We start from the raw sequence: 115343 nt of genomic DNA on the forward strand, positions 1-115343 counted from the left end.
ACGCCTTTTAAAGCTAAATCTAAAGTGATTGTGGTGGGCAATATAAGTGTAGGCGGAAATGGCAAAACGCCATTTGTGTTATGGCTTTACGAATACTTGTCAGAGCAAGGCCTAAAAGTGGGTATTATCAGCCGAGGTTACGGCGGTAAAGCCAACAGCTACCCGCTGGTGGTAGAACGCGGCGTAACAAGTGCACAAGCCGGTGATGAGCCAATACTTTTATTTAATCGCTTAAAATGTCCGCTTGTTGTTGGACCCGATAGAAAAGCCAACATTACATTATTAGAGCAGCAATTTTGTGTGGATGTCATAATCTCAGATGATGGTATGCAGCATTATAAAATGGCGCGCGATATAGAGTGCTGTATTGTTGATAGCCAAAGGCGATTTGGTAATGGCTTTGTTATGCCTGCAGGGCCATTACGAGAAACCACAAACAGATTAAATAGCGTTGATTTAGTGATTGAAAACGGGGGAGATGAATCCCTTAGCTACGTTTTGCAAACTGGTGCACTTAAACACGTTGCTAACAATACCCCTGTTAATAAAACCATTGAAAAAGGCCATGCGGTAAGTGCCATTGGTAACCCACAACGTTTTGAAGATTCATTAAAGGGGCAAAATATTCAGCTGCTTTCGACTCATCATTATCGAGATCACTATGCTTATAGCATGGCTGATTTTACTCAATTTAATGATGATAACGTATTAATGACAGAAAAAGATGCAGTAAAATGTAGAGACTTTGCAAAAGATACTTGGTACTACCTACCCGTAAATGCAAAACCTACTGACGCTGTAATACATAAATTAGATTTATTATTAAAACAAAAAGGGATCCTAAATGGCCTTTGATACAAAATTACTTGAAATAATTGCTTGTCCTGTGTGTAAAGGAAAGCTTCGTTTTGATAAAGAAAATGCAGAACTTATTAGTACTGCAGCTAAACTTGCATACCCAGTACGCGACGATATACCGGTACTTTTAGAAAATGAAGCGCGTGAGCTATCTCAAGATGAGGTTGATAAGTGGAATTCGTAGTTGTTATACCTGCACGTTACGCGTCTACCCGTTTGCCTGGCAAACCATTAGCTGACATATGCGGTAAACCTATGATTCAACACGTGTATGAAAAAGCGTGTTTGTCAGGTGCAAGTAAAGTGGTTATTGCAACCGATCATCAAAAAGTTTTTGATGCTGTTAAATTGTTTACAAATGATGTGCTGATGACGCGAGAAGATCATCAATCGGGTACTGAACGTTTAGCAGAAGTTGTTGACTTACTTAAGCTAGACGCAGAAACCCTGGTGGTAAATGTACAAGGCGATGAGCCATTACTTGCCAGCGAAAACGTATCGCAAGTTGCCACTTTACTAAATAATTCAAGCGCGCCAATGGCAACATTAAGTGTAGCCATTGAAGAGCAAGACGAAGTGTTTAATCCTAATGCCGTGAAGGTTGTTAGTGATATTAATAAAAATGCGTTGTACTTTTCACGTGCCAGTATTCCGTTTGACAGAAGCGCAATGTTAAATAACGACAGTGTGTTAGATATAACGCCTTTTCAGCGCCATGTGGGTATATATGCTTATCGCGCGGGCTTCATTAAGCAGTATATTGAGTTAAGTGTATCGCCACTTGAAATACTTGAGTCGCTAGAGCAACTTAGAGTGTTGTACCATGGTTACGCTATCAAAATTGAGCAGGCCAAAGTAACGCCACATGCTGGGGTTGATACGGCCGAGGATTTAGAAAAAGTAATTGCCTACCTAAAAGCTAAGCAAGCCTAATAATGGTTAAAAGTGAATTACCCATAGTGTTTAGTCACGCTGATTTTTATATATTTGAAAAACCAGCGGGGCTTAATTTTCACTCAGAAGGTGAAAAAGGGTTTGTGGTATTAGCTGAGCAGCAAACTGGCGAAAAATTATTTGCTGTTCACCGCCTTGATAAAGTGACATCTGGCCTTATTATTCTTAGTCGCAATAAAGAAGCCGCTGCTAAATTTACGTCTCTTTTTACTGAGCACGCAATAAACAAGTTTTATTTAGCGATAAGCAATGCTAAACCTAAAAAAAAGCAAGGGTGGATAAAAGGTGATATGGCTAAGTCTCGCAGGGGCATGTTTAAGCTTTTACCGACCCTGCAAAACCCGGCTATTACCCGCTTTTATTCTTTTAGTTATAAGCCGGGGTTTAGGGCGTATATTTTAAAGCCGTATTCGGGTAAAACCCACCAACTTAGAGTGGCATTAAAAAGTTTAGGGGCGCCAATTTTAGGCGATACACTTTATAGTGGCAGCGCAGCTGAGCGGGCGTATCTTCATGCCTATGCGTTAAGTTTTTTATGGCATGGGGAGCAAATTAATTGCTCTTTGCTACCTACTACGGGTGATGAGTACCAGCAATTAATTAATCATCAAGAATTTCAAGCATGGCAATCGCCGTGGCAACTGGATTGGTAAATGAGCGAAAAAGTAACAGATATTCGTTTTGGCGGGATCAAACGCCTATACGGTAACCAACAATTTGACTGGCTACAACAAGCCCATTTTTGTGTAGTGGGGATAGGCGGTGTAGGAAGTTGGGCCGCCGAAGCTTTAGCACGTACAGGCGTGGGTAAAATCACTTTAATTGACTTAGATGATATTTGCGCGACGAACGTAAATAGGCAAATTCATGCACTTAGCGGCAGTATTGGCCAAGCCAAAGTAGATGCAATGAAAAGTCGCTGCGAACTGATAAACCCAGAGTGTAAAGTAACTGTGATAGATGACTTTATTACTCTTGAAAATATTCGTGAGCATATTCAAGGTTTTGATTACGTCATTGACTGTATTGATGCAGTTAAAGAAAAAGCAGCGCTTATTGCTCATTGTAAGCGCAATAAAATGCCTATTATTACTACTGGCGGCGCGGGTGGGCAAACTGATCCTAGCCAAATAACATTTGGTGATGTGGCTAAAACCACGCAAGATCCGTTACTTGCTAAAGTGCGTTATATTTTACGCAAACAATATAATTTTAGTAACAACCCTAAACGCAAATTTAATATTGATTGTGTGTACTCAACTGAGCAACTTGTTTACCCAGGCAGTGATGGCAGTGTATGCCATGCTAAACAAAATGCTGATGGTACAATGAATATGGATTGTAATAACGGGTTTGGCTCGGTAACTATGATCACCGGAAGTTTTGGCTTTTTTGTAGCGGCTAAAGCGGTACGTAAATATTTAGATAAAAAACAGCGTTTACAACAAGCTCAATAGTTTAATTGAGCTTGTTAGTTGCCATGCTTTGAATTGCTTCGACCATTGCTTTAATTCCGTTCCCTCGAGATGCACTAAGGTGTTTAATTAAGCCTAATTTTTCAAATTCGTCATACGCATTAATATTCACGACTTCTTCAGGTGTTAAGCCATTATAAAGCGCTAAAATTATCGCTAATAAGCCTTTTACAATGCGAGTGTCTGAATCGCCAATAACCACTAAACGATTCTCGCTATCGTCAAACTCCATAAACATCCACACTTTGCTCTCACACCCTGGCACAAGCGCGTCATCGGTTTTAAGTACATCCGCTAAAGCGGGAAGTGTTTTGCCCAGAAGCATTATTTCGCGATATTTATGCTGCCAAGATTGCGCCTGCTGTATAGGTTTTACTACGTTTTTAAACGTATTTGTCATGAGTTATCCTAAATTAGTCTAATAATTCAATCGATTCTTTCAAGGCATTGATGAAATTATCAACATCTTGATGGGTATTATAAAATGCAAAGCTTGCTCGAACAGTGCCTTTTACTCCTAAATGGTGCATTAATGGTTGCGTACAATGGTGTCCACTGCGCACTGCAATACCAAATCCGTCAAGCAAAGTTGCCAAATCGTAGGGGTGTTCACTTTTATAATTAAAACTAAGGGTGCCAATATTATTGTTCAGGTCGCTATAAATAGTAATTCCGTCAATTTTACTCAACTGTGTGGCTGCATAAATAAAAATAGCCTGCTCATGGCGCTGTAACTGTTCTATGTTTAGGGCTGATAAATAATCAATTGCTGCACTAAAGCCAATGACGCCGGCTATATTTGGGGTGCCGGTCTCAAATTTAGCAGGAGCGTCTCTGTAGGTGCTTTTTTTAAGCGTTACAGTATCTATCATCTCACCACCCGTTTGATACGGGGTAAGCGCATTAAGTAATTCATAGCGACCATATAAGCCTCCTACACCCGTAGGGCCAAGCATTTTATGCGCTGAGAATACATAAAAATCGCATCCAAGCTGCTTTAAATTAGGGCGTAAATGCATGGCTCCTTGTGCGCCATCAACAACAACTAACGTGCCGACTGCTTTCGCTGCAGTTATTAATGGGCCTAAATTGGTAATATTACCTAATGCGTTAGACGCTTGGCTGATACACAGCACCTTTGCTTTAGTATGCGTGATCATGTCTATACAGCGCGCTATATTAAACGTCGCATTTTGCTCAAGGGGGAGTGCAGATAGCGTAGCCCCGGTATTTTGCGTTAATACCTGCCAAGGTACAATATTAGCGTGGTGCTCAAGGGGTGTAATTAAAACCGTATCTTCACCAGTAATTTGCCTTTGTAGACCATGAGCAAGTAAATTTAGCGCTTCTGTCGCGCCTTTTGTCCAGACGATTTCTTTAGCATTTACGTTAAAGTAATCAGCTGTTTTTAATCTTGCTTCTTCATATTGTTCTGTAGCGCGCTCGCTTAAGGTGTGCCGGCCTCTGTGAACGTTTGCGTTGCCTAAATTATAAAAACGAGTGGTTCCATCAATAACGCTTTGTGGCTTTTGCGACGTTGCGCCAGAGTCTAAATATACTAAAGGGTTGCCATTAAGGGTTTGGTTTAACGTAGGGAAGTCGTTGCGGATTTTTGTTATATCAAACTCTTGAGAAGGCATGGCTATTCAACATCTATAAATTTAGGCAGGAATTGTAATCGGTTTCATAAAATTGACAAGCAAAGCACACAAAAAAGGCCGCAAAAGCGGCCTTTTTTAACTAACTAAGCTTAGCGCTTGTCAGTTGATACGAAGTCACGTTGAGTGTAACCAGTATACATTTGACGAGGGCGGCTGATCTTATGACCAGGTTGAGATAGCATCTCATCCCAGTGAGTGATCCAACCAACAGTACGTGCCATTGCAAAAATTACAGTGAACATGCTTGTTGGAATACCAATCGCTTTTAAGATAATACCTGAGTAGAAATCAACGTTAGGGTAAAGTTTCTTCTCTACAAAGTATGGGTCTTCAAGGGCAATTTGTTCAAGCTTCATCGCAATATCAAGAAGCGGATCTTGAATGTTAAGCTCTTCTAATACTTCGTGACACGTTTGACGCATTACTGTAGCGCGTGGGTCGAAGTTTTTGTAAACACGGTGACCAAAGCCCATAAGACGGAACGGATCAGACTTATCTTTTGCTTTTGCTACGTACTCATCAATACGATCAACAGAACCAATCTCTTCTAACATGTTTAAACATGCTTCGTTAGCACCGCCGTGAGCAGGGCCCCAAAGAGATGCGATACCCGCTGCAATACATGCATATGGGTTAGCGCCTGAAGAACCTGCTAAACGTACTGTTGACGTTGAAGCGTTTTGCTCATGATCAGCATGAAGCATGAAGATTTTATCCATTGCTTTAGCTGTAACAGGGTTAACTTTGTATTCTTCAGCCGGTACAGAGAACATCATGTGTAAGAAGTTTTCTGCGTAGCTTAAATCGTTACGTGGGTAAACAAACGGCTGACCAATGTTTGTTTTGTACGCCATAGCTGCAATAGTCGGTAATTTAGCGACAAGTTTAATAGCGCTTATTTTACGTTGGCTTGCATCAGTAATATCAAGATCTTCGTGGTAAAAAGAAGATAATGCGCCTACTACACCACATAGCATTGCCATTGGGTGAGCATCGAAGCGGAAACCTTGGAAAAAGTTAGCAATTTTCTCATCAAGCATGGTGTTATGCGTGATTTCTTTTGCAAATGCATCGTATTGCTCTTTAGTTGGTAACTCACCGTTTAATAGTAAGTAACAAAGCTCGATGTAGTTAGAGTCTTCAGCTAATTGCTCAATTGGGTAACCACGGTGAAGTAATACACCTTTACCACCATCAATGTAGGTGATTGCAGATTCACAAGAGCCAGTCGACATGAAACCTGGGTCATAAGTAAAGTGACCGTGTGAACCTAACGTACGTACGTCGATCACATCTTGGCCAGCAGTGCCTTGATAAATTGGAAGTTCGATTGGATCTAGTCCATCAATATGGACTGTGGCTTTTTTATCTGCCATCTATGTATCTCCTATTAAGATATCTATTCTGATTTTTAGATTTTTAAAGTTCTGAAATCTTGTTTTAAGCACATCTTCGCATTTTAACGTGAAAGAGGGGGTTAAAGTCAATTTTTATAAACATTATGCATATATGTATAATAAATATTCGGTATTAATTAAATATTATACTATCGGCTAATTCGCAAACGTCTCTAACTAAACAAGAATTGTAAAACAACCTTTGGGTATATATACTATCGGAGGTTTTAAACCGCTTTGTATTTAGGTAAACATATTTTTACAGCGTAATTTTTGCAGATTTGTGAACTTTTGCTGTATTGACACGTTTACTTTGATAGTTCCACCAGAAATTTTGGTGGGTTTTAGAAAAACAAGTAGATGAGCTCCAATGTGAGCAAGATGGGCAAGTAACTGTGAAAAAGCAAAGACCTGTAAATCTAGATCTAACAACTATATCTATGCCGGCAACGGCTAAAGCATCAATCTTTCACCGCGTCACCGGTGTTGCATTATTTTTTGCTTTAACGTTTGTCATTTGGGCTTGGTCTGAGTCTCTTTCTTCAGCTGAAGGTTTTGAATTCGTCAAGGGTCTGTTTAGCGGATTCATTGCCAAATTCATAGCTTGGGGCACACTTTCTGTATTGGGTTATCACCTTATTGGTGGTATCCGTCACATCATTATGGATATGGGCCACTGGGAAGAACTTGAATCAGGTAACCTTAGCGCTAAAATTGCAATGGCACTTGGCGTTGTATTTGCCGTACTGGCAGGGGTGTGGATATGGTCTTAAATCAAGCAACTCTTAAACGTGATGGTGTACAAGATTTCGTATCTTTACGTACCACGGCACTAGTAATCACCGCATACGCGATTTTTATTATCGGCTATTTTTTAGCAACGCCAGAAGTCACTTTCGAAGCCTGGACAGGCCTATTCTCTAATCTAGCAATGAAGGGTTTTACACTTATTACTCTTGTATGCATGATGGTTCATACCCGCATTGGCCTTTGGCAAGTTTTAACGGATTACGTTAAAAACGCTAAACTACGCGCTGTTTTAGGCTTTGTATTAAACCTGATGGCCGTTGCTTACGTAGCTATTGGTCTAATCGTTTTATGGGGTGTTTAAGTGAAATATTCTGTTCGTGAATTTGACGCCGTAGTAATTGGTGCAGGTGGTGCTGGTATGCGCGCCGCTCTTGCCATTACCGAATCTGGCAAAACGTGTGCATTAATATCTAAAGTATTCCCAACACGCTCACACACTGTATCTGCACAGGGTGGTATTACAGTAGCGCTAGGTAATTCACACGAAGACAACTGGGAATGGCATATGTACGATACCGTTAAAGGTTCCGATTTTATCGGTGACCAAGACGCTATCGAATACATGTGTCAAACAGGCCCAGAAGCTATTACTGAATTAGAAAACATGGGTTTACCATTTTCTCGTTTTGAAAATGGCCGTGTTTACCAACGTCCTTTCGGTGGTCAATCGAAAAACTTTGGTGGTGAACAAGCTGCACGTACTGCAGCAGCAGCTGACCGTACTGGTCACGCTTTATTACACCTTCTATACCAACAAAACGTTAAAAACCAAACTAATGTATTCTCTGAGTGGTATGCACTAGATTTAGTTAAAAACGACAATGGCGATGTAGTAGGCTGTACAGCAATTGAGATTGAAACAGGTGAAATCACTTTCTTCAAATCAAAAGCTGTTGTACTTGCAACCGGCGGTGCTGGTCGTATTTTCGCATCAACAACCAATGCTCACATTAATACGGGTGATGGTGTTGGTATGGCAGCCCGTGCAGGCGTTGCTATGCAAGATATGGAAATGTGGCAATTCCACCCAACGGGTATTGCAGGCGCTGGTACACTTGTAACGGAAGGTTGTCGTGGTGAAGGTGGTTATCTTTTAAATAAAGATGGCGAACGCTTCATGGAACGTTATGCACCAAACGCTAAAGACTTAGCGTCTCGTGACGTTGTAGCACGTTCAATGATGACTGAAATCCGTGAAGGCCGTGGCTGTGATGGTCCTTGGGGTCCACACCTTAAGCTTAAACTTGACCACTTAGGTGAAGAAACGCTTAACCTACGTCTACCAGGTGTATGTGACCTTGCTAAAACTTTCGCACACGTTGACCCTGCTAAAGAGCCAATTCCAGTAATACCAACTTGTCACTACATGATGGGTGGTGTTCCAACTAACGTAAATGGTCAAGCGCTACAAATCGATGCTAACGGCAACGAAAAAGTAGTAGAAGGCTTATTTGCAGTAGGTGAAATTGCCTGTGTATCTGTACATGGTGCAAACCGCCTAGGTGGTAACTCATTACTTGATTTAGTTGTATTTGGCCGTGCTGCTGGTAACTTCTTAGGTAAATACCTAAACGAAGTTGAAATTACTAAAGCACCGACAGCATCTGATATTGACGCGTCTCTTGCACGCTTTAACCGTTGGGAAAATTCAACGGCTGGCCAAGGTGAAGACCCAGTTCAAATCAAAAAAGACCTACAACAATGTATGCAGCTTAACTTCTCGGTATTCCGTGAAGGTGAGTCTATGGCGACAGGTCTTAAAGAGCTTAAAGAAATTCGTGAACGTCTGCAGCATGCACGTCTCGATGATAAATCATCAGACTTCAACACGCAGCGTATCGAATGTCTTGAACTAGACAACTTAATGGAAACAGCTTACTCAACTGCAGTAGCTGCAAACTTCCGTACTGAAAGCCGTGGTGCACACTCTCGCTTTGACTACCCAGATCGTGATGACGAAAACTGGTTATGTCACTCAGTATTCAATCCGGTAACGGATGAAATGAGTAAGCGTGACGTAAACTACGCGCCTAAGACGCGTGAAGCGTTCCCACCTAAAGCACGTACCTACTAGGAGCGAGACGATGGCACAAGTACAATTTTCAGTTTATCGTTACAATCCGGATGTTGATAACGCACCTCGTATGCAAGAATATACTTTGCAAACAGAGGAAGGTCAGGACATGATGGTATTGGATGCACTTTTATTATTAAAAGAGCAAGATCCAACATTATCATTCCGTCGCTCATGTCGTGAAGGCGTGTGTGGCTCTGATGGCGTTAACATGAATGGTAAAAATGGTTTAGCATGTATTACACCATTATCTACGCTGCAAAAAGGCGGCAAAGGTACTATTGTAATTCGTCCTTTACCTGGCTTACCTGTGGTACGTGACCTTGTTATTGACATGAGTCAGTTCTACACTCAGTACGAAAAAGTTAAACCATACCTAATTAACGATCAGCCAGCGGCTGGTGAGCGTCTTCAATCTATTGAAGAACGTGATAAATTAGATGGACTTTACGAGTGTATTTTATGTGCATGTTGTTCTACATCGTGTCCTTCGTTCTGGTGGAATCCAGACAAGTTCATTGGTCCAGCAGGCCTTCTTCATGCTTACCGTTTCTTGGCTGATAGCCGTGATACGGCAACTGAAGAACGTTTAGCAGACCTAGACGATGCATTCAGTGTGTTCCGTTGCCACAGTATCATGAACTGTGTTAGCGTTTGTCCTAAGGGTCTTAACCCGACCAAAGCAATTGGACAAATTAAATCTATGTTATTAAACCGCGCGGTTTAATCACTTAGTAACGTAAGATGGCTAATATTTTTATTAGCCATCTTGTTATGACAACTATTAATTTCTGCGCTAAAGAAAAGGGCTTATAAATGCACGAAGGTGTGATGAAGGCATGGCTAGAATCTTCACATTTAAACGGCGGCAACGTTGCTTATGTAGAAGAGCTTTATGAAGCGTATTTAGATGATGCGACTTCTGTGCCAGAAGAATGGCGAGAAGTGTTCGAACAATTACCAAAAGTAGATGGTGTGGATGTTGAAGTAAAGCATTCAGAAGTTCGTTCACAGTTTGCGGCGCTTGCTAAAAACAAGCATAGAGAGGTAGTGGTAGCAGAGGGTAGTGGCGGTGACCTTAAACAGGTTAAAGTACTACAACTTATTAATGCTTTCCGCTTTCGAGGACACCAAAATGCTAACCTAGATCCATTAGGCATTTGGCAACGAGAGCGTGTTCGAGATTTAGAGCTAGAATACCACGACTTATCTAAAGCTGATTTTGACCGCGAATTTAACGTAGGATCGTTTGCCGTAGGCCGCGATACTATGCCTTTAGGTGAACTATACCAGGCACTTAAAACCACCTATTGTGGTTCTATTGGTGCTGAGTATATGCACATCACATCAACAGAAGAAAAGCGCTGGTTACAACAGCGTTTAGAATCTGTTCAATCACGACCTACTTTTTCTAAAGAAGAAAAACTGCGTATCCTTAAAGGATTAACCGCAGCAGATGGTCTTGAAAAATATTTAGGTGCAAAGTTCCCTGGTGCTAAGCGTTTCTCACTTGAAGGTGGTGATGCGTTAGTTCCTATGCTTAAAGAACTTATTCACCGTGCTGGCGAAAGCGGGCAAAAAGAAGCAGTTATTGGTATGGCCCACCGTGGTCGCTTAAATGTACTAGTTAATGTGTTAGGTAAAAACCCATCTGAGTTATTCGATGAGTTTGCTGGTAAACACAAAGACACGTTAAGCTCTGGTGACGTTAAATACCATATGGGTTATTCATCTGACTTTGCGACCAAAGGTGGCAATGTTCATATGGCACTTGCGTTTAACCCTTCTCACCTAGAAATTGTTAACCCTGTTGTTATGGGCTCGGTAAGAGCGCGTTTAGACCGTTTAGGTGACAGTTCAGGTAGCAAAGCATTACCTATTACTATCCACGGCGACTCTGCGATTACAGGCCAAGGTGTTGTACAAGAAACATTTAACTTGTCGCAAACAAATGCCTTCTCATGTGGTGGTAGTATCCGTATTGTTGTAAATAACCAAGTTGGTTTTACAACCTCAAAACAAGACGACGTACGTTCTACAGATTACTGTACTGACATTGCTAAAATGGTTCAGTCACCAATCTTCCACGTTAACTCTGATGACCCTGAAGCCGTTGCATTTGTTACACAACTTGCACTTGATTTTAGAAACCAGTTTAAACGTGACGTAGTAATCGATTTAGTATGTTATCGCCGCCATGGTCATAACGAAGCTGATGAGCCTAATGCAACACAGCCTCTTATGTACCAAAAAATTAAAAAGCATGCGGTTCCGCGTTTAATTTACGCTGATCAACTTATGTCTGAAGGCTCATTCACTGAGAGTGAAATTAAAGCATTAGCTGATGAATACCGTAACGGCTTAGATGAAGGTAACTGTGTTGTTGAAGAAATTCAGCCAGAAACTTCGCACTCATCTGATTGGGCAAAATATGTTGGCCATGAGTGGAATGTTGAGTACGACGCAAGCGTACCGGTAGATAAGCTAAAAGCACTTGGCGAACAAGTTGCGCAGTTCCCTGAGCAATATAAAGCACAGTCTCGTGTTAAAAAGATTTACGATGACCGTAAGCTTATGGCAAGTGGCGAAAAACCACTAGATTGGGGTATGGCAGAAACACTTGCTTATGCAACAATTGCCTCTGAAGGCACAGATATACGTTTAACTGGCCAAGATTCAGGGCGTGGTACTTTCTTCCACCGCCATGCTGTAGTACATAGCCAGTCAGATGGTTCAACTTACCTCCCTCTTCAAAATTTAAGTGAAGACCAAGGTACCTTTGAAGTATTTGATTCTGTTTTATCAGAAGAAGCGGTACTTGCTTTTGAATATGGTTATGCAACAGCTGAACCTACATCATTAGTCCTTTGGGAAGCCCAGTTTGGTGACTTCGCAAATGGTGCACAAGTCGTATTTGACCAGTTCTTAAGCTCTGGTGAGCAAAAATGGGGCCGCTTATGTGGCTTAACATGTTTGCTTCCGCATGGTTATGAAGGTCAAGGCCCAGAGCATAGTTCTGCACGTTTAGAGCGTTTCTTACAGCTTTGTGCCGATCACAACATGCAAGTGTGTGTTCCTTCAACACCTGCACAAGTTTACGCTATGCTACGTCGTCAATCAGTTAGACCACTTCGTCGTCCATTGATTGTAATGACACCAAAATCACTACTTCGTCACCCACTTGCGGTATCTTCACTTGAAGAACTTTCACAAGGTGTATTCCATAATATGATCGACGAAATCGATGATATTAACCCTGAGAAAGTAGAACGCGTAGTATTTTGTAGTGGTAAAGTTTACTACGAACTATTACAAGAGCGTCGTAAGCTTGAGCAAGACAACATTGCTATTATACGTGTGGAGCAGTTATACCCGTTCCCGCATGCAGAAATGGACACGATTATGGAACGTTACCAACACGTTACTGATTTTGTTTGGTGTCAAGAAGAGCCACAAAATCAAGGTGCTTGGTACTGTTCGCAACATCACTTTATTGATGCAATCCCACAGGGTGCTAAATTGACTTACGCAGGGCGTAAGGCGTCGGCATCTCCAGCGTGTGGTTACATGTCAGTACATACTAAAGAACAACAAGCGCTCGTTGCAGACGCGCTTACTATACAAAAGAAAGGATAAGCAATGAGCACAGAAATTAAAGTTCCTGTTCTTCCTGAGTCGGTTGCAGATGCTACCGTTGCTACATGGCATGTAAGTGTAGGCGACAAAGTAAGCCGTGACCAAAACTTAGTAGACATTGAAACAGATAAAGTGGTTTTAGAAGTGGTTGCACAAAATGACGGTGTAATTACTGAAATATCACAAGAAGAAGGTGCAACGGTACTTGGCGACCAAGTTATCGGTTTACTTGGTGATGCTGATGCAGCACCAGCAAGTGACAGTGCTCCGGCTAAAGAAGAAGCCGCACCTGAAAAATCAGAAGACGCGCCTGCGGCGCAATCAGCTCCAGCATCAGAAGGTAAAGAAGTGGACATTAAAGTACCTGTACTTCCAGAATCAGTTGCAGACGCAACAATTGCTACATGGCATGTACAACCAGGTGAAGCGGTAACTCGCGACCAAAACTTGGTAGATATTGAAACTGATAAAGTTGTTCTTGAAGTAGTAGCTCAAGAAGACGGTATCATGGGCGAGCAACTAAACGCAGAAGGCGATACTGTACTTGGCGAGCAAGTTATTGGTAACGTTAAAGCGGGCGGCGCTCCAGCGGCACCTGCAGCTAAAGCAGAAGAAGCGCCTGCTGCAAGTGAGTCTAACGATAGCTCAGATGTGTTAACGCCGTCTGTACGTCGTTTAATCGCTGAAAAAGGGCTTGATGCGTCTAAAATTAAAGGCACAGGTAAAAACGGCCGTGTAACTAAAGAAGACGTTGATACTTTCTTAAAAGCACCTGCTCCAGCTGCTAAAAAAGAAGCTGCTTCAGCACCTGCTGCACCTATGGGTGACCGTACACAAAAACGTGTACCAATGACGCGCTTACGTAAAACCATTGCTAATCGTTTATTAGAAGCGAAAAACTCAACAGCAATGTTAACTACATTTAACGAAGTAAACATGAAACCTATCATGGACCTTCGTAAGCAATACCAAGAAGTATTCGAGAAGCGTCACGGTATTCGTTTAGGCTTTATGTCTTTCTACGTGAAAGCAGTAACTGAAGCACTTAAGCGTTTCCCTGACGTAAATGCATCAATTGATGGTGACGATATTGTTTACCACAATTACTTTGATATCAGCATCGCTGTATCTACACCACGTGGTTTAGTTACACCAGTACTTAAAGATTGCGACAAACTATCTGTTGCTGAAATCGAGAAAGGTATTCGTGAATTAGCCCTTAAAGGCCGTGACGGTAAACTAACACTTGACGATATGACAGGTGGTAACTTTACCATTACTAACGGTGGTGTATTTGGTTCGTTACTTTCTACGCCTATTATTAACTTACCACAGTCATCAATCTTGGGTATGCACAAAATCCAAGAGCGTCCTATGGCTGTAAATGGTAAAGTTGAAATTCTTCCTATGATGTATTTGGCACTATCTTACGATCACCGCCAAATCGATGGTAAAGAATCTGTTGGTTTCTTAGTGACTATTAAAGAGTTACTTGAAGATCCAACTCGCTTATTACTGGATGTTTAATCGAGTAGTATGAAATATAAGCTGTGAATGACAATTCACAGCTTTTTTTTTGCGCCTTTGGTGTTACTGGGGTTTTCATGTTAAGCCTTGGGATCTATACTAGGTGCGCAATTTGGGATAGCTGTTTATTTGCATAAATATTCAGCTCTTTTAGTATAAAAAATTGGATAAAGCATCATGAATTTGCATGAGTATCAGGCAAAACAACTTTTTGCCGAATATGGTTTACCAGTTTCTCAAGGTTTCGCTTGCGATACACCTGAAGAAGCTGCAGCAGCTGCCGAAAAAATTGGCGGTGATATGTGGGTTGTTAAAACTCAGGTTCACGCAGGTGGCCGTGGTAAAGCTGGCGGTGTTAAGCTAGTTAAAACAATCGAAGAAGTAAAAGAATTCGCTGCTAACTGGTTAGGTAAAAACTTAGTTACTTACCAAACAGACGAAAATGGTCAGCCTGTTGCTAAAATTTTAGTAGAAAGCTGTACAGATATCGCTAACGAATTGTACTTAGGTGCAGTTGTTGACCGTGCTTCTCGCAAAGTTGTTTTCATGGCGTCTACTGAAGGCGGTGTTGAAATTGAAACTGTTGCTGAAGAAACTCCAGAGCTTATCCACAAAGCAGAGATCGATCCATTAGTGGGTCCTCAAGCTTACCAAGCACGTGAGTTAGGTTTTAAACTGGGTCTTAACCCTACACAAATGAAGCAGTTCGTTAAGATCTTTATGGGTCTTGGCAACATGTTCAACGATTTTGATTTCGCTCTTCTTGAAATCAACCCGTTAGTAATCACAGACGAAGGTAACCTTCACTGTCTTGACGGCAAAATCGGTATCGATGGTAATGCACTTTACCGTCAACCAAAAATCCGTGAAATGCACGATCCATCTCAAGAAGATGCACGTGAAGCTCACGCAGCAAGCTTCGAGCTTAACTACGTAGCACTAGATGGTAACGTAGGTTGTATGGTTAACGGTGCAGGCCTAGCGATGGGCACTATGGACATCGTAAACCTACACGGCGGCAAGCCAGCTAACTTCCTAGATGTTGGTGGCGGCGCGACTAAAGAGCGTGTTTCTGAAGCATTCAAAATCATCCTTTCTGACGATAACGTAAAAGCTGTTTTAGTTAACATCTTTGGTGGTATCGTACGTTGTGACATGATTGCTGAAGGTATCATTGGCGCAGTTAAAGAAGTAGGTGTAAACGTGCCTGTAGTTGTACGTTTAGAAGGTACTAACGCTGAATTAGGTCGTGACGTTCTTAAGAACTCTGGCCTAGATATCATCGCTGCTGAATCACTAACAGACGCTGCTGAGAAAGTTGTAGCTGCTGCGGAGGGCAAATAATGTCTGTATTAATCAATAAAGATACAAAAGTTATCTGTCAAGGTTTCACTGGTGGCCAAGGTACTTTCCACTCTGAGCAAGCGCTTGAGTACGGTACACAAATGGTTGGTGGTGTAAGCCCAGGTAAAGGCGGTCAAACGCACCTTGGTCTTCCAGTATTCAACACAGTACGCGATGCAGTTAAAGAAACAGGCGCAACAGCGTCAGTTATCTACGTACCAGCACCGTTCTGTAAAGATGCAATCTTAGAAGCTATCGATGCGGGCATCGAGCTAATTGTTTGTATCACTGAAGGTATCCCAACACTAGACATGGTTGACGTTAAAGTTAAGCTTGATAACTCTGGTGTTCGTATGATCGGTCCTAACTGTCCAGGTGTTATCACTCCTGGTGAGACTAAGATTGGTATCATGCCTGGTCACATCCACAAGCCTGGTAAAGTAGGTATTGTTTCTCGCTCTGGTACTTTAACGTACGAAGCAGTTAAACAAACTACAGACGCTGGTTTTGGTCAGTCTACGTGTGTTGGTATTGGTGGCGACCCAATCCCAGGTACTAACTTTATCGACGTGCTAGAAATGTTCGAAAAAGATCCACAAACTGAAGCAATCGTAATGATTGGTGAAATTGGTGGTACTGCAGAAGAAGAAGCTGCAGAGTACATTAAAGCTAACGTAACTAAGCCTGTTGTTTCTTACATTGCTGGTGTAACTGCACCAGAAGGTAAGCGTATGGGTCACGCTGGCGCAATCATCGCAGGCGGTAAAGGTACTGCTGATGAGAAATTTGCTGCACTAGAAGCTGCTGGCGTACAAACTGTACGTTCACTTGCTGATATCGGTAAAGCACTTAAAGAGAAAACAGGCTGGTAATCAGTTTGCTTAATCTTTAAAAAGGCTCGCATTTGCGAGCCTTTTTGTTATTGGCTAAAAAATTAGTATGGGTAACTAATGTGTTGAAAAAACCGTACTAATAAATCTTGTCGTTCTTTATTTATTGCCAGCTCTGAGCACATAGCGTGTATTGTTTTTTCTACTTGATTCATAAAGCGGCCGTAGCCCATTTCATGTTTATCTTTATGGGTGGCAACAATCACAAAATGTAGTGACTCAACTAATTTTTCAGCATTGAAAAAAATATGTATTTGCGTGGCTGTGCCATTCACATCAAAACTTATTTTTTGCAATTCTGAATTCCCATCATTTTTATCTATTTGGCTATTACGCACTATGGGCCTTGCACCATTAGCAACCATAGCGCCGTGAGATAATTCGTATCGATCGCAGCACCCTTTAAATGATTGGGCAAAGTAGTTATAAAACTCAGTGTAATTATTTTTGTTTATTAAGCTTTGAAATTGCGTTTTAATGCCGCGCGAAACCGGTATAGAAAACGTTGCATAGGTCATTTCTGCATGCTCGGCGGGTATTTTACATTGGCGAGCTAAATAACGAGGGTATAGGCTTCTAAGTTTGTAGCCGTAACTTTGGTTACAGCCTTTGCTCTTGGCAAATAAGTCATAGGTTAAATGCTGATGATCGCGAAGCTTAAACTGGGGTTGCTCAATAAATAATTGTGTTTGTAAATTATCTAACACTTTTTGCACCCTGCTGTGAAATTGTGCCGAGCTTGCGCGTAAATCATCACCGGTGGCTAAAAATAACAAGCGAATTTTTTTACTTTTAAAAGCAGGGGTGTAGTGTAGTTTGTGCGCTTCGTGGTAACGCGGGTTGTAAAAAAACAACATTTGCTTTGCTGTTTCTAATTGATACGACTCATCATGAAATCTGACCACGGGTAATTTGTCGTTAGCGAGTAGATGTACATTATGTAGCTCGTATTCATCACAGCTTGCAAATAGTTGCTTGGCAATGCGGGTATAGCAACTATCGATATCGCTAAAACTAGTGTAAAAGTCATCAGTGGGTGTAATTTCAGCGAGTAAATAGTGATTAGCTCGCGCATTTGTTGGAATATAAACTCTGTGTTGTGTAGAACTGGCCATCTTTGAATCCTTTTAAGGAGCTTAAGTTTAGGTACTATAAATGCCTTTCATGACTCAAATATTGCGCTAAAACAAATTTAAGTAATAAACTAATGCACCATTGCCATAATAACTAGAATAAACCCGCATCTAGTGCTGTATGTTAGTGTTTGTTTTTGTAATAATGCATTAGTTTTGTTATCACGAATATTCAGAGGATCGCACTCCTATGGCGGAAATTGAGAATCGCCCAAGTAACTTTATAAGAACTCGAATTGATGAAGATTTAGCAAGTGGCAAACATGCAACTACGCATACACGTTTTCCACCTGAACCAAATGGCTTTTTACATATTGGCCATGCAAAATCAATTTGTTTGAATTTTGGCATTGCAAAAGATTACGATGGTTTATGTAACCTACGTTTTGATGATACAAACCCAGAAAAAGAAGATATTAACTACGTTAATTCAATCAAAGAAGACGTGCAGTGGTTAGGCTTCAACTGGAGTGGTGAGATAAAATATTCGTCAAACTATTTTGATACCCTATACGGCTATGCAGTAGAGCTTATTGAAAAAGGCTTAGCGTACGTTTGTTTTTTAACGGCCGATCAAGCACGCGAGTATCGCGGTACGTTAAAAGAGCCGGGTAAAAACAGCCCATACAGAGACACCTCAGTAGAAGAAAACCTCGCATTGTTTGAAAAAATGCGCGCGGGTGAATTCAAAGAAGGTGAGTGTGTTCTACGCGCTAAAATTGATATGGCAAGCTCATTTATGGTGCTTCGCGATCCAATTATTTATCGCGTTCGTTTTGCTCATCACCATCAAACAGGTGACAAGTGGTGCATTTACCCAATGTATGACTTCACACATTGTATTTCTGATGCGCTTGAGGGGATAACCCATTCATTGTGTACACTTGAGTTTCAAGATAACCGTCGTTTATACGACTGGGTGCTTGATAACATCAGCCTTGAATGCCACCCACAGCAAATTGAGTTTTCGCGCTTAAATCTTGAATACACAATTATGTCTAAGCGTAAGCTAAACGACTTAGTTGTAAATAACTATGTAGAAGGGTGGGATGACCCACGTATGCCAACTATTGCTGGTTTACGTCGTCGTGGTTATACACCGGCTTCAATACGTGAGTTCTGTTTACGTATCGGTGTAACTAAGCAAGAAAACATGGTTGAAATGGGCATGCTTGAAGCGTGTATCCGTGAAGACTTAAATGAAAACGCACCACGTGCAATGGCAGTACTCGATCCAGTTAAAGTTGTAATAGAAAACTTTGATGCAGAAAAAGTAGAAACATTGTCGGTAGCTAACCACCCTAATAAAGAAGAAATGGGGCGTCGTGAAGTACCGTTTACTCGTGAGCTTTTCATTGAGCGTGAAGATTTCCGCGAAGAAGCGAATAATAAATTTAAACGCTTAGTACTTGATAAAGAAGTACGCTTACGTGGTGCTTATGTAATTAAAGCCCAGCGTGTAGAAAAAGATGAAAATGGTGAAGTTACCACTATTTACTGTACTTACGACAACGAGACACTAGGTAAAAACCCAAGTGACGGTCGTAAAGTAAAAGGGGTTATTCATTGGGTTTCTGCGCCTGAGTCGGTTAATGCAGAAGTTAGATTGTATGACCGTTTATTTAATGTACCAAACCCAGGTGCAGCTGAAGAGTTCGAATCGACACTTAACCCTGATTCGTTAGTTGTATTAGAAAATGCAAAACTAGAAGCATCGCTTGCTAAAGCCGAACCGGCTCAAGGCTTCCAGTTTGAGCGTACTGGCTATTTCTCACGTGATACAAAGTCAGAAAATTTAGTATTCAACCAAACGGTTGGTCTTAGAGATTCATGGGCTAAAATCGAGAAGCAGTAACGCTTTTATAATACCAATTTGCATAATATCTCATTATTGCAAATTGGTATTAAACACCGTTTAAATGTTTAATTTTAAACACAAAAAAACCTGCAATAGCAGGTTTTTTTATTACTATAGCGCGTTATTAGCTATTTGAATCGCTAAATGCCTTACACGCTGCTTTGTCCTGACACTCACCGTATAGGTATAAAGAGTGATTTGTTAGTGTAATACCGTTTTCTTCGGCTATTTCTAACTGGCGACGTTCAATTAAGTCATCTTCAAATTCAACAACTTTGCCACATTTTAAACACACTAGGTGGTCGTGGTGAGTGCTGCCAGAAAGTTCAAATACTGACTTTCCGCCTTCAAAATGGTGACGGCTTACAATACCTGCGTCATCAAATTGGTTTAATACACGGTAAACAGTCGCAAGACCAATTTCTTCACCTAAATCTAAAAGAATTTTGTATACATCTTCAGCGCTGATGTGTTGGTTATCTGGAGATTGTAGAATTTCTAAGATTTTAATACGCGGTAAAGTTACTTTTAAACCGGCTTTTTTAAGTTCCAAGTTATGATCAGTCATTAAATCTGTCTCAAATTTGTTTGGTTATACTAGACATCTCTTACAGATGCACACGACACATTAGCAATAACAAGGATAACGCGCCTAAGCACTGAGTGCAAAGAACAATTGATCAATTTTGCTATTAATTCTAAAGTCGCTAACTGTTTGATAATTATTTAAACAGTTAGCGATAAAAGGGGGGGGGAGGTTAGTCTGCTAGTTCGCTTAAGCACATTTCATCATATACTTGTGCGCACCATGCTTTAACACGTTGTTCTGTTAATTCAGGTTGGCGGTCTTCATCAATACCTAAGCCTACAAAGTGCGTGTCATCAGCCATACCTTTAGATGCTTCAAAGTCGTAGCCTTCACTAGACCAATGGCCAACCACAATAGCACCGCGCTCGGTAACGATATCGTTGATCATACCCATAGCGTCTAAAAAGTATTCTGCGTAGTCTTCTTGGTCGCCACAACCAAAAATAGCCACTAGCTTACCTTCAAAGTCTACTTCTTCAAGCTCAGGGAAAAAGTCATCCCAATCACATTGTGCTTCACCGTAGTACCAAGTAGGAATACCGAATAAGATTAAATCGAACTCTGCAATCTCTTCTTTAGAGCTTTTTGCAATATCGTGTACAGCCACAAGCTTTTTACCCAATTCTTTTTGGATCATTTTTGCTACGTGTTCTGTATTACCTGTGTCACTTCCGAAAAAAATGCCTACACTTGCCATGGACTTCAAACCTTTTATCTATCAATAGCCAATCTTTCTTGTAAAATTGTTTCAATCAGCGCACTACGGCTAATATTTTGTGCATCTGCCATATCACTCAGTGCCTGATATAACTGTGATGAAACTTTAAATTCTACACGCTTTAAACCGCGTGCTTTATCTCGTTTTATTTGATTACGTTTATTAACCTTTAACTGCATATCCCTTGGTAAAGGGTTCGTTTTAGGCCTGCCTGGGCGCTTTTCGTATTCAAATAAATCGGGAGTTGTTCTATCTGTTTCTGACTTCGCCATGCCTAACCTACACCTGCACCTTGCCAAAAAACTTGTATAAGTCCTTTCGCAATAAAGCCAGAACACCCTAAAAAGAGGACGCCCCACACAATGTAGCGACCAAACTTAGGTACGTTACCACTATTAAGTACGTCTTTAATTGCCAGGCCGATGAATACAAAAATACCGGCTAAGCCAAAGTACAACCCTAGGGTATCAAATTCGTTAATAAACTGACTGACCATCAACGTATAACCTTTAAATTAAACGGCGCGTACTATAGCATATAAATATGCATTAATTTAGTACGGATAACCAAAAACACATGATTAAAATTGCATTAAAGCCCTGTTAAAAAGTCATTTATTGCTTTATTAACTGCAGCGGGTTTTTGTGCATGAAGCCAATGTCCTGCACCGTGTATAATTTTTGCTCGTGTATTTTTAAAGCGCTTTGTTATTTCATCGCGGTATTCTGGCAGTATGTAATCAGAATCGTTGCCTTTGATAAACAAAGTATCGCACAAACAAGAATTGTTTTCATTAACATTGGCGGTGATTGTCGAATATTTTTCATCAAGTACATCTAAATTAAATCGCCATTTGTACTGTCCATCGTCGTTTTTAGCTAAGCTTTTTAGTAAAAACTGCCTAACACCTAGCTCATTAATGTACTCGCTCATAATAGCATCGGCTTGTTTTCTATCAGTAACCTGGCTAGTTGCCACTTTTTTTAGTGCATTAATAATTTGTGTGTGGCGGGCAGGGTAACTCACAGGGGCAATATCAAGTACCACCAGCTTATTTACTTTTTGGCTATGCATTAGCGCCACTTCCATCGCCACTTTACCGCCCATTGAATGGCCAATCAGGTGCGCATTGTTAATATTTAACGCGTTCATTAGCTCAACAATATCTGCGGCCATTGCAGGGTAGTTCATTTCATTACTGTGCGGTGAAGCGCCATGGTTACGCAAATCTACATTCGTTACCCTAAAGTGCTCGCTCAATGGTTTTGCAATAACATTTAGGTTTTCTAAAGAGCCAAATAAACCATGGATGATCACAACATCCGGACCTTCACCGTATTGTTTATAGTTTAATAGCATGACCGCCTCCTAAAATTTTGGCTTAGTTTGCCGAGCATTGCCCTAAAAAGCAAAAGATATAACGGTTAACTGCTCTGCACGCGCCTTTTATGGGGTAACACCGTTTATTTTTACGCCAGTTGTGGGCTATTTGGTGTTACCAGCCTAATGGAGATAAAAATATGGGTAGTACTTTTAAAAGCTGTTAATTACTACATTGGGTTTATAAGCAAATAATCAACACACCTTTATTAGCGTGTTTATAGGATATGTTTGTGCGAGTGCTTGTTGTAACTCGCATTTATATTTGGTTTGGGTATAATCACGGGGAAAGAAAAAATGTGGCCCGTAATGACAGGAACAACATGAAACAAATCGACATAGACGACGAGTTATATCAGTATATTGCTAGCAATACACAAAGTATTGGTGAAAGCGCATCCACTATTTTACGTCGTTTATTAAATCTAAACGGTGATGACAACACTCCCGTTGCTAAGAACAATCAAAACAATCAAACAGCTACTCAAGCCCCAATTGACGACACGCCAGCTACTAACGACAGCCAAGAGCAAGAGGTTGTCACACCCGTGAAGCAAACAAACGCTAATGTATTTAATATTCTAAATAAAGAAGAACTAGCAATGCAAAAAGGGGTGGTAGGCAGGTTTTTATTTATTTTAAGTGCTTTTTATAGAACGCATAAAAAAGAGTTTAGTGCTGTGCTTGATATAAAAGGGCGCGACCGCGTTTACTTTGCAACCAGCAAAGAAGACTTAGTTAATAGCGGCAGTAGTATGAACCCTAAAAACATTACCGACAGTGAGTACTGGGTAATGACAAATTCAAACACGACACGTAAAAAAATGATGCTACACGAGGTTGCGCTGTGCTTAGGTTATTCAGCAGAGCAAGCAGAAGAAATTCGCGATTACTTGTAAGGAAATAAACATGGCTATTCATTCAGGTGCTGGGAAAACTGCGCCACATTCAACTTTAGTTAACGTACCAAAACTGGTATCGGCTTATTACTTAAATGAGCCAGACTTAGAGCAAAACCCAGAGCATTGTGTTGCTTTTGGTACGTCGGGTCACCGTGGTTGCTCTTACGATGTTAAGTTTAACGAATCTCATATTTTAGCCATTACACAAGCTATTTGTGACTACAGAAAGCAAAACGACATTTTTGGTCCGCTTTTTTTAGGTAAAGATACGCATGCATTAAGTGAAGCTGCTTTTAACTCTGCCATAGAAGTATTAGTAGCTAATGAGGTGCAAGTAATTACCCAGCAAAATCACGATTACACGCCAACCCCTGTCATTAGCCATGCTATTGTTTGCCATAACAAATTAAATCCTAACGAATTAGCCGACGGTATTGTGGTAACGCCTTCACATAACCCGCCAGAAGACGGTGGCTTTAAATACAATCCACCTAACGGCGGCCCAGCAGATACCGACGTAACTAAATGGATTGAAGACAGAGCAAATCAATTACTATTAGAAGATTTAGTAGAAGTTGAGCTGTTTCCATTTGCTAAAGCATCGCGTTCAGGGTTTATTAAATACGAAGACCTAATGACGCCATACATTAACGACTTAGAAAGTATCGTTAATTTAAAAGCCGTTAGCGATGCGGGTATTAAAGTAGGTATTGACCCGCTAGGTGGCTCTGGTATTAACTTTTGGCCATTAATAGCGCAAAAATATAATTTAGATTTAACCGTAGTAAACGACAGTGTTGATCCGCGTTTTGCATTTATGCCACTTGATAAAGATGGCAAAATTCGTATGGATTGTTCATCACCTTACTCAATGGCTAATTTAATTAAATTAAAAGACGACTTTGATATTGCTATTGGCAACGACCCAGATTACGACCGCCATGGCATTGTTACCCCAGATGGGTTAATGAATCCTAATCACTTTTTAGCGGTAGCGATTGATTATTTATTAAAACACCGCGACTGGGACAGCAGTGTAGAAATTGGCAAAACGCTGGTTTCTAGCTCAATGATTGACCGCGTAGTAGCTCGTAATGAGCGTAAAGTTAAAGAAGTGCCGGTAGGCTTTAAGTGGTTTGTCGATGGCTTAAACAAAGGCAAGCTTGCCTTTGGTGGCGAAGAAAGTGCGGGTGCTGCGTTTTTACGATTTGATGGCAGCGTATGGTGTACCGACAAAGACGGTTTTATTATGGGGTTACTTGCAGCTGAAATACTCGCAGTAACGGGTAAAACACCATCAGCGCTTTATAAAGAGCTAGAGCAAGAATTTGGCTCTCCACTATATAAGCGTTTAGATGCCCCTGCTAGCAGTGCGCAGAAGTCACGTTTAAAAGCACTTAGTGCAAGCGATGTTAAAGCCGATACATTAGCTGGCGAACCTATTTTACAAAAATTGACTCATGCCCCTGGCAATGATGCGGCCATTGGCGGCTTAAAAGTAGTGACTGAAAACGGCTGGTTTGCAGCGCGTCCTTCTGGTACTGAAGATATTTATAAAATTTATCTTGAGTCTTTCAAAGGTGAAGAGCATTTAGCACTACTAGAAAAAGAAGCGAAGCAATTAGTTGATTCTGTGATCAGCTAACACGGCTTACACTATTTAAAAACGGCTGATTTATTCAGCCGTTTTTGTTTGTATCTCTCACACTATAAAAGGGCTTATCATGTTAGCCAAACCAGATTATTTAAATGAACTAATAAATAGCGGCGACTTTTTAACACTCAGTCGCGACAATGAATGGCATTTAGAGGCAAGTGAATTCACGCTAGTACATGGCACGCGCGTAACTGTTCACGATACAGGTGTTATTGAATTTCAACCTCAGGGTACAACAACAAAAGATGTTGTGCTTTCAAGCGCTGTACACGGTAACGAAACCGCACCTATAGAAATATGTGACGAGCTAATAAAAACCATAATAAAAGGTGAGCTTGCATTAAATCAGCGTGTGCTCTTTATATTTGGTAATCCAAAATCAATAAATATTGGCCTGCGTTTTGTAGAAGAAAACCTAAACCGTTTGTTTAACGGCCACCACACTGTTGAAGGTGTGCCAATGAACGATGAGCGCAAACGCGCAGCAAAACTAGAAGAGTATGTAACTGACTTTTTTACACGAGGTGAGCAAGGCAGTGCACGTTATCATTATGATTTACATACTGCTATACGTGGCTCAAAAAATGAAAAATTCGCTGTGTATCCTTATCTTCATGGTAAACCATGGAAAAAATCACAGTTACAATTTTTACTTAGCTGCGGTGTAAATACCGTATTAATGATGAAATCACCGGCAACCACATTCAGTTACTATTCTTCGTTTGTTCATGGCGCTGATTCATTTACCGTTGAACTGGGTCAAGTTAAACCGTTTGGTGAAAACGACATGGCTCGCTTTGCAAAAACCAAGCAAACGCTAACTGCATTAATTAGCCAAAAAGAAGTCCAATACCCTCAATTTAATGCAAGTGATTTTGAGCTGTTTGCCGTGCATCGCACAATTAATAGAACGCAGCAGGACTTTAGCTTTCCGTTTTCTGATGATGCAGAAAATTTCACAGGGTTTGCTAAAGGTGAGTTGCTAGCAACAGACGGCGATACCCCTTATTATGCCGATGTGGAAGGGGAAGCTATTATTTTTCCAAATGCGCACGTTGCGCTTGGGCAAAGGGCATTGCTTACCGTTATTCCTATGCAAGTAGATAGTAATTTCGTCTAATAAAACTCATCAGACCACTTACCTTAAATATTTAACTGTATGTTTTTATTAGTTTAATAAATGCGTACAGTTAACTTTCCATCTTTTTAATCGTATTTTACTTTTGTTTCGTCTTACACTTGTTGAATAACATCTTACGTTAACGTAAGGTGGTGGCAGCTTTAATTAAATACAGCGCAGATGCTGCAAAGTTTATTCGCAAGCCTCACCCATAATAAAAACTTAAAAGGGGTGCTGTATCACAGACAACAAGAGAAGGTAGGTTATGAGTAATCCAAATAACGTATCGCTGAATATTAACCACGACCTCGAGTTTATAGACGGTCATGCGCTAACTATTCCAACCCTTAGTATTTTAACTGAGGACGGCGACATTCATCCTAGTGCTACCGCACCGACTATTTCTAAACACACAGCGATTAAACTATACGAAACAATGCGTTTTATTCGCCTACTCGATGAGCGGATGCAAGGGGCGCAGCGCCAAGGCCGCGTAAGCTTTTATATGCAATGTTTAGGTGAAGAAGCCGCTGTTACAGCCTCTGCTGCCGCACTTGATCAAGATGACATGATTATGGCGCAATACCGCGAGCAAGCCGCTTTGCATTACCGCGGATTTACGCTTGACCAATTTATGAATCAAATGTTTTCTAATGAATTAGATTTAGGAAAAGGCCGCCAAATGCCGATTCATTATGGTTCAAAAGAATTAAATTATATGACCATATCATCGCCCCTCGGTACGCAAATTCCTCAAGCTACAGGGTATGCCTACGGGCAAAAAGTAAAACACATTGACGCAAAAACCGGCGAACTTGCAAGCACCATAGATAATGTGACTATTTGTTACTTTGGTGAGGGCGCAGCATCTGAAGGTGACTTTCATGCGGGTTTAAATATGGCTGCGGTACACAAAGCCCCTGTTATATTTTTTGCACGTAATAACGGGTATGCAATATCAACACCTGCAGATGAGCAATTTAAAGGCGATGGTATAGCATCGCGAGGCGTAGGGTATGGCATTAAAACCATACGAGTTGATGGCTCAGATGCATTAGCCGTGTTTGCAGCAACACAAAAGGCCCGCGAAATTGCAGCAACGCAGGGCGAGCCGGTATTAATTGAATCAATAGCGTACAGATTAGGTGCTCACTCAACCTCAGATGATCCAAGTGGTTATCGCTCAAAAGATGAAGAGGCCACGCATAAAGTTTGCCCAATTGATAAATTTAAAAAATGGTTGATCAAACAAGAGTGGTTAAACGAAGAGGACGATGCTAAAGCGAAAGACACTATTCGTGAAGATATTTTAGCCGCCCTTAAACGTGCTGAAAAAGTGCAAAAGCCAGCGCTTGAAGAGCTAATATCAGATGTTTACGATATGCCGATTCCTTCACTTGAGCGCCAATATAACGATTTAAAAGCACATATAAAGCAGCACCCAGATGCGTACCCAATCACAGCAGGGAGAATTAAGTAATGGCTAAAATGAACATGCTACACGCAATTAATTCTGCACTCGATATCACCATGAATGAGCACCCTCAGGCGTGTATTTTTGGTGAAGATGTTGGCTATTTTGGTGGTGTTTTTAGAGCGACCTCAGGTTTGCAAGAAAAGTACGGTAAACACCGCGTATTTAACACACCGCTTACAGAGCAAGGTATTTTAGGTTTTGCCAATGGCTTAGCCGCGTTTGGCGCGCCTGCACTTGCTGAAATACAATTTGCTGATTATATTTTTCCGGCATTTGACCAAATAGTTAATGAGTCTGCCAAGTTTAGATACCGCAGTGGTAATGAATTTAACGTGGGCAATTTAACGATTCGCACCCCGTATGGTGGCGGTATTGCGGGGGGCTTATATCACTCACAATCGCCAGAGGCATATTTTGCCCATACGCCAGGGTTAAAAATAGTGGTACCGCGTAACCCGTACCAAGCAAAAGGGTTACTACGAGCAAGTATTAAAGACGATAACCCCGTTATTTTCTTCGAGCCTAAACGTTTATACCGCGCTTCTACCGGCGAAGTACCAGAGGATGATTACACCATTGAGCTGGGTAAAGCAGAAGTAGTACAAGAAGGTACAGATATCACTGTACTTGCGTGGGGCGCGCAAATGGAGATTGTTGAAAACGCAGCAAAACAAGCCAATGAACAAGGCATTAGTTGTGAGGTGATTGACCTTAGAAGCATATTACCTTGGGATGTTGAGACAATTGCTAAGTCGGTCACTAAAACAGGACGTTTAGTGATAAGCCACGAAGCGCCTATTACCAATGGCTTTGGTGCCGAAATTGCGGCGACTATTCAGCAAGAGTGCTTTTTACACCTTGAGTCACCTATTATGCGAGTATGTGGGTTAGATACACCTTACCCATTAGCACTTGAAAAAGAATATGTGCCTGATGCGCTAAAAGTAATGGCCGCAATTAAACAATCAATGGATTTTTAGGGGATACCATGGCTAAAGATTTTATATTACCCGATATTGGTGAAGGCATTGTTGAGTGCGAAGTGGTTGAATGGCTAATACAAGAGGGTGACACAGTAAAAGAAGATCAACCCATTTGTGACGTGATGACTGATAAAGCCCTGGTGCAAATTCCGGCTGTGCACGATGGCGTAATCACTAAATTGTATTATCAAAAAGGAGAGATAGCCCAGGTACATGCACCCTTGTTTGCTATGAATGTAGCCGATGAGCAAAACCAAAGCGATGAAACACACACAGAACAAGTGCAAAATACACAAAGCGATAACGCATCGTCAGAGCATTTAGAAGATTTTATTCTTCCAGATATTGGTGAGGGGATTGTTGAGTGTGAAATTGTTGATTGGCTAGTGGCCGAGGGCGATGAAATACAAGAAGATCAGGCTGTGTGTGATGTAATGACCGACAAAGCGCTGGTACAAATTCCGGCTAAATACACAGGTACAGTGCAAAAGCTTTACTATCAAAAAGGTGAAATTGCTCAGGTACATAGCCCGTTATTTCAAATGAGCATAGCCGGCAGTACAGCTAAACCCAATGTAGATGTAAACGACGCCGTTGTAAAAGCACAAAGTAAAGCGGCAGATAAATCTGTAGCAACGCAGCAAACAACAGCAAATAAAGTTGTTAATAAAAAAGCGGTTGCCTCTCCAGCTGTAAGGCGCAAAGCGCGAGAGCTTGATGTTGATTTAACGTGCGTACCGGGCAGCGGTAAAAATGGCCGCATTTATAAACAAGACATAGAAGAATTTATTAAAGGTGAGGTACCTAACACAATAGATACATCACCACTTAGCAGTGCTACTACTAAAAACAGCGTTACTCAAAATAAAGAGCCACAATCGCCACAAACACAAAACGGTGGTATGCGAGCAGAGCCAATTAAAGGCATTAAAGCGGCTATGGCAAAGCAAATGATGGCCTCGGTCTCTACAATCCCTCACTTTACCTTTAGTGACGAGATAGATTTAACGCAATTAATTGCCCTGCGAGCGAGTTTAAAAGAGCAGTATAAAGCGCAAGGTGTAAAGCTCACTATGATGCCATTTTTTATCAAAGCGTTATCGCTTGCGATGAAAGAGTACCCAGTGCTTAATTCTAAAGTAAATGATGATTGCACTGAGCTTACCTACTTTGACGATCATAATATTGGGGTAGCAGTGGATTCAAAAGTGGGTTTGCTAGTGCCTAATATTAAATCGTGCCAATCTAAGAGTATTGTTGAAGTTGCAAACAGTTTAACAAGCTTAACTGATGCAGCACGCGAGGGGCGCGTAGCACCAGATGACTTAAAAGGGGGCACCATTAGCATTTCAAATATTGGGTCAATTGGCGGCACTATTGCGACCCCGATTATTAATAAGCCAGAAGTTGCTATTGTAGCATTAGGGAAGTTACAACACTTACCGCGCTTTGATGAAAGCGGCCAAGTTGTTAGCAAAGCTATTATGCAAGTGAGTTGGTCAGGCGATCACCGTGTTATTGATGGCGGTACAATTGCTCGCTTTAATAATTTGTGGAAATCGTATTTAGAAAACCCATCGGCGATGATGATGGCAATGAGTTAAAAATTAAACTGACAAAAAAACCAGCAATTTGCTGGTTTTTTGTTTTAAAGCGCGGTGTTTTTAATTAAGATACAAGTGTTACTAAAAAGTAATAAAAATTAAACCCATTAGGGAATATAAAAACTAACACTAAGGAATTGTAATGGAACATTATATGAACGCGCTGCGTAGCTACGCAGATTTTTCAGGACGTAATCGCCGTAAAGCATTTTGGATGTTTTACTTAATAAATTTATTAATCAGCATAGTACTAGGTGTTGTTGATGAGCTTATGGGTGTAGCTGTAATTGGTACTATCTATAGCTTGGCACTGTTAATTCCTCAATTGAGCGCTGGCGCACGCCGTTTACACGATACTGGCCGCTCTGGCTGGTGGCAGCTACTTTGGTTAGTGCCAATCATTGGCTGGATTGTTATAATTGTATTCCTTGCGCAAGACTCACATGAAGGTGAGAACGATTATGGCCCAAATCCAAAAGAGTTAGCGGCTGAACCTGTTTCTGTATAAATAATACGCTAACATTAAAAAAGCTCAGCAATTGCTGAGCTTTTTTGTACTTATGATTTTTTAAACTGTTAACTTAAAAAGTAAAGCCCGTAACCAACAACTAAAGCAGGTATAGAGGTATACAAGGTAGCAATTACAGCCGCTTTTGGCGCCATTGCAATGGCAGGAAACAACGCATCGCCATCATTTGAAATCGCATTGGCAGCTAATGCACTAAAAGGAATAATGCCCTGTATATAAAGCGTGGTTACAATTATTTGTGGCCCACAGCCAGGTAAAAAACCAATGACGACTGCAATTAACGGTGCTAAATAGGCGTAGTGCATAAACCAGGTTTTTAAATCAAGCCCTACCACACTGACTAATATTTCAAACAGCATGAACGAAGCCACCACCCATGCAGTTACAAAATGGGTATCTTGTAATACTTTTATAAGCTTAGAAGGCGGATTACATTCATCGTCTTCTGAGGTAATTTCTTTATAGGTTTCACCTTTAGAAGAGTAGGCCCATATAACAACCGTAAACAGTGCCATTGCTGCACCAAATAAGCTAATACCGGTGCTGGTATATTGACCAAATTGGTTAAAGTCCACATTAAATGCAATTAAAAACGCAATGATTAAACTTGGAATAATGGCAAACATCCACACAGATTTGCTAATTCTTATTATTTTAGTGGGCAAAACTTTTACTTGGTGTTTTTGCTCTTGTGCGCTGGGACGTAAAAAATCAGGTTTGTGAATTGCATTAACTATTAATCCACACAGCGTGCCTACCACTAAACCTATAGCCATTATTGTTAAGCCTTCAGTAGGGCGCGTAGCAAGCAGTAAAAAAGCAGCATCGCCCATTGTGGCGGTAAGTACAGCAACAATAGCCCCAAAGCTTGCTTGGCCTTTAGTGTATTGAGTAACCACAATAATTGCACCACCACAGCCGGGTAAAGCGCCAAGAACGGATGCAAACAGCACTTCAAGCGACTTAGATTTAGCGCTTAAGTAGCTCATTTCTAATTGAGGGATATGTTCTATTGCGTAGTAGTAAATAAGTAACGTAGCCGCTACAAATACACTAACCTGAAAAAACGCATCACTGAGAGCATTAATGGTTATTTCGCGAAGACTAGGAACAGCTAAACATACCAATAAAAAAAGTGGTAGGAGTAAGCGTTTATTTTGGTTAACAAACCGTTTGGAAGCTGGCGTAATAAATCCTATTTGAGAGAGTAAAATCATAAGTGTGCCCCAGTTTTATTTTAACTAGGACACACTGTATATACTTTGCAAATGATAATCAATATCATTTACATCTATTTAAATCGATAGCTCAGTTTGAGTTTTTCGATGGTAAATAACCTACGCTCAGGCGAAATACGTTATTTGCGTTGAAACTCTGAGTTTTCGTACCATACAGGCCATTGTGCTTGCTCAGAAATATCAAAGCCTACTTTATAAAATAATTGTAGGTCTTGCACCGCACCCGATAAATCCCACTCATCGCGGTATCTGTCACAGGGTTGATGGTAACAACCACGTAGCACTAAGCTCATACGTTTACGGTAATTTGCTGTATCCTCATCAGCGGCAACAGTACCGCCGCCTGCATACATAGCCGGAATACCCATGTTTGCAAATGCAAAGTGATCAGAGCGGTAATAACCACCTGAAGATGGTTTAGGGTCGCCCGCTATTGTTCTACCTTGCTCTTTTGCTGCTTTGGCTAGTAGGTCGTCCATTTGCGACTTACCTAAACCTACTACGTTCATGTCTTTTACTTTACCTAATAAGTTTAGGCTATCCATGTTTATATTAGCGACTGTTTTATCAGCAGCAATAACCGGGTTAGCAGCGTAGTATTTAGATCCAAGTAAGCCTTGCTCTTCAGCCGTAACAGCTAAAAATGTCATTGAGCGAGTAGGGTGCTTTGGCAGCTTAGTAAATGCCTCTGCAACCTCAATTAGCCCAGCAGTGCCTGTGGCGTTATCGTGTGCCCCATTATAAATTTGGTCGCCCTTACGGGTTGTATCTGTACCTAGGTGATCCCAATGCGCTGAATAAATAACATGTTCATCCGCTTTTTCGCTACCCGGCAACGTGGCAATAAAGTTATACGACACCGATTTTTTAATTGTATTTTTAACATTAACCGATGCAGTTAAATCGCCCATGTCGACGTTATACGCACCTTTAGCTGCATTGGCTTTTGCAGTCTCAAAATCAAGACCCGCTTTAGCAAATAACTCTTTTGCTACATCAGTGGTCACCCAGCCTTCAACCGCAACGCGGTCCATATTGTTGTTCTCTTTTTGAAAACCAAACTGCTCACCGCTCCATGAATTTTCAACCACTGACCACGGGTATGATGCAGGGGCTGTTTCGTGAATGATGATAGCACCGGCTGCACCTTGACGACTCGCTTCTTCATATTTATAAGTCCAACGGCCATAGTAGGTCATTGCATCGCCGGTAAATAACGCAGGATCTTTTGTAGCAAAACCCGGATCGTTAACAAGCATAACAACAGTTTTGCCTTCTACGTCTAGGCCTTCGTAATCGTTCCAGTTATATTCTGGGGCATTTACACCGTAACCTACGAATACAAGCTCTGAATTTTCAATCCCTTCTTGTGCGCTAATGCGGCTACTGCCCATAACCATGTCTTTTTTGTATTGATAATCTTTGCCACCAATACTTAATACCATATTTGAATCAGCTTCTAATGAAACAAGCGGCACTTCTTGTAAAAAGCTATCACCATTACCGGGTTCAAACCCTAATGCTTTGAATTGAGTGGTCAGATAATCAAGCGTTAACTTTTCACCTTCAGATGAAGGCGCTCTACCGCCAAATTCATCAGAGGCAAGCACTTTAATGTGCGCTGCAAGTTCATCTGCTTTAATACTGTTGTAACCATTTGTTACATCGGTAGGTGTAATACTTGTTGTTGTACAGCCAGCTAACACAGCGCCAGCAATCAGTGTGAGAGAGAAATATCGTTTCATAGTAGCTCTATTCTTGTTCTAAGATGTGATTAGTATATTAACTTCTATTAATTAGAACCAGTTTTTGCGGTAAACTGCCCGCAAATTAACAGCATAAATTGTTAAAGGTATAAATGAAGCGCTTTACTCCGCCCGAGCAATGGCAAGTTAGTAGTTTGAAAAGCGGTGCGTTTGAGCACTTACGAACACTGTTTAATATTGATAAACAAACTGATTGGCCAACCCCCGATTGGTTCAGTGTATATTTGAATGCCATTAATGCTAATAACCTCCCCATAACGTTTGAAGACGATGCAAACGTTGATTTTGGCGAGCGCTATTACGAGCAAGTCATTTTTGAAACTGGCGTAGTGCCAACACGCAGTAAAAATTGGCACGACTTATTTGGTGGCTTTATTTGGTGTTTGTTTCCAAAAACCAAGGCGCTTATTAATCAGCGCCACGTACAAGAAATAGTGCAGCACGGCTTAAAGCAACGTACTAAACATCGTAATGCACTCACATTATTTGACGAGTGCGGCGTGGTGCTTGCCATTAGTGATACTAAGTGGCAAACACTTTTAACAGAGCACCAATGGAAAACTGCATTTATAACTCACCGAGAAGAGTGGGGCAAAACAATACAACCTTTTATGTTTGGCCACGCTAATTATGAAATGCTCACAAAGCCCTATATTGGTTTAACGGGTAAAGCGTTATTTGTATGTGTACCGGATGAAATATTTTGTAAAGATTTAGTTACTCAATATCAGTACCTAGACCAAGTACTTTATGAGAAGATAAAAATAGAGCATTGCTTAGCCGATAACAAACAGCTTTCTCCATTGCCATTATTAGGTGTACCAGGGTGGCATGACGCAAATGAGAATGAATCGTTCTATGATAATACCGATTACTTTAGAGCTAAACGAAGGATACGAAAATGATAGAAGTCGCAGGGCTTAAAAAAAAGTTTAAGTTAACCAAGGATCACAAAAAAAATAAAGTTGATGGTATAGACCCGCGTGAAGATAAAGATTTTTTTCATTCAGTAAGAGATGTCAGCTTTCAATGTGCAAAAGGCGAAGTGTTAGGGTTACTTGGCCCTAATGGCGCGGGTAAAACTACCACATTGCGTATGCTCTCAACCGCACTTAAGCCCGATGAAGGCACAATAACTATTGCCGGCAACGACATAATTAAAAAGCCGTTAGTAGGGCGCAAGTCTATTGGTTTTTTATCCGGTTCAACTGGTTTGTATGGTCGCCTGACCGTTAAAGAAAATATTGAATACTTTGCAAAGCTTCATGGAATGAACAAAGAGCAAATAGCGGCTCGTTGTGAAGAACTTTTTACTTTACTCGACATGCATAAATTTATTGATAAACGTGCAGAAAACCTATCTACCGGCATGAAGCAAAAAGCCAATATTGCCCGTGCTGTGGTACATCACCCAGAAGTGGTGGTACTCGATGAGCCAACAACTGGCCTTGATATCATGACCACACAAACAGTGATCAACTTTATTAAAGGCTTAAAGGCGCAAGGCACGCCTGTTATTTTTTCAACGCACCATTTAGATGAAGTGGCCCTTTTATGTGACCGTGTTGCGGTAATTAATGAAGGCGTTAGCTGCTTTGATGGCACACTTGCTGAATTCAAACAGGCAGGTAATAGTGAAGAGCTAAACCAAGCGTTTATGAATATTTTAACGGAGAAACACGATGTTTGAAGTTTTTAAAAAGGAATTAACAGAACTCCTACGCGATAAAAAAACCTTGTTGTTTGTAGTCGCTCTACCCGTTGCGGTGTTTCCCTTATTATTTGCCGTTATGGCGTTTATTAGCTCTCAAGCGGCACTCGATGCTGAACAAAAGGTACATACCTACGCCATTATTAATGGCGACTACGCGCCAGAGTTTACCGAAAAAGTGTTTTATCATAAAAGCTTTGAACTTTATAAAGGTGCTAAAACCTTTAATAGCATTGAAGAGCTAAAAGAAGGGGTAATCGCAGGTGATATAGACATGGGTATATATTTACCCACTAACGCTAAACAAGCCTTAAATGATGCCCAGCAAAGTAAGTGGGAAGTGGTATTTAATGATGCTAAATCTATCAACTTTTTATTTCAGCGTGTAAAAGAGCTCGCCAAAGAATATAGCGATGCATTACAAACAGAAAAATTAATAAGTTTTGGTATTGAAAAAGAAGCCCATTTAGCACTTTTAACACCTATTGAAGTAGTAAAGGTTGATACCGCCGATAAACGTGAAAACTTAGGTGAAAAACTAGGTGGCTTTTTGCCCTACCTACTTATTCCCATAGTTCTTATGGGCGCTACGTACCCAGCAATAGATTTAGGTGCAGGTGAAAAAGAGCGCGGTACATTAGAAACCTTATTGCTTACACCTATTACGCGTACCGAGCTGGTACTAGGCAAATTTATAACCTTACTGACAACCTCAATTGCATCAACAACTATAACTGTACTCAGTATGGGCGGGTGGATAGCCGTAGCCCTTGCATTTGCAGACCTAGAAGTAATTAAAACAGCATTTAGCACATTAGCGGTAAGTGATTTATTAATGATTTTTGTATTGTTATTACCTATTGCCGCGATATTCTCAGCATTGGCGTTAGCAATATCTATTTATGCTCGTACATTTAAAGAAGCGCAAAACTACATGGCACCATTAAGTATGGGGGTGTTTTTTCCCATCATTGTATCCATTATGCCTAATGTAGAGCTAACAGCTAAAACTGCTTTTATTCCTGTTACTAATGTAGCGCTCGCAATTAAAGAAATTGTTAAAGGCACGGTAGATTACACCCTTGTAGGCTTAATATTTTTAGCAACAGCTATTATAGCCGGCGCGTTACTTGCCTTTTGTGTTAAGTGGTTTAACCGCGAAGACGTTCTTTTCAGATAATATTTTTAATTATAAAAAGCATCACTTAAGTGGTGCTTTTTTGTTTCTTAAGCTACTTCTTTCAAAGCAGTTTGTATTAAGTCGTTAAATAGTTTAAGTTTATGGGCTGAATTATGGAACACAAAACAAGGATGGATTCTTGAAAATACCCCTCATTTACTTTTCACTATTGAGCGTAAGCAGTGCTTTTAGTTTGCTAAGTTATACAATTCCCGCTCAAGCAAAAACAATTCAATCGCCACCACCTGTAGGCACGTGGCAAAATAATGATGAAGACGCTGACGATGTGCCTGATGAGCAGGACGATTATCCGTTTGATGTAAACTTAGTTAAAGCAAAGTACTATCAAGAAACGGAATTAAACGACAATTTAGCCAAAGCAGAAAACTTGACTTCAGAGATCCCATACTTTGTTTCAGGTGTAGTGCAGCATACAGCTGATTTAGATTTATTTAAATTTACAACAAATAAAGCAGAACGTGTATCTGTTGTACTAAACACGACAAACACAATTTTCAGACCAAACATTTTTATACTCAATTCAGATGGTTCGTCGGTAGAAAAAATAAAATCAAACTTTACTGCTATTGGAAATATTGGTGCCGCTGCTAATTTTACGCTTCCTGCTGCAGATACTTATTACTTAGCTATTACTGATGTTGATGCGCGAGGGAATACTGATTTTACATATAAAGCAAAACTCTTTTTTGATGTAGATATAGATTACATAGATGATGGTCTAGAGTCAGCTTTTGGATTAATTGTTAACGATATAGATTCAGATAGAGATAGAATTTTTGACGGTACAGAATTTTATGTTTATTTAGATGGTAATACATATTCACACGATGTTGACTTGGATGGTATTCCTAATTGGTTGGATGACGATAGTGATGCAGACGGTATACCAGATAAAATTGAAGGCATTTCAGATCAAGATCAAGATGGTTTGGGTAACTTTGTAGACGTTGACTCAGATGGCAATGGCAATCTCGATAAAAATGAACTTAAGGATATTCTTACTTCTTTTCCAGCCGATACTGATGGTGACAGAGTACCAAATTACGCCGATGTTGATGACGATAACGACGGGTTACTTGATGGAAATGACGCTGAACCATTAAAAATAGTTGATTCAACTTTCCCTGGCGAAGCTGATTATAAAGATATAAGTACTGTAGATTATATTTTTAAGGGCGATTCGTATAATGGGCTTTTTGTAGAGAATGGGACGCACAAAATAAAGGGTAGAGGACTTGAAACCGAGGGCATACTCGTATTCAAACGAACTAATAATTTACCACCTATCAATAAAAAAGTATCATCATTGCTAGATGTTCCCTTTGTGCTGCCTGAGCATACCCAATCTATGTATTTTTTTGCTAAGGGTAAACGTTCCAATTCAATTAATGTGATTAAATCAAACCGTAACCTTCCATTAATATTAAAACCAGAACTTGATTACTATTCGGTGGGTGACACCTTAAGTCTATCGGGACAACATTTTTCTGATGATACGCTTGTTTTTATTGATAATATAAAAACTAAACCTTCAATTATAAATACCGAAAAGTTGACCTTTGTTGTTCCTGACGGCGTCAGATCTCAAGCTAAATTAACAGCCAAAACAACTTATGGTACAAGTAATACAGTCACAGTTAAAATTGGTGATGAAGTACTTTTAGATTACAGCCAATTGAACATACCCAATAAGGTATTAGCACCATTATTAGTTACTTCTTTAAAATCACCGATAAATCAAGAAGAGCAGCTTGGTGATGATTTAAACGTTAATTATATTTTTGGCGGTGATAGTGATGTTGTTATGGCGCTTTATATTGACGAGAACAAAGAGCCCTATGAATTTATTAATACTATGGTTTTTCAATCAGATAAAAATATTTTGATTACGCCAATTCATATAGCAGCATCTTCTGTATGGTATAGCGGTGCTTTAGGTAACAATATAGAACAAATTAATTGGAAAGAAGAGTTTAACGCGCTTAGTTCTAACGAAGACGTTAAAGTATTTGCCAACTTTATTGAAGCAAATTTAAGTAACCCTCGTTATATTGATGATAATTCAGCCAAGTACCGCTCACTTTTAAATAAAGCAATAGTGAGTTCAAAAAACTCAATATCAAACTGATAAGCAGCATCAATAAGTTATTTATTTTCAAACAGTAAAAACCAAAACTTAGTTAAGGATAATTATGAAACTATATAAATTTTTACCATTTTTTTTATTTTTTTCTTACTCTGCTAGTGCGGTACCCGATAAAGAATTTTTTGTTCAAAAGTGTTATGACAATGCCATAAAAATTGTGAACAAGGATTTTGATTCTTATATAAACGACTTTCATCCTAATGCCAAAGCAACAGAGAAATCTAAGAAGTATCTAAAAAAAATGTTTTTAAAAAAAGCAGCTAGATACGATGAATCAATTAAAACAGCTGATTACGAACGTACATTATTTTTATTGATAGATGAAAAAGAAAAAAACTTTTTGTTTGATATAGAAAAAAAAGTTCAAGTGGAAATTGGCTTTTTAAATATAAAAACCGGCAGTTCTCATTTTCTTTGTGAGTTTGGTTTGGATGAAGATACAAAAAAATGGTATAAAACGAACATTTAATAGCAGTAGTCATTGAGGACCTTATTTACTGAAGCTTAATAAATGAGGTGCTTTTTAATTGGTACAAGTTTTAATTTTAAAAGGAGCAGTATGCGCAATATAGTGATTACAGTAATTGCCGTCAGCTTAGTTTTATTAACGGGTTGCACCAATGGTGAATTAGTGGCGGATCATGGTGTAAGTTATGAAGCGAGAACTGTTGGGCCTGTAGAGTTTGAATACTCATTGTAAATTGATTAACTAAATAGTTTTTATTGCAGCGCAATACGCTAGAAGAAGGAACTTTTAAAACGTGAAAGACTCACTCTCGCACTATATTTATAACAATGTAAAAAACATGCCTGTTTTTGCACATAATGATAATTATAAACTAAAAAATACGGGGCGCTGGCCACAAAAAACAACAAAACAGTGGTTGATGTTTTTTGTAATAAATACACTTGTTGCCGTTATTTTTGGATTAATCGGCATAGACCTTACCCCCAATAAATATCCTACCTATTCAGATCCACAACTAATCCAATCAATAGTTTTAAATTTATTACTCATAAATACAATCCGCTTTGTTATATGGGTTAACCATAGTATTAAATGTGCCAAAGATTTAACCGTTGATAAACATACAGGCTGTGTAGAACCCATTGAATCAACTAAGCCGGTTAAAGTAACGGTAAAAGCATTTCCGACTAAAAGTACTCAGTTTAAAATTATTACCGGGGCATTAATTGAATACCAGAACAATAAAAAACAGGCTTTTAATCGCTTATCGATATTACAGCTTCCTGAGTTTGTAGATTGGTTAAAAGAGAAGCATGGTGTAAGTATTGATTTCAAAACTTCATTAATTACAAAATTCCCACTGTATTTTTTATTGTTAATCATTTTTTGCTTGATGATTTTGTTATTTTTTATCTAACCCTATTACAAGGGATTTCTGATTTTATAAAAGAGGCTTTATGGACTTTTTGTGTAATAAATTTAGGCGATTAACTAACTCATATAACGCGGATGAACGCCTTGAGAAAGATAGTAAGGCCGATTTAACAACGTACCCTTTATTAAATAACTTTACTAAAAAACAACTCTACCTACACAGTGTAGTAGCTTACATTGTTGGGTTTTTATTAACCTGTTTTTTTATAAGTGAAGGTAGGGTGTACGATACTAATAATAGGCCTGAATATGTTGTACTTTATTTTACCGGCTTTTACTTTGCTGTTTTAATCGCGTTTCTGTTTTTTAAACGTGGCAACAAACAATCAATTACTCTGTATCAAGACTATTTTGAATTTAAAGGCACTGGTAGTGTAAATAAAAAGTTTTACTATCGGGATATTGAAGAGGTAACCGTGGGTAAGTTTGATTACACCATAGTAAAGCGTATTCGTGGAACGGTTAGTCGCCATGAAAATATTAAACTCCCATTTTTTACTCATGCTACATTTTTATTTACTAATAAAGACACGCTGACAATTAATCGAATAAACCTTTTTATGCTGCCTGAAATAATAGAAGTAATGGTCAAAAGAACAGCTGTTGAAGTATCTTATTTATTTCCACCAGTCATTAAGGCTATAGCAATTATGTTTGCAGCACTTTTTGTAACTGTACTTACAAGTATTGTTATTGTTCAAACATACTTAATTTGATAGCTGTTAATTGATATTTTAACTTTGTTAAATTGGCGTAGCGGTTAAAAATAATGAAACACAAGGAATAAATGTGAAAAATAAAACATTAATAACGGCCATAGTAGGGTGCTTATTTAGTGCATCAACTGTTGCAATGGAGCGTTTTCATGGAGTTGAAGATGGTTCAGATGAAAATTTAAAATCAGTATGTAAAGATTATATGGTAAACAGTTATTTAAAAAATGATCCCACACTGTTTTTTTATTTATTACCTGAATCAGTAAAAAATATGGAAGATAAAATTGAGAAAAGCTGGTTTGATGACCATACCAAAAAGTTTGGTGACGAGCCAATCACTGAGTATGAATTTTTAGAGATCAGTAATAATATAGAAAAAGGAGCTTACAAAGGAAAAGCCACAAAAACTATTAGGCTTGAATTTAAAGCTGGGAAAATGGATAAAACTAAAAGAAGCCTCTGTTATTTTAAGCAATCAGAAAATGGCCGTTGGTATTTAGGTCAAAAACCTTAAACTCAATAAGGAAGGCTTAGCCTTCCTTTTTTATCATGAAAATTCATTTGTCGTGTTGGTGTATCAATGAGTTACAAATTACAAAAACAAAGCAATGGGCAGCTAAAGCAAATAACAAGACACCCATCCTAAATTTTCACTTTTCAAGTTAGAAGCTAGCCTTTGTGTAGTGTGAAAAACAAGCAGGGTGATCTGTGGCTATCGCTATCGCAAGAAAACTATGGGAAGTCCAATTCCATACAACTTTGTGGGAAGGGCTTTTACTTTCGATAATCAGCAATTACTAGCTTTGTTAAATGAAGCCGCACTTGTAATGTGTCTATGGATTTAAACCCGATTTAAGCTCACCACCCAATTCACGCGCGTATTTCATGGTCAGTTGTCCGGCCTGGACTCCTCCAAACTAACTAATATAAAAAGGCCTTCGTATAGTTAATTACGAAGGCCTTTAGTATCCTGAAGTTATCAGAGTAAGTTATTTTTTACGGCGTCTCAATATCGAAAGTGGTGCCAACATCAATGTAAGCCAAAATAGGCTGCCGCTATCATCATCACTTGAACTAACCTCGTCTGGTTCTTCCTCCGGCTCTGAGCCTTCATTTGGGATTGTTACTGTAACAGTGACTGTACCTTCAACAAAAGCCCCGTTATTGTCGGTTACTGTATAAGTAAAAGAGTCGGTTATGACCGTGCCTGGTGCTTGATCAGAAAATGCGGAGGTTGCATCATAAGTTACTTCATTTTGTTCTAAAGTAACCAATCCAATAGTCCCATCAGTTTGTATACTATTAATAGCTAATGCTTCACCATCTGGATCAGAGTCGTTTTCTAAGGGCTTAATTACTTTAATTTCTCCGGATTTCAAAGAGATATTATCAGGCTTAACTTCGGGTGCATTGTTAGATGGTTCATTGCTAACAGGTGTATCTGTATAAATAGGCTCTCCGGCACTTATTTGGTATCCCCCCATACTTGCATTTTCATCTTGATGCATAACTTCTACATAAATTTTTGATTCAAGTTGTGATTTATCAAATTTATAATATACATAATCTGTGTTGGATGGATTGCTCTGCAAAGTGATATTTTCTTGAATGGGAGTTGTACCATCAGATTTGTATATATTAAGGGTAGGAACCATCCCCAAACTCATGTCAGATACCCGTACAACTAGCTGTTTGGTTACATCTATGTCATTTATTTCATAAAAATCTTTGTCGCCCTTATTATTGATTACTCCATTCATATATACATTATTTGAAGCCAATTGTTCGCTAAAATAAAAGTCATCATTATAGTCTGAGCGTGGTACATCGTTAACAACTAACGTGGTTTTACCTATACGTACAAAATTTTCATCTATGCTTGGCAAAGCCTCCATCTCAGGTACTGAGCCATCAAGTGTAGGCGTTAATAAACCTGTTGTAGTATAAATTGCATTTCCATCATCATTATTTACATGTACTTCTATTTGGTAAATACCATTTTCGTTATATGGTGCTATTACCGAGTAGATACCATCTCCCGCTACGGCATCGCCTTCTAGACCATCATCAGACATTTCTAAATTAGTTGAATTTTGATCAGGATCGGTAATGGTTGCTAACACATTAGCGCCCGTGATTAGTTTGTCTTTAGTAATCGCTGCAGTTAAGATCATAGGACTGGGGTAGGTGACAGAGTTTCCTTGAGAGCCTTCAACACTTAATGTGTAGCTGCCCGATAGAGTAGGTTCAGCACTCACATTAACAATAGCATTTAAGCTAGTGGTATTATTTAAATTAGTAACTTGTAACTGCCATTCACCTGTTCCGTGTGATGTTATGTGTTGGTTAGTAATATAAGCACCGCAAGTTAACGTTTCTGAAGCATCATTACAGTTGAAAACCACATCGCTTACTTCACTACCTGTACTATCTAAAAGAGTAAGTTGTACATCATCTAGGTTGGCGTTGTGGTTAATAAACACACTTACGTTATCAAGCCCTGAATCAACGGCAATCACTTGAGTGGCACTTTGCGAACTTTCTATCGTAAAGGTTGTAGATGCTAAATTTTGGTTATCTGTTGCAGTAGCATTAGCTTGTAAAAAAGCATCTACAATTTCAGCAAGTGTGGTGGGTGAAGAAAAGTATTTCCCACCAGTTTCGCTAGCAAGTGTTAATAATGGCCCTGTAGGTGATGCAAAACCATAGCCTAAACTAAAAATAGCAATGTCATTATTTTGATAATTGGCGATAATTTGTTCTTGTGTATAGCTTGAGTCGTTGTCATAGCCATCAGCCAAAAGAAAAACAACGCCAGGTGCATTGCTTTCTTCGTTGAATTGATACGCGGTTAAATTATCTAATGCAAGTTGTGAAGCATCGTAGAGTGCAGTAGTGCCATTTTCGTAAATAGCATCTATTGCTGTTTTTAGTTCTGTTTTAACATTTGAATTAGGACTATCAATTTTTGTAATAGGATAATCTTGGTTAACAAGCTCTTTGTCTGAAAAAGAAATAAGCCCCATTGATGTACCACCTGAAGATGACGCATCAACAAGCACTTTAGCAGCTTGTTTGGCATTACTCATTGCTGGACCTAGCATACTATAAGATCGGTCTATCACAATTTGCATGTCTATATCACCTTCAACCCACTCTACACTAAGCTGGTTTTGGCAGGAATCTTGCGCTGCTGGTAATTCGATCTTTAATGGTGTATTTGTATCCGGAGCATTATCCGCCAAAGTTAAATAGCGTGTTCGGCTTGGCTGTGCGGTTTTACGGCCAGATTTAGGATCATCTTTAATATCTTGCAGAAGCACTTCCCACGCACTTTTACCATATATTCGGCCTTGTGCTGTACTGTCAATATTACCAATAGTGTCCTTAGTTGAGTGATTTAACCATTGCATACCTGCCGTTAATGCTTGCCATTGGTTACTCATGATAGAGGTTGTTGGTGCATCTGACTTAATAGGAGTGTTAGGCTCTGCTGAATCAGTTGTACCTTTATACTCATCAAATAAACCATACGCATAATGGCTCCATTCATGTGCTAAAGTATATCCTGCTCCTTTTGGGTCCTGTAGCATGTTATGGTCTTGACCTGGGCCCGAGCCATTAGGAAAAACATCACCAAACCAAATGTGCATGCCATTTGCGCCAAAACCGGAAACATTAGCTCGGGGCCACTCTCTTTCACCCCATATAATATCAGACTTAGAACGATGCTTGTTTTCTCTAAATACTCTTACTTTGCCAAGCTTATGTGCGCCATTAGTTTGCTCACAAACTGCATTTGCAAAATGGGAAAATATTTGCTCGTAGGCAACTTTATCTGAGCCTTGAGGGTTATTATGCAAAGATACTGTAATATCAAATACCGCTTTAGATGAATCAGTACTTAATGATGATGTGTTTTGTACTCCTTGTGACATAAGAATGTTTTGATGTTGCTGCTGGTCATTCGTACTTACACGTGACAACCAGCTGTTAGCTGCAACAGCTGAGCTTGAGGCTAAAGCAAGCCCCACGCAAATCGCACTTTTAGTTAATTTACTTTTTTGCACTGTTAATTCCTTTTTTTGTTAACGGTTATTGGTGATTTCTCTAATCATTGAACATGCTATAACTTTAAATAATTAGAACTACTATTATCGTTTTTTCTTAAATATATATAGATCAGTATTTATATTCTCAAGTATTGGTAAAAGGTTCACATTTAAGTAAGGAAAATTAATTTTTATTATTTTACATTTAGATGTATTAAATTTTTTACTGATTTTCTGGATTTACTGAATAAAATAAGAGTTAAGCTATAAATGCATGAACTAAAATAATGCTTGGTGGCTACAATAGACGGGATACAGGTACATTGCTTAATCATAACGTATGTCCAAGTTATAATGTGGCGAAAATAGTGAGTTAGAATTATAGTTAAACATTTCAAATTCATTATTTGGGTGTTTAGTGATCTCCCCAATAGTGTGAGAGTAATAGAGAGTTATAGGTGTGCGTATAATTGATGCAGAATCCACAATAACATTTTTATTTATCATCATCATCCTTGAGCAATTTAATCCTTTCAATGCAATTACTCTAGCAAAAAATAATTTTAAAAAAAAACCTGCCTGTTAATCTAAGTTATAAAATTGGAAAAGTAATAAGAGCTTTCTTTCTATTATGTATTAAAAATTAATATCGTACTTTAATTTAAAAAAGTTAATCTTTACAAAGAAGCATGTTTTTAACTCTAAAGTTCTCAACGGTAATTAAAACATGGAAGTATGAGTTAATAACTGTTTCAAGGTACTGTAAGCTGTTAGCAAAGTAGTATTTGAGTATTAAACTATAAAAACAGTTTTTATATGATTATATCTTTCAAGCTTTCAAAATTAGGTCGCAGGTTGAATTGAAGACTAGCTTAAATGTTGAGTTTAGAGTTTTATGAAAATAAAGTGTACACTTTATTTTATCTGGTTCTATTAGTACTGGACTATGGTGTGTATATAGTGTCTTAGGGGTAGCTACGGCATGAAAACGGCCGTTTGTACTTAGCTCAAAAAACCTATTTACTAAAAAAGGAAATTCATTTTTCATGATGGTGTATCAATGAGTTACAAATTACAAAAACAAAACGATGAGCAGCAAATATTTACAGATAATGGCGGAGTTTCAGGGGTTATATTTCACTTTTTGTTAATGTGCTTAGGCGCATGGCTAATTTATATTAGTGTTATAGGTATATATGAAACAGGCGAGCTAGTTTGGTCCAGTATAATAATTTTATTGGGTTTGGTGCTGTGCACGCCGGTATTAAAAGTCAATAAAGTAATACTAAGCGCTAAAAATAAAGATATTGTCAGTACACGCTCTTGGCTTGGCTTTGTTACTAAAAAAAAGCATATTATTAATTCACAGTTATCCCTTGTTGAAGTAAGTGGCTTTACAACCGGTGAGTTTGAAAAATTCTTTGATCCAGAAAAGCCAGTACTAGAACATTTTTCAATGAAGTTTTTTAGTTATCCAGAGCTCACAATGAACGTTGCGACACTTTCGGATATTTTAAAATCAGTTGCTTTTTTAGAGGCGCATTTTGATACTGATTTGGCGTTGGTTGCTGGTAATCGTAGGCATAAATTAAGTATTGATGGATTAAAAACTAAAAGCACAGAGTCAGCTGATATTCCTAATGACCGTTACTTTAAACAAAGTAACGGTGGTGAGTTAATAATAACTGCCAGACCCGTTACATCACCGCAATTTTGCTCGCTCTTAATGCTAATTTGGTTGTTTACATTATTTACTATTTGGTTTTTATTTAACCATGCAGACCTTGTAGGAGCTCAATATTTACCAGCCGCTCTACAGTCAGTTTTATCGGTAGTACTCATTGTGTTAGGGGGTTATTTAAGTATGTTAGTTATGGGCCGTAAGCGGTTTAGCGTAAGCAATGGCGATTTAATAGTTAAAGCTACTGGGGTCAAAAACAAAGTTATAAAGCTAGACGATGTGTGGGGCGCTGCCAAAGTCGCGCGAAGGACTTACCTGCTAACTAAATTTGGCGCGATTTGTTTAGGTTACAACTTACCAAGAAAATATAGTATCGCCATACATGATTGGTTTGCAAAATCTATCAATAAGTAGGTACCTATATATTTGTAACCTTGAATGGCTGTATTAATTTAGGTACGATGCTCTTATTAACTAATTAGAATTAATTTTAGGCAATCAATAAATACGTTAACGGACTAAACAACAAGGATGGAATCTTGAAAATACCCCTTATCTACTTCTCACTATTGAGCGTAAGCAGCGCTTTAAGCTTACTAAGTTATACCACCCCGGTCAAAGCAAAAGCAATCCAATCGCCACCACATGTAGGCACGTGGCAAAATAAAGATGAAGATAGCGATGGTGTGGTTGACGAACAGGACGATTATCCTTTTGATGTGAGTAAAACAGGTTTTTATGAATTAACGGAATCTGAGAATAATAATCTTGTAGAAACTTCGAATTCACTTGAGGGGAACTTTCCTGGCAGGGTTTTCGGTGAGTTAGATAACTCTGGCGATACTGATGTATTTAAATTTTCTTTTCCAAGTGAAACAATCGAAAGTAATAATAGGGTAAGTGTTATAATTACCTCTAATGATAATAATTTTTATCCAACAGCAAACTTATTTGACAGGTCAGGTACTCAACTAGCTACCTCTGTAGATTCTGATTTTAAGCCAGTAAATAGTTTAAAATATTTTTTTACTTATATTCCAGATAGTTCAGCCCCCGTATTTCTAAGTATTTCCTCGTTAAGTCAGCAAGGTATTGCTTCTTATACTGCCGAGGTATTCGTGGATAACGATGCTGATGCCATGAGTGATATTAAAGAAATCTCCTTGGGTATGAATCCTAAAAGGTCGGATACTGATAGTGATGGAATATTGGATAGTTACGAATACTTCGTATACAAAAATGGTCAACTAAATACAGATGTTGATAATGATAATATACCTAACTTTTTAGATAATGACTCTGATAACGATAATATACCTGACAGTGTAGAGTTATTCTCTGATCCTGATAAAGATAGTTTAGCTAATTTTGTTGATATAGATAGCGATGGCAATGGTTTTCTAGACAGTGTTGAAGCAGTTTCTTTAGATAACCCAATTGATACAGATTCTGATTCGGTTCCAAATTACCTCGATATCGATGATGACGGGGATGGAGTCTTTGATATTTATGATAAAAACCGATTGACTGCCGTAGATATTGCAGGTGTCAATTCGACGAGCATAAAAATGTATGGTGTATCAACTGTTTTAAGTGAGCAGGTTCAACTTTCACAGCAATCAATTCAAGGTCAGGAATTATCAATATCAGGTAAATTTACGGCCTTTACTGATTATGTTGTTGCTCTTCAAATAGGAAGTGAATTTTTTAATATTTCAGCTTCAAGTGATGAAGACACGAAGATCAAAGTTAACATCCCAAAACTATCTCTTATTCAAACAACGTCATTAAATTCTAGTGCGTTTGTTTACACAGTAGAAGACGTGCGTACTAATTCAAGTAAATTTGAACTCCTAGCACCTCAAGTACCTTTGATCTCAGAAGTAGAAAAAATTAAATATTCAAAAGGTGATAAAATAATATTAAAAGGTTGGAATTTTAATAATAAAACAACAGCTTGGTTTGGTGATGTTAATGTCCCTTCAACTAATTTTTTATCTAGTAAAGAAGTAGAGTTTAAAATACCCGACAATATTACAGATTATACTATTCAACTTGAAAACGGTTGGGGTATGGGAAACGTTTATGGAATTAATATTATAAATGAAATGTCTGCTAGGGTTAGTATTCCAGGGGATCTTAATCATAAGCTGAGTAATCTTTATTACTATGATGGTAATCAGCAGTTACAGAAGTTTTCTATTAATAATAGTAATGAGATCAATTTACCTAGCTTAGAGGATCCTATATTGACACTGTATGTTCAAAAAGGTGAAAAATATGTTCGAGTTTTGAGTTCAAATTTAGAAAGCGGTGTACCTAATATCGTTTCTATCGACTCTACCTTATTAACTTGGCTTAAGCCGTTCGATAGTCAGTTAACATTAGCCAAAATGCAGACTGATGAATCATACCCAAGACTATATGATTATATTTATGCCGAATTACTGCATAATATTTACTTTTTTGAATTTGAAGAAGAAGGTTCGCAGGCTCAATTTTTTGCTGAATTAAATACATTTATTAATTCATATAAGGCTACTGCTTTTAGCACTACTAAAAAAATTAATGGGGAAACCCCCTCGAAAAAATAGAAGCTAAAAGATAAAAAGACACCCATTTTAATTATTTTTAATAAAAAGTACACGATAGAAGCAATATTTATCAACAAATTGAGTTTAGAATAAACTCCAGTAGTGAGCTCTGCAGAGCTAAAAGTTAAAACAAGTTACGGTTATTAAAATAATATTGATTTTGAGCTTGGATCAAATAAGGCGAACAATTTGACGAGTGAATTTAGTGCTGTATCGAGTGCTTTCTAAGGCAGATAGCCTAAACTTCTATAACGCACTAAAGCAGTTAAAAGAGGTGTTAAATTTAGCAAGTTATATTAGTACTCAAGCCAACACTTATAAAATACTTGATGAGAAATACCATGAACTTTTAAATACAGCGAGTATCGCTGGTGGAAATATGGTGAACAAGCGAAAAATTTATAATGGCAATTAAATTAGCTGGCATTAGATTTATAGTTTTACAGCCTAACAGCAATAAGGAAATTATTATGGCAAGAATAACCAAAATATTAAGTAGTTTTATATTTTTAGCATGTTCACTCTCAGCATTTGCTGATGAAGTACCCGACGAGCTTAAAACAATGAGTAAGGCAATTGTCGATAGCTACCTAGTAAACGACAGCAGTGAGTTTTTAGCCCAATACCACCCAAGGTTGGGCAAAGCAATGGAAGAATACTCAAAAGGTAAAGTTGAACGTTTGTTTGAGCATAAGCGTCATGACAAGCATGAACATGAATGGGACAGTATTGAACTTGATACAGAAAAGTCTGGTTATAAAAAGTTTGATTCTCCGATGAAAAAAAGATTTTTTCCTAGCTTAGATACGCACTATATAGTTCGTTACTCATTAAAAAGGCATAAACATGGAGCGTCAATTTTTTTAGATTATGTTAAGGAAGACGGCAAGTGGTACTTGGTTAACTAATGAAAGACTCGTTATCAAAATTAATTACAAATAATGTAGAAAATATGCCGCCTTTTGCACAGGGCGGCAACTACAGCTTAAAAAATACAGGCTATTGGCCACAAAAAACCACCGGCCAGTGGACTATTTTTTATTTGGTAAACTTAATTGTGTCTGTGTTACTTGGGTTGCTGGGTATTGATTTTTTCCCGCAACCTACACATCAAGCATTTCACTTACAAACGCAGGTGTTGGTGTCAGCGCCGATTAATATGGTGCTGATAAGTAGCTTTAGGTTAGCGCTTTGGGTTCATGATAGTAAACGAAAAGCTCAGCCCATTGAAGTAAATAAGGCCAGTGGGTGTATCGCTCCTGTAAGTGGCATAAAACCAGTTAAAGTGACTGTAAAAGTGTTTCCTAAAAGTAACTTTGAACAAGAGAAGTTTCATATTTTTACAGGGTTACAAGTTGAATATGATGATAATACCAAACAACAGTTTAACCGGTTATCAGTACTTCAGTTACCAGAGTTAGTAGCTTGGCTTGAGTCAACTAAAGATGTAGAGGTTACTTTTAAAACATCGTTAATAAAAAAAGTGCCTGTTTGGTTTACCAACACCCTGTTACTTATTGTAGCGACTGTCATAGCGATACGCTTATACCAGTTGTTTTCAATTTAATTAAACTTTTATTTAGACATAAAATAGTGGAAATATAAATGAAGAATATAAGTCTACTTGGCGCATCACTTTTATTATTAGCAGGGTGTGGCAATGGCACTATAAATATTGTTGGTGTACAAAAATTCGAAGCCCCAAAAGAATTATATGAAGGTTATACAACACCACCGCGATTATTTTTAGAAATAGAAGGTGGCGAAGAAGATGAAATCTGCGAAGTGGACTTTCCTATCGATGTACTTAAAAACAAACAAGCCATAGATGAAAGTGGAATTGTACCTACTTTGAGTGTAACGTGTGACTATGATGGCATTAGTGGGGTAGGTGATAGAGTCGACTCTGAGTACGAACATGTAAAACTCAATTTTTTAGAGGGGAATAAAGCGGTTATAAGTGTAAAAGCTAAGCTTATGGTTTCGTCTGAAGATAGGTATTACGAAACACAAACAGTTGAGCCACTTGAGTTCGAATACGCCTATTAAAACAATTTTTATGAACGATTAAATTACAATATTAACGGACTAATCAACAAGGATGGATTCTTGAAAATACCTCTATTTTACATCTCATTACTAAGCGTTAGCTGTAATTTTATAACACCATTACACGCAAAAACTATTCAGCCAACTACCGATATAGGCACTTGGCAAAATAAAGATGAAGACGGCGATGGTGTACCTGATGAGCAGGATGATTATCCGTTTGATGCGGATAAAACCATAATTACTATCGTCCAAGAAGAAGAATTTAACAACAATAATGATGTAGCGACTGTCGCACCTGAAAAGTTACCAATTAAACTTTTTGGCCGAATTCAGCAAGCGAACGATCAGGATTATTACAAAATTAAGCTTAAAAAAGATGTCGCAGTAACCGTACTTTTATCGTCTTCAAATAATGAATTTGACCCTGGTATGGCAGTAATGGATAGCTCTGTAGTGGCTATTCAATCATGGGCACCCAATTTTACTGCTGTTGGTAAGTATAAGCGGGCTATTCAAGTAAAGCCGAGCGAGTCTGGCACCTATTATATTGTTATTAACGATAAAGAATTTAGAGGTGAGGAGTCTTACGATTACCAACTACATGTGTTTGTAGATGAGGATGTAGATGCAATTGATGACTCTTTAGAGCCTGCTTTTGGCTTTAAAGGTTATACGCAGGATACTGATGGCGATGGCATTTATGATGGTACTGAATTTTACGTGTTTAATTTAGATTCAGCGTATGCCCATGATGTTGATAATGACGGTACACCAAACTGGCTTGATGAAGACTCGGATAATGACGGGATTAAAGATGTACTAGAAGGTGCATTTGATTTAGACGAAGATGGCTTGGGTAATTTTGTAGACTTAGATTCCGATGCAAACACTATTATAGATGGTAAAGATGCGGGAAATCCTCAAAGACCTTTAAATCATGATAAAGACGAATTAGCTAACTTTATTGATTTAGATGACGATAACGATTTAATTTTAGATGTAAACGATCCTGAACCACTAAACTCAGCATCAAATGGCGCGTATGGGACCGATAATTATTTAGAGATTAGTAACATTTACTATTTATTGAATGGCAGCCAAGAAGTTGAAAGTGTTATTTTAGCAAATAAAAAACACCGAATTTACGGTGAAAACTTATCAAATGGATTTTTAAACTTCAACATAAAGGGCAGTCTTTCTCCCGTTAACCTTCCTGTTAATGCCAATGGCAAGGATTATATTGACTTTGTTATGCCGCGCAATGCTACAAGTATTAGTTATAGTGCAGCAAATATACGTACAGCACCTATGGAACTTTCGTTTAATCAACAATTCTCGCCCTTGATAGTGAACCAAGGGGTTATAGAATCTTCAGCGAATCAGGAAGTTACTTTATCTGGAATAAACTTTTCAGACGATACTTTAGTGTATTTAAACGAGGTAGAGCTTACCCCTTTAGCAACTTCTCCTACTAGCTTAAGTTTCACAGTTCCTACAAATGCTGAATCAGGCAAATTATATTTAAAAAACAGTTATGGAAAAAGTAACGCATCTAAAATTGCTGTATTTAGTGAAACAACATTAACAATAGATGACTCCTTGTCGTTTGCTAATTCTAAAGTGGTTGCAAGTACATTTATATCTGGCATAGAAAAAACGGTCGATTTTAACAACAGCGTTGCCGTCGTGCCTGTTTCTAGCAATAACGCCACAACGATTACCTTATACTTTGGTGATGAGCAAAAGTATTACTTAAATGTACTTTATTTAGGGCAAGCAGATTTACAAATTACACCACGATTTCTTGCTGCATCTACTGCATGGGGTTTAAGTGGCTTGAACCGAACACAGCAACCCGCAAAATTAAGAGCTTTATTCACACAAGTACTTAAGCTAAATGAAGTAATTGAATTTGCGGATTATATTAAAGAAAATAATAACCAATTGCCTAAATATAAAAGCAAAAAATTTACGACTTTAAAATGGGCGGCTGCGGATGCAATTACAGCTCATCTTAAACAATAAAAAGGACATTTTTATGAAAAATAAACTAACCACACTTTTAATTGCTGGGCCTTTAGTCAGCTCATCTTTTTTTTCAATGGCTAGCGAAGTGCCAACTAAAGAGTATTTTAATAAACGCTGTATGGATGCATGGCAAAGTATTAAAGCCGGAGACCGTGAAGCTTTATTTACAGAGTTACCACCAAAATTACAAAATTGGAATGAAGGTAAAACAGCATGGAAGCAAGTTGATAAGGCAATAAAAAACTACAAAGAGGATTGGGAACAATTAAATTTAAATAATTTGAAAATAACGTTGTTAGATACTGCCGGAGAAGATCCTAATGGTAATAAATTAGTATCAGGCTTACAGAGTTCAGTAGATAAACGAATGGCCCGCTTTTACCCTGAAGCAACTCGTGAATTCACATTATTTTACACTTTTATAAATAAAGAGCGCAACGGGAGAAAATCATGCTCATTTTTAGAGTTTGATAACGAATGGTATATGTATCATAGACTACTTTGATTATTATGAATTTAATATCTGAAAAGCTTAAGAATACATTTCAAGTCTGTTTTGAACACAAGCGCTGGGTGCCTTATACCCGAGTAAAATCGTTTTTAGGTATGTTACTGGGCGCTTTTGTCGCCTCCTTTTTTGTTGATGGCCAACCAAGTTACTCAAACGCTGACCAAACATTGAATACTATGTTTGTGGTTACCCCGTTTTTGTTTTTTGGGTTGGTGCTATTGCAATCCTCGTTACAAAAAACATTTTACAACGCCGATGTATTTATCACGCGCAAAGGTTTAACCATGCCAGATTTTAAAGGCGAGCGTGAAGTATTTATCGCCTTTAAAGATATAGAGGCGATGTATATCAATTATTTTCCGTTAACGCCGCTTCTCTGGTTTGGTCCTTACATAAGTACGCATTTAGCGATTAAAACAGTCAATGGAGAGCGTTACGGAGTACATACGTTTAATTTAAGTGACTATAGAGCAATTGTTAATTATTTAGCGAAAGTGCATAACGTAAAAACTAAACACCGTTTTTCATGGTGGACATTAACCTACTTATCTCTTTTCCCAATCGGGTTTTTATTGGGCTTTATTGTTTAATTTACTTAAAAAACTAAGGAAAGGTTTGAAATTGAAATGTCCTGTTTAATCATTGCAGATCAGATTGAGACACTAAAAAATTTATAAACAGATAACCTATTAAACAGAAAAGTGCACAGTGCCTATGGTGTACTCATAAACTCAGCAGATTAGTAAAATGCATATAAATCGAAAATTACAGGAGAAAACTATGAAAAAAATCGCTTTTATGACACTGGCTCAATCATTACTTTTATCATTTACGGCAAGTGCCGTTGACTACAGCATCCCGATTGAAAATTGTAAAAAGTCAGTAGATATCGTTTTAAATCAAGATTATGAGCTTTTCATGCAGCTTTATGCACCGCTACCTAAAGATATGGACCAAAGTATTGTAAAAGGTATGTTAGCTCGTGAGCATGATCATTATACAAAAAATTATTATTTGGGTATCCATAACTTTGTAATTGTCGGTACTGAGGTGCTTGAGGATGCTAAAAATAGTATAATTAAAAGGACACAAAAGAATGCATTGGAGTATGGTTATACTGACGAGCTGTGGGTTAATTATACATTTAAGACATCAAAGGTTTTTGGTAAAAAGGAAGACAACGTAACAATAAAAGGGAAATGTAAGTTTGGGCAAGTCGATGGTAAGTGGCTCATGGTCAACTTATTAAGAAGCTAAATATGACTAATAAAGAACAACCAACCAGTCTAGACGATAAAAAATGGTTTAAAAATGTTCACTTTAAAGAGCAAGATACCTTATGCCCAACGAGTGAAATTAAACTTCCTTTATTGCGTTTATTATGTCATTTGTCTTTTCCAATAGAGTTATTATTTAGCGCAACTTTAATTACGCTTTCATTGTTAGCCGGACTTTGGTTAGTTGACAGCTATAGCTTAGCTAGCTTAGTTGTTTATTTACCGCTTCTTATTGGTACCCTATTTTTAAAACGTATTCTTATATGGCGCAAGTTTGGGTTTAGTTCAAAACACGTGATGACCATAAGTAAAGATAAAATTAAAGTTAACCCATTTATAAATGATTCATTAAAACAAAGCAGACTATTCAAAAGGGATGAAATCGAGTCGGTATTATTTAATTACAGTTTTATTACTCATGTATCTGATACACAAATTCAAGTAAATGCTGCGCTAAATAGGGCTTTTATAAACCTTAAAACAGGCGAAAACATTGAGTTGAACGTTAACCGAGTGGGGTTGTTTAATGTTTTGTATTTGTTGTATTACTTTGATTACCCATTAATTTATAAAAAATCATTTGAAGGAGGGGGCTCTAGTATCGGCTATATATTCTTACGCGTTTCTGGCATTGTAGCTAACTTTCCTATAATAGCGATGTACCTTGCCGAGTTTTAGTAAGTAGCTAATATTAGAGCGCTTCAAAATCGCTGTGGAAACTAGTTAAATAGGCTAGGTAACTTAACAGGTTTCATGTCGTGTTAAAACCTAGCTCTAATTAAGTTAATATGAGAACTTAATTAAAAAATGGCTAGCGGATATGAGTGGCTTTTCAAAGCCAATTGCATTGGCTTTGTAATATAAAAAAATACCCATGCATACTAATATGTTAAGTTTTAATTTACGAGTTAAAGTATTAGAATATTTAACGCTTTCTAAATAAACTAATTTTTAGAGCCGAACCTATAAAAAAGGAATTTTAATGAACAATAAAGTTATAAAAATACTCCAAATATTTATAATTTATCTAATTGGTGTATCAAGTGTACAAGCAAAGCCATTATTGTCACCGTATCCAAAAGCAAAGCTAGATAATTCAGTTACTCTAGCGGGTGAAGAAACTCAGTTAATGACAAAGTTTGATCCTAATGCAGAAAAATCTAAGCAGTTTGAGTTTACAAAATTTATTGGTGATACAGCTCATTACGCATATGAGATAAAAAATGTAGCTTCGTTAAAGGTTACAAAAAACTATGAAAACGCTTTACAAGATGCAGGCTTTAACGTGATTTACAGGTGTTCTTTGAGTGAGTGCAATTCTGGGAAATATAATAATGGTAAATTGATATCAGAAAAGACTAGTTATTTTAAAGCTTATAGCTACTATAAAAAGCCTCATTATATTTTTGCTACAAAAGGAGGTGACGAACTTAAAGCCGCAATTTCATTATTCGTAGGACAAGATGAAAATAAAACAAGAGTGCTATTAACCTCTGTGGATATAAAAGACATTGAAACAGGCCTTATCTCAGCTGATTTTAATGCATTCAAAAAACAAAATGACACAAAAACAACAAAACCCCCTCGCAAAGATAAAGGTGGGTCGTCTGATCACCCATTAATCAGTCGTTACCCCAGCAGTTACATTGAAGATTACAAACAAGTAGATTATGAAGAATTTAGCATTCCTATTGGTATTGCTGATAAAAAGACCAAAAAGCTTCCAACACTTGATGTAACTGGCGATTTAACACAAATTACTTATGTTGTGAAAAATGTGTCAACACTTAAAATTTATCATAACTATCTAAGTGCATTAGTAAAAGAAGGGTTTGAAACCATATTTTCTTGTCAAAAATCTAGGTGTGGTTATAGACCTACGGTACAAAAATTAGGGGATGCTATTTCTATATCACAGGTCTACAATTACTGGCATCAGCCGCGATATAACGTAATGAAAAGCACATTTGACGGGCAGACTACTTACGTAGCGTTTTTCATAGGCAACTTTGAAGGTGACTCTCGTATTCAGCTTTTAGTTATGAGAACCGAGCCACTAATAACGGGGTTAATAGAAACAAATAGCGATAAAGTACTAGAACAACTAAAGCAAAAGGGCAAAGCGTCTATTTATGGTGTACTGTTTCACTATGATAAAGCAGTTATAAAACCTGAATCTAAGCAATCTTTAGATGTGATTGCCCAGGTTCTTGAAAAAAATAAAAAATTGAGTTTATATGTTGTTGGGCATACAGACGACAAAGGATCTGCAGAATATAATCTCGATCTATCTAAACGCAGAGCTAATGCGGTAGTTAAAACGTTAATCGCTGATTATGGCATTGCCAAAACAAGGTTAATCCCTCAAGGTGTTGGGCCTTATTCTCCGGCAGCGACTAATAAAAATGAGCTAGGGCGCGAGCTTAACCGTCGTGTTGAGTTAGTTGAAAGGCTGTCTGATGCAAATTAATGTATTTTAAAAATATAATATAACCAACTTAGTTAATGCTAAAAAGCTAAGTTGGTAATTTTTCAATGCTATAAATAAAGATAGATAACATTTTCGCTAGTTGGAAAACAGCCTCGCGCACTATGCTAATCTTAAGGATGTGTAAAGTAAGTATTTATTATATAAGTACTTAATACACATCTTTTTTAGCTTTTAGCGTTATCAGCACTAAATTATAAAAATTGGATAATTAAACAAGGATGGACTCTTGAAAACACCACTAATATATCTTTCGCTTTTAAGTGTTAGCTGTGCTTTTTGCACGCTAACCTATACACCAAATTCACATGCAAAAAATATTCAGCCAACCACCCATATAGGTACATGGCAAAATAAAGATGAAGACGGTGATGGTGTGCCTGATGAGCAAGATGACTATCCGTTTGATGCGAGTAAAACTCAATACCCTGTTTATTTTGAAAAAGAACCTAACGATAACCCATCTGTTGCAACTCCAGTAGAGCTTGGTAAAGGTTTTAAAGTTAAGGGCGTTATTTCATCAAGAACAGACAAAGGTGATTTATATGGTTTTAACGTTGATGATGGAACTATGGTCACTGCTGTATTTGAAAGTGCAGCTAAACGATTTGACCCGCAAGTTTATGTATCAAACTCAGAAGGCAGAGTAATTAGTAAGTATGTTATTAGCGAATATAAGAAATTTGGAAAGCATATTGTTAACTTTCATATGTTTGAGGCAGGTCGTTATCAACTAAGTGTAATGGATAATAATTACGGTGGTGGCCCTGATTTAACCTACAGTATGGTTTTATTTTATGACGAAGATGTAGATGCTTTTGATGATGAGAAGGAACGTGCATTTGGCAGTAACCTTATTAAGAATGACCAAGATCAAGATGGTATTTTAGATGGTTTAGAGCACGTTTTATTAAATAGTAGTACTGACATAGACTTTGATGGTGATGGAATACCGAATTGGCAAGATGTCGACTCTGACGATGACTCCTTCACTGATAAAATAGAAGGCATTGAAGATTTAGATAAAGATGGCTTCCCAAATTATATAGACCGTGATGCTGATGGTAATACCATAGATGATGAACTGGAAATTGGTGATTTTAACTATTCACTTGATTTTGATGATGATGGAAAATTAGATCACTTAGATTTAGATGATGACGACGATTTAATATTAGATATTTACGATACGCAACGTCGTAAAAAATCTAAAACTGTTAAATTAACAGGGCCTAATCAAAATCGTTTACTTGTGCGCTGGGTTTATAATATGTCCTTTGAGGGGCACTCTATTCGAGATTTTATTAGAGCTGGGGATAAAGTAGAGTTTGAAGTAGATGGCTTACCAGCAGATGCAAAAAATTTGGTCCTTGTTTTTCAATATCCTGATGAACTTATTAACTTAAAACCTACCATAGCTAGAATTGAAGGGAGCAAAACATATATAAGTATAGAGCTGCCAAGTAAGATAGGCGAGGCTTATGTATATTTAGCTCATGATGAGGTTATTAGTGATGCCCAACCAATTGAAGTTAATAAGAGCAAATCCCCACTTTTAAAACCTGAAAAGCGAAGTATCAGTGCTGGAGAAACAATTACTCTTATAGGTGAAAATTTTAATGAGCAGACGGTTGTTCATTTTAAAAATGTGACTGTTAATAGCATTTATATAGATGAAAAAACCATTAAAGTTAAAACGCCACGTCAACTAAGTGGCTGGCGTTACTGGGTAAGTAATCAGTTTGGAAAAAGTAACGCGGTTAGCTTTTCAATCGAATAGGTCAGGCCCTAATGTTTTAAGGATAAATAATGAATAAATACCTAATTCCATTGTCGTTATTAGCAAGCTTTACATGCCACGCAAAGCTTGATTTAACAATCCCAAAAGAAAACTGTTTTAAAGCAGTAGAAATAGTAAAAAATAAAGATGAGCAACTATTTAAGCAGCTGTTTACACCCGTTGACCATATCCCTAATGCTGATAAGGAAATTACAAAACTGGTTGACAGTACACATAAAAAATACTACGAAAAAGAGTACGATGGTATTAGAAACTTTCGTCTTGTCGAATCAAAGCTTGTTAACTACTCTGAGGACACTAAGTATAGTGTTGTAGAAGAAACGTATGAAAGATGGGGATATACAGAGCAAGCATTTATATATTACAAATTTGATGCCTATGATAAAAGACTTAAAGAGCAGCGCACAGTGTATAACAAATGCCGTTTTGGTTTAAAAGACGGCAAGTGGTATATGGTTAATTTACTGCAAGATTAGTTGTAGTGCATATTAAAAAAGAGCATGTAATTTATATTACATGCTCTTTTTTATAATTTACTGTTGAGATTAGTAATGCAAAGCGAAAAGTTAGATATACAATTAGATGACAAGTTTTGGTTGAAGCTCGTAAATTTACCTGAAAAAGACGCCTTAACTCCTACGAGCAAAATCACTATGCCGGTAGTAACTAAATTATTTAGGCTAAATTTAGGAATCGAGTTTTTATTTGCAATTGCATTGGGTGCGCTTGCATTGTATAGCCATGTTTGGGTTGAAGAGGACTGGGTTAGCGGGTTGTTTTATATATATATTCCTTTATTCCTAGGACTATGTTTTTTACGAAAGGTGTTAATTTGGCAAAGGTATGGCTTTAATTACAAAGCCGCGTTTGAAGTAAGTAAAGATGAATTAACCATCGTTACCGAGCCATTATCTAAACAGCAACAGCTAACTATGGCTAAAGCCGATATAGATTACATACAATTTAGCTACGGGTATATGCGCTCAAACGGGCAAGGCTATCAAGAAAAACGATCGCACATTTCCCAAGCGGTTGTGGTTTTAAAAAACAATGAACGCTATACAATTAAGCCAAATACCATCGCAACATTAAACTTGCTTTATCTGTGCATTTATTTTGACTACCCCTTGAGTTACAAGTATGGCCTTACTGATGGCGGTGGCAGTATTATGTTTATTTTGATGCGAGTTATGTCAATGGGTGGAAATTTTGTAATGATAGGTCTTTATTTGTATTGGATAGGGGCAGGGTATTTGAAATCAATTTTTTAGCTCAAGCAGAAATTTTCAACCTAAATGATTATGTAAAAAGTGTTCATAAGCACACAAAGTTTAAAACAAAGGGAATGTGATGATTAAAGGATTTGTGAGTATCATTTTAATTGCCGTACTGGGAATTACGTTATTAAGTATAGGACTGTACCGGTTTGCAATTCAGCCTGAATCTCTACAAACAATGACCTATGGGTTAATGTGTATTGGCGGACTTTTAAGTATGTACGGTTTGCTCGCTATGTTTTATGAAGGGCTTACTAAAAAGGCATATTAAATCTTTAGGGTGTATAAGCTGTAGGCTTTAATTCACTTAAAGTATATACAGTTGATTGCTCTAATTATCATTTTTGATTAAATTGCATACTTTATATATATTAGGTACAGTTTATAACTGTAAATGCTTTATGGATAAACCAACAAGGATGGATTCTTGAAAACACCCCTATTTTACCTTTCATTGTTAAGTGTTAGCTGTGCTATTAGCTCGGTAACATATACAACACACGTTCAAGCAAAAACAGTTAAATCATCCGCACATATTGGTACATGGCAAAACAAAGATGAAGACGGTGATGGTGTGCCTGATGAACAAGATGATTATCCGTTTGATGCTGATAAAACCACAATTACTATCGTCCAAGAACAAGAGTTTAATAATAACGTTGCCGAAGCAAACCCAGTTGGTACAGTACCTTTCTCTGTTGAAGGCGCGCTGTCGTTATCATCTGATATAGATGACTTTAAATTTACTGTTACTGAGGCTGATGTGCAAAGCGGTAAATCAATCAGTTTTATTATATTAGAGCAGTCTTCGCGGTTTCATCCTCAGCTTGGTATTTTCAAAAATAATGGTAAAGTTGTTGAACATATCGAATTAGCTATTGATAGAGTTGCGCCACTTGGCGCAGCTATTGCTTTCAATCCTAAACAAAGTGGGGAATATAACCTGTCAGTACTTGATCGAAATGGTAATCATGCTGATGATTTTAAATATCAAGCATTCGGTTTTATTGATACAGATAAAGATGCAATACCCGATAACAAAGAGCAAGCACTTAAACTAAATTATAAAATTCAGGATTCAGATCGAGATGGCATTGCAGATGGTAATGAATATTGGGTATTTAGTAGTAAAAATGTATTTGCGCATGACGTAGATGGAGACTCAGTACCTAATTGGCTAGATGACGACTCCGATGGCGATGGCATACCTGATACTTTAGAGGGCACTGCTGATCTTGATACTGATCAGTTACCTGCATTCGTTGATTTAGACAGCGATAATAACATTATTAGTGATAGGGACGAACAAGCTCAGAGTAATGGCACTTTAATTGATACAAATAGAAATGGAATCCCAGATTACATTGATATAGACGATGATGGTGATGCAGTTTTTGATGTGAATGACGAAGAGCCAAAAAAAGTCCTTACTTACACTAGCGCTGAAAGTGATTCAGCAATAACGTTAGCATCAGTCTACTATGAACTTTCAGACTCAATATCGCTTCCCAATAAAGGAAGAGTTTTTAGACCTCTAATTATTAAAGGCGAAAATTTCCCTGAAAAAGGTGGTTTTGTTGTAATAACAAAAGGGGATGAGCGCCTTCCCGTTGTTAATATGCCCATTACGCAAGCTACAAACACTTCAATAAGCATCGTAATACCTAATTATGAAAAAATTGCATTGGAAGGTGAAGAGCTTACATTATTTATTACCAAAGATAATATCCGTAGCAATGACTTAACATTCCAGCTTTTACATCCCAAAACGCCTCTAATAAAGTCGATATCGACATCTCAAGCAGTACCTGGCGAACAAATCCAAATTGAAGGTGAAAGCATTAACGATTTGGCTAAGGTTGTAATGGGAGAAGGTAAGTATGAAGCCGACTGGGTATCAAACAGCCTTGCAGTATTTGTGATCCCTGATGAAGCAGCAAGTGGTTTATTTTATTTACAAAACGTTTATGGCAAAAGTAATTCCATGTACATCAATATTGATAATCAAAGGGAAGTAACACTCGACTTGAACCTCCCAGCCGCATACCACGATTTGCAAGGGGAAGTAACTGTAATACCACAAGGGACTAAGTACTCACAATTATCATTGGTTAATGGGCAAGCGTTTAGCTTTAATAAAGAAGGCTCTACAGTCTCAATTTGGTATGACGGGATTGCTATTTTATCAGCTGGTGTTGTGGGCAATGAAAGCGAGCTGTCGCTAAGTTTGCAAAGTACAGCTGAGGAGTATGTATTAAAACCTTTTTTTGTTTCTGCAAGTCAATCTAAACGATTGGAAGCATTAAGAAACTTACGTGCACTTAAAGAGTATGGTGAGTATATAGCGTATTTTACAAAAGGTGTAGAAGAGGATTTTAGAGTGTTTTTTTCTCCAAAAAACTACAAGCTATCCATGAAAATGCTCAAGCTTAGAAACAAAGTAAAAGCGATGTCTTATGAATAAAAAAGCTTATGATGATAGATATAATTTAACTGCGTGAGCAAAATTCAATCAACCGAATATAAACATAATGGATTTAATAATGTTTAAAAAAATGATCTTATCTTTACCAATACTATTTAGCTGTGCACATGCGTTAGCGGCTGAGCCGAATGTTGAGTTTAATGCTAAAAATAACCAAGCAGATATTTTTATAGAAAAATGCCAGTTATGGCGAAATGCAATGCGCGACAATGATAAAGAGGTTATGTGGAGCTTTGTAGAGGAAAAATATAAAGGTACACTTAAACCTAAAATGACTAAAAAAATGGAAAAAGTGGCTTCTAGACATCGTGCTCGATTAAGCCAAGCTGGGGCTTATATTAAACGTGATGAATATTTATCGACTGAAGTACCAAAAGACGTAGCTCAAGTTTTTATAGATTGGGATAACGATGGTAAAGGTGGACAGAATATAGGGGTATTAGATAGCTGTGTGTTTGAGCTGTTGCCTGGCACGACAAAGTGGGTGTTAGATATATAGCTAACAAATTATTAATTAAAATAAAAGTTGGTTTTGTCATAATAAACCAGCGATATGTATCGCTGGTTTTATTTTTTAAAATTTAGTGAAGGCCCGCGCATAAATACTAACTAAATTTTAGTATTATTAAATAGTATAACTTTAAAGCTAAATTATGGATTACTAAACAGGATGGACTCTTGAAACTACCTCTATTTTACCTCTCATTATTGAGCTTTAGCAGCGTTTTTAGCTCGCTAATGTTTATAACACCATTAAGCGCAAAAACCATTAAACCAACTATTCATATAGGTACATGGCAAAACAAAGATGAAGACGGTGATGGCGTGCTTGATGAACAGGATGGTTACCCGTTTGATGCAACTAAAACCACAATGTCGGTTGTTCAAGAACAAGAGTTTAATAATAACGTTGGCCAAGCAAACCCTGTTGGGAATATACCTTTTAAAGCGGCGGGGGTTATTGCTAAAAATGTAGATATAGATGATTTTAAATTTAATATCCCCAACTCAATGCTATTTGAAGACTTATCAGTGACGTTTATACTTTTTAAAGATGATTCACGTTTTACACCGTCTTTAACGATTATTAATAATAATGGCGATGTTATTTCTTCTATACCAACAAACATTGAACACGTTGGTAAAGTCGGTCAGGTTATTACTTTTTCACCTAAGCAAGCAGGTGAATATAATTTAAGTATTACTGATAGAAACAACTTAGGTGCAGATAGCTTTACATATACGGTACATGCATTTATTGATATAGATAAAGACGCAGTTCCCACAAACAAAGAGCTTGCTTTGGGAATGAACCACCTTGGGCAACATACAGATGCTGATAAAATACCCGATGGAAATGAGTACCATATTTATGCAGCTAACTTTATCTTTAGTCATGATGTCGACAATGATGGTACTCCAAACTGGCTTGATTTAGACAGTGATGATGATGGCATTACTGATGCTATAGAACAAACCTACGATTTAGATGGTGATAAAAAACCAGCCTTTATAGACTTAGACAGTGACAATAATGCAGTTTTAGATTCAGATGAATTAAACTTAGTTGAATTTATCCGTTATGATCTTGATGGTGATGGCATCCCTAATTTTTTAGATACTGACGACGATGGCGACTTTTTGTTTGATGAAAATGACACTCAGCCACTAGAAAAACTAATTGGTATAAATAACTTATACCCATCAAATACCCCAGTCATTAGCTCTGCAACATATTCTCATAGTGACGAAGCAGTATTTATTAACAAAGTTAGGCCGTTTTTCCCTGCTAATTTAAATGCAGAAAACCTAAAAGGTGATGCGGCACATTTGGTAATGTTAAAAGGGGATGACAAACAGCCAGTCGTTAATTTACCAGTGACGATTACATCAGAGAATAAAATTGAATTTGTTATACCTAATTATCCAAAGGTAGCGTTGGGCGGAGAACCCATTACATTTTTTCTAGCTATAGATGGCTATAAAACCAACAGTATTGATGCCACATTACTGCATCCAAAAACACCAGTTGTTACAGGCATTCCGATTAAAAATGTAGTTGAAGGCGATAGAGTATCAATAACTGGTGCAAATTTAGAAAGTGGTACTGCATTAGTTTTTGCAGAAGGCCCAACAATTCAGTTGGATTATATAGACGATACTAATGCTAATTTTATTGTACCTAGCGATGTTGGTACAGGCTGGTTTAGCTTACTAAATATATATGGTGAAAGTAACTACTCAAGTATCAAAAAAGAACACGTTATATCGCTAAAGGTTGTAATGCCCGATTACTTACATATTAAGGGACCTTTTTATGTAGATAATTTAGACGGAGAGTTTTATGGCATTAATGCTTTTAATAACAAACAGGTACAAATAAGCTCAACCACTGATTATATTTCTCTTTATTACAAAGACGGCATTCGATTATTCCAAAGCTACATAGCCGATGATAGCCAAATAGAGCTAAGTGTTGATAGTACGCTTAAATCTTTTGTTTTACGTGCTTTTGCATATCAAAACAAAGTTGAGAATGTGCAACAGTTAAAAAATAAAATAAGTGATTTAGTATCATACAAAGAGTTTAAATACTGGTATGAAGAAAATTTAAGGCAAGAGTCGATTGACGCATTTTTAAAAGATGACTCTTATAGCATTATTGGTAAAGCCACAGCAGTAGCCGATGATCTTTATAAAAAACTAAAAAGTGAACGTAAAAATAATAATTAAGAGCAAATAAGGGAACGTTATGTTAAAAAAAACCATGTGTGTATTGCTTGGTTCATTAGTTTTGCAAGGGTGTGTAGACTCCCACTTAGTGACGGGGGTTATTGAAGATTCAATTAAGTTTGAATCTGGCGATAACATGTTAATCTATGATGTAAGCATTGAGGGTAGTAAGCATAGCTGCACAATGCTATTGGCTGTAATGGGAGAGGACTTATGGGCGCTAGAAAACGAAGATACCTTATTAGGGGGGTTAGCATGTATTGATAAAGAGGGTCGAATTTTATCTGGTCCTCCGGAAGTAGATGGTTTTACTTGGAAACCAGTAGAGGGCGGTTTTGAATTTACTATGAACGCGACTGCTACAGAGCAAAATAATAAAAGTGAAAAACTTAATATTTACACAACGTCCCCCTTATTTGTTCCGTTAACAAAGGATTTGAAATGAAATCACAATTAATAGCGCTTTCTAGCATCATATTTTTAAGCACAGCAGCTTTTGCTGATGAATCTAACGTAAATTTGCCAGCCAAGGATAATCAAGATCCATTATTTATAAAAAAATGCGAAGAATTTAGACAAGCAAAAGCTGATAAAGACATTGATACTTTGATGTCTTTTGTACCAAAGCATTTTAAAGATACGGAAGACGAAAAAAAACGAGCTATTGCATATTTGAGTAAAGAAGCTGAGAAGTTTCAGGAGTATGCACAAGATCCTAATTTTGAGATTACCTCTATTAAAATATCTACTAAAGCACCTAAAAAAAATGCATCCGTTAGGATTGAAGCTAAATCAGGTGATAAACGTAGTTACTCTACGGGTTGTGCTTTTGAAAAAACAAAAGCTGACGGTTGGATAATCATTGTTGCGTCTAGTTAATTAGCTTTTCGACTACTTTAAGTATTTATATATTATGAGAGTATGTAACTAAGCATACTTTTTTATTCAAAGAGGGAATTTTGGCTAATTCAATTATATTAAAATCACTATTAGAAACGATTAAATGGCTATTCATTTGGCTAACTGTGGCAGGCCTTGTACTAGGTGTTTTAAGCCAAGGCTTTATTTTTGATACAACCGATGGGCTTGATGTTGTATTAATTATTGTGCTTTTGATGTTTCAACACCGGTTAAAGTTTGATGAACACAATAATCAAATAGATATAAAGTTGGGGGCTTATTTTTTTAAGAAAGAAATCTTCACGTATAGTCACCACACCATTGATATAAACAGTATAAACACAATATCGTTTAGAGCAGATAAAGCTGTAAATATCATAGATATTAATTACACTTCAGCAGAAGGTAAATTGAGCACTTATACGTTTAGGTGTTTCAAGCAAGACAAACAAGCACAGCTAGTAGTGAGGAAACTCTCAACCGTTGAGCGCGTTTATGCAGCTAAACGTGAAGAGGCCGAGGCTGAAAAAACACACTCAGCAACAGTAAACAAATTTACAAAAATATTTCCGCAACATACTATTTTAGGTAATGCGGAGGCTAAAAATAATATTCCCATACTTAGGTGTGCGCTACCGCTCCCTGATAGTAAGAAAAATTTAGTTCATTTTGTCGTCGTGTGTTTTGCTTTGCTTACGCTATTTATTGCTTATTCATCACAAAATTGGAAATCATCTTTGGCATTTTTAGTAATAACTTATGTAAGTTATTACTTTGCTAGGGTTATTGTTTGTAATAAATACTATTTTATAAAAACAGCGCCTCTAAGCTCCATTATAGTAAATGATAACGAGCTTTATTTACCCGCCCTATTATTTACTGATAAAACACCACGTACACTAACTAAGCAGGATATTATTAGCATTGAGGCTAAGTGGAATTACAATTATGACTCAGTTGAAGGCTCTGCCAGGAAAACTAAAAGGTCATATTTAATTTCATTGGTATTTAATACAACAAAGGGGCAGAGTATTTCGCTGACGCACTGGAGTGTTGATAGTGAAGCACTTGTGTTTTCATTATTAAAACACAAATACCCAGTATCGTTAGACAGAACAAGTCAAATGGTTTACCCACTTGAGCTTCATGTGGGATTATTCGTTTTTTTATTTATACTCATTATACTTGTTATGAACCTAGAAAAAGTTATGTATATTTAATGTAATAGATACTTTAATATAGGCGCTAATAACAGCTTAATATGGCGTGTTATATCGCTTTTTAGCTCCTAAGTTTTAAGGATGAAATTTTGAAAAATATTGTTAAGTTAATAGTTTTTATCACTGTGGTTTTTTGTGGTTATGCACATGCGCAAAATAGCCTAACACTTAATTATCAAGTCACTAAAGAGTTAAATCATTTCGCACATATTAAAATAAAGGTCACCGATAAATACCTTCGTACAGATTATATTTTGCCAAATAAAGCCTTTACAGAAATGACCATTAAAGATGATGGCCAATATATTCTAGATCATCAAAAAAACATTGCTTACAGAACTGATTACTCAGTTACGTATAAGCGCGCAGAGGATGCTTTAAAAGGAATGCTGCAATACGCTCCAGGATTTACCAAAGAGCAAATTTATGAAATGAGCTTAGATCCTAAAAATGACCCTAATAATTACATTGCTTATGAAAAGGAAGGAGATAACTTATTTGTAGGATATTTAGATGGTGATAAAGTAAAAACAGTTAAAATAAGTGCATTCCCAAATCAATTTATATCATCTACTGAATATACTTGGCTGTTAAAACGAGCAAAAGAAGATACTTATTTTGGAAAAGCGTTGGTTGGTTTTTTAGACGTGCCTTTAATAGACTTTATGCGCAAATTTAAATACGACACAGATCAATTACCGACGGAAATCACATTGCATGATGAAGGAAAAGCTGTTTTTTTAAAGACAGTTAGTAACGATGGCATAGATCAAGACGATTTTGAAATAGAGTCTAAGTTTATAATTAAAGACATAACACATGAATCGATTCAATTTTTGAATAATTTAAAGAATATCGCTAAAGAAACAGGGGTAATAGAATGAAAAACTTCACTGTAATAATTATTTCATCTTTAATAGCTTTATTTATATTGAGCTATGGCCTTTTTTCGATGACTTTAGACACTGATTCTAGTCCATTAATCAACTATATCTGTATAGGGGGAGGGTTTACCTTTTGTGTGGCTATAGCGATATTTGTTGTAAAAGAAGGTTTGCATAACCAGAAGACTCCTAAGTAGCTCCTTGATTGAGCGCTTGTTCATCTTAGGTTAACTCTTTGAGGTGGTTATTTGTTTTGTCTAATACATTAGTACTTTAATTATTAAAAATTTTAAAGTTAATAACGATAAGTAGTTAGTTTTGGGCTCCTTTTTAGCTTTTAATACTCTATACTGTAGCGAGTAAAATCTGTTGGTGAAGGTTAATGTTAGAAAGGAATGTATTTATAACAGCAGCAAAAGGTAATAAATTATTACTGGTTGCCATTATTGTTTTTTTAGTTATTGCATTACCTTCGGTGTATGTGTTTGAAAAAAAAGTGCGCGCAGAGATATATAACGATGCACGTAATGAACTCAGTCGTGAGCTTGAAACAAAAGCCGCGTCTTTAAAAAATCATTTAAACGACAGTATTACCGCTATTCGCTTTTTAAACGCCACTCCACCTATTCAAGGTATATCTAGAGCGACCGACAACCAATTAATCGACCCACTCTTACAAACCCCAATTGCTGTATGGCAAGACCGCCTTGCTGATATTTTTAGCGGGTTTATGCAAACCGACGATTCTATTTTGCAAGCACGTTACATTATGCTTGCTGAAAATGGCCAAGAGATAGTACGTGTAGACCGCTTTTTAGGTGACATAATTAGGCTAGAGGGCGCGCAACTGCAAAAAAAAGGCGGGCGAGACTACGTACTTAAAGCCAGCATGCTTGATGAAAAAAGCGTGTATATATCGCCTATTAACTACAACCGCGAAAACGGTGAAATACAAAAACCCTTTGTGAGTACATACCGCGTAGCTAAGCCTGTTTTCGATCATTTAAAGCAAGTGTTTGCCATTTTAGTGACAAACTACTCCGCAGATAAGTTATTTGAAAGTTTAACGTTTGAACTTCCACCTGGGATTAATATTTATTTGCTTAATAATGAAAGCCAATTTTTATACCACCCAAACCCGGATTTACGGTTTGGCTTTGAATTTAACCAAGCCAAAACCTGGAGTGATGAATTTAGCCCCACACAAAACATGAATTCTCACGAAACCTTGTTAATAGGTGATGCACCAAAACAGTACTTTTTAAATAAACGGGTAAGTTTTGAAGGCTATATTGCCATGCTGCCGTTAGAGATGGCCGTTTCTATTGATTCTGAAACCTTGTTGGAACGCGTTGCAAAAAGGCGCGAAAGTTTTATTGCCATCACTGCCACATTTTTTACCATATTTATAATTATTACGCTGTTATATCAGCGCTATATTAATCGCAAGCTGCTTATACACTCTTTAACAGAGCAAAATAATAAAGTGATTGAAAATTCACTCGACGCTATTTTTACCATAGACAGTGATGAAACTATTATTCACTGTAATCAAACGGCTAAAAAAGTTTTTGCAAGTAGGCTAGGTAATGATAACACCCGCTTTAGTAACTTATTTACCCTTGCAGATGAAGATAAAAACTGCATTAGTGAAACCATAGAGCATGGCTCTAAAATGCCATTTGAAGCGGCTTATACTGGTGATGATGGCAATAAAGAATATTATTCAATCACGCTGACCAGCGTATTTGATGTATTTAGCAATCGTTATCAGGTTGCTGCTATTTTGCGTAATATCAGCTCGTTAAAGCAAACTCAATCACAGTTACAGGGTTTAAATAGCACGTTAGAGTTAAAGGTATCTCAGCGTACTGTTGAACTTGAGCGAGCGATTGACCAAGCCCTTGCCGCAAGCCAAGCAAAAAGTGACTTTGTAGCCAATATTTCCCACGAAATACGCACACCCATGAACGGTGTTTTAGGCATGCTTGAAATGCTAAAAGAAGACAGCCTCACTGAGCAACAGCAACATTATTTAAAATTAGCTAATAGCAGTGCGCACTCGTTAATGAATTTAATTAACGATATTTTAGATTTTTCTAAAATTGAAGCGGGCAAGCTAGATATTGATAATCACTCGTTTGATGTTATCTCTGTCTGTAGCGATATGATTAATTCAATTGCGTTGCAGGGCCAACGTAAAGGGCTAGAGGTCTTTTTAAATACCCAAAACGTGGTTGATAGAATGGTTATTGGTGATAGCCATCGCCTTAAGCAAATTTTAATTAATCTAATAAATAATGCGTTTAAGTTCACGCATAAAGGCGAAGTAAGTTTAACCTTAAACTCTAAATACATTACCGACAGTAAAATTTTAATGAGCTTTATAATTAAAGACACCGGTATTGGTATTGCCCCTGAAAACATCGATAAACTGTTCGATGTGTTTACCCAAGAAGATTCAAGCACAACCCGCCATTTTGGTGGCACCGGTTTAGGGTTATCTATATGTAAAAAACTGGCGCAGTTAATGGGCGGTAATATCACCGTTAGCAGTGAAAAGGGCGTAGGCAGCACCTTTGTTGCAACGGTAGAGTTACATGTGGCGCAACAGCAAAAACTTAATACCGGCATTGAGCTTTCAAAAGAGGTCAGTGTAGCGGCGCTTATTGCCCGCGATAACGTATTTAAAAATGTATGCGGATTATTAACTCAAACCTGTAAAATTCAGCCAAGCCACATTATAAGGCTCGACTACTTTAGTGAACACAGGGAATTTGATGCCGATTTACTGATTATTGATGACGAACACCCGCAAGTTAATGCGCTAATAAGCTACTGCGAAAAGGCAGATAAAAAATATGTGCTTATATTGCGAGACATGGTGGTTAATAAGCAATCTAAAAAGGTGTTTCCTGAGCATAGCCACATTTTGCACAAACCACTCACGCAAGATCAATTTACCTATAAGCTAGGCAGTATTTTTGGCGCTAATAATGAGTTTGTTTTAACCGCGCCTAAACAAGCAAACGACATAGAGCCAGAGCCTGAGTTGTCTAAGTATCATGTATTATTGGTTGACGACAACATGATTAACATTGAGGTAGCGAAGGCTATTTTAAAACGCACAGGGATAAAAATTACCTGTGCAAGTGATGGTATAGAAGCACTCTCTGCCCTTAAATTTAATCAAGAGCAACCGTTTGACTTAATTTTAATGGATTGCCAAATGCCTAACCTAGATGGCTACGATACCACCAGCGAAATAAGAAATGCTAAAGCTGGGGTTGAGTATATTAGCATTCCAATTATTGCCATGACCGCAAGTGCAATGGAAGGCGATAGAGAGCGTTGCATTACCGCCGGCATGAATGATTATATTACCAAGCCAATAAAGCCTAAAACACTTAAAAATAGGCTACTAACCTGGTTAAACTAAATGGGCTAAGTCAGCAGTTACGCTGCTGACTTACTTGGTTTGGTATCAGTTTGAATAGGTTTAACTAAGCTGGTTACATCGGCTGTATCAAGTACTTTTTGCGTATCAGACCAATGCAACAGCTCTATTTTACCGTTTGGTTGCTCAACTAATGCGGTACAGCTTTCAATCCAATCACCATCATTACAATACACTATGCCATCTACTACTTTAATTTTAGGGTGATGGATGTGTCCGCAAATGATGCCATCGACCTTTTGTTTTTTTGCCTCATGTATAGCGGCATCTTCAAAAGCTGCAATGGCTTCCCGGGCTTTATGAACGCGTGCTTTTATCCATGCAGCAAGCGAATAGTAGTTACCGCCAAACACTTTACGAACTCGGTTAGTCCAACGATTTAAAAACAGCAGTAAGTCGTAACCTGCATCGCCTGCAATACTTATGAGCTTGTTGTAGCGGGTTGCCGAGTCAAAGTCATCACCGTGGATCAGTAAAAAGCGCTTATTGGCTTTAGTGGTATGAATAAACTGCTGGTGGACTTCTACACCAAATAAAGTTTGATTTATGTAGTGGCGAAAGGTCTCGTCGTGGTTACCAGGTATGTATATTACACGGGTGCCATCAAGGGCTTTTTGTTGTATACAACTAAGCACTTGGTAATGAGATGGGTGCCAATAAAAACTGCGCTTCATCGACCACAGATCAACAATATCACCCACTAAATAAAGCGCATCGCATTCAATTGAATTTAAAAAATCTAATAAATAGTCGGCTCTACAGTCTTTATACCCTAAATGTACATCCGATATCCAAACGGCTGGATAATGTTGTTTTTTACGCTGTTGATTGTTTGTCATGCCCGTCATCCATAGTGTAATAATTGAACACTGTAGATAAATCTAATGACACTTATGAGACACTTTAGCGAAGCCTCCATGACAATTTATATCAAACCAGCTAATTAAAGTTTATTGGCTGGGAAGGAGATTAGGTGAGCAGTTTTATACATTATCATTAAACGCGCATAAAAAAGGCCGCATGTTTAAATGCGGCCTTATAAGTTTGTTTTAAGCGTAGGTGTTATTAACCTTTAACAGCCGCTTTAATAGTCTCTATTGCGGTGTCTAAATCAACCATTAACTTTTCACCGGTGCGGCGATTTTTAAGCTCAACCTTGTTTTCATCAAGGTTACGCTCACCAATCACTAAAGTATAAGGTACACCCATTAATTCCATGTCGTTAAACATAACGCCAGGGCGCTCTTTACGATCATCAAATAAAACATCTAGGCCTGCATCTTTTAAACCTTGGTATAGATTATTAGCAATATCAGGAATACGATGCGACTTATGCATGTTCATTGGCACAATAGCTAAATCAAATGGGGCAATAGATTGTGGCCAAATAATACCGTAATCATCATTATTTTGCTCAATAGCCGCTGCCACAATGCGCGAAACACCAATACCGTAACAACCCATAGTCATTACTTGGTTTTTACCCGACTCGCTCAGTACGCCTGCTTTCATGGCTTCTGAGTACTTAGTACCAAGTTGGAAAATATGACCAACTTCAATACCGCGTTTAATTTGTAAAGTGCCTTGTCCACACGGGCTCGGATCGCCTTCAACAATGTTACGAATATCAGCAACTTGATATTCTTTAACATCGCGATCCCAGTTAATTCCGCTAAAGTGCTCGTCATCTTTATTAGCACCGGCAACAAAATCTGCCATTACATTAGCGGTTCTGTCTACAATAATTGGCATTGATAAACCCACCGGGCCAAGTGAGCCTGGCTTTGCACCAATAGCCGCAACAATGTCAGCCTCAGTGGCCATTTCAAGTGGAGAGTCTACAAGTGGGTGCTTTTCAGCCTTTAATTCGTTTAACTCGTGATCGCCTCGTAGTACAAGCGCAACTAAACCACGTTGTTCGTTTTCATCTGGCGTACCGTACACAATTAATGTTTTAACACCGCGGTGTGGTTTAACGCCGTAGTGCTTTTTAAGCTCGCTAATTGTTTTAGCATCTGGTGTAGGAAACGCTTTAAGCTCTTTAGATGGCTCAGGACGACTTTGAGTTGGAGCTAACGCTTCTGCTTTTTCGATGTTAGCTGCATAATCGCTTGCATCACTAAAGGCAATTGCGTCTTCACCTGATTCAGCAAGTACATGAAACTCATGTGATAAGCTACCACCAATAGAGCCCGTATCAGCTAGTACTGGGCGGTATTCTAAGTTTAAGCGTTCAAATATATTACAGTACGCTTTGTGCATTACTTTATATGTGGCATCTAAACACGCTTCACTTAAATGAAATGAATACGCGTCTTTCATCGTAAATTCACGTGCACGCATTACACCAAAGCGTGGGCGTCTTTCATCGCGCACTTTAGTTTGTACTTGGTACAAAGTAACAGGCAGTTGTTTATAGCTGCTAATCTCTTTACGAACAAAATCTGTAATTACTTCTTCATGCGTAGGACCTAGCGCAAACTCACGGTTATGGCGGTCATTAAAGCGAACAAGTTCAGGACCAAATTGCTCCCAACGGCCAGACTCTTGCCATAAATCAGCAGGTTGAATAACCGGCATCAACATTTCTATTGCGCCTGCTTTATCCATTTCTTCACGAACAATATTTTCTACTTTACGAAGCACGCGTAAACCAGAGGGTAACCATGTATATAAACCCGAAGCGACGCGACGGATCATACCGGCTCTAAGCATTAATTGATGCGAAACAATTTCAGCATCTGATGGCGTTTCTTTAAGTGTTGCGAGTATATATTGACTGGTACGCATGATTTTTCCGAAATTAAGTAATATGTTCTTTTTAATAGGGCGCTAAGTTTACCAGCGCTTGCTTTTACACTAAAGCGCTAACTGCACTTTTTAGTTATTTTCTATACTTGTTACTAAGTTATGCTCGCCGTTAACCTGCCAGCGTATATTATAATTATACAGTGTCATACCATAACTTTGCTCGCCTTGTTTTTGTTTTTTATAGGCAGGGCGTGGGTCTTGTTTTAGTACATTAGCAATAAAATCTTCAAGCTCAGGGTAGTGTGTTTGCTTGGCAATAAAATCAATTGCCTCGGGTGAAAACGCGACACTCATTTGTGTTTCTGGTCGGGTATCGGCAAAACCGGCACTGGCGTCGTGCATTGCATCTGAATACGGTAAGTAAGGCTTTATATCCACAATAGGCGTGCCATCGAGTAAATCAATACCAGCAAGCAGTAAACTAAGTTGGCCGTTTTTATACTCAACGCCTTCAAGTTTTACAGCGCTCATCCCAATGGCGTTGGGTCTAAATGTGGCGCGCGTTGCAAAAACACCTTTGCGCTCATTGCCGCCTAAACGTGGTGGGCGCACCATAGCTGAATACCCTTTATCGGCGGTTTCATGAAACCTAAATAACAGCCAAATATGGCTAAATTCTTCAATACCTCGCACAAATTCTTCACGATTAAACTCAGCAGTAAAAATAAGTTTGGCTTTAGCTTGAGGCACTAAACGTGGTTGCCTAGGTATTGCAAACTTTTGTTTATAAGGGGATTGAATGTGGCCAACAGCCGAAATGCTATAATCGCTCATAATGCTCAGTTAACAAAAAAATAGGGCGCTATTCTACCTCTATTTAGTATTTATAGCAGTACAGTTAATGCGTTATATTTTAGACTGGCTGGTTTAATCGAGTATTAGACTAAGTGGTTTAAAATATAGCGATTAGTGTTTATACCAATTTGCTTAATTAAGTGGAGCTATTTTGAGGCTGGAGCGACACGTTTAGCCCCGCAATATAATTAGCTATTATTACGGATGGGTATTATTTATAAGCAACAAAAAGGTGAGCACATGGCTCACCCTTAAGTGTTTTAAATGCTAATTAAAACATGTATTGAATTGATACTGATGCAACATCCATTTCTGGGTCAATTTCATCATCTAGTTCGTAGCGTTCGTACTCTAAGCGCATTTGAACATTGCTAGAAAATGCGTATTGAATACCCGCGCCGTAAAACACGTCGCCGCCGTCTTGTGATGCTGAAATGCTACCAACAGGAAGCTCTTGCTCTACATCTGCATCCCATTCAAACCAACCACCTTTAGCATATACTGAAAAGCTTTCAGAAAGCGGAGCCGCTAAAATAGCTGCTAATGACACACCATCAACTTCTGCTTTGCTGTCGATGTCGCTCACTTCATCAAAGTTTTGATAAGCTAACTCAACGCTAAAGTGTTCGTTAAATTGTGTACCAATGTAACCTTTTAGCATTTGTGCATCATCATCAAATTCAGTGTCGTTTTCGCTGTCTTCAAATTCAAATGAGTATTGACCATAACCAACACCTGTATAAATGCGAGGAGAATCAAAATCCGTAATGTCAGCGTGTGCTGCAGAGTTAAAACCCAGTGTTGCTAAAGCAATTGCAGAAAGAGAAAGTGTTTTAATCATTGTATAGCTCCTTTAAAAAAATAATAAATGTTTGATTTAACTTATCAAACGACAATTAGTTATTTGCAGTGAGCATGCCAACAATAGGCTGTGGTTACAAAATAGCCGTAAAAACGACTTATACGGCATTTTTACGGCTATTTTGTATTTTTTATAAGCAGGGTGAACTTTTTTAGTTTTTTGTTTTCTAAGTAAAGGTTGTACCTTTTACATGGTCTATGTGAATTTTACATTGTACTTTTATACTTTATGAAGCAAATTTTCTGTCTCAATTGCAATTTGTTTCATTTTAATAGCGTAGTTTTCCAATTTAATATCTTCTTCTGTTTGTGCTTTAAAAGCAGGAACCTCTACCGGGTAACCTGTTTCGTCCATTGCTACAAAGCTAATAACACAGTGGTTTGTTTCTACCATGTTTTGAGTTTTAGGATCGCCACACCGTACCTGAATAAATATTTGCATACTTGTTGAGCCTGTATGCGCAATTTTTGCTTCAACTTCGACAATTTGGCCAACCAAAATAGGGCGTCTAAATTTAACCCCAGCAACAGAAACAGTAACACAATAATGGCCGCTCCAACCTGCAGCGCAGGCATAACCCGCTTGGTCAATCCATTTCATGACCACACCACCATGAACCTTCCCACCAAAATTTACATCGGTAGGCTCTGCTAAAAAACGAAATACAACATTTGACGACGGCATATTAAATACTCACTTTATGAAACTTACCTATGAGCATACCGCAAAAAAGGGGCCGAAGCCCCTGCAATTTAGGATAGGTTTATAATTTATATGTAAAAGATAGGTTTTTAATGCACCTTTGTGCATAAAATAGTTACATATTAGGGTAGTTTGGCCCGCCAGCACCTTCGGGTGTTACCCACGTAATGTTTTGGCTTGGGTCTTTTATGTCGCAGGTTTTACAGTGCACACAGTTTTGAGCATTAATCACAAACTGATCTTCACCTTCAATTTGTTGCACTTCGTATACCCCTGCAGGGCAATAGCGCTGTGCGGGCTCGTCAAACTTTACTAAATTAACCGCAATAGGAATGGCGGGATCTTTAAGCTTTAAATGGCAAGGCTGCGACTCTTCATGATTAGTATTAGATAAAAACACGCTAGAGAGCTTATCAAAGCTAAGTAGGCCATCAGGCTTAGGGTAGTCAATGTGAGGGCTGTTAGCTGCATCTTTTAGCGTATCGTAATCGGGCGTGTTGTCTTTAAAGGTAAAGGGCAGTGCACCGTTGAAGATGTTTTGATCAAGGGTATTATACGCACCCCCAGCAAACTTACCTAATGTATGCATCGCGGGGCCAAAATTACGCGATTGGTAAAGCTCTTTATAAGCCCAAGAATTTTCAAACGCGTTTTTATAATCAGCTAAATCAGTATTAGCTTGGCCATTTTGGAGCGCTTTAAAAATAACGTCTGCCGCCACCATGCCCGATTTCATTGCGGTATGGTTACCTTTAATTTTGGCAAAATTGAGCGTACCGGCATCGCAACCTATTAATAAGCCACCAGCAAAATGCATTTTAGGCAACGAGTGAAGGCCGCCTTTTGCAATTGCACGGGCACCATAGGCAATGCGTTCACCCCCTTCAAGGGTTTGCTTAAAAACAGGGTGGTGTTTCATTCGCTGAAACTCATCAAACGGGCTTAAATGCGGGTTAGAATAATTTAAATCAACAATTAACCCTACAACCACTTGATTGTTATCGCAGTGATACATAAAAGAGCCGCCATTGGTATCGCCACTTAGCGGCCAGCCCGTACCATGCACTACTTTACCTTGCTGGTGTTTACTGGCATCTATTTGCCAAATCTCTTTAAAGCCTAAGCCATAGTGCTGTGGTGACACATCTTTATCAAGCGCAAACTCGTTGATAAGCTGTTTACCTAAATGCCCGCGACACCCCTCAGCAAATACAGTGTATTTAGCGCGAAGTTCCATACCTGGCATATAACCATCTTTTTCATTGCCGTCTTTATCAACGCCCATATCGCCCGTAATAATGCCTTTAACGGTGTCTTGCTCAATAATTAAAGAGTGAGCGCTAAAGCCTGGGAATATTTCAACACCTAAATTTTCAGCTTGCTCGGCAAGCCATCGGCACACATTGCCCATAGAAACAATGTAATTACCTTCATTATGAAATGTTTTAGGGGTCGCAAAGCGAGGGAGAGTAGTGGCTTTTTCGCTGTTATTAAACCAATAAATTTCATCCTGTGTCACTTGTGTAGTGACGGGAGCGCCTAGCTCTTGCCAGTTAGGCAAAAGCTCATCTAAGGCTTTGGTTTCAAATACCGCGCCTGAAAGAATATGCGCGCCTACCTCGGAGCCTTTTTCTACCACACAGATAGTTTGTTCTTGTTGTTTTTCTTGCGCTAGCTGTGCGAGTTTAATTGCACTGGCAAGGCCCGCTGGGCCGGCACCTACAATAACTACATCAAATTCCATGGTTTCACGTTCGACCATAATAACCTCTTAATCAATGACGGGCTTAGCTAAATTAGATAAGCAATGCAGCCTTTTTAATACTTGCACATTAAATGTTACAGGCTGTGAATACTTTAAGGTTATTTTAGGTTGACGTTTACGTCAACAGGAAGTAGTCTGAATTCATAAAATAAATAGGTTGACGTACACGTTAGCTTGTAGGTTTAAATATAGATGGAGTTCCTATGAAAGTTCTCGTTCCAATAAAAAGAGTGATCGATTACAACGTTAAAGCACGCGTAAAGGCTGATAACAGCGACGTTGACTTAGCAAATGTAAAAATGGCAATGAACCCATTTTGTGAAATTGCGATAGAAGAAGCCATTCGATTAAAAGAAGCGGGCACAGCAACAGAGGTTATAGCGGTAACAATTGGTGCAAAAGCAGCGCAAGAGCAGCTACGCACCGCACTTGCATTAGGTGCAGATAAAGCCATTCACATCGAAACCGATGAAAAACTAGAATCGCTGCACATTGCTAAATTATTAGCAAAATTAGTTGAGCAAGAAGCCCCAGAACTGGTTATTTTAGGCAAGCAATCTATTGACTCAGACAACAACCAAACTGGCCAAATGCTGGCGGCTTTAACTAAGTGCGGCCAAGGTACGTTTGCCTCTAAGGTGGATATAAACGGTAACACAGTGAATGTAACCCGTGAGGTAGATGGTGGCTTACAAACTGTTGCACTAAAACTGCCCGCTATTGTAACTACCGATTTACGCTTAAACGAGCCTCGCTATGCATCGCTGCCAAATATAATGAAAGCAAAGCGTAAACCACTTGATGTAATAGCAGCAGATTCGTTAGGTGTAGATTTAACACCCCGCGTACAGTTAATGAAAGTAGAAGAGCCGGCTAAGCGCAGTGGCGGGATTGTTGTTGAAGATGTAGCCCAGCTGGTAGAGAAACTTAAAACAGAGGCAAAGGTGATTTAAATGAAAACACTTGTAATTGCAGAGCACGATAACGGTGCACTAAAACCAGAAACCTCAAAAACAATCAATGCGGCAAGTAAATTAGGCTTTGATATAGATGTACTTATTGCGGGTTTAAATGTAGGTGCAATGAGCGAACAGGTTGCCAGTATAGAAGGTGTAACAACTGTACTCACTGCCGATAATGCACTTTATCAACATCAGTTAGCTGAAAATATGGCCGAGCTTGTTTTAGCTATTGCCGATAATTATACGCATATTGTTGCCAGTGCAACCACCACAGGTAAAAACTTTATGCCTCGCGTTGCAGCGCTTTTAGATGTCGCGCAAGTGTCAGAAATAATAGAAGTAATAGATAGCGATACATTTAAACGCCCCATTTACGCCGGCAATGCAATTGCCACGGTTAAATCGCTTGATAGTAAAAAAGTGATCACCGTACGAGCGAGTAGTTTTGACTTACAAAACCAACAATCACCTGCCAGCATAAATGCATTAGATGCGCTAAGTGATACTCAATTAAGTGACTTTGTAAGTGTTGAACAAACCGAGTCAGAGCGTCCTGAGCTAACTGCAGCTGAGGTGGTTATATCAGGTGGTCGTGGCATGCAAAATGGTGAAAACTTTGCTTTATTAAACGGTATTGCTGACAAGTTAGGCGCTGCAATTGGTGCGTCTCGTGCTGCCGTTGATGCAGGCTTTGTACCGAACGATATGCAAGTAGGGCAAACGGGTAAAATCGTGGCGCCTAATCTGTATATTGCCGTGGGCATAAGTGGTGCTATTCAACATTTAGCAGGTATGAAAGACTCAAAAGTTATTGTAGCGATTAATAAAGACCCAGACGCACCTATATTTCAGGTGGCAGATTACGGCCTAGTTGCTGATTTATTTGAGGTATTACCGCAGCTTGAAAACGCGCTATAAACATATTCTGGTTGTAAAGCCGCGGTGAACTTAGGTTCCTGCGGCTTTTTTTATTCAGCCTCAACCAAAGAATAATGATGCGCTGACAAAGTATCTAAAACACGCTTATTTTTTAATAAATTGAGCAACACCTTTGCTTGTTCTACAGAGCGGCTAGATTGGCTATTTACCAATAAAATTAGGGGGCGAACAAACGTATATTCACCATTTTTAATAGTTTCATCTGAAACGTTAACGCCATTGATACCCAGTAAATTTATTTTATTTATTTTTTTAGAGCCAAGCAGCTGCGAGACTGCACCGTAAGAGTCAAAAGCAATGGCATTGGGCATGCGTTGTACTATGCCAAGGGCTTGGTTAAATTCGTCATACATCTGCACTTCCATTTTAGGAAATAACCCGTGGTTACCTGCCTGCTTTAGTTTAATTGTATTACCATTTGGAACCCGCATAAAAGATAGGTTTAAAAACTCTAATAAAATATCAAAGGTGCCATGGTTATAGGCCTTACTAAACAGGAGAATTTTATTATCTCTTTGTGTCTCTGGTTTATAATCTGGGTTAACTTCTTGCCACGTTTTATATTTTCCCGCGTAAATGTCGCTGAGTTGCTCTACGCTTAGCGAATCAATATTATTTTTTTTGTTAGTAAAAAATACCAGCGCATCTTGCGCAATAACAATTTGACGTACATGAGGGTATTGCTCTTGCTCTTCATTGGTTAAATAGCGCGATGAAGTACCAATATCAATAATGTTTTGTGCTATGGCTTTAATGCCTTTAGTACTGCCCATAGAGCGGACTTGCATGGCCGTATTAGTTTGCTCTTCATAGTTGGGCTTTAATAAAAGCAACAGGTGCGAGACCGAAGAAGAGCCGCCAATAAGTAAAGGCTTGTGATCGGGGGCGATATCAGAAACTGATGTTGCAATGTTAGAGGAAGAAAGCAGAACGGTGGCTGCTAAAATAAGGTTTTTTATCATGCTATTAGCCAAATAACGAATACGTTATAAAACTATAGTTCAAAATTTATAAATCTCTAATTTATAAACAGTATTCAACAAAGCCATAATTAAAAACAACAGGCATTAAAAAGCCAGCAAAAAAGCTGGCTTTTAAAATCAATTAATTTGATTAGTACGTTGCGCTGCCTTTAGTACGAGGGAAGGCAATTACATCACGTACGTTGCCCATACCTGTAACATAAGCAACTAGGCGTTCAAAACCTAAACCAAAGCCAGAGTGTGGCACGCTACCGTATTTACGTAAATCGCGGTACCAGCTGTAATCTTCTTTGTTTAAGCCCATTTCATCTAAACGCGCATCAAGCACATCAAGGCGCTCTTCACGTTGTGAACCACCAATAATTTCACCAATGCCTGGTGCTACAACGTCCATAGCGGCAACGGTTTTACCGTCTTCGTTTTGGCGCATGTAAAACGCTTTAATATCGCGCGGGTAGTTTTTAATAACAACCGGTGCTTTAAAGTGTTCTTCAGCTAAGTAGCGCTCGTGCTCAGATTGTAAATCTACACCCCATTCAACGGCGTACTCAAACTTTTTACCACATGATTTAAGTATTTCTACGGCGTCAGTGTAATCAACTTGGGCGAAGTCTTTTTCTACAAACTCTTCTAAACGGCTAATCGCTGTTTTTTCGATACGTTGTGCAAAAAATTCCATGTCGTCGCGGCGCTCTTCAAGTACCGCTTTAAATACGTACTTAAGCATGTTTTCAGCAAGTTTTGCAATATCTTCTAAATCAGCAAATGCTACTTCAGGTTCAACCATCCAAAACTCAGCCAAGTGACGAGACGTGTTTGAGTTTTCTGCACGGAATGTTGGGCCAAAGGTGTAAATTTTTGACATTGCCGATGCGTATGTTTCACCATTTAACTGGCCAGATACCGTTAAAAAGGCTTCTTTACCAAAAAAGTCTTCGCTGTAATCAACGTCGCCTTTATCAGTGCGTGGCAAGTTTTGCATATCAAGTGTTGATACGCGGAACATTTCACCTGCGCCTTCACAGTCACTGGCTGTGATGATTGGGGTGCTGATCCAGTAAAAGCCTTGCTCGTGGTAAAAACGGTGAATTGCTTGTGCTAAACAGTTACGCACACGTGTTACTGCACCTATCATGTTTGTACGTGGGCGAAGGTGAGCGTGCTCACGTAAATACTCAATGCTGTGGCGCTTAGCGGCCATAGGGTATGAATCTGGGTTTTCTACCCAACCTAAAACTGTGACAGAATTAGCTTGAATTTCAAATGACTGACCTTTACCTGCAGATTGCACTAACACACCAGTAACCGACACAGAACAACCGGCTGTTAAGCTAGTAACTTCATCATAATTATTTAGTGAATTAGGAACTACCGCTTGAATAGGATCAAAACACGAACCGTCATGAACGGCTAAAAATGATATTCCTGCTTTTGAATCGCGGCGTGTACGGATCCAGCCTTTTACTGTTACTTGGCTGTCTACCGCAACATTGCCTTTTAATAGCTCTGAAATCGCTAAATGGCTCATCTTCACTCCAATGATATAAGTTGCCTAACTGTATAATATTAACTACTCAACGCAGCGGTTAAATTTAGTGCGTTGAACTTGAACCGTGTATCTTACCTAGTTAAATAAAATAAAAAAACTATTGTGAGCAACTCTTTAAAAGTTTTTATGCAAGTGGGTTACTTTTAAAGCGTTTTTTGCTTTAAATTACCACTATTGTTATTTGGTGCTCTGAAATTTAGTGATTTTGTGGCATTATTACTGCGTGTTGACTCTACGGATTGAAATTAGCCAACCTTGAGGCTATTTAATCACCGAGCAAAATTTGTAAGCTAGTGGGCGCGCTAACTGCTTCAGCGTTATTCTAATGGCTTACAATGATAAAATAATAAGTAACAATTAAGCCGGTAAAACAGCACATCATAATTTTAACTATTTAATATTTACCATTACCCAGAAATGGATGCTATGAAACAAGTTTTTATTTTAAGAGGGCTACCAGGAAGTGGTAAGTCTTACTATGCACAAACCCTAGCCGATGAGCTTGGTGGAGTAGATACAAGCCAATATTTAATTTGTTCAACCGATGACTACTTTGTCAATGAACAAGGCGAGTATCACTTTGATAAATTTAAACTACCGCAATATCATAATTTAAATTTAGCGCGCTTTATAAATGCTTTAGCGCAAAATATTCCGCTTGTAATTGTTGATAACACCAATATAAAAAAATGGGAGTTTATTGCGTACTCTCAAGCAGCACATGCACTTGGTTATCAAGTTAAAGAAGTTATTGTTGGTGAAGTAAAAGACAAGTCTATGCAGCATTTATACGCTAAGCGCAACACGCATAACGTGCCTTTAAAAACCATTAGTAAAATGGCGTACATGTTTGAGTGGTAGGTGAGTGTTACTTATGGGTTATTTAAGCTTTATTAAAGCGCTTAAATCATATTGAGTAATGGCATCTAGATGAGCAGTGATTTTTTCATTGCTCCAATCCCACCAAGCTATATCTAATAACGTATTTATTGTGTTGCTATCAAACCTGGGCTTAATTACTTTTGCCGGATTACCACCTACCACGCTATAAGGGGGTACATCGCAGGTAACCACCGATTTACTTGCAATGATAGAGCCACTGCCAATATTTACCCCTGGCATTATGGTTGCGTCATAACCAATCCATACATTGTGACCGATAACCGTATTGCCTTTAAAGGGTAACTCGCCAGCCTGTGGGGCCGATTTTTCCCAGCCGTTGCCAAATATAAAAAATGGATAGGTAGAAAACCCCGCGGTTTGATGATTAGCGCCGTTCATTATAAAGGTCACGTTTTTAGCTATGGCGCAAAACTTCCCAATAAGGGTCTGTTTACCTTTCAGGATTAAAATTTGTTCAAACTAGTGGCAATTTAATCGCGGCGCGAGGTTTGTGACCTAGTGGGCTAAGTGAAAACGGAGCAAAGCTTCCGCATCCTGCTCACGCCCCTTACCTACATCCATGTAGGCAACAAAGAGTTAATTGCCCCTAGGCAGAACCCTTCGGGCAGTGCGTGTTTGGTCTTTATACTGCGTTATCGCCTATTTATGTGAAATAACCACACTACATAGGCTCTGCCTTGTCTAAAAACCAAACACACTACTGCAAATTTAATCTCGAAAGATAAACAGACCCTCTCGATCACCAATAAAATCGAAATGGTAAAGGACATTTTTTTCGAAGTTTTCAGGGCCGTCAGGATCGTCGTAATAGGTATAATCACCCACCACTATATTAGGCGAGGTAATAAAGTTTTTTAAAAAGCCAACCTGAGGAAAGCCCTCAACAGGGGCAGGGTTATTTGGGTTAGGGCCCTGTTTAGGCATAGCTACCTCATAGTTTAATTATTGTTTTTTATACACAGCCAGCGGGTGAGTAGTAACAATAGATACATGAACGCTGTCACCCGGATTAACCACAACCTCGTGGCTTACACGGCTAGTAACGAGCGTATTACAGCTTAATTTAACCGCACATAAACGGCTGCCACCTTCAAAGCGTACCCAAACAACTTCACCGTTAGGTTGATTTAAGTTTTGAATAAGCTGTACATCGTCAGGGCGAAGCAACACATCTACATCGCCACTGTCGCAGTCTATACCTTGGCCTGGTGCTACGCCAATACTGGTGGTTGCTTGGCCATTTTCAAACTGCCCAGCAATAAAGCTTGCCTCACCTAAAAAGCGTGCTACAAAGCGGTTGTTTGGCATGCTAAAGCATTGTTCAGGGCTGTCGAGCTGTTGTATTTTACCGTTTTGTAATACACCTACACGGTCACCTACCGAAAGCGCTTCTTCTTGGTCGTGAGTAACCCACACGGCAGGCACTCCCGCTTCTTTTAGGGCGTTTCTTATATCCCAGCGCAGCATATCTTTTAATGCGGCATCAAGGTTAGAAAGTGGTTCATCAAGTAACACAAAATCTGGCTGGTGAGCAAGTGTACGCGCAAGTGCTACGCGCTGTTTTTGACCGCCAGAGAGGGTGGCTGGCTTTTTTGCTCTAAAATCATTTAGACCAAGCAGTTTAATCCAATGATCGGCAATGGCGGTGTCTTTTAATCTAAAACAAATGTTTTGCTCAACCGTTAAATGAGGAAACAATGCAAAGTCTTGAAACACCATACCAACACTGCGTTTTTCAGGGGGCACATTACGTTTTGGTGTTGCGCGCCATTTGCCTACGTTTATTTCACCCTCGCTAATGGGGATAAGCCCTGCAAGTGCTTGCAATATTGTACTTTTACCGCAGCCCGTAGGGCCTACTAGCATGAGAATTTCATTTTCACCTAACGATATATTTAAATCGCTTACTACACGGTTACTGCCGTAATCTATAGACAACTGGCTTACAGATAGCATTTGTTTTTAAATCCTCAATGTTCGAGTTGGTTACGTTTTTCGCCAGACATCATAATAGCTAAGCCACAGGCAGAAATCACCACTAACAATAAACCGGGAATGGCAGCACGGCCAAAATAACCGGCTTCGTACACACGCCATAAATAGGTTGAAAGGGTTTCAAACCCGGTTGGGCCTAGCAATAGCGTTGCTTCAAGCTCGCGCATTGATTCTAAAAATACCAATGCAGCACCGGCAATAATACCACGCATTGTTAGCGGCAGGGTAATGCGAGTAAAGGCTTCACGCGGGCTTGCGCCTAATACGCGAGCAGACTTTATTAAGCTTTGATCTAAATGCTCTGTACTGGTGCGAATAGAGCCAACGGCAAGCGGTAAAAATCGTAGCATATAAGCAATAATCAGAAGCGCTAATGTTTGATATAAAAACGGAAGTTGCAAGCCGCCATATACCAGCGCGGTGCCCATCACAATGCCAGGAATACCAAAACCAAAATAGGTAACGCGCTCCATTATTCTGCCGGCTTTTCCGCTTAATGCGGCATGAGCAACAGGAATAGCTACAATAACCGCCACTATGGCAGCAATGGCTGAGGCATACGCTGAGTTCCACGCTATGCTAAAGTCAAAATTGCTGTAACCATCGCGTGCTAGCCAAACAAAAAATATCGCCAGCGGTAAACCAATAGCTAACAATAAAATAGGGCCAAACGCAGTAATCATTGCGGTTATTTGCCATTTAGTTGGAAATAAAACCAGTGGGCGACCGTGTCGTTCAGAGGCGGCTTTTATTTGTGACTCTATTAAAAGTAAAAAGCCAACAATAACCATTAATTGCAGCGACAACATTGCCGCGCGCCCTAATGCAAACGCATTGTATTCTACGTAAATTACCCGGGTAAAGGTATCTAGGCGCATCATTGCGGGTGTACCAAAGTCTGAAAGTGTATACAGCGCCACTAATAATGAGCCCGCTGCTATACCGTTAACTACACGGGGTAAAATTACTTTAAACACACTTTGTGTCATCGACATACCCAAGGTACGCGCTGCATTTACCATGCTGGCATCTAAACTGAGCAGTGACGAGCGTGTGGTCATCATTACAAAAGGGAAGGTATACAAGGTCATTACAATGGCTGCACCGCTTAACCCATACATGGGTGGGGTTTCAAAGCCAAGTAGGTTATTTATTTCACCACCTGGGCCAAACGCAGCGTACAAAGTAAATGCGCCAATATAACTTGGAATAGCCAAGGGCGCGGCAAAAATCACCAGCCATATTTTTTTAAAAGGCAAATGCACATAAGCACTTATAAAAGCCAGTGGTACCCCAATCAGAATTGAGCCAAATACGGTTAAGCCCATTAGCGATAACGTATTGCCCAGTATTTTTAAATTATGACTGTCAAAAAGGGTACTGGAGTCGCTAGCAAGGGTAATTAAAATATAAACAGGGGTAATCGTAATGAGCGCTGCAAGCAGCGCCATTGGGTAAGAAGCAGGTATTCGCATTTATAAAACGCCGTTGTTGCGCATCAAGTTGATGGTGGGGCGTAAATCCGCAAGTTGAGTTAAATCAACCTTTGGTGGAGATATGTCACTCAGCGATGGTAAGCCTGCCGGTTGAGTAATGCCATTAACAAGCGGTATTTCATACGCTTCTCGGGCTAAATAACCTTGTACTTCTTCGCTTAATAAGTAACGCATAAAGTTAGTAGCAAGTGGGTCATCGTTTAGCGTTAAAATACCCGAGGCATTGACTAAACAACCTGCATCTTGCTCGGTAAAGGCTAAGTCTAATTTAGCATCTGGTTTACCCGATTTAAGACGCAGCGTGTAGTAGTGATTAGCAAAACCAATATCTACTTCACCACGTTCTACCGCCATTACAACACCGAGTTCACCGGCGTATGTTTTAGCGCGCTTTTTAACTTTTTTAAGCCATTTAGCGGTTTTATCATCGCCTTCTAAAATACGCATAGCGGTAACAAACGATTGAAACGACGCATAAGCAGGCGCCCAGCCAATTGATAAATCGCTATCTGCAATGTCCATTATGCTTGTGGGAATTTGGTCTTTAGTTAGACGCGATGTGTTATACGGCAAGGTTCTGATCCGACCGGTAACCGGCGCCCATTGATCATATCTAAATTGCGGTTGTAACTGTGCAGATAAATCACTCGGTAGGGGCTTTGCAAGGCCTGCATCGGTAACTAGGCCAATAGCGCCTGAGTCAACCGCCCAAAATAAATCGGCGCGGCGTACACCTGCCTTTGCCTCTGCCACTATAGTATTGGCAAGTGCAGCAGTCGGACCGCGGCGAATAGCTAAGTTAAAGTCAGGATTTTTTTTCTGAATCGCTTGTAATACATTTTCATACAAACCACCTTCACCACGGCCTAGGTATAAGGTTAAATCACCTTTAAGCTTTGGTAAATTATCAACAGAAACTGGGTTTGCTATATCGGCAGCTAGTGCGCGAGAAAGGGGCAGTGGCAAAGCGCCAACAACCCCTAACGCAGCTAGGCCTTGTATAAAGGTCCTACGCTTCACTTAAAAAACATCCTTACGCGACTTCTCCGCTTTTTCTATTAGCGTTTTAGCGCGGTCTAATTTAGTGTGCATATCACTTACCACGTCACGTACTTCATCAACGCTTTTAGCGCTTTTAATTGTTTGCGGTAGTGTTACGTTAAAATCTTTTTCCAGCACTTCTACTAGTTTTGCATCTTGTTCGATAAGCGTACCTTCTACGCCTTCAAAAAGGTGTAAATACGTATCGTGAACAATTTCAGTGGCTTCTTCGTTTAAGCGCTCTGCAAATTTAGCAACAACACGGTCAAGCTTGTGCTTGATTTCGTCAATGGTGGCACTTTGGGTCATGCCTTCTGTAGCAGTGGCTTTAACTGTATCAAGTAAGCCTTTTTGCTGGAATTTTGCCGCAAGCTTAACAGCACCAAGACCTTGCCACAAGGCTATGTTCATGGCTTTTTGCTGATTGCGCACTTCTTGGGCAGGCTTGTTGTTATCAATAGCCATTTTTACACCATAAATGCCTTGCCAAATTGAGGCATATACAGGCACAAAGTTAGTTTCAATGGCGCTGTGAAACTTAACCGACTCCCAATATTCAATTAAATCGTCGCTGTTTACAGCCTTTGCACCGCTTTTGCTGTAGTCAGTTACCATGGTGTCTACTTTACCAACCATCCATTCAACTTCTTCTGAATAGTCTTTAATGTTTTCTTGTAAATGGTTTACGTGCTCACCAATTGGGCCGTTAGCTAGCGCCGGTTGCGTTACAAAAGCAGAAGCTAACAATAAGCTTGCACCTAATGTTTTTACAGATTTAGAAAGGTGTTTCATAGTAAAGAGTCCGAAAAGGTAATTGTAAATGATAGACATTATCATATCCGTAATATTTACTAAAATCAATATAACAAATACGTCAATGCAAAGCTCAAAACCTGAGCAAAATTAATACCTAACAGGCAAATAATGACTATGCCTCTTAGGTATAATTTAACGCTTAGCAGTAATGCTTACCTGCAATTGCAGTGTAAATGGCATCACATAAGGTGTTTATACTGGCTGAGTCACTTATATACGGGGGCATTAGGTAAATAAGTTTACCAAAGGGTCTAATCCATACGCCTTGCTCTACAAAAAAGGCTTGAATTTTAGCAACATCTACATTGCCAGCATCATCAGTTAGCTCTACAACACCTATTGCGCCTAAGGTACGCACATTGGCTACCGCATCTAATTCATTGCACTTTTTAAGCTGTTGTAGTTGAGTGTTTATATCGCTAATGCGTTGTTGCCAATCCTGCGCCAAAAGTAAATCTATACTGGCGCACGCAACCGCACAGGCAAGCGGGTTGCCCATAAATGTAGGTCCGTGCATCAAAACGCCGGCTTCACCTTCGCTAATGCCTATGGCTATTTTATCACTGGTTAGTGTGGCCGAAAGGGTCATTGAGCCACCGGTAAGGGCTTTGCCAATACATAAAATATCAGGCTCTATATTAGCGTGCTCTACAGCAAATAATTTACCCGTGCGGCCAAACCCTGTGGCTATTTCATCGCAAATTAGTAAAACATTATATTGTGTGCATAATTTACGAACGCAGGCTAAATACTCGGGGTTGTAAAAGTTCATGCCGCCGGCGTTTTGTACTATGGGCTCAATAATAAAGGCGGCTACCTCGTGATGGTGCGTTTTAAAGTATTGTTCAAGCGTTTGGGCTTCTGCTTGGTTAAACTCGCCATCAAATTTACTTACAGGGGCGGGTACAAACACATGCTCTGGTAAAAAACCTTTATACAAACTGTGCATAGAATTAACCGGATCGCACACGCTCATAGCGGCAAATGTATCACCATGATAACCCTTATACGGCGTCATTAATTTTTGCTTGTTTGTAAACCCTTGGCTTAACCAATATTGCAGCGCCATTTTAATCGCTACTTCTACACTTACCGAGCCGCTATCGGCTAAAAACACCTTAGTTAAACTTTTTGGGGTAATTGTAATAAGCCTTTTACACAGCTCTACCGCGCTATTATGGGTAATGCCGCCAAACATTACATGGCTCATGCTATTAATTTGTTCAATCATGGCGTTATTTAATACCGGATGATTATAGCCATGAATTGCGCTCCACCATGAGGCCATGCCATCAATGAGTTGCTCGCCGGTTTCTAGGTAAATTAAATTATGATTTGCATGAGTAACAGGGTAAACCGGAATAGGCTGTGTCATTGATGTATAAGGGTGCCAAATATGGTCACGATCAAAATCAAGGTCAATCGTTTGTTTTTTATTCATATGTAAACTTTAACGTGGTGGGTTTCGTTGACAATGGTACTTCAAGACGTAGACTAATCCAACATCACCACTGAGAAAAATAAGAGACTACTATGGAACTTGCACCTGTTCGCCACGATTGGACCCACGCACAAGTAAAGGCATTATTTGAAATGCCATTTAACGATTTATTATTTAAGGCGGCATCGGTTCATCGCGCTAATTTTAATCCTAACGAAGTACAAATATCTACTTTATTATCCATTAAAACAGGGGCTTGCCCAGAGGATTGTAAATACTGTCCACAATCGGGGCATTATAAAACCGACTTAGAGCGCGAGCGCCTACTAGAAGTAGAAAAAGTGGTAGAGCAAGCACGCCTAGCTAAACAAAAAGGCGCAACCCGTTTTTGTATGGGCGCAGCGTGGTCAGATCCAAAAGACAGAGACATGCCGTATATTTCTAAAATGGTTAAAGAAGTAAAAGAACTTGGCCTAGAAACCTGTATGACGCTTGGTAAACTTACCAACGAAAAAGCACATGAGCTAAGTAGCGCAGGGCTTGATTACTACAATCATAACCTCGACACTTCGCCTGAATATTACGAGCAAATTATATCAACGCGTACCTTTGAAGACAGGTTAAATACCATAGATCACGTACGCGATGCCGGCATGAAAGTATGCTCAGGCGGTATTGTCGGTATGGGCGAGCAAGCAAGCGACCGTTACGGTTTATTAATGCAGCTGGCAAATTTACCGCAGCAACCAGAAAGCGTACCTATTAATATGCTGGTAAAAGTAAAAGGCACACCGCTTGAAAACGTAGACGATTTAGATCATTTTGAATTTATACGTACCATAGCTACCGCCCGTATTATGATGCCACATAGCTATGTGCGTTTATCGGCAGGTCGCAGCGCCATGAACGAGCAAATGCAATCAATGTGCTTTTTTGCAGGCGCTAACTCAATATTTTATGGTGATAAACTACTCACAACCGAAAACCCAGAGGCCGATGCCGACATGAAGCTAATAAAAAAATTAGGCATGAACCCAGAAAAACACCAAGACTACTCAGACGAAGCCGTTGCCGCATCGCTGTCATCGCAAGTGGCCGATAAAGCAACGTCAGCCTTATTTTACGAAGCCTAAGCTTACCTTTTATGCCATTTGAATTTTTAAATACGCATTTGCAGCAACAACAGCAACATGCGTTATTACGTAAACGCCATGTGGTGCAGCGCGCCACAGCACGTACTATTACGGTAAATAACGCAACGTACCTTAATTTTGCCAGTAATGACTACCTAGGTTTTGGTGATTGCAGTATTAACCTTGAGCAAAACAACGTACTCGGTAGCCACAGCTCACCTTTAGTAACTGGGTATCAGGCGCAGCAACAACAGCTAGAGCAATATTTATGTAGCGCGCTTGGCTACGAAGCTGGCATGTTGTTTAACTCGGGGTTTAGTGCAAATAGCAGTGTAATTAAAGCGTTGTTTAACGATAAAAGCGCGGCGCAAAACAGTGCTATTTTTCAAGATAAACTCAACCACGCTAGCTTGATTGACGGCGCAATGCATTCAAATGCAGCATTAATACGCTTTAACCATAACGATTTAAAGCATTTACGTTCGCGGCTCGAAAAATCAAAAGCACACAATAAGCTAATTATTAGCGAAGGGGTGTTTTCGATGGATGGCGACACCGCCCCCATAAAAGAGCTGCTTGCTTTAGCTAAAGAGCACAATGCCTGGCTTATGATTGATGATGCACATGGTTTTGGCGCACTAGGTAAAACCGGTTTAGGTAGCTGTGAGGCATTATTAGATGAAGGCTTAGCACTTCCCGATATACTGGTTATTACCTTTGGAAAAGCAGTAGCAAGCAGCGGAGCCTGTGTATTAGCAAATAACCAATTTATTAATTACATGCTGCAGTTTAACCGCGACTACACGTATTCAACCGCTATGTCGCCGCTTATGGCAGCACTTACGCTTACGCGCTTGCAAGCCATTAAATGTGCAGATGTTAAACGCGGGCAGCTTAGTAGTAACATTGCTTTTTTTAAGCAGCTTTGTAAACAACACGCCATTGCGGTAATGGATTCAAACACCGCTATTCAGCCCATTGTACTTGGCTGCGCTGAGCAAACGTTACACGCAGCACAAAGGCTAAAACAGCAGGGTATTTGGCTAACCGCTATTCGCCCACCTACGGTTGCGCACAATACCGCGCGGTTACGTGTAACCTTAACAGCGGCGCATACCCATTCAGATATAACAGCACTTGTTGAGCAATTAAAAGGCGCAATAGCATGATTGCGCAGGCTTTAGCTCATACCCACAGTAAGCAAGCTTTAAATAAAAAGCCAGCGCTTTTACCTATAAATGGGGCTTCACAAAAGCGTGCGCTTATACAAAGTGCTGAGCAAGTACGCCCTCATACAGCGCTTAAAAAGGGGGCGAATGATAAGTTTTCTAAAGCAGCTGAGCAGTACAACAGCCATGCCAATGTACAAAAACAGGCAGCAAGCGATTTATTTAAATTAATAAGCTCCCAGTCATGCAACCAAAGTAAGCGCTGTGTAGATTTAGGAGCTGGCCCACTGGTTAATACCTCACAGCTAAGCAAACAATACGGCCAAGTGATTGCGATAGATTTAAGCTTAAACATGCTTAAAAGCGCTGCATTAACTAACCCAAAAGTTTGCGCCGATATGGATAACCTGCCGCTACAAGCCAACAGTATTGACGCCATATTTAGTAATTTTGCAGTGCAGTGGTCGGCTAATTTTGAAAAATTAATGCATACGCTTTATAAAAGCTTAAAGCCTGGCGGGCAGGCGTATATAAGCACAGTGGTTGCGGGCTCGCTTAACGAAATTAAAACAGCGTTTGCAGCGCTTGATAACCGTAGCCATATAAATATATTTAATACACACGCTTATATAAACCAGTCGGTCCAAAAGGCAGGGTTTAGTATTAATAGCTCACAAAAAGTAATTTATACCGATTGTTATTCAAGCCCGTTAAAAGCCATTAAATCTATTAAAGCCATTGGTGCTACAACGCAAAATCATGCTAATTCACGCCAAGGGCTATTAACTAAGTCGGCGCTACAACGGGTATGCAATGCGTATCCGCTTTTAAACAATCAAGCGTGTGTATCTTACCATGTGGTATTGTTATCATTACAAAAAAGCCATGAGTAGCTAATACTAAAATTAATCAAGGCACTAAAATGAAAGAATTTTTTATTACCGGTACCGACACCGACGCCGGAAAAACCCACGTGACTAGTTTGCTATTAAAGCTACTTGCCCAGCATAAAAAAAACGCAATTGGCTTTAAGCCACTTGCCGCAGGCTGCGAAATGGCGTTTGATCAGCTAGTAAATGCTGATGCACTAATGCTAATGGAAAGCGCCACGGTAAGTGCCAAATACGATGTAATAAACCCCTTTGCCTTTGCGCCGCCCATTGCGCCGCACATAGCCGCAGAGCAAGTAGGGGTTAATATTACGCTCGATAAACTAAGTACAGCGTACTCAACACTTAAACAACAAGGTGCCGATTACCACCTAACCGAAGGCGCTGGTGGCTGGGCACTGCCAATTAATAATACCGATTATTTATACGACTGGGTTAAGGCCGAGCAACTACCCGTAATTTTAGTAGTAGGCATGAAACTAGGCTGTTTAAACCATGCTTTGCTCACCGCTGCCCATATGCAAAGTTTAGGTATTAACTGCGTAGGCTGGATTGCCAACCAAGTTGACGCAAATATGGACGAATACCAAGCTAACCTTGATTCGTTAAAGGCACGCTTGCCATTTCCTATTTTGGCTATAAGCCCATACAGCGAGCAAACCCCTAAACTGCAAATATACAAAACCTTGCTTAATACCCTCAATATACAGAGCTAATTGTGGCTGCTTTGCGTTTTTAAATGCAAAGCAGTTTTTATATTAAATACATGAGCTTATTAATTGTATTTACGCCTTGAAATTCCCCCCTTTAGTACACATATTACAAATTAAAGCTATTGTTACTAAGGAAATAAACCGCTACATGACGCACCCATACATTAAACGCTTCGCTCAAAACACACAGGTAACGGGGGAACCCGAGGTAAAGCCAAGTGCTCAGCCTAAAACCCGTGTGGGCATTTTAGGTGGCGGCACAGCAGGGGCAACAATAGCTATTCGATTGGCAGCGCTAGGGATTCAGACAACTATTTTTGAGAAAAAAAAGTCACTTATAGATGGCCCACCTATGTGCCATTTACACGCTGGTGGTAATTTATACCGTGAAATACCAGACGAAGACTGCATAGATTTACTCAAACAATGTATCGATATTTTACGCTTATACCCCTACACCATAGACGTACGCCCAACCGTGTTTGCAGTGCCTACGCGCGATGACGACTCACCCGATGATTTACTACCACGATTAAATAAAATCACCAACGCGTATAAAGAGTTAGTTGAGCAAGACCCTAACAATAAAGTACTTGGCGAGCCCGACAATTACTACCAGCTGTATAGTCATGAGCAAATGATAGCGCTGAGTAAAAAAGAGCAGGTTAGTGAGCCTAAAACGCTAGATGAGTGGATGATCCCCGTTGCTAAGCACCTAAACTTAAACAAAGTAAAATACCCGCTAATTGTTGCGCAAGAATACGGGTGGAATATATTTAGGTTATCGGCCAGCGCCCAACTTGCGCTTGCCCAGTACGAACACGCTAATGTACTTACCAGCACAGAGGTAAAGCAAGTTAGCCAAGTTGAGCAAACCAGTGCTAATAACCAATCGCCAACCTGGAAAATTGAATACCAAAATAATCAAAGCGGCTCTACGCAAACACTAGAGGTAGACTACCTTATTAATGCCTGTGGCTTTCAAACCGGTATTGTAGATGACATGGTAGGCGTAGAGGCCAAACGTATGGTCGAATTTAAAGCCTCTTACATTACGCACTGGCAAGGTGCTGGCGGGCAAATTCCAGAAATTATTATTTATGGTAACCGTGGCACGCCAGAGGGCATGGCACAGCTAACGCCTTATCCTAATGGCTATTATCAAATTCATGGTATGACCAACTCAATTACCTTGTTTAACGATGGCCTAGCCGATACCAACGAGCAAAGTGCACAGCCGCAATTGCCAGCTAAATACTTAAATTACATAAACAATGGGTGGGATCAGCAGGTACTAAAAGCACGTAGTCAAAAAGCCATTGATTATGTAGCCGAGTTTGTTCCGGCATTTAAAAACGCCAACACACAAAACAATGCCTTGTTTGGTGGCCAGCAAATCCCAGGAGAAGACGACACCTTGCGCGTTGCAGATGTTAGCTTATATTCGCATATTAGCTACGCACGAGCCGAAAATGTAAAAGCGTCATCTACCTTAATCGCTGCCGATGAAATAGTGGCTGAATTTACTAAACTTGGCTTAATAAGCGACGATGCGCACATAAATGAGCATCGTACTCATCACCAGTGGACGTATCTTCAACAACACAACCATGCAAATATAACCAAGGTTGCACAATTACTCGCAAAAGAGCGCGGCTTTCCTATAGATATGGCAACAATTAATAATTGCATTACAAGTAGCGGCATAACCAGCAACTAATTGTTTTTATTGGCGTAACGAGGTTTTATAATTGCGTTACGCCACACTTTACTCCCTTTTTAAACTCCTCAAAAAATTTATTAATAAACCTGCAAATAACCCTTGCGTTATGACATAGTTTGTCACAGAATAGCCTCAACGCCTTGACATAGTGTGTCATGACGTAATGATTGCTTTAACCTAATTTAATTTTATGTTCGGTGATCAAACCTATTTTTGTGAGGACAATATGAAACGTATATTTTTGTTTTTATTAACTAACCTAGCGGTTATGTTGGTATTAGGTGTAGTGCTTTCAATAATAATGAGCGCGCTGGGTTTAAGCCATCGTAGCCTTGGCGGAATATTACTTATAGCCTCTGTATTTGGCTTTGGTGGCTCGTTTATTTCGTTATTTATGTCTAAGTGGATTGCTAAAAAATCAACAGGCGCACAGGTAATTACTCAACCGCGCAACGAAACCGAGCACTGGCTTGTTCAAACGGTATCAGCACAAGCTCAAAAAGCAGGCATAAAAATGCCTGAAGTAGCAATTTACGACAGCCCAGAAATGAACGCCTTTGCAACTGGCCCAAGTAAAAACAACTCGCTGGTGGCGGTCAGCACAGGGTTATTACATAACATGAATCAAGACCAAGCCGAGGCCGTACTTGCCCACGAAGTATCGCACGTTGCTAATGGCGACATGGTAACGCTTACGCTAATACAAGGCGTGGTAAATACCTTTGTAATATTTGCCGCAAAAGTACTGGCAGGCATAGTTGATAACTTTTTAAATGGCGATGAAGAAGAGGGCGGTAGTAGCTGGTCTTACTTTTTATTCGACATGTTATTCCAAGTTGTATTTGGTGTGCTTGCAAGCATAGTGGTTGCAAGTTACAGCCGTAAGCGTGAGTTTGCAGCCGACAGCGGCGCAGCTAAATTAGTAGGTGCAGACAAAATGCGTTCAGCGCTTGAGCGATTAAAGCAAAACCACCCATCGCAATTACAAGGCTCAATGATGGCCTTTGGTATTGCAAGTGGTAAAGGGATGGCTGAACTGTTTTCATCTCACCCACCGCTTGATGCGCGAATAGACGCCCTGCGTAAATAAGCTAACCCTTATTTAAAAACATAAAAGCCAGCTAATTAGCTGGCTTTTTAGTATGTGGTAACCGGTTTATCAAACGTTAAAGTTATTTACCAAAAATAATATCGGTAATTCCCTCAGGTGAGAGTATTTCTATCCAGTAGCCGTCAGGGTCTTTTATAAATGCTAAGCCTTTCATTGAGCCATCATCTGGCTTTTTAACAAATTCTACATCGTACTTTGCAAAGCGCTCACTGGCTGCGTATACATCTGGCACGCTAATGCCAATATGGCCAAAGCCTTTAGGCTCTTGGTTACCGCTGTGGTAGCCCTCAAAGCTATCGTCATCTTCTGTACCCCAGTTATGGGTAAGCTCAATTAGCGCAGGGCGACCAAATACCCATTTAGCTTTGGTTTTATCATCACCTTGCGGCTGCTCTGGCTCGTAGCCTAAAAAGTACAGCGTAAACTTCATTTCAGGAAAGTCATACTTACCTAACAGCTTCATACCTAATACATTTTGATAAAATTCGAGCGACGGTTTGGGATCTTTAATACGCAACATAGTTTGTTGCATCACATAGCCTTTAGTGGCTTGTTCTATTTGCTCTGGCGATTCGTTATAGCTAGACATGGTAATCCTTTGTATAAATTAAGAAGCGAAAACATAGATATAATGCTTAAGTTATCATAATCAACCATCGTTTAAATTTAAACTGCCCTGAGCATAAAAGAGTGATGCAAAATAGTCAGTGAAGCTTAATATCATTTATCATTAATGCGCCCCATGTAGTTTCATCGCTACAGCCATTTATTTCTGAGCTTATAAACATACACCCATACCCATTGGCTTCTGTTTTTTGAATTTCTGTGTAAACACTAGCACCATTATCAGATAGCCAAGTAGTGGTGCGTTCACGGCCATAAGGTAATATAAGAGGAATAGGAATGATTGGCGAAATTATAACACCCACCCATTTAAAGCCATCTCCATACTTAATTTGTTTAACGGCGGTACCTTTAACTGGCTTTTGGCCTGAAGTATATGTTTCAACGTGCACTAAATCGTAAGAAACACACCCTTGTACCAGTATTAATACTCCGATAACTATCGCTTTTTTAATTAATTTCAAGATAAATCCCTTTATAACGTTATTGAGCAAAGAAAACTGTTAATTTGTACCTAAAATGATAATCACATTATCCTTTGAAAAAGTAAACTTATAACTCCATATCGGTTACTTTGAATACTTGTGTAATACGTAGGTACCTATGCCGATAAACAAAGTACGATGCAAAGTAAAATTGAGTTTGTAAAACAATTAGCAAAATAAAATAGGGCGCTTTATTCATCGTTATTTAACTATGTGCCATGTAGGGTTTAATTAACTATTGCAGGAACTACTTACAGTAAGTAAATAACGCATATAAAGGAGTAACTATGTTTTTTGATGATATGCAGGGCTTAATACGCGTACTTATTATTGGCGTACTTGGTTATGTGGCGCTGGTGTTTTGGCTGCGTATATCGGGTAAGCGTACGCTTTCTAAATGGAACGTGTTTGATTTTATTGTCACTATTGCGCTGGGCTCTATTTTAGCCTCGGTGATTATTACAAAAAGCGTTGCGCTGCTAGAGGGCATGCTCGCGTTTGTTGTGTTAATAGGGCTGCAATATTTTATTACGTGGCTAAGTGTGCGCTCATCTAAATTTGCTTCGCTTATAAAAGCAGAGCCTACGCTATTGCTGAGTAATGGAGAATATTGCACGGCGGCACTTAAATCGCAGCGGGTAACTAAATCAGAAATTCGTGCTGCCATTCGTGGTGCGGGTATATTAGCCATAGAAGATGTAGCCGCTGTAGTGCTCGAAACCGACGGCAGTTTTAGCGTACTAAAGCAAAATAACAGTGGGTTAAAAACGGCGCTGAGTGATGTTAGCGAGCAGTAAAGTAAGGCGCTATTACTTATACTTATATTAATTAAGGCAGGTTTAATACCTGCCTTATCTTTTATTAAAGCCTAATTTATTTAGCGTGATGCTCTAACAAACTAAAGGTAGGTAAACGCCACTTAAAGCGAATTGACGCCATACGTATTAAGTAGCCTGCAACAAGGCTTACAATAATGCTGATGTTGTCATCAATATTGTAATGGTGCAGTGCTAGGAATAAGCAGGCAACCAGTAACGATACACTCGCGTATAGCTCGTTATGTAGTACTAAAGGTGCTTGGCGACATATTAAATCGCGCAGCAACCCACCAAATACACCGGTTACAACTGCAGCCACAACACAAATACCATAGTGCAGGCCCATATTTAGCCCAACTTGGCAGCCAATAATGCTAAACGCCGCAAGCCCTAGCGCATCTAAGCGCATAAAAATGCCTTTAAATTTAACCACCCACTTAGCAAGCCACGTAGTCACAATGCCCGCTATACAAGTAATTAAAAGGTATTCAGGGTGCTGAACCCAGGTAAGTGGGTAATTGCCTAGTAAAATATCTCGCACGCTACCACCACCAATTGCTGTTGCACTGGCAACCAGTACAACGCCAAACCAATCCATTTTCATTCGCCCAGCGCTAAGTGCACCGGTCATGGCTTCTGCAGTAATACCAATAATATAAACAACGGTTAATAGCATGAGATAATCACTTGAAAATTGCACGTAAAAATAAGGTGTGGATTGTATAGATAAATTAAGTAAATAACGAATGAAAAATCACACTAAAAACGCTTAATTCAGATAGAAATAACTAATAACAAAACCGAGTGTAAACAAGCTGTTAAGCTAATCGCTTCGCAAAAGTTAGCAGTAGTAGAATAAAGGATAAATGGCCGTAATTTATAAAATAAAACAGGCTATTTTTTGCTGCTTATTTAAAGCTCAAAGCTCGGTATTTTCCCTATACGGTTAAGTGTTTTGCCAACTATTTGGCGTGTTTAAATTAACCTAATATGAATATTTGGTTGCGTGGTAGCAATTTAGGAACGTATACTAACCATTCTTAACTTAAATGGAATTTGCTTAATCGCAGCTTAATCAGCACAGGTAACTACATGAACAAAGGATTGTTAAAAGCGTGGAATGACGAAAAGGGCTTTGGTTTTATTAAATCAGACACCCTAGCTCACGACACCTTTATACACATTTCAGCGCTCAAACATATGAGCCGAAAACCTAAAGTGGGCGACACCATTTATTTTGAAGTCGCTACACAGCCCGATGGTAAAACCAAAGCCGTTAATTGCCGGATAGAAGGCGTAGCTGCACTTAAAGTCACGCCTAAAAAATCGAACCATCATCGTGTTGCTAAATCTAATTTTACCGATAGTTTTTTAGGCAAAGTCGCGTCAATTAGCATTATCGCTGTACTTGGTTTTGTTGCAGTAAATAAATACAGCCATTATCAAAGTAGTGAGCAATTTAATAACCACACTCCCGTTATTACCAACGCCGATTTAGCCACCTTTGACGAGCAATACCCAAAAAGCGTTATTCCAAAAAGCACGCAAAATTTTACCTGCGATGGCAGGCAGCACTGTAGCCAAATGACTTCCCGTGCAGAGGCGGTATTTTTTATAAATAACTGCCCTAATACAAAAATGGATGGCGATAGAGATGGCGACCCTTGTGAGAGGGATTCACGGTTCCAAAATGAATGGTAATTTTAGAAATCGATTAGTTAAAGGTTAAGTTTAAGATAGGTTTTACTATGAACTGTATATAAATACAGTTGTGCGTAATTTGCCTCATAACATTATTAAAAGGCGTTATGGGGTTAAATAACACAGGCTACTGAGTAGCAATTGTTATTGTCTGATTATAAACGAATTATTTGCTGTTATTACCAAACAACGTAATAGATGCCGTTTTGGGGTGTTAGAAACCCCCTAAGTGGGGTCAATAAGACGTTAGCCATTATTAATATTTACGAGGTAGTTTTGAAGAATAGAGAAATATCAGGTTACATTGTTTTAGTTCTTTTTGTTGCTTTTTCAGCGTTTGCTTTAGATGTTTTATCTTCACACTTGACTGTAGAAATAGGACCCAAAAGTTTACTTGATAAAGATGGTAATATAACCACTACTTTAGAGATTGTTTATCCTTTATGGCATCAAGTTATTAATTTAGTAAAGAACTTCTTATACGGCCTTGCAGCTGCAATTTTTATAACTGTATTTGTTGCTAATAAACTACAAAGTAGTCAGCAGAAAGAAAAAGAAAACGAATTAATAAAGTTAAATGAAGCAGTCAATGTTAATGTTTTTGATAGTCTTTTTAAAACGATTATCCCAGAAGAGATTTTTAAAATAATTAAGCAAGAGATTATTGAAAATAAGGTTGTTAGGCGCGAAGCAAAATGGATTTATAACTTTGAAGAGGCAGGTGGTAAAGTTATTTGCACTCAAACTACTAGGTATGAACTTCATAACTTAAGCCAAGAGGCTGTTTCTGATCCAGTTAAGTTGGAGCTTGATTCTCTTGGTGGTGAAGAATACGAAATCATTTCTGCGGAATGTCTTAGTATCGCTGGAGAGGTTTTAGTCCACTATGATCCTTCTGATTTGAGTAATAACAAAAATATTTATGTAAACACTGACGGTAAGCATACTTCGGTGGAATATACGGTCAATATTCCACCTGAAAGCTACGTAGAGTATAAAACTGTATTTCGACGAGCTTACCTCGGAGATATTACAGATGCTCAAGCAACAAAAGTCCCTGTTATCGGTGCTGACATAATTGTTAACTTTCCTGAGAAGTATGATTTTGATGTTTTTCCTTTTATGTCATCAATACCAAGGTTAATAACTAAAAGTTCGACTCAAAAAATTTATCGTGTTGAGGGAGGTATTTTACCTCGGCAAGGATTCATCTTTTATCTGGTCAAAAATTTCTAATAAGTTGCTTAAACGGAAAAATAACAGTTGGCCATCGCTTCGCGATTATAGCCAACCATTATTTTCCTCTTAGCAAAGCGTTAGAAGCATTAGGAGTTTAATTGGACAAATTCATCTCGATAAGTGTCAATCAGGGGGACGCCTTTTATTTAGAAAGGGAAGAACGAAAAATCCTTGTTGATGGTGGAAAATCTAGAAATGGATTCCCACAGCAATTTTTAAGAACAACAAATTCTGAGTCTATAGACATATTAGTTTGCACCCATGCTGATGCAGATCATATAAATGGTTTACTTGGATTATTAGATCAAGGTTTTAGCATTGCAGAAGTCTGGCTACCAGGTGTTTGGACCAGCAGGCTAGAAGATCTTATAAACACACCTGACGAATTCATTTTTGAAGCCCACAAGGATATAATGGAAAAATATCTGGGAGATGAGATCAAACTGGAGGAAATAGGTGAAAGTATAAATCCAGATTGCATTGAAAATTTAAGACCTGATGAATCATGTATAGAGGTATCAAGGATTTATTCATCAATTGAAACACAAGAAAAAAATAATGAATGGAAATTTCGCTTTTCTTCTGAATATTTATACCACCGTCATATTCATAAAATGCTGGGTAGAAATATAGATATATATATTGATGCAATTCAAACTGCAGAAAAAATTAGAGAGATGGCAATATTAGCCTACCATTCTGGGGCCAAGATAAGATGGTTTGAATTTGGCCAAGAGCCCACAAAAAACTGTGGTGAAAAATACCTGAAGCCTATAAATTCAAGAGAAACATTGCAAATTTCAAAGCGTAAATCAGCCTTAGAGTATTTATCATTAAGCAAGGCTAACAAAGAAAGTCTTGTTTTCCATTCTCCCACCGAAAATGGAAGAGCAAATGTACTCTTCAGCGCTGACTCAGATTTAGCTTTAAATTATAACTTACGGGACGTTGGGAATGATTCTATTATCACTGCACCTCACCATGGCTCAGAACATAATAAAAACGCATATCAAGAACTAACAAATAACAATGTCATTACAAATGAAAGCATTCTTATTCGTAGTGACGGAAAGTATAAATCACGGCCTGGGAATTCTTACTTGCAATCAGTTGCTAAAAGAGCATGTACATTGTGCAGACCCTTTATTACACCTAAGCAAAATGTCATTTTCGAATCTAACGGCAAAGGGTGGGTGGCATCGAAAGGTTTAAACTGGTGTAAGTGCAAATAAAGCTCTAACAAGATAATTGGACTCCCAACTTCTACACTTAAGTAGAAATTATTTTTCGGAGTTCAATTAAAGCTAAGGGGACAAATTTTGACTTCATACATCAAAGCATAAATCGGTTAAATGCTTTTGATATAAGCTATTTATAGCCTCTAAAAGCGCAGCGCCTCATAACCTCTTTGTGAACTAGCTATAAATAATTAAGGTTTCTGGCACTTTAATTTCTATGACTCTAAACATAAAACATCGGCGAATTAGCACTCTAATACACGCCGATGTTTATAACTTATCTAAATAAGCAAATTACTTATAAGGTATAAAACCTTAGTCTTGCTTACGGTTAAGGCTAAATAAGCAGATTGCTAGAAGTAACGTTGCAATCATACCTGATGCACCAGCAACACCTGATGGTAAGAACCCATCACGCCCAGCAATAATTAATACTGCATTGGCAAGCATTGCAACTGCGCCTGCTAGGGCTGTAAGGCCGCCAATGGCTTTGCCACCTTTAGCAATAAAAGATAGGCCAAATACAAGGGCTGCTAAGCCTAATAATAATTTAGCTGCGTAGTAAATCATGAATGATAAAGACACCACGCCACCAATTAAAGGTTGTGCGCCTTCTACTGCGCCCGCTACTTTGCCAAATGTTGAAAACAATGTTAGGCCAATGCTTACCTGTACTATGTTTAATATTGCGCTAAATGTGATAGCCGACCAACCTAGTTGAGCGTTTTTAGCTTGCACCATAGTGGTACTTGCAAAGGCCACAAGCACAGTAAACAGCACGGCTTCTAGTCCCCATGCATACTGTCTTGAAAAGCTAATTTCAGCACTGTAAAGGGCAGTGAAAATAGCCTGGGTTATCGCCAACGCCAACAATAACGATGCTGTAATTAGGGTGGTGCGCTTATGTATAAATTCCATTATGTACCTCTTATAATTTTATATTTGACGCTTTAAAAGTTGCAGTCGCTTTGCATACATCAAACAGATGAAAGTATTACTGCTATAAGACAGGTAAAGCGGGGTAATTATTTCACTAAAACCAATAAAAATAATAATTAATATTAAATAGGCTAAAACTTGTGCTTTTAATGAAACTTAAATTGGCAAAGCCGCATTGAGATAAGCTGTTAAGCCCTTAAAAGAGATGCGCCTCTTATCCTCTTTGTGAATCAACTTTTAAATTAAATGTTGGAGTTACTTCGACTAACTAAGCTGGCTGTTTATTTAAAAGGAAATTAAAACAATCACTTAAATAAGCATTTATACCCACAAACAATGTTTATGGGTATTTTTATAAATGTTATTTATTAAGATAAAAGCCTAAAATGCGACCAATCACTTAATGCGATAATAGTTTGCTCTGTAGGCGGGGCTACATAGATTAAAGCTGCAATGGCAATTATTGATGCCAAGGTAATTAATTTATTGTCGAAGTCGGCTATTTTTAACGCGGTGCCAAAGGAGCGTTTAATGGTGACATTGCTTAAATCTACACTGTAAATTTCATCGAGTAATAAATGAATTAACCCGCCGATTAAAATAAATCCTCCTGTTAACCAGGCAAAGGTGGCTGCTTGTGTGGTTGTTTGCTCGTTTAGTTGCCACGTTACTTGCGTTGTTAACAGCGCGCATAGCACTAAAAATAATAACGAGTGGCAGCTGCCTCTATGTACTGTGATCCATTCAAAAATGGGCCTAATAATGTATTTCATAAACCCGTACACCAATAACGGCACTACGATTAGCTCAATAAAGCTAATTTCGATTATTAGCTCGGTGGTTATGTAATGCAGCACCAGTAATACAGCGCTCAGTGCAAATAAGTTAAAAATAGTATTGAGCGAGGTTGAGTTATCTGAGTCTATGTCGGGTAATAAGCCCCCAATTGAGCCTAAAAACCATAACCAAAGTGCGCCGTTTAAATCAATATGGCCTGCAGTTAATAAAGTGGCCGAGCCTAAACCTGTGATGATGACTGCAGTATTAAGATGAGTATTGAAATTTGCCATTGTATCTCTTGATAGAAAAATAGGTGGGCATTTTAGCAATTGAAAAGTTCATTGTTCAATTTACTTTAAAGGTAAGGCGTAAATAACTTAAGTACTTAATTTTAAACGCTGCCTTAGGAATGATTTTAGCCTAAATGGTTATGGATTTTTGTAATAGGCAAAACCCGTTGAATAAACCAACGTGGGTAACACTATTAAAACCTCTGCATCATTTGTTAATTATTAATATGTTATAGTGTTGCAATATGTGTTTGATATAGTATAACATTCATCACATTCTAATTTCCCTTAATAGAGTTTGAATGTGAGTACACCTACAGCTGTTAATCAAACATCACCTAAAGAATCTCCACGTGTAGAACAAACACGTAATGAAGACCTAAATACAACTCAAGCCGCTACTCAAGCAGTTAAAAGCGAAGCCATTATTGAAGTGGATTCGTTAAGTTTTAGCATTAAAAACAACGCTATTTTAAAAAACTTAAACTTTACTGTGGGCTCAGGCGAAATTTACGCGTTACTTGGCGGTAACGGCGCGGGTAAATCAACCACGTTAAAAACTTTGCTTGGGTTTAATAAACCCACTCAAGGCTCTGTAAAAGTAGCGGGCAAAGAGGTAACACAGGCACTTGATTTTGTACGCGGTAAAACGGCGTATTTGCCAGAGTCAGCAACGTTATATCCGCATTTAACTGCCCGCGAAAACGTGGCGTATTTTTTATCGCTTGCTGATATTAAAAAAACCGATGAGCAAATTAATGCTGCGTTTAACCGTGTAGCGCTACAACAAGCTGCATGGGAGCGTCCTATGCAAACGTACTCTAAAGGCATGAGGCAAAAAACTGCGATTGCACTGGCTATTTTACGCCAAGCCCCCATATTTTTACTTGATGAACCTACATCGGGCCTTGACCCTGTTGCAATTGATGAGTTTAACCAGTTAGTGCGTGAGCTTGCATTAACCGGCGCCACTATTTTAATGGTAACGCACGATGTATACGGCGCATGCCAAGTTGCAAACCGAATTGGTTTATTAAGAGCGGGCGAGCTGGTGGGCGAATTTGACGCGCCAGAAAATTGTCGAATTGATACCGAGCAAGTTCATGCCGCGTTTGCACAAAGAGGCGCGTAATGAGCAAAAATAACTTTTCAAAGGTGGTGATAGTTGCCAAAGATGAGTGGCGCTATTGGCTTCGCTCAAAACTGGCGATGACCGTTTTAGCAATTGGTTTATTACTTACGCTTTCATCGGTGGTGGTTACTGCCATTACAATGCACGAACTTAACCACACTCGTAATGAATTACAAAGCAATGCAGAGCAAAGCTTTGCTGAGCAGCCCGATCGCCACCCACACAGAATGGTGCACTATGGGCATTACGCTTTTAGAACGCCAACCCCACTGAGCACACTCGACCCAGGTATAGATGCCTACACAGGTAACTCAATATTTTTAGAAGGGCATAGGCAAAACAGTGCAATGTTTGCCGAGCAGCGCCAAGGCACAGCTTTAACAAAACTTGGCAGCTTAACGCCAGCTTTTATTGTGCAAACATTAGCGCCGTTACTCCTTATTTTAATTGGTTACAGCTCTATTAGCCGTGAGCGCGAATCGCAAACGCTGTCGTATTTATTGGCGCAAGGCACCAAAGGCAGCACGCTGATTGCGGGTAAAGGGCTGGCGCTTTTGTGTGTTGTTGGGTTAATTATTGCGCCATTAGCGGTGTCGGCGTTATTTACGCTTAGCGCGGGTGAGAGCCTTTTAGCAGTTGTTAGTTTTATTGTGGGTTATGCATTGTATTTAAGCGTGTGGGTGTTAGTTGTTTTATTAGCATCGAGCGTGTTTAGTAAAAATAGTGGTAGCTTTACAGCGCTTGCGTTTGTGTGGATTTTACTGTGCATTGTTATGCCGCGAGTAGCAAGTACCAGTGCCTCTACGGCTGTGCCATCGGCCGGTAAAATAGAAACCGACTTTGCAGTAAAAGCTGAGCTTAGAAAACTAGGTGATGGCCATAACACCAACGACCCCGCCTTTAAGCAATTTAAACAATCTCTGCTTAAAAAATACAACGTAAGCAGCATTGATGAGCTACCAGTAAACTTTAGAGGGTTAGTGGCCAGTGAATCAGAGGCTAAACAAACTAAGGTGTTAAACCAGTTTGCCGAGCAGCGCATGCAAAGTGAGCTTAAACAAACGCAGGTATCGCGTTACTTTGGTTGGGTATCGCCTATGGTGGCTATTCGCTCGTTGTCGATGATTGTAGTGGGTACCAGCATAGAAACCCATCATCGCTTTTTACGCGAAACCGAACAGCTACGCTTTGATTTTGTGCAAGGGCTTAACAAAGTACACATTGAAAAGCTTGATTACCAAGTTGATATGAACCGCAACGCCAATACCGAGGCTACTAAAAAAGCGCGCGTAGGATCAGAGAACTGGCAAATACTGCAAAAATTTACCTTTGATGTAGATAGCGCTGATGTTCGCGCGCAAAGAAGTGTACCTGCTTTTTTACAGTTAATACTGTGGATTGTAGTACTTGTAGGCGGTATTAAATTGGTAGGAAAACGTTTGATATGAGTTATTTAATTACACAACTTACACGAGAATGGGGCTTTTTACTGCGTCAAAAGTACCTTGTGGTATTGCTGTTATGTAGCTTTGTTTTATCGGGCTTTGCAATATATAGCGGGCTTAGCGAAGTAAGCGCGCAGCAGCAAACAATAGAGCGTTTAAAAGCTGCAGATCAAAGCGATCGCGCTAAAGTGCAGCAAAAGCAAGACGATCCGGGCATGTTGGCTTATTACAGTTTTCATTTAACGTATTCTCAGCCATCTAACCTTGCTTTTGCAGCATTAGGGGAACGCGATATATTCCCGTGGAAACACCGTATTAATTTATTGGCCATAGAGGGGCAAATTTACGAAAGCGATGCACAAAATGCCGAATTGGCACAAGCTGGTAAAATTGATTTTGTATTTGTAATTAGCGCCTTAGCACCACTGGTTATTATTTTGCTGTTTCATGACTTATTTGCAAATGAGCGCACCAGCGGCAGGCACGACTTACTTGTTACTACGGCTAAATCGTACTTTGCTTTGTGGGGCGCACGTATAACGGTAAGGTTTTTAGCAGTAATAGTGTGTTTAATGCTGCCATTTTTTATAGGTGCATTTATAGCTGGGGCAAGCGCGTTTGAAATTGCGTATGTATCGCTACTTTGTATTGCATACCTTGCATTTTGGACTGCGCTGAGTGTGTGGTGGGGCAAAAACGCGACTAGTGCGCCGCGCGTAGCCTCTGGCCTAATTGGTTTATGGGTATTATTTGCTTTTATTATTCCTATTTTAGGCGACCTTGCTATAAACAAGTCGGTGCATTCGCCTAAGGGTGGCGACATTATGCTTACTCAGCGTGAGGCGGTAAATGATGCCTGGGATTTACCAAAATCTGCCACTATGCAGCCTTTTATTAAAGAGTACCCAGCACTTGCGCCATACATTACTATGAGCAGTGAGTTTGAGTGGAAATGGTATTACGCATTTCAGCAAATGGGCGATTTAAAAGCAGCGCCGCTCTCTAAAGCATACCGAGACGCAGCCGCTAAAAAATATGACTTAGCAGGCGTTGTGTCGTGGTTTTCGCCACCGCTGTTATTGCAGCGCAGCTTAACGCGAGCCGCCCAAACGGACTCAGTAGCAGCGTATGCATACGAGCAGCAAATTCGTGATTATCATCAGCAATTACGTGAGTTTTATTACCCTTGGTTATTTTATAAGGGTAACCCGCCTAAATCAGCTCTCAATAACATGCCACGCTTTGAGGCTATAGCAAAGTAATCCTTACTAGGTGCGCTAACCGCCGCTGTTTGGCGCTCCTAGTAACAACACCATAATTATAAAATACTTATATTACTAACAAGGTTCACAATGAAAACCAACACAACAGGGCTTAAGCTCTCCTATTTAAGTGCGTGCCTAGTAAGCTTATTTAGCAGCCACGCTTTAGCTGCTGATCAAAACCAGCAAACACACAGTGCTAACACAAACATTGAAAGGCTGTCTGTGGTTGCTACGCGCCAAGCTTACCAAGGTAACTTTAGCCAACTAGAAACTCCACAATCAGAGCTTAAAATTGATTTAGAAGCGCTTGAAAATGCAGGTGCAGTAAGCCTTGACCAAGCGCTTGATTTATCGGCCTCTGTTGCACGGCAAAATAACTTTGGAGGGCTTTGGAATAGTTTTTCGTTACGTGGCTTTGTAGGCGATGAAAACCTACCGAGTAACTACTTAGTAAATGGTTTTAATGCTGGGCGCGGTTTTGGTGGCTCGCGTGATTTGTCGGGTATTGAGTCGGTTGAGGTTTTAAAAGGCCCGCGTGCGGCTTTATTTGGCCGTGGTGAGCCAGGTGGTACAGTAAACTTAGTTACTAAACGCCCAACGTTTGATACGCAAGGTGAAATTAAGCTCTCGGTAGCAAGTTTTGATACTTACCGCGCCGATGTAGATTACACCACGGCGCTTAACGATGACGTTGCAATTAGAGTGGTTGGTTTTTACGAAGACGCCGAGAGCTTTAGAGGCACCATAGAAACCACTAAACACGGCTTTAGCCCGTCAATAGTGTGGAATATTAACGACAGTAGCCAACTTGTTTACGAGCTTGAATACAGCGAGCAAGAAGTACCGTTTGATAGAGGCGTATTAGCCATAGATGGCGAGCTTGGGCTTATACCACAAAGTCGCTTTTTAGGTGAGCCGGGCGATGGCCCAATTGAAGCCGATGTACTAGGGCATCAGTTAGAGTACATTCATGACTTTGATGATAACTGGAGCATTTTATTTGGTGCAAACTACCGTGATACCTCTATGGAAGGCTTTGCAACCGAAACCGGGTTTGGCGGCGTAGTTGATGGCGAAGTAAACCGCTTTAGGCGCTACCGCGATTTTGATGCTCAATACCATGTATTGCGTGCAGAGCTAAGCGGCAGCCTTGAGCTTGGCGGTTTTGAGCACCGTTTAATTATGGGTGTTGACGCTGATAAATTTGAAAACGATCAATTTATTTTGCGTGTACGGGGCGATCAATACATTAATGTATTTAACCCTGTATACGGCGCGTATGAATTACCAACGCCTACATCTAATACCGACCGCGTAGAGATTCAAGAGTCACTAGGGGTATTTATTCAAGACCAAATAAGCGTTACCGATAAGTTAGATATTCGTATTGGTGCCCGTTTTGATGATTACGAGCAGCGCTTAAATAACCGTTTAGCAGGCACTAATACTAAACAAACGCAGTCGCGCGTGAGCCCGCAGTTTGGTGTGGTGTATGAAGCCGGTGATTATGTATCTGTTTATGCTGCCTATGGCGAAAACTTTCGCCCGCTGTCGGGCACTGATACTAATGGCGATGGTTTTGAGCCAAACCAATCTACCTCTGCTGAGCTAGGTGTAAAATTTACACTTAACGATGGCGCGTTATTTGGTACCGTTGCCGTATTTAAAGTAGATCAAGACAACATGCTAGTAGTAGATGACCCAACAGCGTTTACCTACGCAGCCATTGGTGAAGCGCAAAGTAAGGGAATAGAAATAGACCTAACGGGTGAGCTTAGCGATAGTTTAGAAATTTGGGCGTCGTATGCGTATGTAGATGCCCAAATAGAAAACTCATTTTTTGATGCTAACTTTGGCTACACAGTAGAGGCCGGCGAGTCACTTTTAAATGTACCAGAGCATCAACTTAGCTTGCAGCTTGTTAAATCGGGCGAGTTATATGGCAATGCAATTAAATTTGGTGGCGGGCTATTATTTGTAGACGAACGCAATGGCTATTTTGGTACCGACTTTAAACTACCCAGTTATACAACCGCGCGTGTATTTGTAAATTACGATGTAACAGACGCGATTGGTGTTACGGCTGAGGTAAATAACCTGTTTGATGAAACGTATTACACAAACTCGTTTGCCGATGCATGGGTACAACCTGGTAAACCACGTAACGTTAAATTTTCTGCCTCTTATAAGTTTTAATTGGTATTTTGCGCTGTAAACGTAAAAAGGTCGCTTAGTTAAAGCGACCTTTTTTATTTGGCGTGTTTGTATTTTTTTAATATTTTAGAGTACTCGCCTGAATTTTTTAACTTTTGCAGCTGAATATTAAAGTCATCACGTAATTTTTTTGATTTAAATAAATAGCCACTAGGGCTTTTACCAAACAGCGCAAAGTGATCTACAGGTTGTGTGCTATCAATACCTTTAAGGGTTGAGCGATAGTAATTAAAACTTTGTTTATCCATTTGAATCACATTAGCCTTGTTTGAAAAAAGCATTTTAACTTGAAGAGATTGGTCGTGCACTTCGTAATATTGCGTATTGGCTTTTGCCATTTTTGCATATTCTTCACCTAAATGTATGCCGGCGCTGGGCCACGAGATTAAGCTGTAATGTGTTAAATCTGAAATTTTAGTAAAGTTAAAATGCTTGCTCCTTAGGGCTATCGCAACGTTTTCGTATTCATAGGCTTCATTTGAAATATAACCGCTTAGGAGATTACCGTTTTCTGTGCTTAAGTTTATGTCGGCTAGTATGTCGAGCTTTCCATCTATATACTCTTTAGCGCGGCGAGTATAAGGATAATAGCGTGGCTCTATTTCATACCCTAAAGGCGTTAATGCGGCTTTAATAATATCGAGGGTTAGCCCGCTGTTGGTATGTGACATTACAAAAGGTGGTAGGGTTTCGCCAAAACCTACAACTAATTTTTGTTTAGTAGGCGATGCACAGGCAAAAGAGGATACAAGCAGTGTAGTTATTATAAAAAAGTTTAACTTCATTAGGCTGTTTAAATTAACTTAGCATACTAAAAAGATAGTAACTAAGTGGTTATGTAACAAGTAAATAGCCCATTAAAGTATGATTAAATACCTTTAATGGGCAAGTATTAGGCACAAAAGGTTAAACTTGGCACCGTTTAAAAAGGTGCGTAGCCGTCTGGCGTTGTTTTTGGCGTAGTCCAACGCTCTTTTGCATCAATATCTGTACGTTTTGACCCCGGCGCTGGTATACGGCCATTATCGCCAAAAAGCCATAACACTAGGTTTGTTCTGTCGCCACTGGTTATAGGTTTTGCCGCGTGTGGTACATTGCCTTTGTGGATCATGGCGGAGCCTGGTTTAAAGCTAAGTTGTACAACTTTTGCGTTTACTTGGTCGTAAAAATCAAGCTCTGATCCGCTAAATTCTTCCCCAGGTAAGTTTAAATTAATATTTAATGTTACTGATGATGCATCGGTATGCGGACGAATAGACGCATCTGTACTTGGGTCGTAATAAATAGAAAAACCAAACGTTTGCGTATCGTAACCTATGATTTCAGGAAACAATAGACGTGAAATAGGGCGCATGTATGTATTTAATACTTGGTTATAAAATGCCTGAAAACTAGGAGCAGCTAAATAGCCCTCTGAGCGTTTGTCGAGCATAGCGCCGCGACGGTTTAATACAATACCGTACGGTGGACGCATAGGAATGTTAGCATTCCATACTTTTTCTAGGTAACCACGTAAAACTGCTAGGCGCTCAGGATCAAAAAATTGAAACTGATAAACATCAGTCGCTACTTCTTCTAGTAGTGATTTTACTAAATGCTCTTTTGATGGATCTTGCCATGCAGCATTAACGGCTTCACGTAAGTTTTTATCTAGTAATGAATCGTCCAAGGTAAAGGTGGTTGTATCTACTTCGGTTTCTTCCCACTCTTTCCAGGCTTGTGTAAGTAGTTGGTCGTTGTTGTACCAAAAATGCTGTACAGAGTGCTCACGATTTAACATGGCCTCTCTTGAAGGTAACGCTAGAGCACGAGCAAGTTGTAATTGGGTGGCAGACATAATGTGTAACTCCAGTTGTTGAATTAGGTTTTATCAATTTAGGAGTGCAATTTATTATATTTATAAAGTTAGATAAATAAGCTGTTTTAGGAAACAGTATCAAAATAATGTTTATAATTAAGTAAGGTAAGGCTACTTTATAAGTTTTATTATTTTATTTGGCTTAATTAGTGAATTGCTTATCGCTTAAGCTTTTTTAGACAAAAATGTCAGTTTACTTAGTAAAAAGAAATACTAGGCTTGACATATAAGGAGCAACTTCCTAATGTAGGAGTAAATTTATTAAGCAAAGTAAAGGGAACTTATATGTCTTCGATAATAATGAGAACAGAAAATTTGTCACTTAAAGAGAGAAAAGAGCTAGAGATTAAGTGCTCAAATAGACTTAATTGGACTGATGGAGGTAATTGGATGGGGAGAGGGAAAGCTCCAAATTGTATGATCAAGGAAAGAGTAAGAAGTAAATCCTCACACACGCTTCTATTTCCTAGTGACTTATCAGCTAATAAATGGAATTCTGAATGGGAAAAAACCATTCGACACGGAGGATATGTTGCTTCTGCTTTATTAGGTCTAGCAACTGGATTTATAGCTACGGCTTCGGCTTCATTTTCAGTTTCAGTATTATCAGGCATTGTTTTAGGTGAAACGCAGGCTTCAATTGAATACCCTAAAATGGAAAGGGATTGGAGCTATGAGGTTATATTTGAGTATGATTTTTCATGGTCACCCCATCCTTTTTCTGGAAGGACTTTAACTCAAACCATCACTGGAGTGTCTAAAAATCATCTAGGACAGCAAGTTAAATTAAATAAAAACACTCAGAAATACGAGCTTAATCAGTTGCCTGATGGCCTAGGTCGATTATTAGCAAGCTCTCCTCCCAAAATAACAACTTCAGTCTATAGTTAGTATGTTTAAGAAAATATTATTAATTAAATATATTTTTTTCAGTCTTGTTATATCCTCGCCTTTGAGCGCTAAAAATATATCAATAGAGTATAAATGGAAATTAGTAGAAATTGTTGAATCAGATGATAAAGCTATAACAATTCCAGCTGGTAACTACCTTGATATTGATGAAAATTCAATACTCGAGGTAATGAAGACCTTTGGCAATAGAAACTATCCCTACCATAGAGAGGAGAACAATTTATTTGTAACATCAGGTTCTCAAACTATTAAATGGGAGATTATTTTTGTTGATAATAATAACCTGCATTTAGTCACGCCAATAGGAACCTATATTTTGGTGCGATAAAATTAAGCTTTGTAGTAAAAGTATGGAAATAACATGTTACCTAAATGTTTAAATTGCCAAAAGAATATATCATTAGCTTG

The 115343-nt window shown here is 38.9% G+C and carries 106 protein-coding genes and 1 pseudogene (2 of these 107 only partly in view); 73 read left to right on the plus strand and 34 right to left on the minus strand.

Features of this window, described 5'->3' with window-relative positions; all coding sequences use genetic code 11:
• The 5 genes in view from lpxK to tcdA are tightly spaced (at most 2 nt apart) and all read left to right on the plus strand, a layout consistent with a single transcriptional unit that may run on beyond the window.
• Positions 1 to 855: the 3' portion of a tetraacyldisaccharide 4'-kinase gene (gene lpxK / locus OIZ54_RS01080; RefSeq protein ID WP_264389445.1), read on the plus strand. Its footprint begins 126 nt before the window's first position; the window shows 855 of its 981 coding nt (coding positions 127-981); the start codon falls outside the window, past its left edge; it ends in the stop codon at positions 853 to 855.
• Entirely contained in the window at positions 845 to 1042 is a 198-nt protein-coding gene (locus tag OIZ54_RS01085) for a Trm112 family protein (protein WP_004586692.1), read from the plus strand. Before lpxK ends, OIZ54_RS01085 begins: the two co-directional genes overlap by 11 nt.
• Positions 1030 to 1791, plus strand: coding sequence for a 3-deoxy-manno-octulosonate cytidylyltransferase (kdsB, locus tag OIZ54_RS01090; protein WP_004586691.1), 762 nt, complete (start codon positions 1030 to 1032; stop codon positions 1789 to 1791). The genes OIZ54_RS01085 and kdsB overlap by 13 nt, the downstream gene beginning before the upstream one ends.
• A 2-nt stretch (positions 1792 to 1793) precedes the next feature.
• The gene (locus OIZ54_RS01095; protein ID WP_004586690.1) at positions 1794 to 2465 is read left to right on the plus strand and encodes a TIGR01621 family pseudouridine synthase; all 672 of its coding nucleotides are present in this window, start codon (positions 1794 to 1796) and stop codon (positions 2463 to 2465) included.
• Positions 2466 to 3269, plus strand: a complete 804-nt coding sequence (gene tcdA, locus OIZ54_RS01100) for a tRNA cyclic N6-threonylcarbamoyladenosine(37) synthase TcdA (RefSeq protein WP_004586689.1) — start codon at positions 2466 to 2468, stop codon at positions 3267 to 3269. It abuts the gene before it with no gap.
• A gap of 1 nt (position 3270) precedes the next feature.
• Here tcdA and OIZ54_RS01105 read toward each other — a convergent pair whose 3' ends face one another.
• The 3 genes from OIZ54_RS01105 to OIZ54_RS01115 all read right to left on the minus strand — a co-directional run bounded on the left by OIZ54_RS01105 (position 3271) and on the right by OIZ54_RS01115 (position 6324).
• Positions 3271 to 3687, minus strand: a complete 417-nt coding sequence (locus OIZ54_RS01105) for a SufE family protein (protein WP_138576504.1) — start codon at positions 3685 to 3687, stop codon at positions 3271 to 3273.
• A 13-nt stretch (positions 3688 to 3700) separates the two neighbouring features.
• Positions 3701 to 4927: an aminotransferase class V-fold PLP-dependent enzyme gene (locus OIZ54_RS01110; protein ID WP_264389448.1), complete on the minus strand. Its 1227-nt coding sequence runs from the start codon at positions 4925 to 4927 to the stop codon at positions 3701 to 3703.
• 110 nt (positions 4928 to 5037) lie between these two features.
• On the minus strand, positions 5038 to 6324 hold the full coding sequence (locus OIZ54_RS01115; protein ID WP_264389450.1) for a citrate synthase: 1287 nt from the start codon (positions 6322 to 6324) through the stop codon (positions 5038 to 5040).
• A 416-nt stretch (positions 6325 to 6740) separates the two neighbouring features.
• Between OIZ54_RS01115 and sdhC the strand changes: the two genes are divergently transcribed.
• The 8 genes from sdhC (at position 6741) to sucD (ending at position 16608) form a co-directional block, all read left to right on the plus strand.
• Positions 6741 to 7118 carry a succinate dehydrogenase, cytochrome b556 subunit gene (gene sdhC / locus OIZ54_RS01120; RefSeq protein WP_084554498.1) on the plus strand — a complete coding sequence of 126 codons (378 nt, stop codon included), beginning with the start codon at positions 6741 to 6743 and terminating at the stop codon, positions 7116 to 7118.
• Positions 7109 to 7456, plus strand: coding sequence for a succinate dehydrogenase, hydrophobic membrane anchor protein (gene sdhD / locus OIZ54_RS01125; RefSeq protein WP_004586684.1), 348 nt, complete (start codon positions 7109 to 7111; stop codon positions 7454 to 7456). The genes sdhC and sdhD overlap by 10 nt, the downstream gene beginning before the upstream one ends.
• Entirely contained in the window at positions 7457 to 9229 is a 1773-nt protein-coding gene (gene sdhA, locus OIZ54_RS01130) for a succinate dehydrogenase flavoprotein subunit (protein WP_004586683.1), read from the plus strand.
• 10 nt (positions 9230 to 9239) lie between these two features.
• A complete protein-coding gene (locus tag OIZ54_RS01135) occupies positions 9240 to 9956 on the plus strand; it encodes a succinate dehydrogenase iron-sulfur subunit (RefSeq protein WP_004586682.1) in 717 nt (238 codons plus the stop codon).
• 89 nt (positions 9957 to 10045) lie between these two features.
• Entirely contained in the window at positions 10046 to 12865 is a 2820-nt protein-coding gene (locus OIZ54_RS01140) for a 2-oxoglutarate dehydrogenase E1 component (RefSeq protein ID WP_264389452.1), read from the plus strand.
• 3 nt (positions 12866 to 12868) lie between these two features.
• Positions 12869 to 14392 (plus strand): 2-oxoglutarate dehydrogenase complex dihydrolipoyllysine-residue succinyltransferase, encoded by a 1524-nt coding sequence (gene odhB, locus OIZ54_RS01145; RefSeq protein WP_024033546.1) that lies wholly within the window; start codon positions 12869 to 12871, stop codon positions 14390 to 14392.
• A 177-nt stretch (positions 14393 to 14569) separates the two neighbouring features.
• Positions 14570 to 15736: an ADP-forming succinate--CoA ligase subunit beta gene (sucC, locus tag OIZ54_RS01150; protein ID WP_004586679.1), complete on the plus strand. Its 1167-nt coding sequence runs from the start codon at positions 14570 to 14572 to the stop codon at positions 15734 to 15736.
• The gene (sucD, locus tag OIZ54_RS01155; protein ID WP_004586678.1) at positions 15736 to 16608 is read left to right on the plus strand and encodes a succinate--CoA ligase subunit alpha; all 873 of its coding nucleotides are present in this window, start codon (positions 15736 to 15738) and stop codon (positions 16606 to 16608) included. The genes sucC and sucD overlap by 1 nt, the downstream gene beginning before the upstream one ends.
• A 62-nt stretch (positions 16609 to 16670) precedes the next feature.
• Here the strand turns inward: sucD and OIZ54_RS01160 are convergent, their stop codons facing one another.
• Positions 16671 to 17741, minus strand: a complete 1071-nt coding sequence (locus OIZ54_RS01160; RefSeq protein ID WP_264389453.1) for a DUF3083 family protein — start codon at positions 17739 to 17741, stop codon at positions 16671 to 16673.
• Positions 17742 to 17949: 208 nt separating this feature from the next.
• On the opposite strand from OIZ54_RS01160, the gene glnS reads away from it, so the two are divergent.
• Positions 17950 to 19614, plus strand: coding sequence for a glutamine--tRNA ligase (gene glnS / locus OIZ54_RS01165; protein WP_264389454.1), 1665 nt, complete (start codon positions 17950 to 17952; stop codon positions 19612 to 19614).
• A 127-nt stretch (positions 19615 to 19741) separates the two neighbouring features.
• Here the strand turns inward: glnS and fur are convergent, their stop codons facing one another.
• The 5 genes from fur to OIZ54_RS01190 form a co-directional block, all read right to left on the minus strand.
• On the minus strand, positions 19742 to 20185 hold the full coding sequence (gene fur, locus OIZ54_RS01170; protein ID WP_004586675.1) for a ferric iron uptake transcriptional regulator: 444 nt from the start codon (positions 20183 to 20185) through the stop codon (positions 19742 to 19744).
• A gap of 190 nt (positions 20186 to 20375) precedes the next feature.
• A complete protein-coding gene (fldA, locus tag OIZ54_RS01175) occupies positions 20376 to 20903 on the minus strand; it encodes a flavodoxin FldA (RefSeq protein WP_004586674.1) in 528 nt (175 codons plus the stop codon).
• 14 nt (positions 20904 to 20917) lie between these two features.
• A complete protein-coding gene (gene ybfE, locus OIZ54_RS01180) occupies positions 20918 to 21196 on the minus strand; it encodes a LexA regulated protein (RefSeq protein WP_004586673.1) in 279 nt (92 codons plus the stop codon).
• 2 nt (positions 21197 to 21198) lie between these two features.
• Positions 21199 to 21420 (minus strand): DUF2788 domain-containing protein, encoded by a 222-nt coding sequence (locus OIZ54_RS01185; protein ID WP_004586672.1) that lies wholly within the window; start codon positions 21418 to 21420, stop codon positions 21199 to 21201.
• Positions 21421 to 21515: 95 nt separating this feature from the next.
• Positions 21516 to 22283, minus strand: a complete 768-nt coding sequence (locus OIZ54_RS01190) for an alpha/beta fold hydrolase (RefSeq protein WP_055253688.1) — start codon at positions 22281 to 22283, stop codon at positions 21516 to 21518.
• 344 nt (positions 22284 to 22627) lie between these two features.
• On the opposite strand from OIZ54_RS01190, the gene seqA reads away from it, so the two are divergent.
• The 7 genes from seqA to OIZ54_RS01225 all read left to right on the plus strand — a co-directional run bounded on the left by seqA (position 22628) and on the right by OIZ54_RS01225 (position 30555).
• Complete coding sequence (gene seqA, locus OIZ54_RS01195) at positions 22628 to 23203, plus strand: replication initiation negative regulator SeqA (protein WP_004586670.1); 576 nt, start codon at positions 22628 to 22630, stop codon at positions 23201 to 23203.
• Between the two features lie 10 nt (positions 23204 to 23213).
• Positions 23214 to 24851: a phosphoglucomutase (alpha-D-glucose-1,6-bisphosphate-dependent) gene (pgm, locus tag OIZ54_RS01200; protein WP_264389456.1), complete on the plus strand. Its 1638-nt coding sequence runs from the start codon at positions 23214 to 23216 to the stop codon at positions 24849 to 24851.
• A gap of 79 nt (positions 24852 to 24930) precedes the next feature.
• Entirely contained in the window at positions 24931 to 25983 is a 1053-nt protein-coding gene (astE, locus tag OIZ54_RS01205) for a succinylglutamate desuccinylase (protein ID WP_264389457.1), read from the plus strand.
• A 265-nt stretch (positions 25984 to 26248) separates the two neighbouring features.
• The gene (locus OIZ54_RS01210; RefSeq protein WP_264389458.1) at positions 26249 to 27463 is read left to right on the plus strand and encodes a thiamine pyrophosphate-dependent dehydrogenase E1 component subunit alpha; all 1215 of its coding nucleotides are present in this window, start codon (positions 26249 to 26251) and stop codon (positions 27461 to 27463) included.
• The gene (locus tag OIZ54_RS01215; RefSeq protein WP_138685663.1) at positions 27463 to 28440 is read left to right on the plus strand and encodes an alpha-ketoacid dehydrogenase subunit beta; all 978 of its coding nucleotides are present in this window, start codon (positions 27463 to 27465) and stop codon (positions 28438 to 28440) included. Before OIZ54_RS01210 ends, OIZ54_RS01215 begins: the two co-directional genes overlap by 1 nt.
• Positions 28441 to 28448: 8 nt before the next feature.
• Entirely contained in the window at positions 28449 to 30047 is a 1599-nt protein-coding gene (locus OIZ54_RS01220) for a dihydrolipoyllysine-residue acetyltransferase (protein ID WP_264389459.1), read from the plus strand.
• A gap of 142 nt (positions 30048 to 30189) precedes the next feature.
• Entirely contained in the window at positions 30190 to 30555 is a 366-nt protein-coding gene (locus OIZ54_RS01225) for a DUF805 domain-containing protein (RefSeq protein ID WP_054982556.1), read from the plus strand.
• Between the two features lie 68 nt (positions 30556 to 30623).
• Here the strand turns inward: OIZ54_RS01225 and OIZ54_RS01230 are convergent, their stop codons facing one another.
• Positions 30624 to 31793 (minus strand): putative manganese transporter, encoded by a 1170-nt coding sequence (locus tag OIZ54_RS01230; protein WP_264389460.1) that lies wholly within the window; start codon positions 31791 to 31793, stop codon positions 30624 to 30626.
• Between the two features lie 140 nt (positions 31794 to 31933).
• Complete coding sequence (locus OIZ54_RS01235; protein ID WP_264389461.1) at positions 31934 to 33559, minus strand: M28 family metallopeptidase; 1626 nt, start codon at positions 33557 to 33559, stop codon at positions 31934 to 31936.
• Positions 33560 to 33672: 113 nt separating this feature from the next.
• Here OIZ54_RS01235 and OIZ54_RS01240 point away from each other — a divergent pair, with 113 nt between their 5' ends.
• From OIZ54_RS01240 to OIZ54_RS01280, 9 genes are all read left to right on the plus strand, one after another.
• The gene (locus OIZ54_RS01240; RefSeq protein WP_264389462.1) at positions 33673 to 34485 is read left to right on the plus strand and encodes a DUF3025 domain-containing protein; all 813 of its coding nucleotides are present in this window, start codon (positions 33673 to 33675) and stop codon (positions 34483 to 34485) included.
• Entirely contained in the window at positions 34482 to 35270 is a 789-nt protein-coding gene (locus OIZ54_RS01245) for an ABC transporter ATP-binding protein (protein ID WP_264389463.1), read from the plus strand. The genes OIZ54_RS01240 and OIZ54_RS01245 overlap by 4 nt, the downstream gene beginning before the upstream one ends.
• Positions 35263 to 36471, plus strand: a complete 1209-nt coding sequence (locus OIZ54_RS01250; RefSeq protein WP_029773610.1) for an ABC transporter permease — start codon at positions 35263 to 35265, stop codon at positions 36469 to 36471. Before OIZ54_RS01245 ends, OIZ54_RS01250 begins: the two co-directional genes overlap by 8 nt.
• Positions 36472 to 36610: 139 nt before the next feature.
• The gene (locus tag OIZ54_RS01255) at positions 36611 to 38620 is read left to right on the plus strand and encodes an IPT/TIG domain-containing protein (protein WP_264389464.1); all 2010 of its coding nucleotides are present in this window, start codon (positions 36611 to 36613) and stop codon (positions 38618 to 38620) included.
• Positions 38621 to 38684: 64 nt separating this feature from the next.
• On the plus strand, positions 38685 to 39107 hold the full coding sequence (locus OIZ54_RS01260; protein WP_264389465.1) for a hypothetical protein: 423 nt from the start codon (positions 38685 to 38687) through the stop codon (positions 39105 to 39107).
• A 90-nt stretch (positions 39108 to 39197) separates the two neighbouring features.
• A complete protein-coding gene (locus OIZ54_RS01265; protein WP_170173897.1) occupies positions 39198 to 39338 on the plus strand; it encodes a hypothetical protein in 141 nt (46 codons plus the stop codon).
• A gap of 106 nt (positions 39339 to 39444) precedes the next feature.
• A complete protein-coding gene (locus OIZ54_RS01270) occupies positions 39445 to 40023 on the plus strand; it encodes a hypothetical protein (protein WP_264389467.1) in 579 nt (192 codons plus the stop codon).
• Between the two features lie 40 nt (positions 40024 to 40063).
• A complete protein-coding gene (locus OIZ54_RS01275) occupies positions 40064 to 40756 on the plus strand; it encodes a hypothetical protein (protein ID WP_096041675.1) in 693 nt (230 codons plus the stop codon).
• Between the two features lie 73 nt (positions 40757 to 40829).
• Positions 40830 to 41270 (plus strand): hypothetical protein, encoded by a 441-nt coding sequence (locus OIZ54_RS01280; protein ID WP_248461553.1) that lies wholly within the window; start codon positions 40830 to 40832, stop codon positions 41268 to 41270.
• 475 nt (positions 41271 to 41745) lie between these two features.
• Here OIZ54_RS01280 and OIZ54_RS01285 read toward each other — a convergent pair whose 3' ends face one another.
• On the minus strand, positions 41746 to 44826 hold the full coding sequence (locus OIZ54_RS01285; RefSeq protein ID WP_264389468.1) for a VWA domain-containing protein: 3081 nt from the start codon (positions 44824 to 44826) through the stop codon (positions 41746 to 41748).
• 1042 nt (positions 44827 to 45868) lie between these two features.
• Between OIZ54_RS01285 and OIZ54_RS01290 the strand changes: the two genes are divergently transcribed.
• The 23 genes from OIZ54_RS01290 (at position 45869) to OIZ54_RS01400 (ending at position 72178) form a co-directional block, all read left to right on the plus strand.
• The gene (locus tag OIZ54_RS01290; RefSeq protein ID WP_264389469.1) at positions 45869 to 46903 is read left to right on the plus strand and encodes a hypothetical protein; all 1035 of its coding nucleotides are present in this window, start codon (positions 45869 to 45871) and stop codon (positions 46901 to 46903) included.
• Between the two features lie 125 nt (positions 46904 to 47028).
• Complete coding sequence (locus tag OIZ54_RS01295) at positions 47029 to 49083, plus strand: MSCRAMM family adhesin SdrC (RefSeq protein ID WP_264389470.1); 2055 nt, start codon at positions 47029 to 47031, stop codon at positions 49081 to 49083.
• Positions 49084 to 49553: 470 nt separating this feature from the next.
• Positions 49554 to 49991 (plus strand): hypothetical protein, encoded by a 438-nt coding sequence (locus OIZ54_RS01300; protein ID WP_264389471.1) that lies wholly within the window; start codon positions 49554 to 49556, stop codon positions 49989 to 49991.
• Complete coding sequence (locus OIZ54_RS01305; RefSeq protein ID WP_264389472.1) at positions 49991 to 50650, plus strand: hypothetical protein; 660 nt, start codon at positions 49991 to 49993, stop codon at positions 50648 to 50650. The genes OIZ54_RS01300 and OIZ54_RS01305 overlap by 1 nt, the downstream gene beginning before the upstream one ends.
• Positions 50651 to 50688: 38 nt before the next feature.
• Entirely contained in the window at positions 50689 to 51132 is a 444-nt protein-coding gene (locus OIZ54_RS01310; protein WP_096041681.1) for a hypothetical protein, read from the plus strand.
• Between the two features lie 60 nt (positions 51133 to 51192).
• Positions 51193 to 53160 (plus strand): hypothetical protein, encoded by a 1968-nt coding sequence (locus OIZ54_RS01315; RefSeq protein ID WP_264389473.1) that lies wholly within the window; start codon positions 51193 to 51195, stop codon positions 53158 to 53160.
• 13 nt (positions 53161 to 53173) lie between these two features.
• The gene (locus OIZ54_RS01320) at positions 53174 to 53668 is read left to right on the plus strand and encodes a hypothetical protein (RefSeq protein WP_264389474.1); all 495 of its coding nucleotides are present in this window, start codon (positions 53174 to 53176) and stop codon (positions 53666 to 53668) included.
• A 5-nt stretch (positions 53669 to 53673) separates the two neighbouring features.
• Positions 53674 to 54264 (plus strand): hypothetical protein, encoded by a 591-nt coding sequence (locus tag OIZ54_RS01325; RefSeq protein ID WP_264389475.1) that lies wholly within the window; start codon positions 53674 to 53676, stop codon positions 54262 to 54264.
• A 190-nt stretch (positions 54265 to 54454) separates the two neighbouring features.
• Positions 54455 to 54931, plus strand: a complete 477-nt coding sequence (locus OIZ54_RS01330) for a hypothetical protein (RefSeq protein ID WP_264389476.1) — start codon at positions 54455 to 54457, stop codon at positions 54929 to 54931.
• A gap of 2 nt (positions 54932 to 54933) precedes the next feature.
• On the plus strand, positions 54934 to 55629 hold the full coding sequence (locus OIZ54_RS01335) for a hypothetical protein (protein WP_096739606.1): 696 nt from the start codon (positions 54934 to 54936) through the stop codon (positions 55627 to 55629).
• Between the two features lie 304 nt (positions 55630 to 55933).
• On the plus strand, positions 55934 to 57421 hold the full coding sequence (locus OIZ54_RS01340) for an OmpA family protein (RefSeq protein ID WP_264389477.1): 1488 nt from the start codon (positions 55934 to 55936) through the stop codon (positions 57419 to 57421).
• Between the two features lie 247 nt (positions 57422 to 57668).
• Complete coding sequence (locus tag OIZ54_RS01345; protein ID WP_264389478.1) at positions 57669 to 59219, plus strand: IPT/TIG domain-containing protein; 1551 nt, start codon at positions 57669 to 57671, stop codon at positions 59217 to 59219.
• Between the two features lie 29 nt (positions 59220 to 59248).
• Positions 59249 to 59716 (plus strand): hypothetical protein, encoded by a 468-nt coding sequence (locus OIZ54_RS01350; RefSeq protein WP_096041694.1) that lies wholly within the window; start codon positions 59249 to 59251, stop codon positions 59714 to 59716.
• Positions 59717 to 59791: 75 nt separating this feature from the next.
• The gene (locus tag OIZ54_RS01355; RefSeq protein ID WP_264389479.1) at positions 59792 to 60511 is read left to right on the plus strand and encodes a hypothetical protein; all 720 of its coding nucleotides are present in this window, start codon (positions 59792 to 59794) and stop codon (positions 60509 to 60511) included.
• A gap of 79 nt (positions 60512 to 60590) precedes the next feature.
• Entirely contained in the window at positions 60591 to 60788 is a 198-nt protein-coding gene (locus OIZ54_RS01360) for a hypothetical protein (protein ID WP_096739610.1), read from the plus strand.
• A gap of 156 nt (positions 60789 to 60944) precedes the next feature.
• Positions 60945 to 62981 (plus strand): hypothetical protein, encoded by a 2037-nt coding sequence (locus tag OIZ54_RS01365; RefSeq protein ID WP_264389480.1) that lies wholly within the window; start codon positions 60945 to 60947, stop codon positions 62979 to 62981.
• A gap of 79 nt (positions 62982 to 63060) precedes the next feature.
• Positions 63061 to 63501 carry a hypothetical protein gene (locus tag OIZ54_RS01370; RefSeq protein WP_264389481.1) on the plus strand — a complete coding sequence of 147 codons (441 nt, stop codon included), beginning with the start codon at positions 63061 to 63063 and terminating at the stop codon, positions 63499 to 63501.
• Between the two features lie 239 nt (positions 63502 to 63740).
• Positions 63741 to 65735, plus strand: coding sequence for a hypothetical protein (locus tag OIZ54_RS01375; protein ID WP_264389482.1), 1995 nt, complete (start codon positions 63741 to 63743; stop codon positions 65733 to 65735).
• 19 nt (positions 65736 to 65754) lie between these two features.
• Entirely contained in the window at positions 65755 to 66180 is a 426-nt protein-coding gene (locus OIZ54_RS01380) for a hypothetical protein (RefSeq protein ID WP_096041700.1), read from the plus strand.
• Positions 66177 to 66614, plus strand: coding sequence for a hypothetical protein (locus OIZ54_RS01385; protein ID WP_264389483.1), 438 nt, complete (start codon positions 66177 to 66179; stop codon positions 66612 to 66614). The genes OIZ54_RS01380 and OIZ54_RS01385 overlap by 4 nt, the downstream gene beginning before the upstream one ends.
• Before the next feature lie 80 nt (positions 66615 to 66694).
• Positions 66695 to 67855, plus strand: coding sequence for a hypothetical protein (locus tag OIZ54_RS01390; protein WP_264389485.1), 1161 nt, complete (start codon positions 66695 to 66697; stop codon positions 67853 to 67855).
• 89 nt (positions 67856 to 67944) lie between these two features.
• On the plus strand, positions 67945 to 68739 hold the full coding sequence (locus tag OIZ54_RS01395) for a hypothetical protein (RefSeq protein ID WP_264389486.1): 795 nt from the start codon (positions 67945 to 67947) through the stop codon (positions 68737 to 68739).
• Positions 68740 to 69121: 382 nt separating this feature from the next.
• Positions 69122 to 72178 carry an ATP-binding protein gene (locus OIZ54_RS01400; protein ID WP_264389487.1) on the plus strand — a complete coding sequence of 1019 codons (3057 nt, stop codon included), beginning with the start codon at positions 69122 to 69124 and terminating at the stop codon, positions 72176 to 72178.
• A gap of 17 nt (positions 72179 to 72195) precedes the next feature.
• On the opposite strand, the gene OIZ54_RS01405 is transcribed toward OIZ54_RS01400, so the two are convergent.
• From OIZ54_RS01405 to OIZ54_RS01430, 6 genes are all read right to left on the minus strand, one after another.
• The gene (locus tag OIZ54_RS01405) at positions 72196 to 73035 is read right to left on the minus strand and encodes a UDP-2,3-diacylglucosamine diphosphatase (protein ID WP_264389488.1); all 840 of its coding nucleotides are present in this window, start codon (positions 73033 to 73035) and stop codon (positions 72196 to 72198) included.
• A 226-nt stretch (positions 73036 to 73261) separates the two neighbouring features.
• Positions 73262 to 74986, minus strand: a complete 1725-nt coding sequence (locus OIZ54_RS01410; RefSeq protein WP_004586656.1) for a proline--tRNA ligase — start codon at positions 74984 to 74986, stop codon at positions 73262 to 73264.
• Between the two features lie 90 nt (positions 74987 to 75076).
• Complete coding sequence (gene tsaA, locus OIZ54_RS01415; RefSeq protein WP_029773613.1) at positions 75077 to 75781, minus strand: tRNA (N6-threonylcarbamoyladenosine(37)-N6)-methyltransferase TrmO; 705 nt, start codon at positions 75779 to 75781, stop codon at positions 75077 to 75079.
• Positions 75782 to 76073: 292 nt separating this feature from the next.
• The gene (locus OIZ54_RS01420; RefSeq protein ID WP_024033565.1) at positions 76074 to 76643 is read right to left on the minus strand and encodes an outer membrane beta-barrel protein; all 570 of its coding nucleotides are present in this window, start codon (positions 76641 to 76643) and stop codon (positions 76074 to 76076) included.
• 240 nt (positions 76644 to 76883) lie between these two features.
• A complete protein-coding gene (locus tag OIZ54_RS01425) occupies positions 76884 to 77348 on the minus strand; it encodes an acyl-CoA thioesterase (RefSeq protein ID WP_004586653.1) in 465 nt (154 codons plus the stop codon).
• A 133-nt stretch (positions 77349 to 77481) separates the two neighbouring features.
• Positions 77482 to 79128, minus strand: a complete 1647-nt coding sequence (locus OIZ54_RS01430; protein ID WP_096739623.1) for an electron transfer flavoprotein-ubiquinone oxidoreductase — start codon at positions 79126 to 79128, stop codon at positions 77482 to 77484.
• Positions 79129 to 79334: 206 nt separating this feature from the next.
• Here OIZ54_RS01430 and OIZ54_RS01435 point away from each other — a divergent pair, with 206 nt between their 5' ends.
• Positions 79335 to 80084, plus strand: coding sequence for an electron transfer flavoprotein subunit beta/FixA family protein (locus tag OIZ54_RS01435; RefSeq protein WP_264389489.1), 750 nt, complete (start codon positions 79335 to 79337; stop codon positions 80082 to 80084).
• On the plus strand, positions 80085 to 81011 hold the full coding sequence (locus OIZ54_RS01440) for an electron transfer flavoprotein subunit alpha/FixB family protein (protein WP_264389490.1): 927 nt from the start codon (positions 80085 to 80087) through the stop codon (positions 81009 to 81011). It abuts the gene before it with no gap.
• Between the two features lie 50 nt (positions 81012 to 81061).
• On the opposite strand, the gene OIZ54_RS01445 is transcribed toward OIZ54_RS01440, so the two are convergent.
• Both OIZ54_RS01445 and asnS read right to left on the minus strand, forming a co-directional pair.
• Positions 81062 to 81994: a PstS family phosphate ABC transporter substrate-binding protein gene (locus OIZ54_RS01445; protein WP_264389491.1), complete on the minus strand. Its 933-nt coding sequence runs from the start codon at positions 81992 to 81994 to the stop codon at positions 81062 to 81064.
• Positions 81995 to 82145: 151 nt separating this feature from the next.
• A complete protein-coding gene (gene asnS, locus OIZ54_RS01450) occupies positions 82146 to 83543 on the minus strand; it encodes an asparagine--tRNA ligase (RefSeq protein ID WP_024033570.1) in 1398 nt (465 codons plus the stop codon).
• Positions 83544 to 83990: 447 nt separating this feature from the next.
• Here asnS and OIZ54_RS01455 point away from each other — a divergent pair, with 447 nt between their 5' ends.
• Entirely contained in the window at positions 83991 to 84425 is a 435-nt protein-coding gene (locus OIZ54_RS01455; RefSeq protein WP_004586647.1) for an ATP-binding protein, read from the plus strand.
• Between the two features lie 18 nt (positions 84426 to 84443).
• On the opposite strand, the pseudogene OIZ54_RS20275 reads toward OIZ54_RS01455, so the two are convergent.
• The 7 genes and pseudogenes from OIZ54_RS20275 to bioA all read right to left on the minus strand — a co-directional run.
• Positions 84444 to 84902 (minus strand): annotated as a pseudogene (locus OIZ54_RS20275) (CatB-related O-acetyltransferase); the annotation flags it as partial.
• A 273-nt stretch (positions 84903 to 85175) separates the two neighbouring features.
• The gene (locus OIZ54_RS01465) at positions 85176 to 85391 is read right to left on the minus strand and encodes a chloramphenicol acetyltransferase (RefSeq protein ID WP_413680422.1); all 216 of its coding nucleotides are present in this window, start codon (positions 85389 to 85391) and stop codon (positions 85176 to 85178) included.
• 18 nt (positions 85392 to 85409) lie between these two features.
• Positions 85410 to 86423, minus strand: a complete 1014-nt coding sequence (locus tag OIZ54_RS01470; protein ID WP_004586644.1) for an ABC transporter ATP-binding protein — start codon at positions 86421 to 86423, stop codon at positions 85410 to 85412.
• A gap of 14 nt (positions 86424 to 86437) precedes the next feature.
• Positions 86438 to 87937, minus strand: coding sequence for an ABC transporter permease (locus OIZ54_RS01475; protein ID WP_264389492.1), 1500 nt, complete (start codon positions 87935 to 87937; stop codon positions 86438 to 86440).
• Complete coding sequence (locus tag OIZ54_RS01480) at positions 87938 to 88978, minus strand: extracellular solute-binding protein (protein WP_004586642.1); 1041 nt, start codon at positions 88976 to 88978, stop codon at positions 87938 to 87940. It lies immediately after the preceding gene.
• Positions 88979 to 89791, minus strand: coding sequence for a hypothetical protein (locus tag OIZ54_RS01485; RefSeq protein ID WP_004586641.1), 813 nt, complete (start codon positions 89789 to 89791; stop codon positions 88979 to 88981).
• Between the two features lie 163 nt (positions 89792 to 89954).
• On the minus strand, positions 89955 to 91256 hold the full coding sequence (bioA, locus tag OIZ54_RS01490) for an adenosylmethionine--8-amino-7-oxononanoate transaminase (protein WP_264389493.1): 1302 nt from the start codon (positions 91254 to 91256) through the stop codon (positions 89955 to 89957).
• A gap of 92 nt (positions 91257 to 91348) precedes the next feature.
• Between bioA and bioB the strand changes: the two genes are divergently transcribed.
• From bioB to htpX, 6 genes are all read left to right on the plus strand, one after another.
• Positions 91349 to 92389: a biotin synthase BioB gene (bioB, locus tag OIZ54_RS01495; RefSeq protein WP_004586639.1), complete on the plus strand. Its 1041-nt coding sequence runs from the start codon at positions 91349 to 91351 to the stop codon at positions 92387 to 92389.
• 11 nt (positions 92390 to 92400) lie between these two features.
• Positions 92401 to 93558, plus strand: a complete 1158-nt coding sequence (locus OIZ54_RS01500) for an aminotransferase class I/II-fold pyridoxal phosphate-dependent enzyme (RefSeq protein ID WP_264389494.1) — start codon at positions 92401 to 92403, stop codon at positions 93556 to 93558.
• Positions 93555 to 94451, plus strand: coding sequence for a methyltransferase domain-containing protein (locus OIZ54_RS01505; RefSeq protein WP_264389495.1), 897 nt, complete (start codon positions 93555 to 93557; stop codon positions 94449 to 94451). The genes OIZ54_RS01500 and OIZ54_RS01505 overlap by 4 nt, the downstream gene beginning before the upstream one ends.
• Positions 94452 to 94480: 29 nt before the next feature.
• Positions 94481 to 95164: a dethiobiotin synthase gene (gene bioD / locus OIZ54_RS01510; protein ID WP_264389496.1), complete on the plus strand. Its 684-nt coding sequence runs from the start codon at positions 94481 to 94483 to the stop codon at positions 95162 to 95164.
• 145 nt (positions 95165 to 95309) lie between these two features.
• Positions 95310 to 96881, plus strand: coding sequence for an FAD-dependent oxidoreductase (locus OIZ54_RS01515; protein WP_264389498.1), 1572 nt, complete (start codon positions 95310 to 95312; stop codon positions 96879 to 96881).
• 229 nt (positions 96882 to 97110) lie between these two features.
• Positions 97111 to 97974: a protease HtpX gene (gene htpX / locus OIZ54_RS01520; protein ID WP_024033579.1), complete on the plus strand. Its 864-nt coding sequence runs from the start codon at positions 97111 to 97113 to the stop codon at positions 97972 to 97974.
• Positions 97975 to 98056: 82 nt separating this feature from the next.
• Here htpX and gloA read toward each other — a convergent pair whose 3' ends face one another.
• Entirely contained in the window at positions 98057 to 98584 is a 528-nt protein-coding gene (gloA, locus tag OIZ54_RS01525) for a lactoylglutathione lyase (RefSeq protein WP_024033580.1), read from the minus strand.
• Between the two features lie 115 nt (positions 98585 to 98699).
• The gene (locus tag OIZ54_RS01530) at positions 98700 to 99083 is read right to left on the minus strand and encodes a hypothetical protein (RefSeq protein ID WP_264389500.1); all 384 of its coding nucleotides are present in this window, start codon (positions 99081 to 99083) and stop codon (positions 98700 to 98702) included.
• Between the two features lie 308 nt (positions 99084 to 99391).
• On the opposite strand from OIZ54_RS01530, the gene OIZ54_RS01535 reads away from it, so the two are divergent.
• Positions 99392 to 99901 (plus strand): DUF421 domain-containing protein, encoded by a 510-nt coding sequence (locus OIZ54_RS01535; RefSeq protein ID WP_096041721.1) that lies wholly within the window; start codon positions 99392 to 99394, stop codon positions 99899 to 99901.
• A 76-nt stretch (positions 99902 to 99977) separates the two neighbouring features.
• Here OIZ54_RS01535 and OIZ54_RS01540 read toward each other — a convergent pair whose 3' ends face one another.
• Positions 99978 to 100598, minus strand: coding sequence for a trimeric intracellular cation channel family protein (locus OIZ54_RS01540; protein WP_004586627.1), 621 nt, complete (start codon positions 100596 to 100598; stop codon positions 99978 to 99980).
• A 416-nt stretch (positions 100599 to 101014) separates the two neighbouring features.
• On the opposite strand from OIZ54_RS01540, the gene OIZ54_RS01545 reads away from it, so the two are divergent.
• The 3 genes from OIZ54_RS01545 (at position 101015) to OIZ54_RS01555 (ending at position 104094) form a co-directional block, all read left to right on the plus strand.
• Complete coding sequence (locus OIZ54_RS01545) at positions 101015 to 101623, plus strand: cold shock domain-containing protein (protein ID WP_264389501.1); 609 nt, start codon at positions 101015 to 101017, stop codon at positions 101621 to 101623.
• Between the two features lie 276 nt (positions 101624 to 101899).
• A complete protein-coding gene (locus OIZ54_RS01550; RefSeq protein WP_264389502.1) occupies positions 101900 to 102859 on the plus strand; it encodes a hypothetical protein in 960 nt (319 codons plus the stop codon).
• 101 nt (positions 102860 to 102960) lie between these two features.
• The gene (locus OIZ54_RS01555; protein ID WP_264389503.1) at positions 102961 to 104094 is read left to right on the plus strand and encodes an MBL fold metallo-hydrolase; all 1134 of its coding nucleotides are present in this window, start codon (positions 102961 to 102963) and stop codon (positions 104092 to 104094) included.
• A 321-nt stretch (positions 104095 to 104415) separates the two neighbouring features.
• Here the strand turns inward: OIZ54_RS01555 and OIZ54_RS01560 are convergent, their stop codons facing one another.
• Both OIZ54_RS01560 and OIZ54_RS01565 read right to left on the minus strand, forming a co-directional pair.
• Positions 104416 to 105018: a thiamine biosynthesis protein ThiC gene (locus tag OIZ54_RS01560; RefSeq protein WP_264389504.1), complete on the minus strand. Its 603-nt coding sequence runs from the start codon at positions 105016 to 105018 to the stop codon at positions 104416 to 104418.
• Between the two features lie 389 nt (positions 105019 to 105407).
• The gene (locus OIZ54_RS01565) at positions 105408 to 106109 is read right to left on the minus strand and encodes a metal-dependent hydrolase (RefSeq protein ID WP_264389505.1); all 702 of its coding nucleotides are present in this window, start codon (positions 106107 to 106109) and stop codon (positions 105408 to 105410) included.
• Positions 106110 to 106413: 304 nt separating this feature from the next.
• Here OIZ54_RS01565 and OIZ54_RS01570 point away from each other — a divergent pair, with 304 nt between their 5' ends.
• The 4 genes from OIZ54_RS01570 to OIZ54_RS01585 all read left to right on the plus strand — a co-directional run bounded on the left by OIZ54_RS01570 (position 106414) and on the right by OIZ54_RS01585 (position 112147).
• The gene (locus tag OIZ54_RS01570; RefSeq protein WP_264389506.1) at positions 106414 to 107241 is read left to right on the plus strand and encodes an ABC transporter ATP-binding protein; all 828 of its coding nucleotides are present in this window, start codon (positions 106414 to 106416) and stop codon (positions 107239 to 107241) included.
• Positions 107241 to 108689 (plus strand): ABC transporter permease, encoded by a 1449-nt coding sequence (locus OIZ54_RS01575; protein ID WP_264389507.1) that lies wholly within the window; start codon positions 107241 to 107243, stop codon positions 108687 to 108689. The genes OIZ54_RS01570 and OIZ54_RS01575 overlap by 1 nt, the downstream gene beginning before the upstream one ends.
• The gene (locus OIZ54_RS01580; RefSeq protein ID WP_264389508.1) at positions 108686 to 109948 is read left to right on the plus strand and encodes a DUF3526 domain-containing protein; all 1263 of its coding nucleotides are present in this window, start codon (positions 108686 to 108688) and stop codon (positions 109946 to 109948) included. Before OIZ54_RS01575 ends, OIZ54_RS01580 begins: the two co-directional genes overlap by 4 nt.
• 90 nt (positions 109949 to 110038) lie before the next feature.
• Positions 110039 to 112147: a TonB-dependent siderophore receptor gene (locus tag OIZ54_RS01585; RefSeq protein WP_264389509.1), complete on the plus strand. Its 2109-nt coding sequence runs from the start codon at positions 110039 to 110041 to the stop codon at positions 112145 to 112147.
• A gap of 53 nt (positions 112148 to 112200) precedes the next feature.
• Here OIZ54_RS01585 and OIZ54_RS01590 read toward each other — a convergent pair whose 3' ends face one another.
• Positions 112201 to 112950: a substrate-binding periplasmic protein gene (locus OIZ54_RS01590; RefSeq protein WP_264389510.1), complete on the minus strand. Its 750-nt coding sequence runs from the start codon at positions 112948 to 112950 to the stop codon at positions 112201 to 112203.
• Between the two features lie 137 nt (positions 112951 to 113087).
• Positions 113088 to 114002 carry a 2OG-Fe(II) oxygenase family protein gene (locus OIZ54_RS01595; RefSeq protein WP_096739635.1) on the minus strand — a complete coding sequence of 305 codons (915 nt, stop codon included), beginning with the start codon at positions 114000 to 114002 and terminating at the stop codon, positions 113088 to 113090.
• A 306-nt stretch (positions 114003 to 114308) separates the two neighbouring features.
• Here OIZ54_RS01595 and OIZ54_RS01600 point away from each other — a divergent pair, with 306 nt between their 5' ends.
• The 3 genes in view from OIZ54_RS01600 to OIZ54_RS01610 are tightly spaced (at most 33 nt apart) and all read left to right on the plus strand, a layout consistent with a single transcriptional unit that may run on beyond the window.
• Complete coding sequence (locus tag OIZ54_RS01600) at positions 114309 to 114914, plus strand: hypothetical protein (RefSeq protein ID WP_096739636.1); 606 nt, start codon at positions 114309 to 114311, stop codon at positions 114912 to 114914.
• 1 nt (position 114915) lies between these two features.
• Positions 114916 to 115263: a hypothetical protein gene (locus tag OIZ54_RS01605; RefSeq protein ID WP_096739637.1), complete on the plus strand. Its 348-nt coding sequence runs from the start codon at positions 114916 to 114918 to the stop codon at positions 115261 to 115263.
• A 33-nt stretch (positions 115264 to 115296) separates the two neighbouring features.
• On the plus strand, positions 115297 to 115343 hold the beginning of the coding sequence (locus OIZ54_RS01610) for a hypothetical protein (protein ID WP_096739638.1). Its footprint extends 250 nt past the window's final position; only the first 47 of its 297 coding nucleotides appear in the window; it begins with the start codon at positions 115297 to 115299; its stop codon lies off the right edge, out of view.

The organism is Pseudoalteromonas sp. A3 (assembly GCF_025942345.1).
GTDB lineage: Bacteria > Pseudomonadota > Gammaproteobacteria > Enterobacterales > Alteromonadaceae > Pseudoalteromonas > Pseudoalteromonas atlantica.

Bases quoted from the DNA above. Each gene is read 5' to 3' on its own strand.
- OIZ54_RS01085 (WP_004586692.1), top strand. From the start codon at position 845: ATGGCCTTTGATACAAAATTACTTGAAATAATTGCTTGTCCTGTGTGT.
- OIZ54_RS01095 (WP_004586690.1), top strand. From the start codon at position 1,794: ATGGTTAAAAGTGAATTACCCATAGTGTTTAGTCACGCTGATTTTTAT.
- tcdA (WP_004586689.1), top strand. From the start codon at position 2,466: ATGAGCGAAAAAGTAACAGATATTCGTTTTGGCGGGATCAAACGCCTA.
- OIZ54_RS01105 (WP_138576504.1), bottom strand. From the start codon at position 3,687: ATGACAAATACGTTTAAAAACGTAGTAAAACCTATACAGCAGGCGCAA.
- OIZ54_RS01110 (WP_264389448.1), bottom strand. From the start codon at position 4,927: ATGCCTTCTCAAGAGTTTGATATAACAAAAATCCGCAACGACTTCCCT.
- OIZ54_RS01115 (WP_264389450.1), bottom strand. From the start codon at position 6,324: ATGGCAGATAAAAAAGCCACAGTCCATATTGATGGACTAGATCCAATC.
- sdhD (WP_004586684.1), top strand. From the start codon at position 7,109: ATGGTCTTAAATCAAGCAACTCTTAAACGTGATGGTGTACAAGATTTC.
- OIZ54_RS01135 (WP_004586682.1), top strand. From the start codon at position 9,240: ATGGCACAAGTACAATTTTCAGTTTATCGTTACAATCCGGATGTTGAT.
- OIZ54_RS01140 (WP_264389452.1), top strand. From the start codon at position 10,046: ATGCACGAAGGTGTGATGAAGGCATGGCTAGAATCTTCACATTTAAAC.
- odhB (WP_024033546.1), top strand. From the start codon at position 12,869: ATGAGCACAGAAATTAAAGTTCCTGTTCTTCCTGAGTCGGTTGCAGAT.
- sucC (WP_004586679.1), top strand. From the start codon at position 14,570: ATGAATTTGCATGAGTATCAGGCAAAACAACTTTTTGCCGAATATGGT.
- sucD (WP_004586678.1), top strand. From the start codon at position 15,736: ATGTCTGTATTAATCAATAAAGATACAAAAGTTATCTGTCAAGGTTTC.
- OIZ54_RS01160 (WP_264389453.1), bottom strand. From the start codon at position 17,741: ATGGCCAGTTCTACACAACACAGAGTTTATATTCCAACAAATGCGCGA.
- glnS (WP_264389454.1), top strand. From the start codon at position 17,950: ATGGCGGAAATTGAGAATCGCCCAAGTAACTTTATAAGAACTCGAATT.
- fur (WP_004586675.1), bottom strand. From the start codon at position 20,185: ATGACTGATCATAACTTGGAACTTAAAAAAGCCGGTTTAAAAGTAACT.
- fldA (WP_004586674.1), bottom strand. From the start codon at position 20,903: ATGGCAAGTGTAGGCATTTTTTTCGGAAGTGACACAGGTAATACAGAA.
- ybfE (WP_004586673.1), bottom strand. From the start codon at position 21,196: ATGGCGAAGTCAGAAACAGATAGAACAACTCCCGATTTATTTGAATAC.
- OIZ54_RS01185 (WP_004586672.1), bottom strand. From the start codon at position 21,420: ATGGTCAGTCAGTTTATTAACGAATTTGATACCCTAGGGTTGTACTTT.
- OIZ54_RS01190 (WP_055253688.1), bottom strand. From the start codon at position 22,283: ATGCTATTAAACTATAAACAATACGGTGAAGGTCCGGATGTTGTGATC.
- seqA (WP_004586670.1), top strand. From the start codon at position 22,628: ATGAAACAAATCGACATAGACGACGAGTTATATCAGTATATTGCTAGC.
- pgm (WP_264389456.1), top strand. From the start codon at position 23,214: ATGGCTATTCATTCAGGTGCTGGGAAAACTGCGCCACATTCAACTTTA.
- astE (WP_264389457.1), top strand. From the start codon at position 24,931: ATGTTAGCCAAACCAGATTATTTAAATGAACTAATAAATAGCGGCGAC.
- OIZ54_RS01210 (WP_264389458.1), top strand. From the start codon at position 26,249: ATGAGTAATCCAAATAACGTATCGCTGAATATTAACCACGACCTCGAG.
- OIZ54_RS01215 (WP_138685663.1), top strand. From the start codon at position 27,463: ATGGCTAAAATGAACATGCTACACGCAATTAATTCTGCACTCGATATC.
- OIZ54_RS01220 (WP_264389459.1), top strand. From the start codon at position 28,449: ATGGCTAAAGATTTTATATTACCCGATATTGGTGAAGGCATTGTTGAG.
- OIZ54_RS01225 (WP_054982556.1), top strand. From the start codon at position 30,190: ATGGAACATTATATGAACGCGCTGCGTAGCTACGCAGATTTTTCAGGA.
- OIZ54_RS01230 (WP_264389460.1), bottom strand. From the start codon at position 31,793: ATGATTTTACTCTCTCAAATAGGATTTATTACGCCAGCTTCCAAACGG.
- OIZ54_RS01235 (WP_264389461.1), bottom strand. From the start codon at position 33,559: ATGAAACGATATTTCTCTCTCACACTGATTGCTGGCGCTGTGTTAGCT.
- OIZ54_RS01240 (WP_264389462.1), top strand. From the start codon at position 33,673: ATGAAGCGCTTTACTCCGCCCGAGCAATGGCAAGTTAGTAGTTTGAAA.
- OIZ54_RS01245 (WP_264389463.1), top strand. From the start codon at position 34,482: ATGATAGAAGTCGCAGGGCTTAAAAAAAAGTTTAAGTTAACCAAGGAT.
- OIZ54_RS01250 (WP_029773610.1), top strand. From the start codon at position 35,263: ATGTTTGAAGTTTTTAAAAAGGAATTAACAGAACTCCTACGCGATAAA.
- OIZ54_RS01260 (WP_264389465.1), top strand. From the start codon at position 38,685: ATGAAACTATATAAATTTTTACCATTTTTTTTATTTTTTTCTTACTCT.
- OIZ54_RS01265 (WP_170173897.1), top strand. From the start codon at position 39,198: ATGCGCAATATAGTGATTACAGTAATTGCCGTCAGCTTAGTTTTATTA.
- OIZ54_RS01270 (WP_264389467.1), top strand. From the start codon at position 39,445: ATGCCTGTTTTTGCACATAATGATAATTATAAACTAAAAAATACGGGG.
- OIZ54_RS01275 (WP_096041675.1), top strand. From the start codon at position 40,064: ATGGACTTTTTGTGTAATAAATTTAGGCGATTAACTAACTCATATAAC.
- OIZ54_RS01290 (WP_264389469.1), top strand. From the start codon at position 45,869: ATGAGTTACAAATTACAAAAACAAAACGATGAGCAGCAAATATTTACA.
- OIZ54_RS01300 (WP_264389471.1), top strand. From the start codon at position 49,554: ATGGCAAGAATAACCAAAATATTAAGTAGTTTTATATTTTTAGCATGT.
- OIZ54_RS01305 (WP_264389472.1), top strand. From the start codon at position 49,991: ATGAAAGACTCGTTATCAAAATTAATTACAAATAATGTAGAAAATATG.
- OIZ54_RS01310 (WP_096041681.1), top strand. From the start codon at position 50,689: ATGAAGAATATAAGTCTACTTGGCGCATCACTTTTATTATTAGCAGGG.
- OIZ54_RS01320 (WP_264389474.1), top strand. From the start codon at position 53,174: ATGAAAAATAAACTAACCACACTTTTAATTGCTGGGCCTTTAGTCAGC.
- OIZ54_RS01325 (WP_264389475.1), top strand. From the start codon at position 53,674: ATGAATTTAATATCTGAAAAGCTTAAGAATACATTTCAAGTCTGTTTT.
- OIZ54_RS01330 (WP_264389476.1), top strand. From the start codon at position 54,455: ATGAAAAAAATCGCTTTTATGACACTGGCTCAATCATTACTTTTATCA.
- OIZ54_RS01335 (WP_096739606.1), top strand. From the start codon at position 54,934: ATGACTAATAAAGAACAACCAACCAGTCTAGACGATAAAAAATGGTTT.
- OIZ54_RS01340 (WP_264389477.1), top strand. From the start codon at position 55,934: ATGAACAATAAAGTTATAAAAATACTCCAAATATTTATAATTTATCTA.
- OIZ54_RS01350 (WP_096041694.1), top strand. From the start codon at position 59,249: ATGAATAAATACCTAATTCCATTGTCGTTATTAGCAAGCTTTACATGC.
- OIZ54_RS01355 (WP_264389479.1), top strand. From the start codon at position 59,792: ATGCAAAGCGAAAAGTTAGATATACAATTAGATGACAAGTTTTGGTTG.
- OIZ54_RS01360 (WP_096739610.1), top strand. From the start codon at position 60,591: ATGATTAAAGGATTTGTGAGTATCATTTTAATTGCCGTACTGGGAATT.
- OIZ54_RS01370 (WP_264389481.1), top strand. From the start codon at position 63,061: ATGTTTAAAAAAATGATCTTATCTTTACCAATACTATTTAGCTGTGCA.
- OIZ54_RS01375 (WP_264389482.1), top strand. From the start codon at position 63,741: ATGTTTATAACACCATTAAGCGCAAAAACCATTAAACCAACTATTCAT.
- OIZ54_RS01380 (WP_096041700.1), top strand. From the start codon at position 65,755: ATGTTAAAAAAAACCATGTGTGTATTGCTTGGTTCATTAGTTTTGCAA.
- OIZ54_RS01385 (WP_264389483.1), top strand. From the start codon at position 66,177: ATGAAATCACAATTAATAGCGCTTTCTAGCATCATATTTTTAAGCACA.
- OIZ54_RS01400 (WP_264389487.1), top strand. From the start codon at position 69,122: ATGTTAGAAAGGAATGTATTTATAACAGCAGCAAAAGGTAATAAATTA.
- OIZ54_RS01405 (WP_264389488.1), bottom strand. From the start codon at position 73,035: ATGACAAACAATCAACAGCGTAAAAAACAACATTATCCAGCCGTTTGG.
- OIZ54_RS01410 (WP_004586656.1), bottom strand. From the start codon at position 74,986: ATGCGTACCAGTCAATATATACTCGCAACACTTAAAGAAACGCCATCA.
- tsaA (WP_029773613.1), bottom strand. From the start codon at position 75,781: ATGAGCGATTATAGCATTTCGGCTGTTGGCCACATTCAATCCCCTTAT.
- OIZ54_RS01420 (WP_024033565.1), bottom strand. From the start codon at position 76,643: ATGATTAAAACACTTTCTCTTTCTGCAATTGCTTTAGCAACACTGGGT.
- OIZ54_RS01425 (WP_004586653.1), bottom strand. From the start codon at position 77,348: ATGCCGTCGTCAAATGTTGTATTTCGTTTTTTAGCAGAGCCTACCGAT.
- OIZ54_RS01430 (WP_096739623.1), bottom strand. From the start codon at position 79,128: ATGGTCGAACGTGAAACCATGGAATTTGATGTAGTTATTGTAGGTGCC.
- OIZ54_RS01435 (WP_264389489.1), top strand. From the start codon at position 79,335: ATGAAAGTTCTCGTTCCAATAAAAAGAGTGATCGATTACAACGTTAAA.
- OIZ54_RS01440 (WP_264389490.1), top strand. From the start codon at position 80,085: ATGAAAACACTTGTAATTGCAGAGCACGATAACGGTGCACTAAAACCA.
- OIZ54_RS01445 (WP_264389491.1), bottom strand. From the start codon at position 81,994: ATGATAAAAAACCTTATTTTAGCAGCCACCGTTCTGCTTTCTTCCTCT.
- asnS (WP_024033570.1), bottom strand. From the start codon at position 83,543: ATGAGCCATTTAGCGATTTCAGAGCTATTAAAAGGCAATGTTGCGGTA.
- OIZ54_RS01455 (WP_004586647.1), top strand. From the start codon at position 83,991: ATGAAACAAGTTTTTATTTTAAGAGGGCTACCAGGAAGTGGTAAGTCT.
- OIZ54_RS01465 (WP_413680422.1), bottom strand. From the start codon at position 85,391: ATGCCTAAACAGGGCCCTAACCCAAATAACCCTGCCCCTGTTGAGGGC.
- OIZ54_RS01470 (WP_004586644.1), bottom strand. From the start codon at position 86,423: ATGCTATCTGTAAGCCAGTTGTCTATAGATTACGGCAGTAACCGTGTA.
- OIZ54_RS01475 (WP_264389492.1), bottom strand. From the start codon at position 87,937: ATGCGAATACCTGCTTCTTACCCAATGGCGCTGCTTGCAGCGCTCATT.
- OIZ54_RS01485 (WP_004586641.1), bottom strand. From the start codon at position 89,791: ATGAAACACCTTTCTAAATCTGTAAAAACATTAGGTGCAAGCTTATTG.
- bioA (WP_264389493.1), bottom strand. From the start codon at position 91,256: ATGAATAAAAAACAAACGATTGACCTTGATTTTGATCGTGACCATATT.
- bioB (WP_004586639.1), top strand. From the start codon at position 91,349: ATGGAACTTGCACCTGTTCGCCACGATTGGACCCACGCACAAGTAAAG.
- OIZ54_RS01500 (WP_264389494.1), top strand. From the start codon at position 92,401: ATGCCATTTGAATTTTTAAATACGCATTTGCAGCAACAACAGCAACAT.
- OIZ54_RS01505 (WP_264389495.1), top strand. From the start codon at position 93,555: ATGATTGCGCAGGCTTTAGCTCATACCCACAGTAAGCAAGCTTTAAAT.
- bioD (WP_264389496.1), top strand. From the start codon at position 94,481: ATGAAAGAATTTTTTATTACCGGTACCGACACCGACGCCGGAAAAACC.
- OIZ54_RS01515 (WP_264389498.1), top strand. From the start codon at position 95,310: ATGACGCACCCATACATTAAACGCTTCGCTCAAAACACACAGGTAACG.
- htpX (WP_024033579.1), top strand. From the start codon at position 97,111: ATGAAACGTATATTTTTGTTTTTATTAACTAACCTAGCGGTTATGTTG.
- gloA (WP_024033580.1), bottom strand. From the start codon at position 98,584: ATGTCTAGCTATAACGAATCGCCAGAGCAAATAGAACAAGCCACTAAA.
- OIZ54_RS01535 (WP_096041721.1), top strand. From the start codon at position 99,392: ATGTTTTTTGATGATATGCAGGGCTTAATACGCGTACTTATTATTGGC.
- OIZ54_RS01540 (WP_004586627.1), bottom strand. From the start codon at position 100,598: ATGCTATTAACCGTTGTTTATATTATTGGTATTACTGCAGAAGCCATG.
- OIZ54_RS01545 (WP_264389501.1), top strand. From the start codon at position 101,015: ATGAACAAAGGATTGTTAAAAGCGTGGAATGACGAAAAGGGCTTTGGT.
- OIZ54_RS01560 (WP_264389504.1), bottom strand. From the start codon at position 105,018: ATGGAATTTATACATAAGCGCACCACCCTAATTACAGCATCGTTATTG.
- OIZ54_RS01565 (WP_264389505.1), bottom strand. From the start codon at position 106,109: ATGGCAAATTTCAATACTCATCTTAATACTGCAGTCATCATCACAGGT.
- OIZ54_RS01575 (WP_264389507.1), top strand. From the start codon at position 107,241: ATGAGCAAAAATAACTTTTCAAAGGTGGTGATAGTTGCCAAAGATGAG.
- OIZ54_RS01580 (WP_264389508.1), top strand. From the start codon at position 108,686: ATGAGTTATTTAATTACACAACTTACACGAGAATGGGGCTTTTTACTG.
- OIZ54_RS01585 (WP_264389509.1), top strand. From the start codon at position 110,039: ATGAAAACCAACACAACAGGGCTTAAGCTCTCCTATTTAAGTGCGTGC.
- OIZ54_RS01590 (WP_264389510.1), bottom strand. From the start codon at position 112,950: ATGAAGTTAAACTTTTTTATAATAACTACACTGCTTGTATCCTCTTTT.
- OIZ54_RS01595 (WP_096739635.1), bottom strand. From the start codon at position 114,002: ATGTCTGCCACCCAATTACAACTTGCTCGTGCTCTAGCGTTACCTTCA.
- OIZ54_RS01600 (WP_096739636.1), top strand. From the start codon at position 114,309: ATGTCTTCGATAATAATGAGAACAGAAAATTTGTCACTTAAAGAGAGA.
- OIZ54_RS01605 (WP_096739637.1), top strand. From the start codon at position 114,916: ATGTTTAAGAAAATATTATTAATTAAATATATTTTTTTCAGTCTTGTT.